This is a genomic window from Phytopseudomonas straminea, assembly GCF_900112645.1.
In the GTDB taxonomy this organism is placed as follows: domain Bacteria; phylum Pseudomonadota; class Gammaproteobacteria; order Pseudomonadales; family Pseudomonadaceae; genus Aquipseudomonas; species Aquipseudomonas straminea.
In genome coordinates this window covers 737037-851144 of sequence record NZ_FOMO01000001.1, presented here as the reverse complement: position 1 = coordinate 851144, position 114108 = coordinate 737037, and the positions used below count along the sequence as shown (strand labels likewise).

Below are 114108 nucleotides of genomic sequence, written 5' to 3'. Positions count from 1 at the left end.
GAGCTTTTCCACAGGGCTTATCTTCCCTGTGAATGCTTTTCAAGATGGATAAATTTGCTGAAAGATTCGCACGAACCCCTTCGTACTGCGCGGCCAAGGGGTGTGGATAAAGGCAGGGGATTACTGGGAGGCGCGGGCGCCTTGCTCGATCATCTTCTTCACGAGCGTGTCGGAGTTGACGTCATAGCGAAACAGCAGGGGCTTGCCGTTCGCATTTTCCAGGTAGAAGGACTCGGTGCCCTCACCCTTGGCAAAGCGGGTGTTGTACAGCAACAGGGTAAGCGCCTGCCCCGTATCGGCCTTCACGGAAGCCTGGCTTACCAGCCGGGTTTCCTGCACAGCTCCCAAGCCACGATTGACCACCGTTAGCAGGTCGACGAACTCCTGCTCACTACCATTTGCCTTGAGTCCTGATGATGCAGCCTGATAAATGGCGGCGTACTTGCCTTGCTTGACCTCGCTATGAAATTGATCGACGAACTGTGAACCCTTTTCCAGGAACTCTTTGTCATCATTCGAGCAGGCCAATATCAGACTGCAGCTTAAGGTGATTGCTAGTATTTTTATCCAGTTCACGCTCAATCTCTCAAGCAAATCTGTTTTTGCTCACACATCATTCCACCTGCCGCTCCCACACCTGGACCTACACCCCAGCCACCGCTGACTGAGTAACTTTCAGGATTTGCGAGGTCCTGTTGAACGCTGCCACTGAAATTGCCCAAAGGGCCACCGGAGGCAAAGAATCCCTTGGTTCTAGAGACACCACTGGTAGGAGCTGTATTGCTATAGCTTCCAGTGATACCTGGCCCCAAGGCTGCACCTAAACCCAGCGTTTCACATGTTGATTGGTAGTAACAGATGTTCCAAGACTCTCCCTTTTTCTTCCCTAAGGCAACGCCAGCCGCACTGGACGTACCTTCCGTTCCGATATGAGATGAATAGCCCAAATCGGCAGAAAAAGTGCCTTCAAAACCGCGAGTCGGATATAGCGCATCCGTGACCTCCTTTGCCGATGCACCATTCGACAACATGTGTGATGCCAGCGAAGACTGGGATACGACGGCCGGATCATTCACATAGGGAAAATTGTTGAATGAATCAAATAGCCCAAGCGGATCGATACCAAGCGTAGGCAACTCTGTGTAGCGATAGGTATTCATCCCGGCCAGTAGTCCCAGGGGATCCTGAGTTAGATAGCGGCCGGCTTGCGGGTCGTAGTAGCGGAAGCGGTTGTAATGTAATCCGCTCTCCGTATCCAGATACTGGCCTTGGAAGCGAATCGGCTGGTCGGTGCTGCCTTGCTCTCCATCAATGGCAGCCCAATCACTCGACTCCCCACTCCAGAGCAAATCGCCGTGGGTATCGGTCAGGCGCAGAGGCGTCCCCAAATGATCGCTATGGAAGAAAGCCAGGCGCAAATTCTCGGTCTGCGGCCGCATGGCGTCTGGTAAAGCCTGGCCCTCGCTGCCTAGTTGGCGGCGGATTTCCAGAACTTCAGCGCTCTCCTGCTGGCGTACCTGCTCCATGCGCAGCAGTGGGGTAAAGCCGATCGGCTCATGCACGGTGGTGCGTAATCGGTTGGCCTGCGCCTCGGCGCACTGGCGGTGGTTGTCCCAACCATAATAGGTACGGTGCCATTGGCCATCGCGCAAAACATCCTTGGCAATACGCCGTGACAAGCCGTCATAGTGGTAGCGAACATCCCATGCCTGGCCATCTGCGCCGGTTTGTTGCAGGTGCACAAGACGGTTCGCACCGTCATAGCCCATGGTCATCAGGGTGCCGTCGGGATCGATACGCTCGATCAGATTACCAACCCTGTCATAGCGAAACTGGTGACCGTTGAGACGAGCGATGCGATTGTCCAGGCAACTCTGGGAGGAGTTATCCACACGGTTGCCAGCCGGGTCGAAATCGTAGCGCCTCGCTAAATGGCCGTCATGCTGGCTCTCGATCAACCGACCGCCCAGGTCATACCGATACTTGATGGAAGCAGCGCCACTGCTGTGGATAGAAACAAGGTTATGCACCTCGTCATACCCATAGTGCCTATGCCAGCAAACGCCGCCTGACGTTTGCAGATTGCATTCGATCAGCCGGTCGGCCAAGTCGTATTGACGCGCTTCACTGAATAGCACGCTGCCATCTGCACGTCGGCGGGCATCGCGATGTATTTCGCGGTGACTGGCGTCTCGTTCGAAGGCCAGCTCAATTGCATCGACCACCACGCCGTGCAGATGACCCGCCCCATAAAGCAGCCAGTTGACGCGAGGAGCATCTCCATAGCGGCTACTTTCCCTGTTACCCAGTGGATCAAGCTGATGTTCTACGCTATATGCCCACTGTTCACCGAGTATTTGTAGCTCGTGGATGATTCGACCAGCGGCGTCATAAGTGAACCGCACCTCGCTGTCCTGGCACTTCACGCCCAGCAATCGGCCGCCCCGGCTCCATGCATAGGTTTCACTGAATGCTTCCGTATGCTCGGTAGCCGGCAGGTGGCGATGCAGCAGCCTGCCTTGGATATCGTATTCAAACCGAATCAGGCGACCCTCATCGTCACGCTCCTCCAATAGTTGGCTGCCTGCATCGTAGCGAAACTGCCTGACACGCCCGTCTAGATCCTGTTGTTGAATCAAGCGGTTTACTTCGTCATAGGCGAAGCGGATTTGTGCGCCGTTCTCGTTATGCAAGGCGATCAGGCGACCTGCCAGGTCATAGGCGTATTGCTGAATACCGCCGTTAGGGTTGGTGACGCTGGTAAGTCTGCTGAACCGATCCCACGTCAGGTTGACCTGCTGATTCGCGGCATTGACCTGACGTACGCGGCCAAGGTGATCGTGGAGGTAGTCGATTTGCGTGCCATCTGCCGATACACGGCGGGTTATCCGACCCACGTTATCGCGCAGGTAGCGGGTAGTCTGACCGAGCGGGCCGGTTCTCGCGATCAGCCAGCCATTGCTGTCGTATTCGCAAGTGGTGGTATGCCCGGAGCAATCGGTGTAGCTCTCCAGGGCACCGAAGCGATTCCAGGCCAGTTGTCGCGTTCCTCCTTTGGCATCGGTTATCCGCGTAGGGCGATCAGGTAGGCGCGAATCCTGATATGTCTGCTGCGTTTGCGCGCCCAGCGGGTCGATCAGGCTGATCGTATTGCCACGTTCATCACGTAACATCTGCCATTCATGGCCGTCAGGGTTCCGCATACCGGTGACGAAGCCGTTGTCGTCGTCGAGAAAGTAGCGGGTTCCGGTTTTGCCCGGCTCTTCCAGCTCGGCACGCATACCTTCGCCATTGAAGCGCGCCTGTAGCACGCGTTGCAGCGGATCCTTGATGGTGGCCAGGCGGCCGTAGGCGTCGTAGGTGAATTCGATCCGGCTGCCATCAGCGCGCTCGTGGGCAATCCACTGCCGCTCGGCACCTTCACCTTCGAACAGGTACCGCTCGCGGCGACCGAGGTTATCGACCACGTCGGTATGGCTTGATTCGTAGCGGTAGTCGCGGGTAAGCCCATCGAGTTCGGTCTGCCGGATGACCTTACCGGTGGGGTCATAGGTGCTCCACTCGTAGCGAACCTCGAGCCCCTCGGGCTGCGCGTGAGCCACCAGCATATGGTTCTGCCATTCGAAGCGGCGCGTCACCTGCCCCATACGGTTGCGCACTTCGACGAGATCGCCACTGTCGTTGAAGCCGTAGGTCACCAGCCAGTCGAGACCCGGTTGTGTCGGGTCGAGGCCTGCTGGTAGCGGGCCGTCCGGGTTGCCGAGAATGATCCCGTACAGGCGCAATCCCGAGTCGCCAGGCATCGGCTCGCCAACCTGTTGATAGATGAAGGCATAGCTGCGACCCGCACTGTCCCTTACGCAGGATAGGCTGCCCGAGGCGTTCCAGCTGAATTCGGTGCGATAGCCATTGCGATCGAAGCTGGCATGCAGCAGCCAGTGGCCTTCACCGTTGCGCAGAAAATGCAGGAACATCCGCTCGCGAAGGACCACGACCGAGCCCTCGTGCTGCTGCACGGACAGCGGCACGCCGATCCACTTGCTGCCCCAGGCCTCGAACGGCTGATCCGCGTCGTGGCCACCGCGTCGAATCCACAGCAGCTCGCTACCGGAATAGAAGGCAGCGCCTGGCGCCAATGCCGGGAAACCGATACGCCGGCCCTGGGAATCGATCAGGACAGTGTGCTCATCGCATACTTCCAGCCCCAGACCTTCAGCGGGCAATGCCCAGCCCTGGCCCAGGCTGCCGATGCGCTCATTACTGGAGACGTACATCCGCATAAAGGCGAAAGGGATGGGCGCCGGTAGCGAGAAATCCACCTCCCCCGGAAGGATCTTCACGCCGAGCATCGGGTTGACCGGCTGCCCGGTTACGGGTCCACACGCCGATGGACGGTTCGCCTTGCCGACGGCAGTGCTGCCCACGAAGACGTTGGGCGAGCCGGAAACAATCACGGAACCGGCCACCTTGTGACCGATATGAGAAACCGGAAGGCCACTCATGCTGTAGTCCTTTACTGAGGCTGTGGGAAAGTGAAAATTGCCAGCTACCGCACGTTCAGACTATCCCTATCAGCCAGCGTTCCCGGTGTTCCGAGGTTTCGCGGACTTATCCACAGCGTGCTTTACAGTCGTTACTTGCCAATGCAGAAACTGGAGAAGATCCGTCCCAGCAGATCATCGGAGCTGAAAGCACCAGTGATTTCGCCCAGGGCCTGTTGAGCCTGGCGCAGGTCCTCGGCGAGCAGCTCGCCGGCACCGGCCAGGGTCAGTTGCGCGTGGCCGTGGTCGAGATGGCGTTGCGCCTGGTGGAGGGCGTCGAGGTGACGGCGGCGGGCGCTGAAGCCGCTCTCCGCGGTTTGCTGGAAACCCATACAGGCCTTCAGGTGTTCGCGCAGCAGTTCCAGGCCCTCGCTGGATTTGGCAGACAGCGCCAGGGTGGCCTGGCCATCGCCGGCGTTGTGCAGCGCTACAGGTTCGCCGGACAGGTCCACCTTGTTGCGAATCAGCGTGACTCGAGCCATGTCCGGCCGCTGCTGCAGAAATTCAGGCCACAGGGCGAAGGGATCGGCGGCTTCGGGCGCCGTCGAGTCGACGACCAGCAGCACGCGGTCCGCCTCGCCGATCGCTTTCAGCGCACGCTCCACGCCAATCCGCTCGACCTGATCATCGGTATCACGCAACCCGGCGGTGTCGACTACGTGCAGCGGCATTCCGTCGATGTGGATATGTTCGCGCAGCACATCACGGGTGGTACCGGCGATATCGGTGACGATAGCGGCCTCACGCCCGGCCAGGGCATTGAGCAGGCTGGACTTGCCGGCATTCGGCCGTCCGGCGATGACCACCGTCATGCCGTCGCGTAATAGGGCGCCCTGGCCGGCTTCGCGCAGCACTGTGGATAACTGTTCGCGCACGCCTTCGAGCAGACTGAGCACGTGGCCATCGGCGAGGAAGTCGATTTCCTCCTCAGGGAAGTCGATGGCCGCCTCGACATAGATGCGCAGGGCGATCAGACGCTCGGTCAGCTCATGCACACGCCGGGAAAATTCACCCTGCAACGAGCGCACGGCATTACGCGCCGCCTCGGCCGAGCTGGCCTCGATCAGGTCGGCGATGGCTTCGGCCTGGGCCAGGTCGAGCTTGTCGTTGAGAAATGCCCGTTCGCTGAATTCTCCCGGGCGTGCCTGGCGAGCGCCGAGCTCCAGGCAGCGCTGCAGGAGCATATCGAGAACCACCGGACCGCCATGGCCCTGTAGTTCGAGCACGTCTTCGCCGGTGAACGAATGGGGCCCAGGGAAGAACAGCAGCAGGCCTTCATCGATCACCTCGCCGGCATCGTCATGCCAGGCGCCATGATGAGCATGCCGCGGTTTGGGCTCGATGCCGCTCAGGGTGATGGCGATCATCCGGGCCCGCGGGCCGGAGACTCTGACGATACCCACGCCGCCGCGACCCTGGGCGGTGGCGACGGCGGCGATGGTTTCACGGGGGGCGGACATAACATTCTCCAGACGCTGGATAGCAGAACGCCCCACTAGGGGGCGTCTGTCATGTAGCGGGTGAAGCGCGAGCGCTTAGGCCTCGGAAGGCTTGTTCGCGGCTTCGATCTTGCGGGTAATGTACCACTGCTGGGCGATGGACAGGACGTTGTTGACCACCCAGTACAGCACCAGACCAGCCGGGAACCACAGGAAGAAGAAGGTGAAAATGATCGGCATCATTTTCATCACGCGGGCCTGCATGGGGTCCGGGGGCGTCGGGTTCAGCTGCTGCTGGATGAACATGGTGGCGCCCATGATGATCGGCAGGATGAAGAACGGATCCTTGATCGACAGGTCGGTGATCCACAGGATCCACGGTGCCTGACGCATCTCGACGGATTCCAGCAGGGTCCAGTACAGGGCCAGGAACACCGGCATCTGTACCAGGATCGGCAGGCAGCCGCCCAGCGGGTTGATCTTCTCTTTCTTGTACAGCTCCATCATCGCCTGGGACATCTTCTGGCGATCATCACCGAACTGTTCCTTCAATGCCTGCAGGCGTGGCGATACGGCACGCATGCGCGCCATGGAGCGATAGCTGGCAGCCGACAACGGGAAGAACGCGAGCTTGATGATCAGCGTCAGCACGATGATCGAGAAGCCCCAGTTACCCAGCAGGTTGTGGATATGTTCCAGCAGCCAGAAGATCGGCTCGGCGAGGAACCACAGGATGCCGTAGTCGACGGTCTTGTCCAGGCCAGGCGACAGCGCGGCCAGATCCTTCTGGATCTTCGGACCGGCGTACAGCGTGGTGCTGGCCTGGCCTTCGGCACCAGCCGGCACGGTCAGCGCTGGGCCGGTGTAGCCGATGATGTAGTTGCCCTGGCTGTCCTTACGGGTTTGTACCAGGTTGGTGTCGTCCTTGGCCGGAATCCACGCAGTCACGAAGTAGTGCTGCAGCCAGGCAACCCAGCCACCCTGCACGGTTTCCTTGAGGTTCTGCTTGTCGATGTCCTTCATGGACACCTTGGTGTATGGCTTCTCAGGCGTCCACAGCGCGGCACCCAGGTAGGTGGCGGTGCCGGTGGCGGTGCTCGAGGATGGGTCACCGCTGTTATCACGCTTGAGCTGGGCGAACAGGTTACCGGTCCAGGCATTGGCGCTCTGGTTGTTAATCAGGTAGGTAACACCGATCTCGTAACCATTGCCGGTGATGCAACCGGTTTTCTTCTGCTCAACTTCCTTGGCCGAGCAGCTGGTGTCCAGGCCGCGGTGGAAGGTGAAACGCTTGGTGTAGTTGACGCCAGCATCGCTGAAGGTCAGGTCGACCACCAGTTGCTCCTGGCCGTCAGCCAGTTGGTAGACGCGCTGGTCGCTGTTGTACAGCGGGCGGCCACCGGCACGGGCGTCCGGGCCGTTGGCACCGGTCAGGCCGCTCTGTGCGAGGTACAGGTGCTCGTTGCCGTTGTCGAACAGCTGGAAGGGCACGTCCGGACGGTCCTGGCGGCGCGGGTAGTGCGGCAGGCTCAGGCGAACCACATCACCACCACGCGGATCGATGGCCAGATCCAGTACGTCGGTCTTGACCTGAATCAGCTCGTCGCTGACCGCAACGGTTTCCACCGGGCTTGGCTCGGTGTTGCCAGCATTGGCGGTCGGCACGTCGTCATTGCTGGCCGCCGTCGAAGCGGTTTCCGGCAGACTCGGTGCGGGTTTGCTGGTCGAAGCGGTCTGATTCGGCAGAGCGGCCTGGCCGTAGTCCTGGTTCCATTGAAGAACCATCATGTAGGACACGACTGCCAGGGCGACGATCAGGATCGAACGTTTGATATCCATGATTATTCGGCCATCGAAGAGGAACGGGAGTTTTTCGCGAGGGGCACCGGATCGTAGCCTCCGGGATGCCAGGGGTGGCAGCGTCCCAGACGACGAACGGTCAGCCAGCCACCACGCAGGACGCCATGGGTTTCGATGGCTTCAAGCGCGTAGCAGGAACAAGTGGGGTAGAAACGACAATGACTGGCCATCATCGGACTGATGGCGTACTGGTAAAACCGGATTGGAGCTTGAACCAGTTTACGCATGGGGATTGTCGTTCACCCCGGTCTGGGCATTGGCCTGTTGGGCAGGTTTGCTGCGAGCCAGGCGCTTCCACAATTTGCTGAACTGTTGAGCCAGCTCGGCGTTCTGCAGATCACCCAGGCCTTTACGCGCAACGACCACGATGTCCCAGCCCACCAGATTGTCCTGGTTGAGGCGGAACGATTCGCGGATCTGGCGTTTCAGGCGGTTGCGCTCAACGGAGAGCTTGACGCTCTTCTTGCCGATCACCAGCCCAAGGCGTGGATGATCGAGCTCATTGTTGCGCGCCAGCAGCAGGACACTCTTGCCCGGCGCTTTGCCGCTTGGAGAGTCGAAGACTGCCTTGAATTGCCGGGGAGTGAGCAGGCGCTTCTCCCGGCCGAAGCCTCGACTCACCACAAGACTGGAAAAATCAGACAGTCAGGCGAGCACGGCCCTTGGCGCGACGACGCGACAGGACGGCACGGCCGTTCTTGGTAGCCATGCGAGCACGGAAGCCGTGGGTACGAGCGCGTTTGATGGTGCTGGGTTGGAAAGTGCGTTTCATGATGCGGTTACCTGGTTATCGACAACGGACCGGAATGGTCCCCGTTTTAAGAGACCGGCGATTCTAGAGAAAGCCGCAGGCCAGGTCAATTTCCAACCAGTTGTTTTGCAGATAGAGAAATATAAAGGAAAGAATCTTTTTAGAAAGGCTTGTTTTAGTGTTTATAGCTTAGCTCGACCCCTTCTGTGGATAAGTTCATACAGGCCAGAACATTTAAGGGTTGCGGCGATTCAAAAGTCTGTCAGAAAACCGTGCTGCGCATGTTCGCGTTCTGGGTATCGCCTGGGGACGAAATGCGTTTTTACCCACAGGTCGAATATCCAGAGAGTTTTCCACCCGCTTTTAAACGGTGCTTATGCCGCTTTATCCACAGAGTACAATCAGGTCTTTTCCGACATGTGGCAAATTGCCTAACACCTTGATTTAGCGTGTACTGATTGGCTTTCCTATGTGGATAACTCCACCTCTTGAAGCTACAATAAGCGCTGTTTTTGCCTCAGCGCTTTCAATCAGGGGATGTCCGTGTCCGTGGAACTTTGGCAGCAGTGCGTGGAACTCCTGCGCGATGAACTGCCTGCCCAGCAATTCAACACCTGGATCCGTCCACTACAAGTAGAAGCCGAAGGCGATGAGTTGCGTGTCTACGCACCGAATCGTTTCGTTCTCGACTGGGTCAACGAAAAGTACATGGGCCGCATGCTCGAGTTGCTCGGTGAGCGAGCGACTGGTCTGGTGCCGGCTATTTCGCTATTGATCGGCAGCCGTCGCAGTTCGGCGCCGCGGGCGGTACTGACACCTTCGCCGTCTGCTTCCAGCTACAACAGTCCGGCGCCCTCCGCACCTGCACCCGCAGCCCCGGTACCTCAGGTCAGCGCACCGCCGCCCAAGCCGCCGGCGCAGACCGAGCCTTCGCGGGCCAGCTTCGACTCCATGGCCGGTGCAACGCCCAGCGTTGCACCGACGCGTACCGAGCGTAACGTGCAGGTAGAAGGTGGCCTCAAGCACACCAGCTACCTGAACCGCACCTTCACCTTCGATAATTTTGTCGAGGGCAAGTCGAACCAGTTGGCCCGCGCCGCTGCCTGGCAGGTGGCGGACAATCCCAAGCACGGTTACAACCCGCTGTTCCTTTATGGCGGCGTCGGCCTGGGTAAAACGCACTTGATGCACGCGGTGGGTAACCACCTGTTGGCCAAGAACCCGAACGCCAAGGTCGTGTACCTGCACTCCGAGCGATTCGTGGCTGACATGGTCAAGGCGTTGCAACTCAATGCCATCAACGAATTCAAGCGCTTCTACCGCTCGGTGGATGCGCTGCTGATCGATGACATTCAGTTCTTCGCCAAGAAGGAGCGCTCTCAGGAAGAGTTTTTCCACACCTTCAACGCACTGCTCGAGGGCGGCCAGCAGGTGATTCTCACCAGCGACCGCTACCCGAAGGAAATCGAAGGGCTGGAAGAGCGTCTGAAGTCGCGCTTCGGCTGGGGCCTGACCGTGGCGGTCGAACCGCCCGAGCTGGAAACCCGTGTGGCGATCCTGATGAAGAAGGCCGACCAAGCCAGGGTCGAGCTGCCCCACGATGCGGCGTTCTTCATTGCCCAGCGTATCCGCTCCAATGTGCGTGAGCTTGAAGGTGCGCTGAAACGCGTCATCGCCCACTCGCACTTCATGGGCCGCGACATCACCATCGAGCTGATCCGTGAATCGCTGAAGGACCTGTTGGCCCTGCAGGACAAGCTGGTGAGCATCGACAATATCCAGCGCACCACGGCCGAGTACTACAAGATCAAGATCACCGATCTGTTGTCCAAACGTCGTTCGCGTTCCATCGCCAGGCCGCGTCAGGTCGCCATGGCGTTGTCCAAGGAATTGACCAACCACAGCCTGCCGGAGATCGGCGTGGCGTTCGGCGGTCGTGATCACACCACTGTGTTGCACGCCTGTCGTAAGATTGCTGAACTTAGGGGATCCGACGCGGACATCCGCGAGGATTACAAGAACCTGCTGCGTACACTGACCACTTGATACGCAACTCCATGCACGAGGCAAGGGACTAGACCATGCACTTCACCATTCAACGCGAAGCCCTGTTGAAACCCCTGCAACTGGTCGCCGGCGTCGTGGAACGCCGCCAGACCTTGCCGGTTCTGTCCAACGTTCTGCTGGTCGTCGAAGGCCAGCAACTGTCGCTGACCGGTACCGACCTGGAGGTCGAGCTGGTTGGTCGCGTGGCCTTGGAAGATGCCGCCGAGCCCGGCGAGATCACCGTGCCAGCCCGCAAGCTGATGGACATCTGCAAGAGCCTGCCTGCCGATGCACTGATCGACATCCGCGTCGACGAGCAGAAGCTGCTGGTCAAGGCCGGTCGTAGCCGTTTCACCTTGTCCACGCTGCCGGCCAATGATTTCCCCACCGTCGAGGAAGGCCCGGGTTCGCTGACCTTCAACCTGGTACAGAGCAAACTGCGCCGTCTGATCGAGCGCACTAGCTTCGCCATGGCTCAGCAGGACGTGCGCTACTACCTCAACGGCATGCTGATTGAAGTGCAGACCGGCATCCTGCGCGCCGTTGCCACTGACGGTCACCGCCTGGCGATGTGCTCCATGGAAGCGACCATCCAGCAGGACGGCAAGCACCAGGTCATCGTGCCGCGCAAGGGTATTCTCGAGCTGGCTCGCCTGCTGACTGAGCAGGACGGCGAAGTGTCCATCGTCCTGGGCCAGCATCACATCCGTGCGACTACCGGTGAGTTCACCTTCACCTCCAAGCTGGTCGACGGCAAGTTCCCGGATTACGAGCGCGTTCTGCCCCGTGGTGGCGACAAGCTGGTGGTCGCCGATCGTCAGGGTCTGCGCGAAGCCTTCAGCCGTACCGCAATTCTGTCCAACGAAAAGTACCGCGGTATTCGTCTGCAACTGGCCGCTGGCCTGCTGAAAATCCAGGCCAACAACCCGGAGCAGGAAGAGGCGGAAGAAGAAATCGCCGTCGATTACAACGGCAGCTCGCTGGAAATCGGTTTCAACGTCAGCTACCTGCTGGACGTACTCGGCGTGATGACCACCGAGCAGGTGCGTCTGATTCTCTCCGATTCCAACAGCAGCGCACTGGTACAGGAAGCCGACAATGACGACTCCGCTTACGTCGTCATGCCGATGCGTTTGTAATTCCAGCTGCTGAAAGGCAGCTACCCAGCGTCAGATAATCAGCCTTGGTATGTTCGGATGCAGTTTAGATCCGTAACATCCAAGGCTGATTTCGTTTCAGGCGGCGTGATCGCTGCCCTTCTCTTTCGGCCTGTTCATGTCCCTGACCCGCATCAATTTCACCGCCGTTCGTAATCTCGAGCCGTCGACCCTGCTGCCCTCGCCGCGTATCAACATTCTTTACGGCTATAACGGCAGCGGCAAGACCAGTGTGCTCGAGGGTATTCACCTGCTCGGCCTGGCGCGTTCCTTTCGCAGTGCTCGCCTGTTGCCGGTGATTCAGTACGAGCAGCAGGTCTGTACCCTGTTTGGGCAGGTGCAGTTGAATGATGGCCGGCTTAGCAACCTCGGCGTATCACGAGATCGTCAGGGCGAATTCCAGATTCGCATTGACGGGCAGAACGCGCGCAGCGCTGCGCAGCTTGCCGAAACGTTACCTTTGCAACTGATCAATCCGGACAGTTTCCGGTTGCTGGAGGGCTCACCGAAGATCCGTCGGCAGTTCCTCGATTGGGGAGTGTTCCACGTGGAACAGCGATTTTTGCCTGCCTGGCAGCGCCTGCAGAAGGCCCTCAAGCAGCGTAATTCCTGGCTTCGCCGTGGTACACTTGACGCCGTTTCTCAAGCGGCCTGGGATCGCGAGTTGTGCCTGGCCAGCGATGAAATCGACAGTTATCGGCGATCCTACATACAGCAATTGAAGCCCGTCTTCGAGCGTACCCTCAGTGAACTGGTCGATCTGCAGGGGCTCACATTGAGCTATTACCGGGGATGGGATAAAGAGCGTCCTCTGAGTGAAGTGCTGACGTCGTCGTTATTGCGTGACCAGCAGATTGGGCACACCCAATCCGGACCGCAACGCGCCGATCTCAGGTTAAGGCTGGGTGCGCACAATGCGGCAGATATTCTCTCCCGTGGCCAGCAGAAGCTGGTGGTGTGCGCCTTGCGAATCGCTCAGGGGCATTTGGTTGATCAGGCCAAGCGCGGCCAATGTATCTATCTGGTGGATGACCTGCCGTCAGAACTGGATGAGCAGCATCGCCGCGCTTTGTGTCGTTTGTTGGAAGATTTGAACTGCCAGGTATTCATCACCTGTGTAGACCATGAATTGTTGAGCGATGGCTGGCAAACGGATACGCCGGTTTCCATGTTCCACGTGGAACATGGGCGTATCACCCAGACCCACGACCACCGGGAGTAAGGCATGAGCGAAAACCAAACGTACGACTCCAACAGTATCAAGGTACTGAAAGGCCTGGATGCCGTACGCAAGCGGCCAGGCATGTACATCGGTGACACCGACGATGGCAGCGGCCTGCACCACATGGTCTTCGAGGTGGTCGACAACTCCATCGACGAAGCCTTGGCTGGTCATTGCAGCGAGATCACCATCACCATCCATCCGGATGAGTCGATCAGTGTGCGCGACAACGGCCGTGGTATTCCGGTCGACATGCACAAGGAAGAAGGCGTTTCGGCAGCCGAGGTCATCATGACCGTGCTGCACGCCGGCGGTAAATTCGATGACAACAGCTACAAGGTATCCGGCGGCCTGCACGGCGTGGGCGTATCCGTGGTGAACGCCCTCTCCAAGGAGCTGGTGCTGACCATTCGCCGTAGCGGCAAGATCTGGGAGCAGACCTACGTCCACGGCGTGCCCCAGGCACCTCTGGCGGCGGTTGGTGATACCGATGGCACGGGTACACAGATCCACTTCAAACCGTCCGAAGACACCTTCGCCAACATCCACTTCAGCTGGGACATCCTCGCTAAGCGCCTGCGTGAACTGTCGTTCCTGAACTCCGGTGTCGGCATCCTGCTCAAGGACGAACGCACCGCCAAGGAAGAGCTGTTCAAGTACGAGGGCGGCCTGCGGGCGTTCGTCGAGTACCTGAACGTCAACAAGACCGCGGTGAACCAGGTGTTCCACTTCAACGTCCAGCGTGACGACGGCGTGGGTGTGGAAGTCGCTCTGCAGTGGAACGACAGCTTCAACGAGAACCTGCTGTGCTTCACCAACAACATTCCGCAGCGTGACGGCGGTACGCACCTGGCTGGCTTCCGCTCGGCGCTGACCCGTAACCTGAACAACTACATCGAGCAGGAAGGCCTGGCCAAGAAGCACAAGGTCTCGACCACCGGTGACGATGCCCGTGAAGGCCTGACCGCGATCATCTCGGTGAAGGTGCCGGATCCGAAGTTCAGCTCCCAGACCAAGGACAAGCTGGTCTCCTCCGAGGTGAAAACCGCGGTGGAACAGGAGATGGGTAAATACTTCGCCGACTTCCTGCTTGAGCACCCGAACGAAGCCAAGGCCGTTGTCGGCAAGATGATCGACGCTGCCCGGGCCCGTGAAGCGGCGCGCAAGGCCCGTGAAATGACCCGTCGCAAGGGCGCGCTGGATATCGCCGGCCTGCCAGGCAAATTGGCCGACTGCCAGGAGAAGGACCCTGCCCTCTCCGAACTGTACATAGTGGAGGGTGACTCCGCGGGCGGTTCTGCCAAGCAGGGCCGTAACCGCAAGACTCAGGCGATCCTGCCGCTCAAGGGCAAGATCCTCAACGTCGAAAAGGCGCGCTTCGACAAGATGATTTCCTCCCAGGAGGTCGGTACGCTGATCACCGCGCTGGGCTGTGGCATCGGCCGCGAGGAATACAACATCGACAAGCTGCGTTACCACAACATCATCATCATGACCGATGCTGACGTCGACGGTTCGCACATCCGTACCCTGCTGCTGACTTTCTTCTTCCGTCAGCTGCCGGAGCTGGTCGAGCGTGGTTACATCTACATCGCCCAGCCGCCGCTGTACAAGGTCAAGAAGGGCAAGCAGGAGCAATACATCAAGGACGACGAGGCCATGGAGGAATACATGACCCAGTCGGCTCTGGAAGACGCCAGCCTGCATGTCAACGAAGCGGCCCCTGGCCTTTCCGGCGAATCTTTGCAGCGCCTGGTCGGCGACTACCGCACGGTGATGAAGACCCTCAAGCGTCTGTCGCGTCTGTACCCGGAAGAGATCACCGAGCACTTCGTCTACCTCGAAGGTGTGACTCAGGACATGCTCGCCAACCGCGACGTCATGGAAGCCTGGCGCCTGAAGTTCGATGCCCACTTGAAGACCATGGATCGCTCCGGCCTGGCCTACAAGACCAGCCTGCGCGAAGACACCGAGCGCCACCTATGGCTGCCCGAGGTCGAGATGATCTCCCACGGCAACTCCAGCTACATCACCTTCAACCGTGACTTCTTCACCAGCAACGATTACAAGACCGTCACCAGCCTGGGCGACCAGCTGAACAGTCTGCTGGAAGAAGGTGCCTACGTGCAGCGTGGTGAGCGCAAGAAGCCGGTCACCACCTTCAAGGAAGCCCTGAACTGGCTGATGACCGAGAGCACCAAGCGCCACAGCATCCAGCGCTACAAAGGTCTTGGCGAGATGAACCCGGACCAGCTGTGGGAAACCACCATGGACCCGGAAGTGCGCCGCATGCTCAAGGTGCGCATCGAAGACGCCATTGCCGCGGACCAGATCTTCAACACCCTGATGGGCGACGAAGTGGAACCGCGCCGCGACTTCATCGAGACCAACGCCCTGGCGGTGTCTAACCTCGACGTCTAACCGCGCGTACCCATAAAAAACCCGGCCTTGCGCCGGGTTTTTTATTGCCTATCAATTGCTTATGGCGTCAGCCCCACCAGTAACGCACCATATGGAAGAACACCGGTGCGGCGAAGCATACCGAGTCGAGGCGGTCGAGCATGCCGCCGTGGCCTTCGATCATGTGGCCCCAGTCCTTCACGCCGCGGTCGCGTTTGATCGCCGACATCACCAGGCCGCCGGCGAAGCCGAGCAGGCACACCAGCAGGGCGAACAGGGCGGCCTGCCAGAAGGCGAACGGGGTAATCCAGTACAGCGAGGCGCCGACCAGGGTGGCCAGGGCCACACCGCCAAAGAAGCCTTCCACGGTCTTGGATGGGGAGAGGTTGGGGGCGATCTTGCGTTTGCCGGCCAGCTTGCCGCACACGTACTGCAGAACGTCGGAGATCTGCACCACGATCACCAGCCAGGCAATCAGCAGCAGGTTGCGGCCTTCATAGCCGGCGATCTCCAGGGTCAGCAGCGCCGGTACGGTGGAGATGCAGTACACCGCGATCATCAGGCCCCACTGCACCTTGGACGTACGTTCGAGAAAGCGTGTGGTGTCGCCGCCCAAGGACGAGAGGATCGGCAGCAGCAGAAACACGTAGACCGGAATGAAGATGGCGAACAGGCCATACCAGCCGATACCGATCAGCAGGTACTGCATCGGCAGCGCGAAGTAGAAGGCGGCAACCAGTGCCGGGTAGTCACTGCGCCGGGTGGGGGTGAGCGTCATGAATTCGCGCAGGGCGTAGAACGACACGCAGTAGAACAGCACCACCACGCCGATATTGCCGAACAGGAAAGCGAAGCCGATCACCGCCACCATCGCCCACCAGGCGTTGATGCGGGCGTTGAGGTTGTCGATGACCGAATGGGGCCCCGGGCCGGCACGTAGTTTCAGCAACCAGCCGATCAGGCTGGCGAGCAACAGCAGACCACCGATACCGGCGAACAACAGCAAGGTATTACGATCCATCTCAAGCCTCCTCGGGAGCCAAGGCCAACAGGCTGCTGCGGGCACGTTCGAGGTAGGCGTCTTTGCCCTCCTCCTCACCCATGCCCAGTGGCGCGCCGAAATTCAGGGTGCATAGCAACGGCAGCGGCAAGGCACGGCCCTTGGGCATCACCCGGTTGAGGTTGGCGATCCACACCGGAATCACCTCGACATCCGGGCGTGCCTTGGCCAGGTGATAGAGGCCGCTCTTGAACGGCAGCAGGCCGTCTTCCAGATTGCGGGTGCCTTCGGGGAAGACGATCAGCGAATCACCCTCGCCCAGCGCATCGAGCATCGCCTGCAGTGGGTTGGCACTGGGATCGCTGCGCTGGCGATCGACCAGTACGCCGTTGAACACCCGCTGGATCACGAAGCTGCGCAACGCGCCCTTCATCCAGTAGTCGGAGCCGGCCACCGGGCGGGTGCGCTTGCGCAGCTCGGCGGGCAGCGATGCCCATAGCAGCACGAAGTCGCCGTGGCTGCTGTGGTTGGCGTAGTAGATGCGTTGCACTGGCTGCGCGGTGCTGCCGAGCCATAGGGCGCGCGCACCGGTGAGCAGTCGCGCACCAGAGGTGATGAGAAAGGCGACCAGCGAGGCGAGCATGACAGAGTCCTTATCCGAATCGAATGTGTGAAAGCCACGGCATCAGCACGATGGCTGCCAGTGCGACCAACAGTTGCAGAGCCAGCCATAGCGCCTGCAAACGCAGCAGGCGCACGGCACCCTGGCTGCGTTGTTCCCAGCTGCGCGCGGGCTCGCCCTGGCGGCCCAGCGACGCCAGTGCCTGATCGAGCTCTGCGGTACGGCGATCCAGCTGCTCGGGCGCCGCGGCCAGGCCGGCGAACAGCTCTGCATCGAGGGCGACGCGCAGGGCGTAATACTTCTGGATCAGCCCGCACACTAGCAGTGCGATGCATACCGCCGCGCCTGTGCTCAGTGCCATGAAGCCGAGCAACGGGCCCAGACCGACGACCAGCGCCAACAGGCTCAGGGTACTGGAGGCGCGGTCGAGGGTCTTGCCGCGGCGCAGCATGGCGGCGATCAGGCTGAGGTGCATCTCACTGGCCATGCAGCACGCCTCCGTCTGTGGATAAGAATGGCGCTACAATGCCTTCCAGCGCCTGTAAATGAGCGCTTCCCAGTACGACCTGTGGGCGAGCCTGGCGCAGCGTCGAAACGGCCTCTGCGACGCTCCTGCAGCGACCGCTGTGCAGCAGCCAGGCGGCGATGGCGGTGGCGCTGCGTGAGTAGCCCAGGGCGCAACACACCAGTACCGGGCCGTGACGACGCAGATCCTCGATGGCCAGGGCCGCCTGCAGGCAGTGTTCGCTGCTGGGGGCGATCAGGTCGAGGCTGGCCAGTTCTCGGTAGGCCTTGCCGTCGACCCGGCATGGCAGTTCGGCGCAGAGATCGGCGATGGCCGCGAAGTGCTGCGCTTCGTTCCTGGCAGGAATACGTCCCAGCCATACGCCATCCGCTACTTCATCGGGCTGCGGATGCTTACGGGTCCAGGCGCGGGAATTGATCCAGGCAGCGGCCAGATAAGGTGCTAGTAGCCAGGTGCCGGCGGCGCTGAGACGGCCACCGGCACGCTTCTGGAAACCCGCGGCGCCGAACAGCGCGTAATTGAGCGCCACGATCAGCAGCGACAACGCCGGCCACATCAACCACAGAGCCGCGCCGCCGAAATGGATCGCCAGCGCGCTGCACGAAGCCCCGCCAAAGGCATAGCGCAGGGCCAGCCGCCAGCGCTTCGGATCACGGGCCAGGCGCCAGGCAAACAGCGGGCTGCGTCCTTCGCTGGGCCACAGCCACAGACACAGGAAGCCGGCGAGCAGGCCGGTCGGTACATCGATGAAATGGTGTTGCCAGGTGGTCAGCACCGACAGGCCGATCAAGAAAAACCAGATATGCACGACCACGCGCCACAGGCCACTGGCGTGCTGGGCGAAGCACGCCCAAAGCACCACCAGCAGGGTGATATGCAGCGACGGGGCCTGGTTGAACGGTTTGTCGAAGCCCATCAGCAGGTCGAACATCATCCCGAACAGCCCATCCAGCGCCGGTCGGTCGAAGGTAAAACGCAGTGGCCAAAGCAGGAAGCAGGTGATGCAGATCACCTGCGCGTTGAGCAGTCGCAGACCGAGGTGATCCACCGCAGCACGGGTAGGCGGTAACAGGAAGGCCAGGCAGTAGAGCAGGTCGATCGACCAGTAGGGAATGATCGTCCACGGCCACAAGGGAATCTGTCGCTCCCAGCCGAACACCAGGCTGCCGACGTCGTCACGTTGCGCGGTGTAACCGTTGGCGAAGCCGTAGGTGCCGAAGAACAGCGGCGCGAGCAGCAGCAGCCAGAGTACGCCGCGCTTCCATAGCCCGGTTTCCGGGGCGACCGCGGCGGGCGTCATCAGGACACCCGCTGCGCCAGGGACACGCTGAAGATGCCCCACTCGTCGATGCGCTGGGTGATCTTGCGAAAGCCTGCCGCTTCGACCAGTTGATCCATCTCTGCCTGGCTGCGCCGGCGCATCACCCAGGCTTCTCCGCCGCGGTGGCTGGTCAGGGCGCGGGCGATCAGTTCCAGCTGCGGGTGCCAGGGTTGGCCGGTGTAGATCAGGTAACCGCCCTCTTCCACGGCTGCCGCGAGGCCTGCCAGGGAGTCGCCGACCATGGCGTTGCTGGCGAACAATTCATACAGGCCGGAGACCACTGCCAGGGTCGGTTTGGGATCCAGCGCTGCCAGGTCGGCCTTGTCGAAAGCGTCGCCTTTGACGAACCGGGCGATGCTGCCCAAGCCTTTCTGCTCGATCAATGCCGAGCCGTCACGCACGTTGATGTCGCTGTAGTCGCGCAGCAGGATCGAATCCGGTTTATCGCTGCCCTGCTCCAACGACTCAAGGATGTAGCGGCCATGCCCGGCAGCGATGTCGACGATGCGCACTGAGCGGTCTTGCTCGCGCAACTTGCCCATGGCCAGGCGCAGCAGCTCTTCGGCATGCACCTTGCGCTGGCGAATGCCCCGCCAGCCGATGGAGTTCAGGTAGTTGCGGTCGATCAGCCGGCCAATAGGCGAGTTGCCGGTTGGCGTGTTGCGATACACGTAATCCAGGGTGCTGCCCGAATCGAAGCCGGTCTCGAAGCCCAGTTTCACGCCGGCGGAAAGGTTGCTGCCGAGGCGCATGCTGGCTCGGGTAGCGCGCCAGTAAAGATCGCGCGGGGAGTTTTTGGGTAGCGGCGCCGCCAGCTCTTCGGCCTCGGCGCAGCTCCAGCCGAGGCGGTCGGCGTGGAGCAGCGACGGGCGCTGCAGCGGCTGTTCGAACGCCTTCACCACGAAACGTCGAATTCGGCTGAGGGCATGGGCACGATCGCGCTCGCCCAGGGTGTCGTGAAAGAACCCGGGCAGGATGTGAATTTCCTTGTCCAGGCTGCCCAGGCGCGCGAAGAACTGCTCCTGGGGTTTGCGATGTACCACGAAGTCGCTGCCGGAGATCAGCAACTGGGTAGGAATCTGAATGGCCTGGGCATCGGCCACCACCCGTTCGGCAGCGTCGTAGAGACCCAGCAGCATGTTCACCGAAATAGGCCGGCTGATCAGCGGGTCGGCCTCGAACGAGGCGATGCGCTGCGGATCGTGGCTGAGAAACTTGGCTTTCACGTAGCTGTTGACGAAGAAGTTGCCGCGCCAGGCGCGCATCAGCTTCAGGCCCGGGCGAGCGAAAGGTACGTACAGCTTGACCTTGAAGGCTGGTGAAGCGAGCACCAGGGCGCGGATCTTCGGTGCGTAGTCGTGGACCCAGGTGGAGATCACCGCGGCGCCGACGCTCTGGGCCAGCACCACCATGTCCGTGGTGTCGATGCCGTAGGTGGCCGCGATATGGTCGATGAAAGTCTGCACGTCGCGCACGCTGGTAGCGAAGCTCGGGCTGTCGCCCCGCTCCCCCGGCGATTCGCCATGGCCTCGGGCGTCCCAGGCGAAGAAATCGAAGCCTTCTAGCCCAAGTTCTTCGACCAGGTGGGCCATGCGCCCGCCGTGCTCATGGCCGCGGTGAAACATCACGATGGCGCGGCGGGCTGCCTGCGGCTGCATAGCGTCGGCGGCCCAGTGCCGGTAGAACAGGCTTACGCCGTCGTGGGTCGTGAAGGTATTGCAGCGAACTTCAGTCATCGAGGCATTCCTATTGCGCAGAAGAAGACGCTTGCGCCAGGCCCTGGCGTACGCGGTTGAACAGCGTGTACAGCAGCAGCGCGGTGATTACCGCGAGAATCGGGTTGATCCAGCTCAGCGGCAAGAGCGCGGTGGCCACGCCAGCGCCCAGCACGCCAAAGCAGAAGGCGCGATCGCTCTTGCCCATCGGGCCGTCATAGCGGCGCGAGGCGCCGACCATCGGCCCCATCACCCCGGCGTATTCGCTGATCAGCGCGAACAGCACCAGGATCACCACCAGAGTCGGTGACACGCCAGGCAGCAAGGCGAAAGGCAGGAACAAGGCGGCATCGGCGATCACGTCGCACAGCTCGTTAAGGTAGGCCCCTAGAGTAGATTGCTGGCTGAACTCGCGGGCCAGCATGCCGTCCACGGCGTTGAGCGCCATACGCAGAATCATCCACAGCGGGATCAGTGCGAACAGCCAGAGGCGGTCGGGAAAGATCGCCAGCAGCAGGCCGATGAGCACCGACACCACGGCAGCGGCCAGCGTCACCTGGTTGGCAGTGACGTCGCGGTCGTACAGGCGTTGCACCAGGGGGCGCAGAAGATTCTGAAAGCGGGGTTTCAGCTGATAGATCGAAAGCATGCTACGAACTCCGTTTCGCCATGTTTCTAGGTTTTGCAGTTCGCCAGCTTAGCCGTTTAAGCCCCCGTCAGGCGAGATGCCAACGTGAATATCGTCATGTGTCGCGCAAAAACTTATGCCCACTTTATCGACAGAATGGGTACCAATAAAAATCCTTATTTATCAGTACCATGGGAGTGTAAATTCAATTAAATGGAAAATTGCTCAACAGGTTATCCACAGATCGCGTCAGGCGAGATCGTTGGACGTTTCCACTGCGGCGGCTTGCGGACTCAAGGCACCGATTTCACATTGCGCTTGGCTGACCCACTCGAAAGCGCGGTCGTTGAGGTTGGCAATCGCCCGTGGGCCCTCGCCTTCGGCATACATCGCCGGGCCGATCACCACCTGCACCACGCCTGGTTTCTTGCTCCAGCCGTCTTTCGGCCAGAACTGCCCGGCATTGTGGGCAATCGGCAGCACCGGCAGGTTGCTGTTCACCGCCAAGGCGGTGCCGCCGCGGGAGAACTTGCCGATCTGGCCGTCCGGGATGCGCGTGCCTTCCGGGAACACCAGTACCCAGGCGCCTTGTTCCAGGCGCGTGCGGCCCTGTTGGGCGAGTTGCTTGAGCGCGGCCTTGGGGTTGCTGCGATCGATGGCGATGGGCTTGAGCATGGACAGCGCCCAGCCGAAGAACGGCACGTACATCAGCTCGCGCTTGATGACCTGGCTCAGCGGCTCGAAGTAGGCGCACAGGAAGAAGGTCTCCCAGGTGCTCTGGTGCTTGGCGAGGATCACACAGGGGCGCTCGGGAATATTTTCTGCGCCCGTAACCTCGTACTTGATGCCGGCAATCACCTTGGCCAGCCAGACGGCACTGCGGCACCAGGCCTGCACCACGAAACGGTAGCGGGCACGGAACGGCAGGAAGGGCGCGACGAACACGCTGATGATGCACCAGACGAACGAGCTGGAAGACAGCAGCAGGTAGAAGAGTACGGTTCTGAGGGACTGCACTGGCGACATGGGAGCGATTACCGTGGCAGGGCGTGCCTGCGCTATCAAGTGAGAAGCCGGGCAGCCACGGCCGCCAGGTCGTCGAATATCAGGGTGCCGGTTGGCAGAGCGGCTTTGGCCAGGGTGCGTTCGCCCTTGCCGGTTTTCACCAGCACGGGCTGACAGTCGACGGCGAGCGCCGTTTCCAGGTCACTGGCGCTGTCACCCACGAACCACACGCCGGCGAGCGACACATCGTAGTGCGCGCCGATCTGGCGCAGCATGCCGGGCTTGGGCTTGCGGCAATCGCAGCCATCGTCCGGGCCATGGGGGCACTGCACGATCAGGCCGACTTCACCGCCCTGCTCCGCCACCCGCTCACGCAACCGCGCGTGCATGGCTTCCAGCACGCTCAGTGGATAATAGCCGCGAGCGATGCCGGACTGGTTGGTGGCCACGGCCACGGTCCAGCCCGCCTTGCTCAGCGCGGCGATGGCCTCGATGGAGCCGGGGATCGGAATCCACTCCTCGAGGCTTTTGATATAGGCGTCGGAATCCTGGTTGATGACCCCGTCGCGGTCGAGAATGATCAGCTTCATAAAACTGGCTCCAGGCCTCAGGCTTCAGGCTTCAGGTCCGGCTATTGAGCCTGCGGCCTGTAGCTTGAAGCCTTGCGCCTTGGGCGTTAGCCCAGTACCGAGATATCGGCGACGCCCAGGAACAGGCCACGCAGACGCGCCAGCAGCGCATAGCGGTTGGCGCGAACCTTGGGGTCTTCGGCGTTGACCAGCACCGCTTCGAAGAAGGCGTCCACCGGCGTACGCAGCGAGGCCAGTTGGGCCAGCGCTTCGCGGTACTGACGCGACTGCGCCAGCGGTTGCACGGCATTGTCGGCCTTCTGGATCGCGGCGTTGAGGGTGAACTCGGCCGGCGTATCGAAGTAGTGGGCTTCGATGCTGCTCGCCACTTGCCCGTCGGCCTTGCTCAGCAGGTTGGACACACGCTTGTTGGCGGCGGCCAGTGCTTCGGCTTCAGGCAGCTTGCGGAAGGCCTGCACGGCCTGCACACGCTGGTCGAAGTCCAGCGGCGACAGCGGGTTCACGGCACGCACGGCCTGGTAGACAGATACGTCCACGCCTTCGTCTTCATAGCGCGCACGCAGGCGGTCGAAGATGAATTCCAGCACCTGCGGGGCCAGGCCGGCGGCCTTGACCTTGTTGCCGTACTGGCGCACGGCGAACTCGACGGTGGCGCCCAGGTCCAGCTCCAGACCCTTCTCGATGAGGATGCGCAGCACGCCCAGGGCAGCACGGCGCAGTGCGTACGGGTCCTTGCTGCCGGTGGGCAGCATGCCGATACCGAAGATGCCGACCAGGGTGTCGAGCTTGTCGGCCAGGGCCACTGCCGCACCGGTCAGGGTGCTCGGCAGCTCGGCGCCCGCGCCACGTGGCATGTACTGCTCGTTCAGGGCCAGGGCGACGTCTTCCGGCTCACCATCGTTCAGCGCGTAGTAGTAGCCGGCGATGCCCTGCATTTCCGGGAATTCACCGACCATTTCACTGGCCAAGTCGCACTTGCTCAGCAGGCCGGCGCGAGCGCCACGCTTGGCGTCGCCGCCGATGCGTCCGGCGATGAATCCGGCCAGGGCCGAGACGCGCTGGGCCTTGTCGTAGACGGTGCCGAGCTGGGCCTGGAACACTACGTTGGCCAGGCGCTGATTGAACGCTTCCAGCGGCTGCTTCTTGTCCTGTTTGAAGAAGAACTCGGCGTCGGTGAGACGCGGGCGCACGACCTTCTCGTTACCGGAGATGATCTGCGTCGGATCCTTGCTCTCGACGTTGGCCACGGTGATGAAGCGCGGCAGCAGCTTGCCGTCGGCATCGAGCAGGCAGAAGTACTTCTGGTTGTCCTGCATGGTGGTGATCAACGCTTCCTGGGGCACTTCCAGGAAGCGCTCCTCGAAAGAGCAGACCAGCGGCACCGGCCATTCGACCAGGGCGCTGACTTCGTCGAGCAGCGCCGGTGGCACGATGGCGCTGCCCTGCTGCTCGGTGGCCAGCTGTTCGATGCGCTTGGCGATCTGCTCGCGGCGCTCGGCGACGTCCGCGATCACGTAGGCGGCGCGTAGCTCCTGGGCGTACATGGCGGGCGCAGAGATGCGCACTTCATGGTTGGCGTGGAAGCGGTGGCCACGGGAGAAGCGGTTGGCCTTCTGGGCGAGGATTTCGCAGTCGACGATCTGGTCGCCGAACAGCATCACCAGCCACTGGCTCGGGCGGACGAATTCGGTCTTGCGGGCACCCCAGCGCATGCGCTTGGGAATCGGCAGCTCGTTCAGCGAGTTTTCCACGATGCCGGGCAGCAGCGTGTAGGCGCGTTGGCCGGGGATGTGCTGGCTGAATTTCAGCTTCGGCCCGCTCTGGTCGATGGCCGACAGTTCCACGCCGCACTTCTTGGCGAAGCCCAGTGCAGCCTGCGTCGGATTGCCTTCGGCGTCGAAGGCGGCCTGCACGGGCGGGCCGTCGAGGTTGACGGTGCGGTCCGGCTGTTCGGTGGCCAGTTGCTCGACCAGCACGGCCAGGCGGCGCGGCGCGGCGTAGTAGCGCGCGCCACGGTAGCTCAGGCCGGCGGCCTTGAGGCCTTTCTCGATACCGGCGAGGAAGGATTCGCCCAGGGTTTTCAGGGCTTTGGGTGGCAGCTCTTCGGTGCCCAGTTCAACCAGAAAATCGAGCGCACTCATTCTGCTGCCTCCAGCTTGGCCAGTACTTCATCACGCAGATCGGGGGCGGCGAGCGGGAAGCCCAGGCGGCGACGGGCCTGCAGATAACTCTGCGCCACGGCGCGGGCCAGGGTGCGCACGCGCAGGATGTACTGCTGGCGCGCGGTCACCGAAATGGCGCGGCGGGCATCCAGCAGGTTGAAGGTGTGCGAAGCCTTGAGGACCATCTCGTAGGTCGGCAGCGGCAGCTCCAGTTCGATCAGGCGGTTGGCTTCGCTTTCGTAGAAGTCGAACAGCTCGAACAGTTTCTCGACGTTGGCGTGCTCGAAGTTGTAGGTCGACTGCTCCACTTCGTTCTGGTGGAACACGTCGCCGTAGGTCACCTTGCCGAACTGGCCGTCGGTCCACACCAAGTCGTAGACCGAATCGACGCCCTGCAGGTACATGGCCAGGCGCTCGAGACCGTAGGTGATCTCGCCGGTGACCGGGTAGCACTCGATGCCGCCGACCTGCTGGAAGTACGTGAACTGGGTGACTTCCATGCCGTTGAGCCAGATTTCCCAGCCCAGACCCCAGGCGCCCAGGGTCGGCGATTCCCAGTTGTCTTCGACGAAACGGATGTCGTGCACCAGCGGATCGATGCCGATGGCCTTCAGCGAGCCCAGGTAAAGCTCCTGGAAGTTTTCCGGGTTGGGCTTCAGGACCACCTGGAACTGGTAGTAGTGCTGCAGGCGGTTGGGGTTCTCGCCGTAGCGGCCGTCGGTGGGGCGACGCGATGGCTGCACGTAAGCGGCGTTCCAGGTTTCCGGGCCGATGGCGCGCAGGAACGTGGCGGTGTGGAAGGTACCGGCGCCCACTTCCATGTCATAGGGTTGCAGTACCACACAGCCTTGCTCGGCCCAGTATTGTTGCAGGGCGAGGATCAAGTCCTGGAAGGTGCGCACGGCAGGCGTTGTCTGGCTCACGAAAAATTCACCTGTTGGGGCTGCGACAGAAAGCCGGAGAGTATACCCGAAGCAAGGCGCAGCCCGCATGCTGCGCCGTCTTGCCTGATAAAACGGCCGCGGCGCAGGGCATGTCCTGTGGATAGTGTTGTGGCCTCGATGAGTTTGAAGCTGGCGAGAGGTGAGCCCTCTGGCGACGACTCGCCCCGGCGTTTGTTGGAGCGCGCCATGCGCGCGAAAATCGCCATCCGCCCTTCAGCGGATAACCTGGCAGTCGGACCAATATCGCTTCCCGGATTTCACCCAGGCTACAGGAGCCTTTAGTCCGCGGTTATAGTCTGCCCTCGCCCCTCACCGAGCCGACTGCCATGCCCCGCTGTTTCTGGTGTAACGACGATCCCCTGTATCAGGCCTATCACGACGAGGAATGGGGTGTGCCGTCGCGCGATCCCCAGCATCTGTTCGAGATGCTGCTGCTCGAAGGCGCCCAGGCCGGGTTGTCGTGGATCACCGTGCTGAAGAAACGCGAGCGTTATCGTGAAGTGCTGTTCGGCTTCGATGCCGAGCGCCTGGCCGCAATGAGCGACGATTACATCGAAACCCTGATGCAGGACTCGGGCATCATCCGCAATCGCCTCAAGCTGCAGGCTGCGCGCAAGAATGCCCAGGCCTGGCTGCGCCTGGACGATCCGGTGGCGCTGCTCTGGTCGTTCGTCGGCGGCCAGCCGAAGATCAACCATTTCGAGGGCCGTGGCGACGTACCGGCGGTCACGCCCGAAGCCGAGGCCATGAGCAAGGCGTTGAAGAAGGCCGGCTTCACCTTCGTCGGTCCGACCATCTGCTACGCCTTCATGCAGGCCACCGGCATGGTCATGGACCACACCCGCGACTGCGATCGCTACGCCCAACTGCAACAGGAGGCCCGCCCATGAGCGCCACCATCGACACCCTCGAGCAGCTGCAGGCGCTGTACGGCATGCCTCATGAGCGCTCGCTGCGCAAGGAAATGCCCTGCCTGAGCGCGCCCTATCAGGCGCTGGTGGCCGCATCGCCTTTCGTGGTGCTGGGCACTCACGGCCCGGACGGGCTGGACTGCTCGCCGCGGGGCGACGCACCGGGGTTCGTACGAGTTCTCGATGAGCGCACCCTGCTGCTGCCGGATCGCCCCGGCAACAACCGCATCGACTCCTTGCGCAACATCATCCACGACCCCCAGGTGGCGCTGCTGTTTCTGATCCCTGGGGTCGGCGAGAGCTTCCGGGTCAACGGCCGCGCGAGCATCTCGCTGGACCCTGAATTGCTGGCGCTGTGCGAAGCGCAAGGTAAGCTGCCGCGCAGCGTGCTGCGCATCAGCGTCGACACCTGCTACTTCCAGTGTTCCAAGGCGGCGGTGCGCTCGGGCCTGTGGAATGCCGAGCGCCAAGTTGAGCGGGCCAGCCTGCCGTCGGCGGGCGACCTGCTCAAAGCGGTGATGGACGAGAGTTTCGACGTCGAAGCCTACGAACAGCAGCTTCAGGAGCGCCTGAAAACCCAGCTTTACTGAAGGTTTGCGCGTTTCTGTTCGTGTATGTAACGGCCACATCGGCTCTTCGGGCGGTTACAATGGACGCCTTTTCTCAATCGGAGCTGTTCGTGGAAAAGCTCAAAGGCGCGCTGGTGGTCGGTTCCCTGCGCTTGTTTGCCCTCCTGCCCTGGCGCGCTGTGCAGTCGCTCGGTGCGATCATCGGCTGGCTGATGTGGAGGCTGCCCAACGGCTCTCGTGACGTGGTGCGCATCAACCTCGCCAAATGCTTCCCCGAATTGAATGCTGCCGAGCACGACAAGCTGGTAGGCCGCAGCCTCATGGACATTGGCCGCACCCTGACCGAAAGTGCTTGCGCCTGGGTCTGGCCCGCGCACAAGTCGCTGGCGCGCGTGCGTGAAGTCGAAGGCCTGGAAGTGCTGGAAGCGGCGCTGGCTTCTGGCAAGGGCGTGGTCGGCATTACCAGCCACCTGGGCAACTGGGAAGTGCTCAACCACTTCTACTGCTCGCAGTGCAAACCGATCATTTTCTACCGCCCGCCCAAGCTCAAGGCGGTCGATGACCTGCTGCGCGAGCAGCGCGTGCAGCTGGGCAACCGCGTGGCACCGTCGACCAAGGAAGGCATCCTCAGCGTCATCAAGGAAGTGCGCAAGGGCGGCGCGGTGGGCATTCCCGCCGACCCGGAGCCAAGCCTGTCGTCCGGGATGTTCGTGCCCTTCTGCGGCACCGTGGCGCTGACCAGCAAGTTCGTGCCGGGCATGCTTGCCGGCGGCAAGGCGGTGGGCGTGTTCCTGCATGCGCTGCGCCTTGAAGATGGCTCCGGCTACAAGGTCATCCTCGAAGCCGCGCCGGAAGCGATGTACAGCGAAGACACCTACACCGCTGTGGCGGCCATGAGCAGCGTGGTCGAGAAGTACGTGCGCGCCTACCCCAGCCAGTACATGTGGAGCATGAAGCGTTTCAAGAAACGCCCCGAGGGCGAAGCGCGCTGGTACTGAAATTTGTGGCGCCTCGCAATGAGGCGCCGTTTCGCTAGGCTTGTTCGGTGTTTTGAGCTATTAACGGGGCACACCTTCTCGAGGCTGCCAGGACATGTCTGCCAACCAGCGTCAGCATCCCCGTACACCGATGAAATGCCGCATCAAGATTTGCCACCCGAGCTTCGGCGAGCTGGTCGCTCAGACCCGCGACCTGTCCGACGGGGGCGTGTACGTCAAGCACGATGACCTGGCCGCTCTGGAACTCGGCACCCGGGTGACCGGCCAGGTGCAGGATTTGCCCATCGCGGCGCCCATCCTGGAAATGGAAGTCATGCGCGTTACCCCCGAGGGCGTGGGGCTGCGCTTTATTCGCGAGTGAATTCGACAGGCCGGCGCTCCGCCGGCCTCGTGCTTACAGCTTGGCCTTCACTGCCGCCAGTCCGTCACCGCCATCACGGGTTTTCACACCCTCCAGCCAGCCGTCTAGCACCTGCGGGTTGGCCTTGATCCAGTTTTTGATGGCGGTGCCGTTGGCCTCCTTGCGGTTGAGCACGTCGTCCATGATGGTGTTTTCCATCTCCTGGGTGAATTTCAGGTTGGTCAGCAGCTTGCCCACGTTCGGGCATTCGGCAACAAAGCCTTTGCGGGCCAGGGTGTTGACCGAACCGGTGCTGCCGAAGAATTTCTCGCCGCCCTTGAGGTACTGCATGTCGAACTGCACGTTCATCGGGTGCGGCGTCCAGCCCAGGAACACCACGAACTCGTCGCGTTTCACCGCGCGGCCGACCTGTACCAGCATGGCCTGCTCGCTTGACTCGACCAGCTGCCAGTCGCCCAGGCCAAACTCGTTACCGGCGATCATCTGGCGAATATAGTCATTGGCCGGCGAGCCCGAGCCGATGCCATAGATCTTCTTGCCGAACTTGTCGGCGAATTTGGCGAGGTCGTTGAAATCCTTCACGCCAGCTTCGTGGGCGTAGGTCGGCACGGCCAGGGTGTATTCGGTGCCGCCGAGGTTTTCCACCACCTTGTCGATCTGCCCGCTGGCTACGTAGCGGTCGTAGTCGTGCTGGCCGGCCGGCATCCAGTTGCCGAGGAACACGTCGACCTGCCCTTTCTGCAACCCGGCGAAGATGATCGGCACGGCCAGGGTGCGCGTCTGCGCTTTGTAGCCCAGGCCATCGAGCAGCAGGCTGGCGATTCCGTTGGTGACCGCGATATCGCTCCAGCCCGGGTCGGCAAGGCTGACGCTGGCGCACTTGGCGTCTTCGGCGTGGGCATGGAGGCTGACGCTGAGGGCCAGCAACCCGGCGGTGATCACGGTCTTCAGAGGCTTCATCGGCGGTGTCCTTATGCATGAGGAAGCCTTAACCCTAGCAGATGAAGGTGCTGATCTTATTGCCGTTGGAGATCGTTAACGGCATATACCGTTCGTCGCCAAAGGTGAACAGAATTGAACCGATTGTGGTCTTGGGCTGTCCGTCCATGGGATGTGCGGAGCACTCTTTTATTTCATTATTTAGGTTGCAAGTGGCTGATTCAGGAAGGGATTCGCGGCGCTTGGCTTGAGTCTTCTTTCTAGGTCATCACATTGAATAAACTGATTATCTCTCTGATTTTAGGTAGCACCCTCTTATGTGCTGCGGCTGGCAACGCATCCGCCAGCTTCCGGGTTCACATGCAGGACGGCAGCAGCCGTGTCGTCGCCCCCGCCAAACTCGATCCTAACTCCTCCCAAGCCGTTGTTCGTCGCGCATTGAGCGCGTTGGGCACGCCCTATCGCTGGGGTGGCACCAGCCCCGAGCACGGTTTCGACTGCAGCGGCTTAGTCAAATACGCCTTCAAGCAGGTCGATGACCTCGATCTGCCGCGTACTTCCCGCGACCTCTCCCGCGTCGACGGCCCCAAGGTGGCCAAGGGCGATCTGGAGCCGGGCGATCTGCTGTTCTTCCGCATCCGCGGGCGCAACGTCGACCACGTGGCCATTTACCTGGGCAACGACCGCTTCATTCACGCGCCGCGTCGCGGCACCAACGTGCGTATCGACAAGCTCAGCGACGGCTACTGGAAGAAGCACTTCCAGCTGGCGCGTCGGGTGATGCCGGACGGTGCGCAGCTGGCGAGTAACAACTGACAGGATCGGCGGAACGACATGTTGTGTGGCGGGAGTGGCCGTTCGCGTGAATTGTAGGAGGGGCCGGGCGGCGATCCGCTTTAGCCCCGAGTTCTTTGCGCCTGGTAAAGCTCGTGGCTGAAGCCCCTCCCACAAAGCAGCTGCGCAACGTCTGCTTCTTCCTTCGACGCATCACTATTGAAGAAGCCCGCCATCCGCCAGGCGGGCTGTCGCCAGCGCGGTCCAGGCAGTACACTGCGCGCCGCTCGCTGCCATGTCGGTGGCAGCAATGGGTTCCCTAACCCCATTTCACGAAAAAGGACATCCCATGACCCTGCTTCCCGCCTCGGTCAGCCGCTCCGTATTGGCAGCGCTGATCGCGTTTCACATCCTCATCATCATCGCCAGCAACTACCTGGTGCAGCTGCCGATCACCCTGTTCGGCTGGCACACCACCTGGGGTGCGTTCAGCTTTCCGTTCATCTTTCTGGCCACCGACCTTACCGTACGCCTGATCGGCAAGCACGCTGCCCGCGTGGTGATCGCCCGAGTGATGGTGCCGGCACTGATCGCTTCCTACATCGTCTCGGTGCTGTTCCATGACGGCGCCTTTGGCGGCCTGGCGGCCATCGGCGAATTCAACCTGTTCGTGTTCCGCATCGCGCTGGCCAGCTTCCTGGCATACGTGCTTGGCCAACTGCTCGACATTCAGGTGTTCGACCGCCTGCGCAAGTTGCCGCAGTGGTGGATTGCGCCGACTGCCTCGAGCGTGTTCGGCCAGGCCATGGATACCCTGGCGTTCTTCTCCATCGCCTTCTGGCAGAGCAGCGACCCTTTCATGGCTGCCAACTGGGTGGAAATCGCCATGGTGGATTACGTGATCAAGCTGGCCGTCAGCCTGGCGCTGTTCGTGCCGCTGTACGGCATGCTGCTTGGCGCCATCGTACGGCGCCTGCCGCAACGCAGCGTGCTGAACTGAGTCAGCCGCACACGAAAACGCCGGATCCCCTCACGGGCATCCGGCGTTTTTGTTTACGCGTGTGATCGGCTCAGCGCGACGCCACCGCTATGGGCAACGCCTGCAGGCGCGACAGGTGCAGGGCTACGGCCAGGGAGATCAACAGCAGCGAGCCGATGAACAGGCCCAGGCCGTCCCAGCCGCCGGCCTGCCAGAACACGCCGCCCAAGGTGCCGGCGACGCTGGAGCCCAGGTAGTAGCAGAACAGGTACAGCGACGATGCCTGGCCCTTTGCTTGCTTGGCGCGGCGGCCGATCCAGCTGCTCGATACCGAGTGGGCGCCGAAGAAACCGAAGGTGAACAGCAGCATGCCAACCAGGATCACCGGCAGCACGTTGAACAGGGTCAGCACCAGGCCGCCTAGCATCAGGCCGATCACCGCCCACAGCACCTTGCGCCGGCCCAGCTTGTCGGCCAGGGCGCCGACCTGCGCGGAGCTGTAGATGCCGGACAGATAGACGATCGACAGCAGGCCGATGCTGGTCTGGTCGAGCTTGAACGGCGCTTCGATCAGCCGGTAGCCAATGTAATTGAACAGGGTCACGAAGGCGCCCATCAGCAGGAAGCCCTGCAGGAACAACCACGGCAGGCCCGCATCACGAAATTGCAGGGTGTAGCCCTGCAGCAGGCTGCGCGGGCGCAGCGAGCGGGCGCGGAAGTTGCGCGACTCGGGCAGCAGGCGCCAGAACGCCAGACCGGCCAGCAAGCCCAGGCCACCCAGGGTGCCGAGTACCGCGTGCCAGGACATGAAGTCGACCAACACGCCGCTGAGCAGGCGCCCGCTCATGCCACCGATGGCGTTGCCGCCGATGTACACGCCCATGGCCAGGCCCAGGTGCAGCGGGTCGATTTCCTCGCTGAGGTAACTCATGGCTACGGCGGCCAGACCGCTGAGCGCAAGGCCGACCAGTGCGCGCATCACCAGCACGCCTTCCCAGGTTGGCATCAGCGCACTGCCGACGGTGAACACGGCGGCGGCGAGCAGCGACACGACCATTACCGGTTTACGGCCCAGTGCATCGGACAGCGGCCCGGTTATCAACAGGCCGAGGGCCAGGGTGATGGTAGAGACGGAAAGGATCAGGCTGCTCTGCGCGGCGCTCAAATCGAACTGGCGCGCCAGCATCGGCATCATCGGTTGCACGCAGTAGAGCAGCGCGAAGGTGGCGAAACCGCCGCTGCACATGGCGAGAATGGTGCGCAGAAAGGCATGGGTGCCCTTCTGGATGTAAATGGGCTCCAGAGGCGCGCTGCCGGGCGCAGGTTTCTCATTCTGGGGGCTGATGCACGCGTCGGGTGTAACGGGCTGACTCATTGCTTCCTCGTGAATTTACTTTCCCCAGGCAAAACGCCGCCGTATGCGCTGGCACCGGCCAGCACGGGTGGTTGTTGTTATTGGGAATGGCGTCAGGATAAGTAGGCTGGCAAGTTCTTTCCAATATAATATTCGACCCAATCGATACGTATGGCGACCTATTGGAGCGAACATGGAATTGCGCCATTTGCGTTACTTCGTGGCGGTGGCCGAAGAGCTGCACTTCGGCCGTGCCGCCGATCTGTTGGGTATCTCTCAGCCACCGCTGAGCCAGCAGATCCAGGCACTGGAGCAGGAACTCGGCGTGCGCCTGTTCGAGCGCAGTAACCGACATGTTGCGCTCACCGATGCCGGGCGGCTGTTTCTCGAGGAAACGCGGCAGACCCTCGCACAGGTCAGCAAGTCGGTGGACGTGGTGCGCCGCGCCGAGCAAGGCGAAATCGGCGAACTGCAGATCGGCTTTACCGCTTCGGCACCGTTCGTGTCGATCATTCCGCGGGCGGTATTCGCCTTTCGCCAGGCGTTCCCGGCGGTGCACCTCAATCTGCAGGAAATGACCAGCCGCCAGGTCAGCCAGGCGCTGCTGGAAAAGAAGCTGCAGATCGGCATGATTCGCCCGCTGGAGTTACCCGCCGAGCTGGACGCGGTTGAGCTGCTGCGCGAGCCGCTGGTGGCGCTGCTGCATGCCGGACATCCATTGGCCGGTGAGCACGATCGAGGGCTGGCGCTTGCCGAACTGGCAAACGAGCCGTTCGTGTTCTTTCCGCGTAGCTATGGCAGCGGCCTGTACGGACAGCTGTTCAACCTGGCGCGCCAAGCCGGGTTCAGCCCGCGCATTACCCAGGAGGCCCACGAGGCGTTGACCATCATCGGTCTGGTGGCCGCGGGGCTTGGGGTGTCGGTGTTGCCGGCGTCGTTTCGGCGCATTCGCATCGATGGCGTGGTGTTTCGCACCCTGACCGATACCGACGCCACCACCGCGGTGTGGCTGGTCAAACGCCGCCAGGAACGCTCGCCCCTGGCCCAGGCATTTATCGACCTGCTGACCCGCGAGGTGCAGGCGCTCAAGTAGCGAGTGCCGACTCGCTCATCAGGCGTGGGAGCCGGCCGTCGATCAACGTACCTTGAAGCGGTTCATCAGGCTGATCACCCGGCCGTTGGCTTCCAGCAGGCTGCGGGTGTTGTCTTCGCTGGCGTGGCCGCTCTGCACAAGATCGTCGACCATGTGGCGGATCTGCACCATGCTGTGGTTGATCTCCTCGGTCACTGCGCTCTGCTGCTTGGCGGCGGTGGCGATCTGGGTACTGAGCGTGTTGATCTGGTTGACCGAGCTGGCCATCTCGTCGAGCCCGGCATTGACCCGCGCTGTGGCGTCCGCCTCCGACTGGCAACTGGCCTGGGTATTTTCCATGGCGGTCACCGAGGAGCTCACCCCGCTGATCAGGCGGGCGAGCATCTCGTTGATCTGCGAGGTGCTGGCCTGGGTGCGCGCCGCCAGGGCTCGTACTTCGTCGGCGACCACCGCGAAGCCGCGACCCTGCTCACCTGCTCGCGCCGCTTCGATGGCGGCGTTGAGGGCCAGCAGGTTGGTTTGCCCGGCAATGGCACCGATTACGTCGAGGGTTTCGGTGATGCGCGCGGCGTCCTGGCGCATGTTCTCCACGGTGCTGGTGGCACTGGCTACCTCGCCGATCAGCGCAGTCACGCTGTTCGAGGCTTCGCCCACTACCACGCGAGAGCGGTCGGCATGCTCGTTGGCGCGCTGGGTGAAGGCGGCCGTCTCCGCGGCGTTCTGCGCCACGCTGTCGGCGGTGGCGCCCAGTTCGTCTTCGGCACGGATGGTGATGCGTCGGGTGAGGTCGGCATCGCCGGTGGACAGTGCATCGATGTTGGCTTTCAGGGTCTTCATGCGCTGCACCAGCTGGCGGATCGCATACACGGCCATTGCCACGAGCAGCAACACCATGGGGATCTGTAGCAGCGCCAGGGTGCCCCGCACGTCATCGCGCTGGGCGGTGATCTGCGAGGTGGGCAGCGCGGTGGCGAGGAACCACGGGGTGCCGTCGATCGCGCGCATATAGAGGGTGCTGGCGACGCCGTCGTTATCGAATTCGCTGCGTTGCACCGGCTGGTTGCGTTGGGAGAGCGCCTTGCTGACCTGCACTGCGAACGCCGAGGTGGCAGTCAGCTCGCTGATGTTCTTGAGCACCACCGGGCTACTCAAGTGGGTGCTGTTGCTGATGATCTTGCCGTCGCCTTCAACGATCAGCATCTGCCCGCCGATGTCCTTCTCCTTGTCGGCGACCAGGTCGTTGAAGAAGCCCAAGGTCACGTCGATGGTGGCCACGCCGTAATCCACGCCGTTGCGCTGGATGGCCATGGCGCAGTTGGTTCGCGGCTCCTGGCTGGCATCGTCCTTGTAAGCAGCGGCCCAGGCGCACTGGCCCCGGGGCGAGGCCAGGCCGCCCTTGTACCAGCTCTGGTCGTAGTAGTTGGGCGCCGGGTCGCTGTTCCAGAAGGTATTGACCACCAGCTTGCCGGAGCCGTCGCGGTGCCAGAAAGTGCTGTGCTTGTTACGCCCTGGGGTGCGCTGGTTGGGCAACGGCCAGATTCCGCCGCCGAAGACCTTCAGCTCGCCGTATTGGTCGACCAGGCCAGGCAGCACCTTGTCGATGGCGTCGCTTTCCAACAGGGGAATGGTCTGGGTGATGCTGCGTTGCTGGGCCTGAACCTTGTTCAGCTCGTCCTCGATGTCTTCCGCCACTTCGTCGATGCGGTTGAGTACCACCTGTTCTTCGGTATGGCGCAGGGTTGGGGCGACCAGCTGGCCGATGCCGACTACGGTCAGCACCATAAGGACCAGGACGAACAACACCAGAAACAGGGTATAGCGGCCTTGAATGGAGCGCAGTGCGGACATGGCGGTCGTCCCCGGAGAGCGGTTTTATTGTTGGTTTTATTGGAGCTTCCTAGGGCTATCGGCTTGCCGACGAACGGCTTAAGATCGGCGACGAGATAAATTTCGCCGCGGCCGTTCAGGATAATTTGCTGGTGCTGAACCGCCGCTCAGACGCTGGTGTTCTTGTCCAGCTTGCGCAGGAAGACGGTCATTTCCTTTTCCGCCTGCTTGTCGCCCTTGGCCTGGGCGGCTTCAATACCCTGCTGCCATGCACTGCGCGCGCTGTCGAGGTTGCCGGCAGACTGCTGAGCCTTGCCGAGCAGCTTCCACGCCGCCGAATACTGCGGGTCGTGTTCGACGCAGCGTTGCAGGTGTTCCGCAGCCTTGCTGGCATCGCCGGCATCCAGGTAACCCTTGCCCAGGCCGAAGCGCAGCAGTGAGTTATCCACACCCTTGGCGAGCATCTTTTCCAGTGCATCAGTGCTCATGAAAGGCTCCCTTAGAAGAATGTCAGGCCGACCTGGAACAGCCGCTCCACATCGCGGATGTGCTTCTTGTCCATCACGAACAGGATCACGTGGTCGCCGGACTCGATCACCGTCACGTCGTGGGCGATCAGCACTTCTTCGTCGCGGATGATCGCGCCGATGGTAGTGCCCGGCGGCAGCGAGATGTCCTTGATCGCCTTGTCGACCACCTTGCTCGAGCGCGCGTCGCCGTGGGCGATGGCCTCGATGGCTTCGGCGGCGCCGCGGCGCAGCGAGTGCACGCTCTCGATATCGCCGCGGCGCACGTGGGTCAGCAGGCTACCGATGGTGGCCAGCTGCGGGCTGATGGCGATGTCGATCTCGCCGCCCTGGATCAGGTCAACGTAGGCCGGGTTGTTGATCAGTGTCATCACCTTGCGCGCGCCCAGGCGCTTGGCCAGCAGCGACGACATGATGTTGGCTTCGTCGTCGTTGGTCAGGGCCAGGAAGATGTCGGCGTCCTTGATGTTCTCTTCCACCAGCAGGTCGCGGTCCGACGAGCTGCCCTGCAACACGATGGTGCTTTCCAGGTTCTCGGAGAGGTAGCGGCAGCGCGCCGGGTTCATCTCGATGATCTTCACCTGGTAGCGGCTCTCGATGGCTTCGGCCAGGCGTTCTCCGATATGCCCGCCGCCGGCGATCACCACCCGCTTGTATTCGTTCTCGACGCGGCGCATCTCGCTCATCACCGCGCGGATATCCGCCTTGGCGGCAATGAAGAACACCTCGTCGTCGGCTTCGATCACCGTATCGCCCTGGGGCATGATCGCCCGGTCACGGCGGAAGATCGCCGCCACCCGGGTGTCGACCTTGGGCATGTGCTGGCGGATCTGCTTGAGCTGCTGGCCGACCAGCGGGCCGCCGTAGTACGCCTTGACGCCGACCAGCTGGGCCTTGCCCTCGGCGAAGTCGATCACCTGCAGGGCGCCGGGGTATTCGATCAGGCGCTTGATGTAATTGGTCACCACCTGCTCGGGGCTGATCAGCACGTCGACCGGAATGGCTTCGTTGTCGAACAGTGCTTCGCGGGTCAGGTAGGCCGCTTCGCGCACCCGGGCGATGCGCGTCGGGGTATGGAACAGGGTGTAGGCGACCTGGCAGGCGATCATGTTGACTTCGTCGCTGTTGGTCACCGCCACCAGCATGTCGGCATCGTCGGCGCCGGCCTGGCGCAGCACGGTCGGGAACGAACCCTTGCCCTGCACGGTGCGGATATCCAGGCGATCACTCAGGGCGCGCAGGCGGTCGCCGTCGGTGTCCACCACGGTGATGTCGTTGGCCTCGCTGGCCAGGTGTTCGGCCAGCGTGCCGCCGACCTGGCCGGCGCCGAGAATGATGATCTTCATCGGGTTGCTCCAGCGGCTGCGATCTTGATCAGCTTGGCATAGTAGAAACCATCATGGCCGTCCTGCTTGGCGAGCAGCTGCCGGCCATGGGGCTGCTTGAGGCCGAACGGGCCGGCGATGTCCAGCTCGCGGGCGCCGGGCGTACGCGCCAGGAAGGCGTCGATGACCTCGGTGTTTTCCGTCGGCAGCGTCGAGCAGGTGGCGTACAGCAGGATGCCGCCGACCTCCAGGGTCGGCCACAGCGCGTCGAGCAGCTCGCCCTGTAGCGTGGCCAGCGCCGGAATGTCATCGGCCTTGCGGGTCAGCTTGATGTCCGGGTGGCGACGGATCACGCCGGTGGCCGAGCAGGGCGCATCGAGCAGGATTCGCTGGAACGGCTTGCCGTCCCACCAGGCGGCGGTGTTGCGGCCATCGGCGGCGATCAGGGTGGCCTCGAGCCCGAGGCGATCGAGGTTCTCGCGTACCCGCGCCAGGCGCTTGGCCTCCAGGTCCACGGCCACCACTTCGCTCAGCGCCGGCTCGGCTTCCAGCAAATGGCAGGTCTTGCCACCGGGTGCTGCGCAGGCATCCAGCACGCGCTGGCCGGGCGCCAGTTGCAGCAGCTCGGCGGCCAGTTGCGCGGCTTCGTCCTGCACGCTCACGTGGCCCTCGGCGAAGCCGGGCAGCAGGGTGACGTCGCAGGCTTGCAAGAGACGGATGCCGTCGCGGCTGAAGGTGCAGGGCTCGGCCTCGAAACCAGTCTGGCGCAGTCGCGCCAGGTAGTCATCGCGGCTGCCGTGGCGGAGGTTGACCCGCAAGATCAATGGCGGGTGGGCGTTGTTGGCGGCGCATATGGCCTGCCAATGCTCGGGCCAGAAGGCCTTGAGCTGCTTCTGCAGCCAGCGCGGGTGGGCGGTGTGCAGCACCGGGTCGCGATCCAGTTCGGCAAGCAGGCTCTCGCTGTCGCGCTGGGCATTGCGCAGCACGGCGTTGAGCAGGCCCTTGGCCGAGGTCTTCTTCAGCTTGTCGACGCAGCCGACCGTCTCGCCGATTGCCGCGTGGGCGGGGATGCGTGTGTAGAACAGCTGGTAGAGGCCGACCAGCAGCAGGGCCTCGAGGTCGCGATCACCTTCCTTGAAGGCCTTGCGCAGCAGCTTGCCGGCGATCAGTTCGAGGCGTGGCTGCCAGCGTGCGGCGCCAAAGGCCAGATCCTGGGCGAGGCCGCGGTCGCGGGCCTCGACCTTGTCGAGCAGCGGCGGCAGGCTGGTGCCCAGCGACGCCTTGCCGTCGAGCACCGCGGCCAGGGCGCGGGCCGCTGCCAGCCTGGGGTTCATGCCAGCACCGTGCCGACGGCGAACTGCTCGCGGCGGCTGTTGTACAGATCGCTGAAGTTCAGCGCCTTGCCGCCGGGCAATTGCAGGCGGGTGAGCAGCAGGGCGCCGCTGCCGCAGGCGACGGTCAGGCCGTCCTTGCTGGCAGCGAGAATTTCGCCCGGCTGGCCCTGGCCTTCACCGATTCGCCCGGATAATACCTTGAGCGGCGCGTCGTTCAGGGTGCTGTGGCAGATCGGCCAGGGGTTGAAGGCGCGGATCAGTCGCTCCAGCTCATCGGCTGGGCGGCTCCAGTCGATGCGCGCTTCATCCTTGTTCAGTTTGTGAGCGTAGTTGGCCTGGGCGTCGTCCTGCACTTCGCCCATCAGGGTGCCGTTGGCGAGACCCGCGATGGCCTCGATCACCGCCGGCGGGCCGAGCTCGGCCAGGCGGTCGTGCAGGCTGCCACCAGTGTCTTCGGCTGTGATCGGGGTGCGCACCTTGAGCAGCATCGGCCCGGTGTCGAGGCCGGCTTCCATCTGCATCACGGTCACGCCGCTTTCGGCATCGCCAGCCTGCACGGCGCGCTGGATCGGCGCCGCCCCGCGCCAGCGCGGCAGCAGCGAGGCATGGCTGTTGATGCAGCCGAGGCGCGGAATATCCAGCACCGCCTGGGGCAGGATCAGGCCGTAGGCGACCACCACCAGGAGGTCCGGCTGCAGCGCCGCCAGTTCGGCCTGGGCGGCGGAATCCTTGAGGCTTGGCGGCTGCAGTACAGGAATGGCGTTTTCCACAGCGAGCTGTTTGACCGGGCTGGGCATCAGCTTCTGGCCACGGCCGGCTGGGCGATCCGGCTGGGTGTACACGGCAACGATCTGGTGGTCGGTGCCGAGCAGCGCCTTGAGGTGAGCGGCGGCGAATTCCGGGGTGCCGGCGAATACGATACGCAGAGCTTCGGTCATGGGGTCTCGCTTTGACTGGGTGCTGAAAAAACAAAAGGCTTGCCGCGGCAAGCCTTTGTTGGAGGCCCGATCAGGCCTGCTGGCGGTGCTGCTTTTCCAGCTTCTTCTTGATGCGGTCGCGCTTGAGCGTGGACAGGTAGTCGACGAAAAGCTTGCCGTTGAGGTGGTCGCACTCGTGCTGGATGCACACGGCGAGCAGGCCCTCGGCGATCATCTCGAACGGCTTGCCGTCGCGATCCAGGGCGTTGATCTTCACTTTCTGCGGGCGGTCTACGTTCTCGTAGAAACCGGGTACCGACAGGCAGCCTTCCTGGTACTGGTCCATCTCGTCGGTCAGCGACTCGAACTCGGGGTTGATGAAGACCAGCGGCTCGCTCTTGTCTTCGGACAGATCCATCACCACCACGCGCTTGTGCACATTCACCTGGGTGGCGGCGAGGCCGATCCCGGGGGCGTCGTACATGGTTTCGAACATGTCGTCGATCAGCTGACGCAGGGCGTCATCGACCACGTCCACCGGCTTGGCGATGGTGCGCAGGCGCGGATCGGGAAATTCGAGAATGTTTAAAATCGCCATAATGCGTTTGTGATGCACTTGTGGAATAAATTCAAAATCCGCTGCTAAGATGACGCAAGCATTCAAAAAACGGCGTCAAGCCGCGGATTTACTGGGCTCTGTCGCAGCGCTAGGGCGCTTCACGCGAAGGCACATCATAAAGGGATTCACCGCATGAGGAAATCACTACTCGCCCTGCTGCTGGTTGGCGCGAGCAGCCTGGCGCAGACCGGGCTCGCCCTGGCCGATGTGCAGCTCAAGGAAGGTCATCCCGACCGCTACACGGTCGTGAAGGGCGACACCCTCTGGGATATCTCGGGCAAGTTCCTCAGCCAGCCCTGGAAGTGGCCGGAAATCTGGCACGCCAATCCCCAGGTGCAGAACCCTCATCTGATTTATCCCGGTGATGTGCTCAGCCTCGTCTATATCGACGGCAAGCCGCGCCTGGTGCTGGGTCGCGGTGATTCGCGCGGCACCATCAAGCTGTCGCCGAAGGTACGCAGCACGCCTATGGCTGAAGCCATTCCGACCATTCCGTTGGAGGCGATCAACAGCTTCCTGCTCAAGAATCGCATCGTCGACTCGCCGGAGCAGTTCCAGAGTGCGCCTTATATCGTTGCTGGCAACGCCGAGCGGGTGGTCAGTGGCGCGGGCGACCGCGTTTACGCCCGCGGTAGCTTCGACCCGACCGCGCCGGTGTACGGCATCTTCCGCCAGGGCAAGACCTACACCGACCCTGAGACCAAGGAATTTCTCGGCATCAACGCCGATGACATCGGCGGTGGCGAAATCGTTGCCGAAGAAGACAAGATCGGCACCCTCAACCTGACCCGCACCACCCAGGAAGTGCGCAACGGTGACCGCCTGTTCCCCACCGAGGAGCGCGCGATCAATTCGACCTTCATGCCCAGCGAGCCGAAGAGCGAGATCAAGGGCCTGATCCTCGACGTGCCGCGTGGTGTGAGCCAGATCGGCCAGTTCGACGTGGTCACCCTGAGCAAGGGCGCCCGCGACGGTCTCGAGGTCGGCAATGTGCTGGCCGTCTACAAGACCGGCGAAACCGTACGCGACCGGGTTACCGGCGAGTCGGTGAAGATTCCTGACGAGCGCGCTGGCCTGCTGATGGTCTTCCGCACCTATGAGAAACTCAGCTACGGCATGATCCTCAACGCCTCCCGGCAGTTGGCGGTGATGGACAAGGTACGCAATCCGTAACACCTGCAAGCTCCGCCCATGCGGGGCTTGTGCTATTCGATAAGGCTCACGATCAAGGATGATCCGCCATGTCGATATCCCATTCCCCCGCCGAACTCGAAGCCCGTCTGCGCCTGCATTGCTTGCCGGAGTTGGGGCCTAAACGCTTCCGTAAATTGCTCAGCGCTTTCGATAGCGCTTCGGCCGCCCTCAGCGCGCCGGCCAGCGCCTGGCGCTCGCTCGGCTTGCCGCTGGCCTGCAGCGACGCGCGGCGTAGCCCCGAAATCCGTGAGCGTGCACGCCTGGCGCTGGACTGGTTGCAGGTGCCCGGCCAGCACCTGGTGATGTGGGACGAGCCGCGTTATCCCGCCTTGCTGGCCGAGATTCCCGACGCGCCGCCGCTGCTGTTTGTGGCCGGTGACCCGATGCTTCTGGAGCAGCCGCAATTGGCCATGGTCGGCAGTCGCCGGGCCTCCAGACCGGGGTTGGACACCGCCCACAGCTTTGCCCGCAGCCTGGCGCGTGGTGGCTTCGTGATTACCAGCGGGTTGGCCCTCGGTATCGACGGGGCCGCCCATCAAGGCGCGCTGGATGCCGATGGGCACACCGTGGCGGTACTCGGTACTGGGTTGCAGTGCCTGTACCCGGCACGGCACAAGCGTCTGGCCCAGGACATCATCGAGCGCGGCGGGGCGCTGGTCTCCGAGCTGCCGCTGGATAGCCCGCCCCAGGCCGCAAACTTTCCCCGGCGTAATCGAATCATTTCGGGTTTGTCGTTAGGCGTGCTGGTGGTCGAAGCCAGCCCGTCCAGTGGTTCGCTGATCACCGCGCGCCTGGCTGCCGAGCAGGGCCGCGAGGTGTACGCGATTCCCGGCTCCATCCATCACCCGGGAGCCAAGGGCTGCCATCAGATGATCCGCGAAGGCGCCACCCTGGTGGAAAGCATCGAGCATATTCTCGAAGCGCTGCGCGGTTGGCAGCAGACATCGGCTGCCGAGCAGGCTGGCGCTACGCCGTCGGCTACTGTGCATCCTTTGTTGGACTTGTTGTACGCCGCGCCCCACAGCAGCGAAGCCCTGGCCCACGCCGCCGGCTGGGCACTACCCGAGGTGCTGGCGGCGCTGACCGAGCTGGAGCTGGACGGCCTAGTCGCCTGCGAGGCCGGGCTATGGGTAGGGCGCAAGCCGTAATACACTGCGCCGATGGTTCTTCGGCGGAGGCAGCGAATGGTCACCAGTTGGCAGGTTCAGCAGGCAGCGCGGGTGGTCCGCGCCGGTGGCGTGATCGCCTACCCGACCGAGGCGGTTTGGGGGCTGGGATGCGACCCATGGGACGAGATGGCCGTGGATCGTTTGCTGGCTCTCAAGGAGCGGCCCGTTCACAAGGGCCTGATCCTGGTCGCTGACACCATCCGTCAGTTCGACTTCCTGCTCGAAGACCTGCCCGAACGCTGGCAGGACCGTCTGGCCAGCACCTGGCCCGGGCCCAATACCTGGCTGGTGCCGCATCAGGATCTTCTACCGCCCTGGATTACCGGCGAGCACGACAGCGTGGCGCTGCGGGTCAGTGATCATCCGCGGGTGCGTGAGCTTTGTGCGTTGACGGGGCCGTTGGTGTCGACCTCGGCCAATCCCGCCGGCCGCCCGGCGGCGCGCTCACGGTTGCGGGTCGAGCAGTATTTTCCTCGGCAGCTGGATGCGGTGCTGGGTGGCGCACTGGGCGGGCGGCGTCATCCGAGCGTGATACGTGATCTGGTGACCGGCGACGTGCGCCGACCGGCTTGATACGCAGAAGCGGACATCCAGCGATCTCGTAGGAGGGGCCGGGCGGCGCTCCGCTTCAGCCCGGAGCTTTATCAAGGCAAATAAAGAGCTCGGGGCTGAAGCCCCTCCCACAAGTATTCCGTTTTTTATCGTTCCCACGCTCAGCGTAGCAACGCACTGGCAAGACGCTCTGCGTCCTTTGATTGCGCTGTGCAGCCGTCAATCGTGGCGCGGAGCGCCACAGGCTGAGTGCCCACGCAGAGCGTGGGCACTATCCTTACGGCACCAGAATCGTCGACCCCGTGGTCTTGCGGTCACTGAGCAGGGTCTGGGCGGTGGCAGCTTCGCTGAGTGGGTAGCGACCGGTGATTTCCACGTCGAGTTTGCCCTTGGCGATCATGCCGAACAGCTCGTCGGCCATTTTCTGCAGGTTTTCCGGGGTGTTGGCGTAGCCCGCCAGGGTCGGGCGGGTGACGTACAGCGAGCCCTTTTGGGACAGGACGCCGAGGTTGACGCCGGTGACCGCGCCCGAGGCGTTGCCGAAGCTGACCATAAGGCCGCGCGGTGCCACGCAGTCCAGCGAGGTTTCCCAGGTGTCCTTTCCGACGCCGTCGTAGACCACCGGGCATTTCTTGCCGTCGGTCAGTTCCAGCACGCGCTGGGCGACGTTCTCGTGGCTGTAGTCGATGGTCGCCCAGGCGCCTTTCTGCTTGGCGTACTCGGCCTTTTTTGCCGAGCTGACGGTGCCGATCAGCTTGACGCCCAGGGCCTTGGCCCACTGGCAGGCGAAGGAGCCGACACCACCGGCGGCGGCATGGAACAGGATAATGTCGCCGCTCTTCAGGTCGGCGGTCTGGCGCAGTAGGTACTGCACGGTCAGGCCCTTGAGCATCACCGCGGCGGCCTGCTCGAAACTGATGGCGTCGGGCAGCTTGACCAGTTTTTCCGCCGGCAGCACGTGCAGCTCGCTGTAGCCGCCCAGCGGGCCGGTGGCGTAGGCCACGCGGTCACCGACCTGCAGGCCCTTGACCTCGGAGCCAATGGCGTCGACGAAGCCGGCGCCTTCGGTGCCCAGGCTGGAGGGCAGCGAAGGCGGCGCGTACAGGCCGCTGCGGAAGTAGGTGTCGATGAAGTTGAGGCCGATGGCCTGGTTGTGCACACGCACCTCGTGCGGGCCGGGAGCGGCGGGTTGGTAGTCGACGTATTCGAGTACCTCGGGGCCACCGTGGCGGCTGAACTGGATGCGTTTGGCCATCGTCTTGCTCCTGCTTGAAGAGTGAGTGCAATAGACCCCGAGTTCCCCACGGGGTTGAAGCGATTTTGCTCAGCGGCTGAACGTCGCACCTCTGGTTGACCGGCGTCAACTGCGGAGCGCGGATGGCCGGTGCTATGCTAGCTGCCGATTTCAGCTGTCGCTCGCCACACAAGGTGCCCCCGTGAGTAATCAAGCCGAGGCCGTGAAGGCCTACCTGCTCGACCTGCAAGACCGTATCTGCGCCGCCCTGCAAAACGAGGATGGCCAGGCCAGCTTCGTCGAAGACGCCTGGCAACGGCCGGGTGGCGGTGGCGGACGTACGCGGGTGATCGGCGACGGCGCGGTGATCGAAAAGGGCGGCGTCAATTTCTCCCACGTGTTCGGCGACAACCTGCCGCCGTCGGCCAGCGCCCATCGCCCCGAGTTGGCCGGTCGCGGCTTCCAGGCCCTGGGGGTATCGCTGGTCATCCACCCGCACAGCCCGTACGTGCCCACGTCCCACGCCAACGTGCGCTTCTTCAGCGCCGAGAAGGAAGGCGAGGAGCCGGTGTGGTGGTTCGGTGGCGGCTTCGACCTGACCCCTTACTATGGCAACGAAGAGGACTGCGTGCACTGGCACCGTGTTGCCGAGCAGGCCTGTGCGCCGTTCGGTGCCGACGTCTACCCGCGCTACAAGGCCTGGTGCGACCGCTACTTTCACCTCAAGCACCGCGGCGAGCCGCGTGGTATCGGAGGCCTGTTCTTCGATGATCTGAACGAATGGGGTTTCGACACCTGCTTCGCCTTCATCCGCGCCATCGGCGACGCCTATATCGACGCTTACCTGCCCATCGTGCAACGCCGCAAGGCCACGCCCTACACGCCGGCGCAACGCGAATTCCAGGAGTATCGCCGTGGCCGCTACGTGGAATTCAACCTGGTGTTCGACCGCGGCACGCTGTTCGGCCTGCAGTCGGGCGGGCGCACCGAGTCGATCCTCATGTCGTTGCCGCCGCAGGTGCGTTGGGGCTATGACTGGAAGCCGGAACCGGGCAGCGAGGAAGCGCGCCTGACCGAGTACTTCCTGACCGACCGCGACTGGCTCGGCCTGCAGCAGGCTTGAAGCGCGCCGCTAAAAGCTGCAGGCTTGCCGCTTTTGGCTTTTACCGGCGGAAACTTCAATGGATCGCTACGGTGTATTCGGCAACCCCATCGGCCACAGCAAGTCGCCGCTGATCCACCGGCTGTTCGCCGAGCAGACCGGCCAGCCGCTCAGCTACGAGGCGCTGCTGGCGCCGCTGGAGAATTTCGAGGGCTATGCCCGCGCGTTCTTCGTTCAGGGCCTGGGCGGCAACGTCACGGTGCCGTTCAAGGAGCAGGCATTTGCCTTGGCCGACAGCCTGACCGAGCGCGCCCGCCGCGCCGGTGCGGTCAATACCCTGAAGAAGCTCGACGACGGCAGCCTGCTCGGTGACAACACCGACGGCGCCGGCCTGGTGCGCGACCTGACCGTGAACGCCGGTATCGAGCTGCGCGGCAAGCGCATCCTGCTGCTCGGCGCCGGTGGCGCGGTGCGCGGCATTCTCGAACCCTTCCTGGCGCAGCAGCCGCGAACCCTGGTGATCGCCAACCGCACGGTGGAAAAGGCCGAGCAACTGGCCCGCCAGTTCGCCGATCTCGGCCCGGTGGTGGCCAGCGGCTTCGACTGGATCGACGCGCCGGTGGACCTGATCGTCAACGGCACCTCGGCCAGCCTGGCCGGCGAGCTGCCGCCGATCTCCGCCAGCCTGATCCAGCCCGGCCATACCTGTTGCTACGACATGATGTACGGCGCCGGCCCCACGGCGTTCAATCGCTGGGCCGCGGAGCAGGGCGCCGCGCGTACCCTGGATGGCCTCGGCATGCTGGTCGAGCAGGCCGTGGAAGCCTTCCACCTGTGGCGCGGCGTGCGCCCGGACAGCGCCCCGGTGCTCGCCGAGTTGCGCCGGCAACTGGCGGCCGGCTGATCCCGGTCGCGCGCCTGTGCCGAAATCGGCAACGCCGTGGGGCAAAGCGATCAAGCCAGTGGGCGGCCGCGGCGCCAGTGTATAAGGTCGGCATATGCCGCTGACCGCCTACCTGCCCAAGGAGCCCACGATGATTCGACTGACCCTGGACGAAGCCCGCACGCTATCGCTGTCCATCCTGCGCCATGCCGGTTTCAGCGAGGCCCAGGCCCAGGCGGTGACCGCCACCGTGGTGGCCGGTGAGCGCGATGGCTGTGCGTCCCATGGCTTGTACCGGGTGCTGGGCTGCGTCAGTTCGCTGAAGGCCGGCAAGGTTGTCGCCGATGCCGAGCCGGAGGTGATCGACCAGGCGCCGTCGATCGTGCGCGTCGATGCCCGCGGTGGCTTCTCGCAACTGGCCTTCCAGGCCGGGCTGCCAGTGCTGGCCGACAAGGCCAGGACCAATGGCATCGCCGCCTTGGCGATCAACCGCTGCGTGCATTTCTCCGCGCTGTGGGTGGAGATCGAACAGCTCACCGAGCTCGGTCTCGTCGCCCTGGCCTGCAACCCCAGTCACGCCTGGGTCGCGCCGGCGGGCGGCAGCAAGCCGATCTTCGGCACCAACCCCATCGCGTTCGGCTGGCCGCGTGCCGGCAAGCACCCGTTCATCTTCGACTTCGCCACCAGCGCCATCGCCCGTGGTGACATCGAGCTGCACCGCCGCGCCGGCAAGCCGATTCCCGAAGGCTGGGGCATCGATGCCAGCGGCCAGCCCAGCACCAGTGCCGAAGCGGTGATGAACGGCGCCATGCTGACCTTCGGCGGCCACAAGGGCTCGGCGCTGGCGGCTATGGTGGAGCTGATCGCCGGGCCGCTGATCGGCGACCTGACCAGTGCCGAGTCGCTGGCCTACGACGCTGGCAGCAAGTCGTCGCCTTACCATGGCGAGCTGATCATCGCCCTCGATCCGCAGCGCTTTCTCGGCGCTGCGGCCGACGCGCACCTGGCCCGGGCCGAGGCACTGTTCGATGGTATCGAAGGGCAGGGCGCGCGACTGCCATCGCAGCGCCGCTACGATGCTCGCGCCGGCAGCCTCGCCGATGGCGTGCAGATTCCCCAGGCGCTCTACGACGATCTCAACGCACTGCTCAATTGATGCTGTAGCCGCGCCCGCTCAGGCAGGCGCCCAGGGCGCGCCGGTAAGTGTCGCTGGCGTTGACCGGCGGCGCGCTGTACGCAGTGGCCGGGTCGAAGCCGCTCTGGCTGACCGCCCAGCTGTGGCACTCGTAGCGGTCGCGCGCCTGCAGGTCGGCGTTCTGGCCACGGGCCGGGTAGGCGATCACGTCGTAGTTGGCGGTAGGCGCCGCGCGGATCACCGGCGGCGCCTCGACCACGATGTACTGGCGGCGGTCGGCGTTCCACATGTAGTAGGTGCCGGCCGCGACGAAGTACAGCGCACTGCCTATCCACAGCTCGCGAGCATGGTCCGGCAGGCCGTGACCATGCCGGGGGCCGGGGCCGCCCCAACCTGGTCCCGGGCCGCCGCGCCAGCCAGGGCCGCCACCCGGTCCGCCTGGACCTCCGGGGCCGGCCAATGCATTGACGGAAAGCGAGAGCAGCAGGGCAGCAACCGCGAGGCGAGGGAGTCGGGCGTTCATCATGGGCTCCGGAGAAGACGATGACCCCGCAGGGAGCGGGGCAGCGTCGATTATCCAGAGGTCTGTGCAAGGCGCTGTCAGGGCGATGTAAAGGTGATGTAAAGGCCTGAGGCTACGGCTGTGGGTAACTGCGTGGCGTGTACACCCACTCGCCGCCGTCGCCACGGGGCAAGCGCCGGGTCTGGCTGGAGCCGACGATCACCAGGGTACGCATGTCGACCATCTCCGGCGACAGCTCGCCAAGGCTGATCACCCGCAGTGCTTCGGCAGGGCGGCCGATATCGCGGCCCAGTACCACCACGGTGTCTGGCTTGCGATGGGTGCGGACGATTTCCAGGGCGCGACCGAGCTGCCAGGGGCGCGCCTTGGAGATCGGGTTGTAGAAGGCCATGGCCAGGTCGGCGGCGCCGGCGTGGTCGAGACGGCTCTCGATCACCGTCCAGGGTTTGAGGTTATCCGACAGGGAGATCAGGCAGAAATCGTGGCCCAGCGGCGCCCCGGCCTTGGCAGCGGTGGCCAGAGCGGCGGAGACGCCGGGCAGCACCTCCAGCTCAACGGCGTGCCAGTCAGCGGGCGCTTCAGCCTCTTCGAGGGCTTCCAGTACCGCCGCCGCCATGGCGAACACGCCGGGGTCGCCTGAGGAAATCACCACCACGCGGCGGCCACTGGCAGCCAGCTCGAAGGCGTGTCGGGCGCGTTGCAGCTCTTCGCGATTGTCACTGCAATGGCGCACCTGATCGTCGCGTAGCGGCTCGGCCATGCGCACGTAGGTTTCGTAACCGAGCAGGTCCTGGGCTTCATCCAGGGCGCGGCGTACGGCGGGTGTCATGTGCTCCGCCGCGCCCGGGCCGAGGCCGATCACGCTCAGGCGGCCACGCGGCCGGCCGATGGTTTGCGCGGCGTCGGGCGATTCGGCCTTCAGCAGCTGCAGGCCGTCTTGCTGCGCGATAGCCGCGGGCAGTGCGCTATGCGGCGTGACAAAGCGCAGCGGCATGCCCAGTTCACTGGCGGCCTGAGCTAGCGCCTTATCGGCCATCAGGGCTGCTGGTGCGAGCAGGGCGGCCAGGGCTTTCTGCGCAAGGCCTGATTGTTCGAACGCCTGGCCGATTCGCGCGGCAAGGTTGTCCGCACTGTCGACCAGAGCGAGCAGCGTGCGTGGATGAATCAGCAGCTCATCCGCCTGAGCCGTGCGCTGCTCTGTGGTGATATGCAGGGTACGCCCTGCATCCTCGGCCATCGGCAGTTTGCTCTGATCCAGCCAGGGTGCATCACCGTCGATGCGCAGCTTTTCCCCGCCGAGCAGGTCGGAAACGAAGCGCTTGCCCTGTTCCAGATCCGCCAGGACGTAACCGCTCGGCGTGTCGAGCAGGCAGGTGCCGAAGCGCAGTTCGCCGCTGGTAGTGATCGCCGCGCTGACCTGCAGGCTTGCCGCGATCTCCCGCGCCATGCGGTTGACGCCACCCAGGCCGCCCAGCAGCGGCACCACGGCGCTGCCGTCTTCGGCCACGGCCAGCACCGGCGGCTCGGCGCCCTTGCTGGCGAGCAGCGGCGCCAGGCTGCGAATGACGATACCGGCGGCGCACAGGGCGATGATCGGCGTGCCACTGCGATACAGGCCGCGCAGGGTGTCGCCGACGTCGTCATAGGGCGCATCGGCTTCGACTCGCCCATTCAGGCCGTGGATAACCGCCTGTGGATAAAGCGCCTGGATGCGCCGCGCGGTGGCCAGCGCGGAGGAACCGAGGATGACGATGGCGGGGGAAGCGGTCATGGGGATTCCAGATTCAATATGCAGGGGAGGGCGCGGCTTAACCGCGCCACTTCTCGCCCGGCACCACGATCATCGAAAAATACGGCGAGGCCATCGGCTCGACTTCATCGAGCGGCACGATGCGCTGGTTGGCCATGGTCGCGCGCTCCACGTAATGGGCGCGGTCATGCAGGCCGAGGTCCTGCAGCACGCGGCGCACCTTCTCGAAGTTGCGTCCCAGCTTCATCACCACGGCGGCTTCGGCGCTACGCAGGCGATCGCGCAGCTCGTCCTCGGGCAGCACGCCGGAGAGCACCGACAGGCTCTGGTTGCGGTACACCAGCGGTACACCGAGCACCGCGGCGCTGCCGAGCATCGAGCACACACCCGGAATCACCTCGGCCTCGTAACGCTCGGCCAGGCGGTCGTGCAGGTACATGTAGGAGCCGTAGAAGAACGGATCGCCCTCGCAGATCACCGCCACGTCACGACCGGCGTCCAGATGCTCGGCGATTTGCAGCGCGCAGGTGTCGTAGAAGTCGCTGATCACGCCTTCGTAGGTCAGTGGCGGCTCGAGTTTTTCGGTGGTCACCGGGTAGACCAGCGGCAGGCGCTGCTGGCTGTCGTCCAGGTGCGCCTCGATGATGCCGAAGGCGTTGCCGCCCTGGCCGATGCTGGCCTTGGCCTTGGCCACGAAATAGCCGACCACCGGCGCAGACTTGAGCAGGCGCAGGGCCTTGAGGGTGATCAGTTCCGGGTCGCCCGGGCCCACGCCCAGGCCGAGCAGGCGGCCTTTGCCGGGGCGGTCCATACCGTTCATCACTCGACCTCCGTGGCCAGGGCGTTGATCGCCGCGGCGGCCATGGCGCTGCCGCCGCGGCGGCCCTGGACTATCACGTAGGGCACGCCGTGCTCGGCGTAGGTGGCGGCGAGCAGGTCCTTGGATTCGGCGGCGCCGACGAAGCCGACCGGGAAGCCGAGGATCAGCGCCGGCTTGGGCGCGCCGGCGGCGAGCATGTCGAGCAGGTAGAACAGCGCGGTCGGCGCATTGCCGATCACCACCACGGAGCCTTCCAGGTGCTCGCGCCAGTGCTCGAGGGCCACCGCCGAGCGGGTATTGCCGAGCTGTTTGGCCAGCTCCGGTACGCCGGTATCGTTGAGGGTGCAGATCACCGGGTTGGCGGCCTGCAGCCGTGCACGGGTGACGCCCTCGGCGACCATGCGCGCATCGCAGAGAATCGCCGCGCCTCCGGCCAGTGCCTCACGCCCGGCTTTGCCGGCACCCGGCGAGAAGCGCAGATCCTGCACCACGTCGACCATGCCGCAGGCGTGGATGACCCGCACCGCTAGCTTCTCCAGATCCGCCGGAATGGCGCTCAGGTCGGCCTCGGCACGGATGATGGCGAAGGAGTTGCGATAGATCTCCTGACCATCGCGGATGTAATCGGTCATCGGGTGAAACTCCGGGTAGCGGTGAGCGAGGCGAGCAAGGCGGCGGCTTCGTCAGGTGTCAGGTGATGGCCCAGCAACTGGCCGAAGCCGCTGCCGAGGGGCTGGCGGGCGAACAGGTCGTAGCGACCTTCGGCCACGGCCAGCAACGTAAAGGGCGCGCGATGGGCGGCAGCGCAGGAGCGGCTGCAGCCCGAGAGGTGAATGCCTGGCTGCTCGCTGCCTGCGGGCAGCCGTTCGGCCAGACGCAGGGCATCGGCCTTGGTGTCGGCCAACCCCTTGGCGCAGCCGCTGGCGCCGGTGCAGGCGATGATGCGAGTCAGCGGCGCGCTGGCATCGGTCAGCAGGCCCAGCGCATGCAGGCTGTGGATAACTGCATCGGCAGCGGCTTCGGGAATATTGGGCAACAGCACGCTCTGCCAGGGCGTCAGGCGCAGGCTGCCGTCGCCGTAGCGGCGGGCGAGTGCTGTCAGGCTGAGCAGCTGTTCGGCCGCCAGTCGGCCAAGGGCAGGGCTGGCGCCGATATGTACGAGACCCGGCTGGTGCTGTTCATGGATGCCGAGATGGGCATTGGCGTGCGCCGGTATCCGGCGCCAATCGTTCATCGGCAGCAGCGCATTGCCCAACCGAGCTTGAAGACGCTGTAGCAGCTCGGCAGGCGCATGGGTTTCCAGCAGATGGCGCATGCGCGTCTGCTCGGGGGCGGCCAGCTCGAGAAACAGGTCGAGCAGGATGATGATCAGCGTATGAGCTTCGGCTTGCGGCACGATAGCCAATGCGGGCGCATCATCTGCCGAAACGGGCGGGCAGCCAGCCAGGCCGAAGGCATAGCCGATCCCGTCATCGAGGGGCAGGGCGCTGAGCCAGATATCGTGGGGGTGTTCGAGCATCGCCAGGCGTTCGCCGCCGTCCAGCAGCAGGGCGAACTTCGGGGACAGGGCATGGAGGCGCGGCGTGTTCTCCAGCGTCGCCAGCAGCTCCGTGGCCAGTGGTGAGATATCCACAAGAGCCTGCGGATCGAGTCCAGCGGCTGGGCTGACCATCAGATTGCGCACGTCATCGGCGCCGGGCGTGCTGGGGCCCAGGCCGGCGTCCAGCAGCTCGCCGATCAGCGCGTCCTCACGTCCTGCGTGGATGCCACGAATCTGCAGATTGCCGCGGTTGGTTGCCTCGATCACCCCGCCGGCATGCTGCTGCGAGGCATGGGCAATGCGTTCGGCCTGCTCGGCTGCGAGGCGGCCGCAGGGCAGCTTGATGCGACAGATGCCACCATCCTTCGCCTGCACGATACGCAGCAACCCCGGGCAGGCCGAGGGGCGAACAGGTGGGGATGATGTGCGAGCAGGCTGTTTCAACGGATCACCAATGTCGGGTCACATGGGCATCCGTTCGAGGATAGGCCAGAGAAGGTTTCGTTTCTCTCACCGGGACACCCCGCCCGGTGTGGGCTCATGCGACTGAATCGGTCGGCAGGTCTCCTGGCTCGCAGGTCATGGCACCTGGCCGGCCTTCCCGGTTTCCCAGTGGCGATTGGCAAGGCGCTCGCTGCAACAGTTGCGGGGGCAGCCACGCTGCAGAACGATCTGCTCGTGTTCCCTCTTAGGCCGCATTGGCTCACATGTAGCCGCTGGGCACCGACAGAGGCGCTATTATGCCCGCTTTGCTCGCCGGGATGAAAAGCCGCGTCGTCGGATCGCGAAGTGGCGTGGCTGAGATGTGATGATGGCAGTCGCTGTAGAGAAGGCCATTGCTACAGATCGTGCGAATGGCCACTTCACCAATCCACTGCTGGCTGCCAATGATGAGGACTGAGAAATGACACCCTGGCTGACCGTCGTGGGCATTGGTGAAGATGGCTACGCCGGCCTCGGCAAGACGGCGCGGCATGCATTGCTGGCGGCCGAGCTGGTGGTCGGCAGCGAGCGCCAGCTGGCGCTTCTGCCCCATTGCATCCGCGCTGTACGGTTGCCCTGGCCGAAGCCGTTTTCCCTGACGCCAGTGCTCGAGCGCCGCGGCACGCCGGTCTGCGTGCTGGCCAGCGGTGACCCGATGTTCTTCGGCGTCGGCGCCAGCCTGGCCCGCGAGCTGGCGCCGGACGAGCTGCGTATCCTGCCAGCGCCATCGTCGATGTCCCTGGCCGCGGCCCGTCTGGGCTGGCCGCTGCAGAGCACCGCCGTCGTATCGCTGGTCGCCCGCCCGTTGGCGGCGTTGCAGGCGCAGATCCACCCCGGCGTGCGCCTGCTGGTGCTGAGCAACGATGGCGACAGCCCGGCCGCTATCGCCGAGTTGCTGCGTGAGCGGGGTTTCGGCGCTAGCCGGCTAAGCGTGTTCGAGCACGTGGGCGGCGAGCACGAACGGCGTATCGACGGGGTGGCCGAAGGCTGGTCCCTCGAGCGCGCCGCGGATCTCAATCTGGTGGCCATCGATTGCCTGCTCGGTGAGGGCGCCCGCTGCCTGCCGCTGACCCCCGGTCTGCCTGATGACGCCTATCGTCACGACGGCCAACTGACCAAGCGTGATGTACGGGCCATTACCCTGTCGCGGCTGGCGCCGTCACCGGGTGAGCTGCTCTGGGATGTCGGTGCCGGCTGCGGTTCCATCGGCATCGAATGGCTGCGCGCCCACCCCAGCTGCCGCGCCATCGCCATCGAGGCGGATGAAGGGCGCCAGGCACATATCGCCCACAACCGTGACGCCCTTGGCGTGCCCAGCCTGCAACTGGTGGCCGGGCGGGCGCCCGAGGCGCTGGGCGGGTTGGCCGCGCCGGATGCGGTCTTCATCGGCGGCGGCGTGACCGTGCCCGGTGTGCTGCAGCACTGCTGGCAGGCACTCAAACCCGGCGGCAGGCTGGTGGCCAATGCCGTGACCTTGCAGAGCGAGGCAGCGCTGATCGCCTTTCGCGGCGAACACGGCGGCGAGCTGACCCGCATCGAGGTGGCGCAGGCCAAGCCGTTGGGCGGCTTCGACACCTGGCGCGGCGCTTTGCCGATCACCCTGCTCGACGTCAGCAAGCCGAGATGAGCCGCATCCTCTTGCTTGGCGGGATCGGTGAAGCGCTGAATCTCGCCCGCCGTCTCGGGCCTGAGCATGTCTACAGCCTCGCCGGGTTGGGCAAGGTGCCCGAGGATCTGGCCTGCCAGGTGCGCGTCGGCGGCTTCGGCGGTGCCGAGGGGCTGGCCGAGTTTATCCACAGGGAAAGCATCACGCTGCTGGTCGACGCCACGCATCCCTATGCCGCGCAGATCAGCCATAACGCGGCACGCGCTGCCCTGCAGGCCGGCGTGCCCTGCTGGGCGCTGCGGCGTGCGGGCTGGACGGCATCGCCGGGTGATGACTGGCGCGAGGTGTTCGACTGGCCCTCGCTGATCGCCGCCCTGGCGCCATTCAGGCGGCCACTGTTCACCCTGGGGCGCGAGCCGCTGGAGCATCTGCACGAGATTCCCGCCCATCAGCACTGGACGATACGTTGCCTGCAAGGCCAGCCGGCGGGCGAGCGGGCCGAGGTGATCGGTGCCCGCGGGCCGTTCAGCCTGGAAGACGAGCGCGCGCTGTTCGCGCGGCTGAACTGCGATGTGCTGGTCAGCAAGAACAGCGGCAGCGCGGCCACCGAGCACAAGCTGCAGGTCGCCCGCGAACGTGGCGTGCCGGTGCTGGTGTTGCAGCGACCGGCGTTGCCGGCGGTGGACCGTGAGTTCGCCGAGCCTGAGGCCCTGTGGCAAGAACTGCAGGTAACCAACCTGTAGCCCGCGGTAGAGCGCAGCGAAACCCGGGGAGCGTTCTCGACGCGTGCACCAATCCAAAGGCCAACCCGGGTATCGCTTCGCTCGACCCAGGCTACGAAACCTGCCCGCGCCAGCGCTGTTAAACTGCCGCACTTTTTGCGGAGCCCGACCATGACTGTCACGCCTTATGCCCAGGTATTGTTCGCCGGCCCCGATCTGCTCGCCGGTTCCTTCGCCGAGCTGTTTCGTGCTCGGCTGGTCGAGCTGCGGGGCGAGACGGCGCTGGCCGATATCGTCGACACCGGCGCGGGCTACGACGGCCTCTGGCATCGCGTGGGCGAGGGCAGCGGCACCTGCCTGGTGATCGACCTGGAGCCACAGAGCAGCAGCCAGCATGTCGACTGGCTGCGCACTGAGCTGGCGGCCAAGACCGATGCACAGCGCATCTTCGTCACCAGCCTGTTCGGCCAGCTCGATGCCGACGCGGCTGGCGTTGCCTGCGCGCTGATCGAACGGACGGAATTGCACCTCGGCTGCGTCGACGTACCGGAACTGCCGGGCAGCCACGCTTGGTCGAAAATTCCCGCCCACCAGTACCGCGTGCTGCTCTGCAACGGCCCGCGCTGCACCCGGCGCGGCGCGTTGCCGCTGTGGAAAAAGCTGCGCGAGCAGGTCAAGGCCGCCGGCAAGCTGGAGTGCGAAGGCGGTGTGCACATCACCCGCACCCAGTGCCAGTTCCCCTGTGATCAGGGCCCGACCCTGACGGTTTATCCACAGGGCCATTGGTATCAGGTGCGCAGCGAGGCGGACGTGGTGCGCCTGGTTGACGAGCAACTGGTCGCTGGCCGCGCGGTGCCCGAGTTGATGATGGCGCGACCCTAGCCCAGGCTCGCGCCGGCGGCATCTTCCCGGCGCGTGCATGTTTCGGGCTAACATGCCGGCACCATAAGAATTCGAGTCATGCATGACCGCCCTGTTTCTGCGTTATCGCACCGTCGCCATCGTGCTGTTGGTCATCTTCGGGCTGGCCGTCAGCCTGTGGCTGGCCAGCCGCTACGCCGAGCAGCGCGCCTGGGAAGATCGCAGCAACGAAGCCCACGGCCAGCTGCAGCTCTACGCGCAATCGATCCAGACCCTGGTCGACCGCTTCCGTTCGGTGCCGCAGCTGCTGTCGATGGACAGCGACATTCAGGCGCTGCTGCAAGCGCCTAACGACCCCACGTTGCGTGACAAGCTCAATCGCCGTTTCGAAATGCTCAACACCGCCGCTGGCGCCAGCGTGCTCTACCTGATCGACCGCAATGGCCATACCCTGGCGGCCAGCAATTGGAACGAGTGGAGCAGTTTCGTCGGCAGCAACTACGGCTTTCGCCCCTATTTCCAGGACGCCCTGCATCGCACCGCCGGCCGCTATTTCGCGGTCGGGGTGACCACCGGTGTGCCCGGCTACTTCCTCTCCCATGCGGTGTACGACGACAACGGCGCGGTGATCGGCGTGCTGGTGGTCAAGCTCGAGCTCGAAGAACTGCAGCGCGAATGGGTCGGCCAGCCCGGTGTGCTGCTGGTCGCCGACAGCTACGGCGTGGTGATTCTCAGCAGCCGGCCGGCCTGGCGTTTCCTGGCGCTGGAGGAACTCGACGAGCTGGATCACGCCGAGCTGGTAGAGGTGCGCAAGTACGCCGAGCGCCCGCTGGAAGTGCTATCCAGCGAGCCCGGCCCATACTTTGAAGGCAATGCCGACTGGATGAACATCGACGGCCCCGATGGTCGGCAGACCTACCTGTGGCAGCGCCAGGAGCTGGCTAGCGAGGCCTGGACGCTGCACCTGCTGATTGAGGAAAGCAGCCTCGGTGACACCGCGCGCAGCTATCGCCTGGCCGCTGCTGGCGTGTGGCTGACCCTGGTGTTCCTGGTGCTGTTTCTGGTTCAACGCCACAAGAACCAGCGCTTGCAGGCGAGCATCCGCGAGAACCTCGAGCGCGAGGTGACCCTGCGCACCGCCGAGCTGCGCGAAGCCCAGGAGGGTCTGGTACATGCGGCGAAAATGGCGGCGCTGGGGCAGATGTCGGCGGCCATGGCCCACGAGATCAACCAGCCGCTGACCGCCATCCAGATCCATCTGGGCAGCCTCGGTCTGCTGCTCGACAACGGCCGCGAAGCCGACGTGCGCGCCGGTCTGACGCGTATCGACGGCCTGCTGCAGCGTATGGCCATTCTCACCGGGCACCTGAAAACTTTTGCCCGCAAGAGCCCGGCCGGGCTCAACGAACGCCTTTTGCTCAGCGATGTACTGGAGCAGGCGCTGTTGCTGCTGGCGCCTCGGCTGCGCAGCGAGCAGGTCGAGCTGCGCCGCGACGTGCTTAGCGAGGCGCGGGTCTCCGGCGATGCGATCCGCCTCGAACAGGTGGTGCTCAATCTGCTCAATAACGCGCTGGACGCCATGGTCGACAGCCCGCAGCGAACCCTCGGCGTTTTGATCGAGCTACAGGGTGACGGCTGCGTGCTGCAGGTCAGCGACACCGGTGGCGGCATTGCCGAGGAACATCTGAGTAGCGTTTTCGAGCCGTTCTTCACCACCAAACCGGTGGGCGAAGGGCTGGGGTTGGGGTTGGCGATTTCCTACGGCATCGTGCGCGATCTGGGCGGGAGCCTGGAAGCGCGCAATGGTCCGGATGGCGCGATCTTCATCCTGCGCCTGCCGTGCGCCGGGTGAGCCTGGCATTTCGTGTAACACCCGTTGGGCGTTGCGCTTGCGCTGCAGGGATACACTGCGCCCTCGAATAAGAAAAAGGAGGTTTCATGGCAGGTCAGGTAATCGTCGTCGACGACGAAGCAGCGATTCGCGAGGCGGCGCAGCAGTGGCTGGAGCTGTCCGGCTTCAGCGTGCAGACCTGCGCCACGGCAACCCAGGCGCTGGCGCTGCTCGACGCCGACTTTCCCGGCGTGCTGATCAGTGATGTGCGCATGCCCGGCACCGATGGCCTGCAACTGCTGGAGCGGGTAGTCGAACTCGACCGCGATCTGCCGGTGATCATGATCACCGGCCACGGCGATGTGCCGATGGCTGTGCAGGCGCTCAAGCAGGGTGCCTATGACTTCATCGAGAAACCCTTCACCCCGGACCGCCTGCTCGACACCGTGCGCCGCGCCCTGGAAAAACGCAGGCTGATCTGCGAGAACCGTGCACTGCGTCAGCAGTTCGCCCTCAAGGATGGCATCGCCGCGCAACTGCTCGGCGTGTCGCGACCCATGGAGCGGCTGCGTCGGCAGATTCTCGATCTGGCCGGCACTTCGGTGAACGTGCTGATCCGCGGTGAGACCGGTTCGGGCAAGGAGCGCGTGGCGCGTTGCCTGCACGATTTCAGCGAGCGCGCCGACAAGCCGTTCGTGGCGCTCAACTGCGCGGCGATTCCCGAGCACCTGTTCGAGAGTGAGCTGTTCGGCCATGAGAGCGGCGCTTTCACCGGCGCCCAGAACAAGCGCGTCGGTCGTATCGAACACGCCCATGGCGGCACGCTGTTTCTCGATGAGGTGGAAAGTCTGCCGCTGGCGCAACAGGTCAAACTGCTGCGCGTGCTGCAGGAAAAGACCCTGGAACGGCTGGGCTCCAACCGCAGCATTCAGGTCGACCTGCGGGTGATCAGCGCGGTGAAGCCGGACCTGCTCGATGAGGTCAAGGCCGGGCGTTTCCGTGAGGATCTGTTCTACCGGCTGAATGTCGCCACGCTGCAGATACCGGCACTGCGCGAGCGGCGCGAGGATATTTCGCTGCTGTTCGAACACTTTGCCGAAGAAGCCGCCCATCGCCACAGCCGCACCCTTGAGCCGCTGACACCTGCCGAACTGGCGGCACTGCTCGGCCACGAATGGCCGGGCAATGTGCGCGAGCTGATCAACGCCGCCGAACGCCATGCCCTGGGGCTTGGCGATAACGATGTGCAGGAAGGCAACCAGTCCCTGGCCGGGCAGATGGAAGCCTTCGAGGCGCAATGCCTGCACAACGCGCTGCTGCGCTGCCGCGGTAGCATTCTGCAGGCGATGGAGCTGCTGCAGTTGCCACGCCGCACCCTCAACGAAAAGATGCAGCGTCATGGCTTGCAGCGCAGTGCCTACCGGCCGGCGGGGAGCAGTGACGAGGATTGAGCCGCGGCTCTGAGGGCGGTCGGAATCGCTGGTGGGCTGAAGCCCACCCTAGGGTTTGCTTCGTCAGCGGAAGAGGCGTCGTAAGAGGTGCTATCCCCAATCTGATGTGGGAGCGGGTGGGGACGCCTAGTCCATGCCCGCGATTTTTCGCGCGCATGGCGCTCCCACAGTTATTCTCTGGTAGTGCGCCTGCAAATCACCTCTGGGCGGCTCACATAAGCGGAATCCTGCCGATTGCCACCTGGCCTATAGGCGACCTTTCGCTGCTTTCTCTCTAGTGATCTTCCAGAAACCGCTCTGGTTCGCGGTTTTTCATCGCTGGCACGGCGCCTGCTATGGCTGTTGTTAACCGGACATTTTCAAACCGGCTCTCTGACAAGAATAATCACGGAGACACACCATGCGATTGACCAAGCGCGTCACTCTGTTCGCGGCTGCCGCGGCCTTCACTGCCAGCACCGCGGTACTTGCTGCCCCAACTTTCATCAACGTGCTTACCGGCGGCACCAGTGGGGTGTATTACCCGATTGGCGTGGCCATGTCGCAGCTGTATGGCAGCGGCATTGAGGGCGCTAAAACCTCGGTACAGGCCACCAAGGCCTCGGTGGAAAACCTCAACCTGCTGCAGTCCGGCCGTGGCGAGATTGCCTTCGCCCTGGGCGACTCGGTGGAAGATGCCTGGAAGGGTGTCGAAGATGCCGGCTTCAAGGCGCCGCTGACTCGCATCCGCGCGATTGCCGCCACCTACCCGAACTACATCCAGATCGTCGCCAGCAAGGAATCTGGCATCAAGACCCTGGAAGACCTCAAGGGCAAGCGCATCTCCGTGGGTGCGCCGAAGTCGGGCACCGAGCTCAATGCCCGGGCCATCTTCAAGGCCGCCGGCCTGAGCTACAAGGACATGGGCCGCGTCGAGTTCATGCCGTACGCCGAGTCGGTCGAGCTGATCAAGAACCGCCAGCTGGACGCCACCCTGCAGTCCTCCGGCCTGGGCATGGCGGCCATTCGCGACCTGGCGTCGATGGTGCCGATCACCTTCGTCGCCATTCCTGAGGACGTGGTGGCGAAGATCGACAGCCAGGCTTACCAGGCCAAGGTCATCCCGGCCGGCACCTACGACGGTCAGGATCAGGATGTACCAACCGCGGCCATCGTCAACCTGCTGGTCAGCCACGAGAAGGTCTCCGATGAGGTGGCTTATCAGATGACCAAGCTGCTGTTCGACAACCTGCCCCGTCTGCGTACCGCCCACTCCGCGGCCAACGACATCAAGCTGGAGCACGCCACCGAGGGCCTGCCAATCCCGCTGCACCCGGGCGCCGAGCGCTTCTACAAAGAAGCCGGCGTACTCAAGTAACACGCAGGGCAGCGCGGGCAGCCGTACACGCTGCCCGCTCGCTTTTCGGGTCGGCGCTTGGCCCTGCCAGTAGGCAGCGGCCTGCCGTTATTGCAGCTGCATCGAGAATCTATCCATGAGCGATCATCCAGGTCTGACCGGCAACCCCAGTCAGTGGCCCAAGGCCGTGTTCTACGTCGCGATCCTGTTTTCGGTCTACCAGATCATCGGGGCCGCCTTCCATCCGTTCTCCAGCCAGGTGCTGCGCGCCGGTCACGTCGGCTTCGTGTTGCTGATGGTGTACCTGTGCTTCCCGATGCGTGGCCGGGGTCGGCCATGGACGCCGCTGGCCTGGGTGCTGGGCCTGGCGGGATTGGGCACGGCGCTTTACCAGTGGTACTTCGAGGCAGACCTGGTCCAGCGTTCGGGTGATCTCACCCCCTCTGACATGGTGGTCGGGGTGACCTTGCTGGTGCTGGTGTTCGAGGCGGCGCGGCGGGTCATGGGCCTGGCCCTGCCGCTCATCTGCGGTTGCTTCCTGGCCTACGGCCTGTTCGGCGAACACCTGCCGGGCGATCTGGCGCACCGTGGTTATGATTTCGACCAGATCATCAACCAGTTGTCGTTCGGCACCGAAGGGTTCTACGGCACGCCGACCTATGTGTCGGGTACCTACATTTTCCTGTTCATCCTGTTTGGTGCGTTTCTCGAGCAGGCAGGGATGATCCGCCTGTTCACCGATTTCGCCATGGGCATGTTCGGCCACAAGACCGGCGGCCCGGCCAAGGTCTCGGTGGTGACCTCGGCGCTGATGGGCACCATCACCGGTTCGGGTGTCGCCAACGTGGTCACCACCGGCCAGTTCACCATCCCACTGATGAAACGCTTCGGTTACAAGGGCACCTTCGCCGCAGCGGTCGAAGCTTCGGCCAGCATGGGTAGCCAGATCATGCCGCCGATCATGGGCGCCGTGGCGTTCATCATGGCCGAGACCATCAATGTGCCCTACGTGGAGATCGCCAAGGCGGCGTTGATCCCTGCTCTGCTGTGGTTCGGCTCGATCTTCTGGACCGTGCACCTGGAGGCCCAGCGCCTGAAGCTGACCGGCCTGCCGAAAGAGGAGTGCCCGGATCCGTTCGCCGCCATCAAGCAGCGCTGGTACCTGCTGATTCCGCTGGGTGTATTGGTCTATCTGCTGTTCGCCGGTTTCACCCCGATGTTCTCCGGCACCGTGGGCCTGGCCCTGACCGCCATCGTGATCCTCGGCACGGCGATCGTCATGCGCGCCAGCAACCTGTGGCTGAAGATCGCCTTCTGGATCGCCCTGGGGCTGGTCAGCTCCGGCTTCCTCAAGTTCGGCATCGGCGTGGTGTTCGGCGTGATCGCCGCGCTGGTCGCCGGCTGCTTCTACGTCAAGGGCGGGCGGGAAACCCTGCGTGCCTGCGTGTGGGCGCTGGCCGAAGGGGCGCGTCATGCGATTCCGGTTGCGGTGGCGTGCATCCTGGTCGGCGTGATCATCGGTGTGGTGTCGCTGACCGGCATCGCCACCACCTTCGCCGGCTACATCATGGCCATCGGCAAGGACAATCTGTTCCTGTCGCTGGTGCTGACCATGCTCACCTGCCTGGTTCTCGGCATGGGTATTCCGACCATTCCCAACTACATCATCACCAGCGCCATCGCCGCGCCGGCGCTGCTGGAGCTGGGCGTGCCGCTGATCGTGTCGCACATGTTCGTCTTCTACTTCGGCCTGATGGCTGATCTGACGCCGCCGGTGGCGCTGGCCTGTTTCGCCGCTGGTTCGATCGCCAAGGAGAACGGCCTGCGGATCAGCCTGTGGTCGGTGCGCATCGCCGCGTGCGGCTTCGTGGTGCCGTTCATGGCGGTGTATGACCCGGCGCTGCTGATGCAGGGCGACGACTGGGGGGCGATCCTCTACATGTTGATCAAATCGGTGTTTGCCGTCGGTTTGTGGGGCATGGCAGTGGTCGGCTATTTCTCGGCGCCGATGCGTGCGTGGGAGCGGCTGTTGGTGTTCGCCGCCGGAGCTTCGCTGGTAATTCCGGCGTCGGTATTCAGCTACGACCTGCTCGGGCTGTACAGCGTGACCACCGATGAAATCGGCTTCCTGGTTGCTGCAGTGGTGATCGCCCTGCATGTGCTGCGCGCTCGCCGCCAGCCGGCCATGGCGGCCGCTTGATCGGGCTTTGCCTGGGCCTGGCGGGAGCGGTGTGGGCGACGCTGCCTGCGCCGTCCTTCACCCTGGCCTGGGATCACACGATCGAGAAGATCCGCTGGGAAGAGGACTACCGCGTCACGCCGGGCGGGCTGCTGCTCGGCGAGGCGCGGGTACGTGGTAGCGGCGCCGGTATGGAGATCCCGGATGGTGCCGTGTTGCGCGAGGGGGCCTGGCATTACCAACGCCAGGTGCCGCCCCTGCAACCGCTGCGCCTTGGCCGTACGCCCGAGGCGGGCGACTACCAGCTGTGCGATGCCGAGGGCTGCAAGCCGTTCAGCGAGTGGCTCGGGCCGCCGAAGGCGAGTCAGCCGGTGGTGGAGCTTTGGAGTTGTGAGATGAAGGGAGACTGAATTTGCAGAAGCGTCCACTGGCTTGCTTTTGTGGGAGCGCGCCATGCGCGCGAAAAATCGCGGGCATGGCCCGCTCCCACAGACTGCCTACTTGATTTGCCTCCGCATCTCCCCCAACTCTGCCCGCAACGCCTTCAATTCCTCAAGAATCATCTCCTCGCGCCGTATTCGCGCCGCGACTTCAGGATCAGGCTCTTGGGCATCCTGCATAGCGTTGACGATCACTGCGATAAACAGGTTAAGCATCATGAACGTGGCGATCAGCACGTAGGGGATGAAGAACAGCCAAGCGTGCGGGTACACCTCCATGATCGGTCGCACCGTGCCGCTCGACCAGCTGTCCAGGGTCATCATCTGGAACAGCGAATACAGGCTGGCGGTCAGCGAGCCGAACCATTCGGGAAAGCGCTCACCGAACAGCTGCGTGGCCATTACCGCCGAGACATAGAAGATCAGCCCCATCAGCATGATGATGCTGCCCATACCGGGCAGTGAGGCGAGCAGCGCCTGCACCACCTTGCGCATGCTCGGGTTGATCGACACCAGACGCAGCACCCGCAACACGCGCAATGCGCGCAGCACGCTGAACGGCCCGCTGGCCGGCACCAAGGCGATGCCCACCACGATGCAGTCGAACACCGCCCACGGATCGCGCAACAGGCCAATGCCCCGGGCGGCGAAGCGCAGCGCCAGCTCGATCACGAACACCGCCAGGATGAACATATCCATAGGCAACAGCAGCCAGCCCCATTCGGCGACGATCTCTTTGGAGGTGAGCATGCCGAGGATGGCGGCGTTGATCAGGATCAGCACGGTGATCAGGCGTTGCACGGGCTTGCCGTCCATGACCTGAGCCAGTTGCTGGCGCCAGGTTTCTGGAACGTTCGGTGTGATGAGATCGGTCATCGTGGTGTCGGCGGGCTGCAATCGGGCTGCCGAGGGTAAATAAGCGGCGGGATGGAAGAAAGCGCGGCTACCAGCTGGATTTTCGCTAAATGTGTAGCCGTCATGGGGTGACGAGCGCTATGTGTAAATTCCTCCTCGCCCAATCAGAGAACGCGGGGATTGCCGAATCTACCTGCGCTCATTAGCCTGCCCCATTCGCCACGAGGCCCAGACCTCTCAACACGACGGATCACGGTATGAGCGAGCACGGCGGCAACATCACCTATTACCTGGAAATGCACAGCGCCGAGCAGGTACGCGGCAAGCCCATGCCCGATGACCTGCAGGTGGTCGAGTGCCGCATCAAGCAGTTCCAGTTCAACCGTTTTCTCTATCAACTGGTCGGCGAGCCCTGGGAGTGGACCGACAAGCTGGCCTGGTCGGACGCGCAGTGGCGCGAGGCGATCGAAAGCGACAACCACCGCACCTGGGTCGCTTATCACCAGGGCGCGATCGCTGGTTACTACGAGCTGCAGCGCGACGCTGAGGGAGCGGTGGAAATTCTCTATTTCGGCCTGGCAGAAGCCTTTTTCGGCCAGGGCTTCGGCGGCCCGCTGCTGACCCACGCATTGCAGTCCGCCTGGGCCTGGCCGGGCACCCGGCGGGTGTGGGTGCACACCTGCAGCCTCGACCATCCCAGTGCACTGGCCAACTACCAGGCGCGGGGCCTCAGGTTGTATCGTCAGGAGCGTGAGGATTAAAGGTTTCCTAAAAGCGCATTGCGTCGAGACTTACCCGCCGCTGCGCTGTCGGATATCTGGCGAGCCGCGTCGCGGTCACAGAACGGAGTTCCGTATGCCAAAGCTTAGTGTGAAGTTACTGCCTCTCTGCCTGCTGGCGCTGCCCTTCATGGCATCCGCCCAGCAACCGATCCAGCCCGGTCTCTGGGAAATCACTTCCAACAACATGCAGCTGGGTGGCAAGACCCTGCCGAGCAGCGACGTGATGCTGCAGCAGTTCAAGAACCTGCCCCAGGCGCAGCGCGAAATGATGGAGCGGGCCATGGCCCAGCAAGGCATCCAGCTCGGCGACAAGGGCGTGCAGTACTGCATCAGCCAGGCCCAGGTCGATGCGCAGAACATTCCCCTGCAGGACCCCAACTGCAGCCAGCAGATCACTTCCCGCGACAACGACCGCTGGGTGTTCAACTTCACCTGCCCGCAGGGCCGTGGTCAGGGCGAGGCGCATTTCCTCGACGACAAGAACTTCACCACCAAGGTCAACGGCGAGTTTGACAGCGGCGCCGGCCGCCAGCAGGGCAGCATGGAATCCGAGGCGCGCTGGGTGTCGGCTGACTGCGGCTCGTTGCGTCCGCGTCAGTAACCTGAAGCGACCAGCAGCGGCCGAGGGTCTGTACGAAAAGTCTCCGAGCGAAGGTCAGGCGAGGCAAAAATCGGTGAGGAAGTGGACTGGGCTCGCATTCGAGTTTACGAGCTGTAAATGAGCATTCCGACTGAGCTGGCAATCCAGCCGATTTTTAACGAAGCATCACCGAGCGCAGGTACTTTTCGTACAGAGCCTAGAGCCGCTGCTGGATCACCCGCGGATCACCGTCAAAATCGGCCAGCTGTTCGGCGCTGCCGGTGGTGATCAGCGTCCAGCGGGTATTCAGGGGCGTCCAGTATTGCTGCTGGTCGCGGCCCAGCTTGCTGGCATCGGCCAGCACGAACACCTCCGCCGCCTGGCGAATCATCAGATCCTTCAGATAGGCCTGGCTGGCGCTCGCCTCGCACAGGCCGCGCCCGGCGACCACGCCATCGGCGCTCACGAACACCTTGTCGGCACTCAGCCGTTCGAGCATCGCCATGGCCGCGGGGCCGAAGGTGGCCATGCTGCCGGGGCGCAGGTCGCCGCCCAGCACCGTCACCCGCCCTTGCGGCAATTCATGTAGCGATTCCAGGGCCAGCAGGTTGTTGGTGATCACGTGCAGGCCGGTGCGCTCGCGCAACAGCCGGGCCAGGCTCGCGGTCGAGGTGCCGCCGTCGAGCAGCACGGTATCGTTGTCCTGCACATGGGCCAGTGCGGCGCGGGCGATGCGCTCCTTCTCCAGGCTGGAATGGCTGCTGCGCTCTTCCAGCGAAGCTTCCGGGGCATGCTTGCCGATGTGCGCGGCGCCGCCGTAGGTGCGCATGATCATGCCCTGCTCGGCGAGCGAGGACAGGTCGCGGCGCACCGTGGCTTCGGACACGCCGAGCGAGCTGCACAGCGTCTCGACGTTGACGTTGCCGTTGTTGGAGAGCACCAGTTCGAGAATGGCCTGGCGGCGTTTGGCGACTTTCATGGCGATCCTTCAGGGAGAGGCGGCTGCACTGTATCACTTACCGCCTGGCCAGCTCACAACGAGGCACCGCCGCAGATCACCAGCTGCTGACCGGTGATGGCGCCGGCGTCGGGGCCGAGTAGAAACCCGGTCATCGCCGCTACTTCACGAGGTTGGATGAAACGACCGATGGGCGGCTTGCGCGGCGGAGTGCCCTGGCGGGCCGGGTCGATCAGCATCGGCGTTTCGGTGGCGCCCGGCGCGACCAGGTTGACGGTGACGCCCTTGGGCGCCAGCTCGATGGCCCAGGAGCGCACCAGCCCGATCAACGCGGCCTTGGTGGCGGCGTACTGGCTGCGACCGGCTGCGCCGTTCATGGTGCGGCTGCCAACCAGCACGATGCGCCCCGGCGCGCGCAGGCGGCCGATCAGACCGTTGACCAACTGCGTGGCGGCACTGACGTGCACCTGCCACATGGCCGCGCCGTCCTCGTCGCGCAGCTCGCCCAGGGGCGCGGTGCGCATGAAACCGGCGGCGTGAACGATGGCGTCCAGTGCGGGGATGTCCCCCAGGGCACCGGCCAGCGAGGCGTTGTCGGCCAGGTCGGCAGCGACGAAACTGAGGTTCGGGTGTTGCAGGCTCGGTGCGCGTCGGCTCATGCCGATCACCTGCCAGCCGTCTTCGAGCAGGCGCAGGGCAATGGCTTCGCCGATGCCCGAACTGACCCCAGTGACCAGGGCGCAGCGGCTATCTTCACTCATCTGGATTCTCCACACTAAAGGGGCGCCGCAAAGGCGCCCGTGGGCTCTAGCGGATGGCCGCCAGGGGAATATGCACGTGTTTGATCTTCTGCCGGAAGTAGGTGAAGGCCACGTGCAGGCTGCCGTCGCGGGCCTGGATGACGCTGGGGTAGGAGAACTCGCGGTTGAGCTTCTCCTGGGAGTTGTTGGTCATGCAGAAACCGTCTCCCAGCTCGATATCCAGGCGCAGCGGCCAGCTGCGCCCTTCGTCACGGGAAATCGCCAGGCTCATGGGCGCGCGGGGGATGCCCCACACGGCGCCGCGACCGTCGGCGTTGACGGTCGGCGTGACGCGCTCGTCGCCCTCGTCCTCGATCTCGTCGTACAGCGAGGCACGGCGCTGCTCGATGCCCTCGGCGTTGATCGGGTTGTAGACCAGCGCCAGCTCGCCGCTGGCCAGGCGGATGTACTGGATCGACGAGTTGTTGTTCGGCAGTTCCGTGGGCGTCGGTACGCTCCAGGTGCGGCCCAGGTCGGTCGAGCGGCTGGCGTAGATGTGGTCGGCCCAGCGGCTGCGGAACAGGCCCAGCAGCGTGCCGTCGGCCAGCTGATGGACGTTCATGTGCACGGCGCCAGTGCTCTGCGGCACGTCGTGGCGGCTCCAGGTGCGGCCCTGGTCGCAGCTGATCATCACCGCGCTGACGTCATGGTTGCCGATCCATTTCTCGCCCGGCTGGGTGATGCAGTACCACACCGGGAACACCCAGTCGCCGTTGCTCAGCACCGCCGGCGGGTGACGCACGAAGGTGCCCACCTCGTCGAACAGCGTCTCGATCGGACCCCAGGTCAGGCCGCCGTCCTCGGAGAGGCGACGGCGTACGATGGCGGTTTCCTGGTTGCCGGAAATCTGCGCGGTCCAGATCAACCACAGCGGGCCATTCGGCGCCTGGAACAGGATGGGATTCTGCTCCGAGCGGCTGGCGTCCTCGGACATCTTCTGCGGCTCGCTCCACACGCCGGTGGCCGGGTCGCGGCGCGACAGCAGCACGAAGATGTCGGCCATGCCTTCCTGGGTGCCGGCGAACCAGGTGCACAGCAGGGTGCCGTCGGCCAGTTCATGCAGGTTGGCGGCATGGTTCTGGGCGTAGTGCGTGGGTAGGTAGGCGTCGTGGCGCTGTTCAAGAGTTGGCATTGGTAACCTCCGAAGCGTTGGCGGCCTTGTTGCTGCGCGGCAGCAGGCGCTCGATGCAGATCACCACGGCGGGGGTGATCAGGGCGATGTACATGTTGTCGATGCCGTACGGGTTGCCCATCAGGTACCACACGCTGGTGGTGACCGTGGCGGCCCCCAGGCCCCAGGTGGCGCCGCGGCCGGTGGCGAACAGCGGCAGGTAGATGGCCACCAGGGCGATGACGGTGATCGACAGGCGCAGGGCGCGGGTGAAGAACGACAGGTTGAGAATTTCCGGCGCGGCGAACACGAATACCAGCGGTGCGAAGCCGACGACCAGGCTGATTACCTTGGTCATGCGGAATTCGCGCTCGGCGTTGGGCTTGCGCAGCGGCACGTAGAAGTCGCGTACCACCAGCGAGGTGATGGCTAGGGCCACGGCGCTGACGCCGACGAACACCGAGGCGACCAGGGAAATGGTGACCACGCCGGCCATCCATGGGCTCATCGACTGCAGGAATACCGGCAGGGCGTAGAGGCTGTCCATGTCCGGGTGCAGGTACTTGGACACCACGCCGATCACGCCCAGGGCGATGGAGATCGGCAGGCACATCAGGCCGGCCCAAAGGGCAGCGTTGCGTGCGGCGGTCGGGCTCTTGGTGGTGCTGATCGCCTGCATGATGTACTGGGTGGAGAAGATCGCGCCCACGGTGCCGATGATCCAGGCCATCACCTTGGAGCCACCGATGGCGCCGTCCCAGGTGAAGTAATGCGCGGGCAGACCTTGATGCACCTGATCGAACCCGCCGGCGAGCTTGAGGGCGACCCACAGTACGATCATCACCCCGGCGTACTTGACCACGGTGTGCAGCACGCTGATGTAGGCCACGCTCTTCATGCCGCCGAAGGCGTAGTAGAGGGTGCTGACGATGGCGGTGATGAAGGCGGCGGTGGGCAGGTTGATGTGCATTACCGTGGCGATGGCCGCGGCGCCGCTGACGTAGTTACCGACGTTCACCAGCAGCAGGGCGTAGATCATGATCACCGAGACCATCATCTTGGCGCCGTAGCCGTAGCGGCGCTCGATGAACCCGGAGATGGTGTATTCACCCGAGCTGTAGAGCTTCCTGGCCATCAGGATGGCGAACAGCGGGAAGCCGATGGCGGCGGCGACCACCGCCCAGGCCGCGGCCATGCCGCTTTCGAACGCCGCCTGGGCGGTGCCGATGGTGGATTTGGCGCCGATGTATTCGGACATCATCAGCATGCCGACGATGAAGGCCGGCATGCTGCGCGAGGCGACCATGTACTGTTCGGTGTTCTTGCTGCGAATGAGCATCGTCAGCCAGGAAGTGAACAGGATGTAGACGACCACCATGCCGATGATGATCAACGTGCCTTGGGTGTTGAAGGTTTCCATCATTCGCTCCGATTGTTCTTGTCTAGGGCTTGCGTGAGGAAGTTGGGGTGACTCAGGCGTGGGCCGGGGTCGGGTTCTTGCGTTTACGGGTGGCCAGTTCCACGGCCTGGCGCAGCGCCTCGATCAGGCTGCGTTCGTCGGCGATACCCTTGCCGGCGATATCGAAGGCGGTGCCGTGGTCGACCGAGGTGCGGATCACCGGCAGGCCGATGGTGACGTTGACGCCGGCCTCCAGGCCCATGACCTTCACCGGGCCGTGGCCCTGGTCGTGGTACATGGCGACCACCGCGTCGAAGTCGCCACGGCCAGCGCGGAAGAACAGGGTGTCGGCCGGCAGCGGGCCTTCCACGCGCCAGCCGCGGGCGCGCAGTTCGTCGATGGCCGGCTGGATCTTGGTGGCCTCCTCGCCATAGCCGAACAGGCCGTTCTCGCCGGCGTGGGGATTGATGCCGCACACCGCGATCAGCGGGTTGTCGATGCCGGCGCGTACCAGGGTCTCGTGGGCGCGCTCGATGGTGCGGCGCACCAGACCCGGCTCGATGCGGGCGATGGCGTCGATGATGCCGATGTGGGTGGTGACGTGGATGACGCGCAGGGTCGGCGTCATCAACATCATCGACACTTCCTCGATGCCGGTCAGGTGGGCGAGCATTTCGGTGTGGCCGGGAAAGATATGCCCACCGGCGTGCAGGGCTTCCTTGTTCAGCGGCGCGGTGCAGATGGCGTCGAGCTCACCGGCTTCGGTGAGCTGCACGGTGCGCTCGATGTAACGGAAGGCCGCGTCGCCGGCGATCGCCGAGAGCTGGCCGTAGGGCAGGTCGTCTGGGATCAGGTCGAGGTCGATGCAGTCCACCACGCCGGGCTGGAACCGTGCCTGGTGCGGGTGCTCGATGGCGTTGACCTCGAGGCTGCCGCCGACGATGCGGTTGGCATCGGCCAGGCGCCGGGCATCGCCGATGACCAGCGGCCGGCACATGGCGTAGACGCTGTCATGGGCCAGGGACTTCATGATGATTTCCGGGCCGACGCCGGCAGCATCGCCCAGGGTGATGCCGATTACGGGGCGTTCAGACATGGTGGGCTTCCTTCTCGGAGAGGGGCTGGGAATGGCTGGCGCCGTGCAGGCGAGCCCAGGCCTGGTAAAGGGTGTCCGGCTGGCCGAAGCCACCGGCCTTGGTGACGATGGCCAGCTCGCGGCCCTGCCGGCGGGCGCTGGACAGCACCACGCCGGGGGCCAGCTCGCCGTGCAGTTGCAGGCTGTCGATGGCGGCAGCGGCAAGGAGGGCGCGGGCGGTTTCGCCGCCGGTGGCGATAAGTGCGCCGGCCTTGGCGATGGCCGGCAGTAGCAACTGCGCCAGGGGCGCGCCCAGCAACGTCGCTTGAGCTGGGTCGCGGTCGCGCTGTTCGAGGCTGATCAGCAGATCCTTGCCGCTCGCCATCTGCGCGGCCAAGCGAGCGCTCAACGCATCGCGCTGATCGGCTGCATCAGTTGCCAGCAACAGCTGTGGTTCTATGCGCTGCCACTGCTGGCCGCTGCGCTCGGCGAGCAGCGCGGCCTGAGCCTGGGAATGCCGCGACATGCTGCCGACCACGGTGAGCACAGGCTTTGCGGCCTCGGGCAGCGCCGGCGCGATGTGCGGTGCGAGCCCCAGGGCGGCGGGCAGGTGCTGGGCGAGGCCGGCCGAGCCGACCCAGAACAGTTGATCGGCGTGCTTGACCGAGGCCTGGGCCAGCGCCTGCAGGTCGGCATCCAGCTGGGCATCGCAGACCAGCACCTGGGTACCGGCCCGCAGATGGCGGGCCAGCGATCCAGCCAGCTCGGCGCCGCGTACTTGTTCGAGGTGGAGCGCGGCGCAGCGCAGGCCCTCGTTGCCGAACAGTTTGAGCAGATCGCTCGTGCCGCTCAGGCCTTCGTTGCGCCAGACATCGCTCTGATCGACGGCCACGCCATCGACGTACTGCACCCCGCCCAAGGTAGTACGGCCCATGGCCGGAAAGGCGGGGGCGACCAGCGCCATGCCCTTGCCCAGCAGTGCGGAGACTTCGCTGAGAAGATTGCCACGCAGGGTCGAGTCGACCTTCTTGTACAGCCCGTGGCCGGTGAAGGTGCGGGTTTCCAGCAGGGCGCGATGGCGCTGCGCGGCCTGGTCCGGCGGCAGGCGACGGGTGTCCAGATCGATGGCGGTCACCGGCTGGGCGCGGTGCTCGGCCCGCGGGTCCAGCAGCACCTCGGTAGCCACGTGGCGCGCGAAGCCGGCCGCACAATCGGCGGCGCCGGACAGGTCGTCGGCGATCACCAGCAGCGGCCGTTTCATGGCAGCAGGCACCGGTACAGCTGCTGGATGTCGTCCAGGCTTAGTGCTTTGGGATTGTTGACCATCAGGCGGGTGACCTTGGAGGCCGCCACGGCCATGTCCGCCAGGTGCTCTTCGGCCACGCCGAAGTCGCGCAGGTTCTGGGGGATCTCCAGGGTGGCGGTCCAGGCGCTGATCTGGTCGATCAGTTTACGCGCGGCCACTTCGTCACTGTCCGTTTCTCGCGCCAGGCCGCAGACGCAGGCAGCGCGCTTGAGGCGTGGCGCGCAGGCATCCATGTTGAAGGCCATCACGTGGGGCAGCAGCATGGCGTTGGCCACCCCGTGGGTGACGTGGAACTTGCCGCCCAGCGGGTAGGCCAGGGCGTGCACGGCAGCGGTGCCGGCGGCAGTCAGCGCCAGGCCGCCGTACATCGAGCCGAGCAGCATGTCACTGCGCGCCTGTACCGAGCCGGGCTGCTGATAGGCCTCGACGATGCTGCCGGCGATCAGTCGCATCGACTCCAGAGCGAAGGTGTCGCTGATCGGGTTGGCCTTGGTGGAAATGAACGACTCCAGCGAGTGGGTGAAGGCGTCCATACCGGTGGCGGCAGTGATCGGCTTGGGCAGGCCAAGGGTCAGGGTGGCGTCGAGGATCACCAGAGTCGGCAGCAGGTGGCGGCTGACCACACCGATCTTCAGTTCCTCGTCCGGCAGGGTGACGATGGCGTTGGGGGTGACCTCCGAGCCGGTGCCCGAGGTGGTCGGCACCAGAACCATGGGCGCGCCGGCATTGGGTACCTTGTCGATGCCGAGCATGTCGCGCAGCGGCATGTCGTTGGTGAGCAACACGGCGAACAGCTTGGCGGCGTCCAGCACGCTGCCGCCGCCGATGGCGATCAGCGCGTCTGGCGCGGCAGGGGCCACGGCGCGGCGGAACACGCCTTCGATATTTTCCAGGGTCGGCTCGATCTCGACATCATCGACCACGGTGACGGCGATGGACTTGGCCTCTAGCTGGGCGACCACGCGCTCGGTGACGCCCAACTGGTGCATGGCGTTCTGGGTGACCAGCACCACGCGCTGCAGCGGTGTGTCGAGCAGTGCCAGTTTGTCGCTCAGGCTATTGAGGCTGTCGGGGCCGTGGATGACGTGTTTGACGGTCTGGAAGTGATACATGGTGATCCTCCGGCTCAGCGTTGGTAGGCGGCCAGCAAGCCTTCGAGCTTGTGCACGGTCTGTTCATCGAGGGCGGCAACGGGGGCGCGGCAGGGGCCGACCGGCACGTTGAGCAGGTCCGTAGCCTTCTTCAGCACGGACGGCATGGTGCCCAGTGCAAAGGCGTCGCGCAGCGGGCGCAGGGACTCCTGGGCGGCGCGGGCGGCTTCGTGGTTGCCGGCCTGGAACTGGTTCCAGATCTCCATCACCACATGGGGCACCGCGTTGGCGGTGGCCGCCACCGCGCCATCACCGCCGGCCAGGAGGTTCCAGTAGATGAGCGAGTCGGTGCCGGCGAACACCGCGAAATCGTCGCTGCGGTAGCGCATCATCTGCACCAGGGCGTCGAAGTTGCCGGCGCTGTCCTTGATGCCCTTGATCTGCGGGTGCTGGGAAAGCGCGGCAACCGCGCCGATACCGATCGACATACCGGTCTTGGCGGGAATGTTGTAGAGCATGATCGGTAGATCGGAGGCGTCGCCGATGGCCTGATAGTGATTGATCAGCTCGCTCTGGCTGACGGCATTGAAGAACGGCGTGATGACCGACAGGGCCTGAACGCCCACATCGCTCATCTTCTTGTTCAGCTCGATCACATCGCGGGTGGCGAAGGCGCCGGTGCCGGCAATCACCGGCACGCGGCCGGCGGCGAGCTCGACGGTCAGTTTGGCGATGCGCACTTTCTCGGCGTCGGAGAGCGCGAAGAACTCGCCATTGGTGCCCAGCACGAACAAGCCGTGCACGTCGGAAGAGACGAGGCTCTCGATAAGCGCGGCAAGCGCCGGTTCATCGACCTCCTGGGCCGCATTGAACGGCGTGACGAGGGCAGGGACGATACCGTGGAATTTCATGGCTTATCCTGTCTTTATGATTGTTTTGGTCAGTATTAATAGCATTATTGATTGAATCGATCAAATATTTTCTAGTTGGTTCAGGGCTTGCGGCGGATATTTGATCGAGTCGCTCGTTTTAGATGGGCGTTTTGATCGATTTGATTGACTTGAAGGCAGCACCCAAACAGCGCTGAGCGCAAGGCGGATCGCGTGATTTGTCAGGCGTGTTCTCGGCGGCAACGTCTACCCGAAGGCTGGGCGATTCAAGGTTCACGGCGAGCATTGCGGCACGACCGGGCTTGATGTACGGGCGGCTGGGGCGCTGACCATGCGCAAACAAACATCGAGATCCGCCTGGCTCGGCAGCAGTTGCTGTCAAGTCACGGCTTGGTGCCTGGTGAAGGAGGTCTTTCGTCTGAGAGGTGGCCAACGTCCCTGTAAGCCGCAACATGGCGCAGCAGGCACGATCAGCCCGCCAGCAATTGCGCCATCCCCGAAAATATTTGCGCCATCGCCTGCGGCTCCCGGCCGGGGCCGCCTGCACAATGCCCCCAGTCCGACTGCAATATGCGCAGCTCGGCTTGGCGGATCAGCGCGGCTTCGTGCCGAGCATCCTCGACCGTGAAGTAAAGGTCGCTGCTGCCCGGCATGATCAGGGTGCGGGCCTCTATACGGCCCAGCTCGGCAACCAGTGAGTCGGCGAACCAGGTACGCTGCCAGGCCTGCAGCACGCACAAAAGGTCATTGGCGTCCTGCTGCAGGTGGTCCTCTTCCCAGTAGGCCAACAAGTCCTCGATCGTCTCGAACCCCAGCGCGCGATACAGACCCTTGCGGTAGAACGCCTGCGAATAGGCCCAGCCTGCATAAACACGCGCAAAAGCGCGCAACCCGGCTTCAGGCGGCTGTCCATAGTGTCCGCCCTGCCAGGCGGCATCGGCGCACAGCGCCACCTTGACCCCCTCGAGAAATACCCGATTGTGCGGCCAGCACTGAGCGGTCGCGCAGATGGGCAGGATGCGTGCAACCCGCTGTGGATACGCCATAGCCCAGGCAAAGGCCTGCATGCCGCCCATCGACCAACCCGCCACCAGTGCCAGGTGCCACTCACCGAACAGCCTGTCGAGCAGAAGGCGCTGCGCCTCGACATTATCGCCGAGCGCGATCTGTGGAAAATCGGCGCCACGCTGCCCCTCTGCCGCATTGCTTGGCGAGGTGGACCAGCCGGCCCCGAGCATGGACACCGACACCACACAGTACTCACCGCCGGCCAACGGACTTCCTGCACCAAGCAAGGGCAAGTTGCCCCAATGTGTGCCGCCGTAGTAACTCGGCAGCAGCACGATATTGTCCCGCGCCGCATTCGCCTGGCCGAGCACCTGATAGCAGAGCTGCGCGTCACGCAGTACCTGACCGCTTTGCAGCCGCAGATCACCCAGCGGCATGAAGCGCTTTTCCTTAACCAATTCAATCATTTGAAAATTCCTCGCAAAGTCCTGTGATCCTGACGTGCACAGCAACGGCCGTGACGTTCATTAATTTATATACACGCTGGCATGTATGTTGAATGAACGATTCGTGCCAGCGCGCCATGCGCTACGAACTATTTACTGGAGAGCTCACGTCATGAGTCACAGCCCTGCTGCCGAGAACCTGAAAAACAGTCTGCAAGCCAAAGGCGTCAAGTACGCCATGGCCAGCTATGTCGATATCCATGGCGTGATCAAGGGCAAATTCGTGCCTCTGTCGCACCTGGGGCAAATGCTCGAAGGCTCCGAGCTATACACCGGCGCCGCGCTGGACGGCGTGCCACAGGACATCAGCGACAACGAGGTGGCCGCCATGCCCGATCCGGCCAGCGCCATCCAGTGCGCCTGGAACAAGGACCTGGCCTGGTTCGCCAGCGACCTTTACCTGGATGGCAAACCCTTCGCCGCCTGCTCGCGCGGTGCACTGAAGCGCCAGATCGATGCCGCCGCCGCCATGGGTTACACCTTCAACCTGGGCATCGAAACCGAATTCTTCATCTACAAGGACAGCGCCGATGGCGGCTTCGAGCCGATCAGTGCCCGTGATGATCTGGCCAAGCCCTGCTACGACCCGCGTGGGCTGATGGACAACCTGCACATCATCGGCGAGCTGGTCGAGGCGCTGAACGACATTGGCATGGACGTTTATTCCTTCGACCACGAAGACGCCAACGGCCAGTTCGAGACCGACTTCAAATACGCCGACGCGCTGACCATGGCCGACCGCTTCGTGTTCTTCCGCATGCTGGCCAACGAAATTGCCCGCAAGCATGGCGCCTTCGCCAGCTTCATGCCCAAGCCATCGGCCAAGCGCACCGGCAGTGGCGCGCACTACAACATGTCGCTGGCCGACCGCGAGACCGGGCGCAACCTGTTCGAGCCTGAAGGCGACGACCTGCACGACTGCGGCGTAAGCAAGCTGGGCTACCACTTCATCGCTGGCGTGCTCAAGCATGCCCAGGCCATCTGCGCGGTGATCGCGCCGACCGTCAACAGTTACAAACGCCTGGTGCGCAAGGGCAGCATGTCCGGCTCTACCTGGGCGCCGGTATTCGTCTGCTACGGCAACAACAACCGCACCAACATGCTGCGCATTCCTTCCCAGGGCGGTCGGGTGGAATGTCGCGCCGCCGACATCGCCAGCAACCCCTACCTGGGCGCCGCGATGATTCTCGCTGCCGGCCTGGAAGGCGTGCGCGAGCAGTTGGAGCCAGGCCTGCCGCACCGCGAGAACATGTACAACTACAGCGAAAAACAGGTCGCGGAGATGGACATCGAATGCCTGCCGCGCACCTTGAGCGAAGCCATCGATGCCTTCGAGAAAGACCCGCTAAGCCGCGAAGTCTTCGGCGACAGCCTGTTCCAGGCCTTCGTCGACTTCAAACGTGACGAATGGAATGCCTACCACACCCACGTTTCCGACTGGGAAATCCAGCGTTACCTGAAATTCTTCTGATGCATTTTCCGATTGCACAAGGAGCCACCCCATGCCGTTCAAGACGCTGAAAACCCTGATCTGCGCCACCAGTCTGGCCTGCGCAAGCTTGCTGCCGATGGCTGCCCATGCCGAGACGAAGCAGCAGTTCAACCTGGCCTGGACCATCTACGCCGGCTGGATGCCGTGGAAGTACGCCGACGAGTCGGGAATCATGAAGAAGTGGGCCGACAAGTACGGGATCGAGGTGAAAATCACCCAGATCAACGACTACGTCGAATCGATCAACCAGTTCACGGCCGGGCAGTTCGACGCCGTGGTGCTGACCAGCATGGACGCGCTGTCGATTCCTGCCGCCGGTGGCGTCGACAGTACGGCGCTGATTGTCGGCGACTACTCCAATGGCAACGATGGCATGGTGATGAAGGACAGCGCCGACCTGAAAACCCTCAAGGGGCAGAAGGTCAACCTGGTCGAGCTCTCCGTCTCCCATTACCTGCTGGCTCATGCGCTGGACAGTGTCGGCCTCAGCGAGCGTGATGTAGAGGTGGTCAATACCTCGGATGCCGACATCGTTGGCGCGTTCGCCAGCAAGGATGTGCGCAACGTGGTGACCTGGAACCCGCTGCTCGATGAAGTGGCGGCCACCCCAGGCAGCCACAGAGTCTTCGACTCCAGTCAGATCCCCGGCCACATCAAGGACCTGACCCTGACCAATACCAGGACGCTGGCCGACAACCCGGCCTTTGGCAAGGCGGTGGTCGGCGCCTGGTACGAGGTCATGGGCATCATCGCCAGTGATACCGAGGAGGGGGCCAAGGCCCGGGCCTTTCTCGGCAAGGCGTCGGGCACCGATCAGGCCGGCTACGAGTCACAGCTCAAGGGCATGAAGATGTTCTGGACGCCCAAGGACTCCCTGGTCTTCATCGAGAGCCCGGAGGCACTCAGCGCCATGGATAGCGTTCGCCAGTTCTCCTTTGCCCATGGTTTGCTGGGAGAAAACGCTGCAAACGCAGACTTCATCGGCATTGCCATGCCCAAGGGCAAGTTGCTGGGCGATGCCGATAACGTCAAACTGCGTTTCGACACTACCTATATGCAGATGGCCAACGACGGCAAGCTTTGACGTCAGGCCGGCGACGCAGACGCGTCGCCGGCCACCATCGCCGACTGAAGACCCGCATGCGTAGAACCAAAGAAGACGCCGAAAAAACCCGCGTGAAAGTCATCGAAGCAGCGCTGGAGCTTTTTAGTAAACACGGCTACTCACACACGACACTGGCGATGATCGCCAGCGCAGCAGGCTTCAGCCGAGGCCCCATCTACTGGCATTTCAAGAATAAGGACGAGCTCTACAGCGCCGTCCTGCACTATTCACAGGAGCCGCTGGAACAACTGGTGGAACAGAGCATGGCGCGGCAGGAGATGCCGCTGAGCGCCATCGAATATCTTTGTCGGCACTGGTTCAGCCTCCTGCTGGAAAATCCCTGGCACCGCCAGTCCTTCGAAATTCTGCTGAACAAAACCGAGCTGACCGCCGAAATGGCCGGCACGGTACGCCGGGAGCGCAAACTCACGCGGCTGATCGTACGCAGCCTGACCCAACTGATCGACGAGGGTAAGCGCCTAGGCGAGCTGCCCGAGCAGGACAGCGAACAGAGCGCGACCTTGCTTTACACATCGCTGATGGGGGTCACCCACACCTGGCTGTTGGACCCCAAGCTGTTCAGCCTGAAAAAGAACGCCGAACTCTTCAGTGCTCGGCTTCTAAAATTGTTGCGCTAGGACAGCGTTGAAAGCTGCCATACCAGAGCGCTCAAAACGGTCTTTCGCAGCAACCCAGCCCTTGGGGGCGAAGTTTTCAAGTAAATGCAGCCCTGATTTGCGGCACGGCAGAGTTCCTGCCGCTTCGTTTGAACAGGCGCTCAGAGAATAGGCGAAATCAGCCGCGCCACGCGCATGCCCAGTTGCTGCAGGCGATGTACTTCGCGGCGGTCGGCGCCGATCAGTTCGCGGGACTGGCTGAAGTCTTCCAGCAGCATCGCCTCGACCTGGCGGGCGAATTCGCTGTCGACGGTGACCAGGGTGATTTCGAAGTTGAGACGGAACGAGCGGTTGTCCAGGTTGGCGCTGCCGACCACGCCGATGTCGCTATCGATCAGCGCGACCTTCTGGTGCAGGAAGCCCGGCAAGTAACGGAAGATCCGTACGCCGGCGCGCAGGGCTTCCAAGGCGAACAGGTTGGAGGCGGCGTAGACGATGCGATGGTCGGGGCGCGAGGGCAGCAGGATGCGCACGTCCACGCCGCGCAGCACGGCCAGGCGCAGGGCGGCGAACAGCGCCTCGTCGGGGATGAAGTAGGGGCTGGTCAGCCAGATGCGCTCGCGGGCGGCGTTGAGCATTTCCACGAACAGCAGCGAGCAGGTTTCCTGGGCATCGGCCGGGCCGCTGCTGATCACCTGGCAGAGCATGCCTTCGTCCGGGTAGCGCTCGGGCAGCAGCAGCGGTGGCAGCTTGCGGGTCGCCCAGAACCAGTCTTCGGCGAAGGATTCCTGCAGGCAGGCCACTGCCGGGCCGTGCACCTCGACGTGGGTATCGCGCCACGGCGACAGGCGCGGCTTTTCGCCCAGGTATTCGTCGCCGACGTTGTGCCCGCCGAGGAAACCGCGCTCGCCGTCGACCACCACGATCTTGCGGTGGTTGCGGAAATTCAGCTGGAAGCGATTTAGCACGCCGCCGCCGGTGGGGAAGGCGTGCATGTGCACACCGCCTTCGCGCAGGTGCTTGATATAGCGGCGCGGCAGGGCGTGGCTGCCGACCGCGTCGTAGAGGAAGTACACCTGCACACCAGCGGCGGCGCGCTCGAGCAGGGCCTCCTGCAAACGGCGGCCAAGTTTGTCGTCGTGAACGATGAAGAACTGGATCAGGATCACCTGATGTGCGTCGGCAATCGCCTGGAGGATCGCCTCGAAGGTCGCCTTGCCGTCGACCAAGAGACTGACCTGGTTGCCGGCCAGGCAGGGCATGCGCCCGAGGCGCGGTAATGCGCGCAACTGGCCGTAAGCTTCCGACTCGCCGGCGGCGATGGCCTCCTGCACCCAAGGGCGCCAGTCCAGCGAGGCCATTGCCTTGTGCATCTGTTTGTCGACCACTCGGCGCGCATCGATGTACGCATAGAAGCGGCTGCGCCCGAAGATCACGTAGGGCAGCAGCGTCAGGTAGGGCATGAAGAACAGCGACAGCGCCCAGGCGATGGCGCCTTGAGCGGTGCGTACGGTGAGAATCGCATGCACCGCGGCAAGCGTCCCGAGCACGTGGATCGCTGCAATCAGATAGCCGAAGAAATGCTGGATGCCGAATTCCATGGTCGTTCGCTTGATAGCTGCCGTGCCAGCATAGACCACGCTATCGATAGGTCGTCACCGATAGAAATCAGCGTTCCACGTGAAACTTCCTGCTGTTGCCGCTCTAATCCATTTTGCGATTGAGCGAAAGCCCCGCATGGCAGGCGCGGAGCTTTTTCGCCGATGACCGTTAGGCCTGCGACAACGCCGAGATCTGCTGGCGCCGGTACAGCGTGTCGCGGCTCGACAGCAGCAGGTACAGCGGCAGGGTGACAACGATTGCCACCAGCCAGGACAGGTCGGCGCCGTCGAGTTTGCTGGCGATGGGGCCGGTGTAGATCGGCGTGACCGCGAACGGCAGTTGCACCACGATGCCGATGGCGTAGGCGCTGACCGCGTTGGGGTTGAAGCGCCCGTAGATGCCGCCGGTGGCGTCGAACAGCGAGGGAATGTGATAGCGCTGCTTCTGCACCAGGTAGAAGTCGGCCAGGTTGATCACCGCCCAGGGCACCAGCACGATCATCATCGCCAGGATCAGCTGCATGAAGCGCGCGATGAAGTCCGCGGGTGCCGTTACCGCGACCACGCAGCAGGCCACCAGCAGGATCGCCGACAGCGCCACGCGGGCCTGGCGGCTCGGTGCCCAGTCGGCGGCGAAGGTCTGCACCGAGGTGATCAGCGCCAGCACCGCACCGTACAGGTTCAGGGCGTTGTGGCTGATGATGCTGAGGATGAACAGCACCATCAGCACGGGCCCGAACACGCCGGTGCTCTGCTTCACCGCTTCCATGGTGTCCGTCTCGGCACTCACCGCCAGCGCCACCAGGGTGCCGAAGATGAAGCACAGCGAAGTGCCCAGCACGGCGCCGCAGTAGGTGGCGATGAAGGGCTTCCAGATGCCCACGTTGCGCGGCAGGTAGCGCGAGTAATCCGAGGTGTAGGGCGCGAAGGAGATCTGCCAGATGGCGCCCAGCGAGGCCATGGCCAGCCAGCCGGCCAGGTTGAAACCGCCGCGGCTGGCGAAGTCCGCCGGCAGGCCGTTGGCGAACAGGGCGATGAAGCCCGCCAGCAGGCCGATGCCCATCACCCAGGTGCCGATGCGGTTGAGGGTGTGGATGAAGTTGTAGCCCAGGATGCCGATCAGCGTCGCGGCGCAGGCGCCGATCAGCACGGCGGCCGGCAGCGGCAGATCCGGCGCCACGGTGTGGATGGATTTGCCGGCCAGCACGCAGTTGGAGATGAAGAAGCCGATGTACAGCACGGCGGCGATCACCACCACCAGCAGCGCCCCGTAGCGACCGAACTGGCCGCGGCTCTGCAGCATCTGCGGCAGGCCCATCTGCGGGCCCTGGGCTGACGCCAGGCCAAGCACGATACCGCCGAGCAGGTGGCCGACCAAGATGGCGCAGATCGCCCAGCCGATGCTCAGGTGGAACACCTGCACGGCCATGGCGCCGGTGACGATCGGCAGCGGTGCGATGTTGGTGCTGAACCAGAGGGTGAACAGGTCACGGACGCGGCCGTGACGATCAGCATCGGCCACCTGGCCGACGCTGTTGCTTTCGACGAGTTCTTGGGGAGCGTTGTTATGGGACATGTCGGGTTCTCCTGCGCAAGGCGGTAGCGGCACGCTGCGCGCAAGGCGGGCAGTGCCGGGTGGATGCGTGGGGTGTCGTGGCTGAGGTCAGCCGCGCTCGCTGCGGGCCGGGCCGCGGGCGAGGGAGAACGGGCAGGGGTGACGCGATGGGAAGGCACGCAACAACATGGGAAAAACCTACTTCTTGTCTTTATTCGGATAGCAGCGTTTTCGATCGTTGCAGCAGCCCGGCGCGGGCCGGGCTGTGCGGGGTGATGCTCAGCGGAAGGCCGGCACCACGTGCTGGATGAACAGCTCCAGGGACTTTTTCTTCTCAGCGTAGGGCAGGCTGTTGTCGGCCCAGAAGCTGAATTCGTCGACGCCCAGTTCCTGGTAGTGACGAATGCGCGCGATGATTTCCTCGGGCGTGCCGATCATGGTGTTCTTGCGGATGTTCTCCAGCTGGAACGCCGGCACTTCAGCGAACTTGGACTCCGGGCTCGGCTCCAGGAAACCGTTGACCGGCGTGGTCTTGTTGCCGAACCAGGCATCGAAGGTGCGGTAGAAGCGCGAGATGGCGGCTGCGCCGAGCTTCCAGCCCTCGGGGTCATCGGCCAGGTGCACGTGGGTGTGACGCAGCACCATCAGTTGCGGGCGCGGCACGCCCGGGTTGTTGGCCAGGGCGGCGTTGAACTTGTTGTTCAGGTCGACCACTTCCTCGTCGCCCTTCATCAGCGGCGTGACCATCACGTTGCAGCCGTTGGCCACGGCGAAGTTGTGCGAGTCCGGGTCGCGGGCGGCGATCCACATCGGCGGCTGGGCGTTGTACGGCTTCGGCACGCTGGTGGAGGTGGGGAATTTGTACACCTCACCGTCATGGGCGTAATCGCCTTCCCACAGCTTGCGCACCACCGGGACCATCTCGCGCAGCGCCTTGCCGCCGTCGGTGGCCGGCATGCCACCGGCCATGCGGTCGAATTCGAACTGGTAGGCGCCGCGGGCCAGGCCCACTTCCATACGACCGTTGCTGATCACGTCGAGCAGGGCGCATTCACCGGCCACGCGAATCGGGTTCCAGAACGGCGCGATGATGGTACCGGCGCCCAGGCGGATGGTGCTGGTACGCGCGGCCAAGTACGACAGAATCGGCATCGGGCTCGGCGAGATGGTGTATTCCATGGCGTGGTGTTCGCCAACCCACACGGTGCTGAAACCGCCGGCCTCGGCCAGCAGGGTGAGCTCGGTCAGCTGCTCAAAGAGCTCACGGTGGCTGACGTCCTGGTCGTAGCGTTCCATGTGGACGAACAAAGAGAATTTCATGTCGCTTTCCTCGATTTTTGTAAGGCCCAGACGCCAGGCGCGAGCCGCCGTCGGGACTGGCCACCTGCAGGATCAGGTAGCTCATGGTCTATGGTATACCATAATATAAAATACTTTGGCGAGTACCCGAGACCCCTCTTGTCGAAAAGCGTCAGTTCTTGGCGGCCTGCCAGGCGTACCAGCGCTCGGCGATGCGCTCGCCGTTCAGGCTCCAATATTTGAAATCCAGGGTGATCTGCCCGGCCTTGTGAGCGCTCGGCTGGCTCTCCGCCAGCTTGGGATCGACCAGTGCCGAAGCACTCAGGTTGACGGGCGCGTAGCCGGTCAGCGAGGAGAAATCCGCCTGCGCCTTGGGGCTGGTGGCGTGGGCGATGAAGGCGCGCGCCGCGTCGGCGTTCGGTGCACCGCGGGGAATCACCAGGAAATCACCGGTCACCAGGTTCTGCTGCCAGTTGATGCCCACCGGCGCCCCCTGATCGCGCAGGGCGTTGACCCGGCCATTCCAGAACATGCCCAGTCCGGCCGTGCCGCTCGACAGCAACTGCTGGGACTCGTCGCCGCTGCCCCACCAGGCGATGTCGCCCTTGATGCTGTCGAGCTTGCGGAAGGCGCGGTCCAGGTCCAGCGGGTACAGCTTGTCGGCGGCCACGCCGTCGGCGAGCAGGGCGATCTCCAGTACGCCGGGGCTCGGCCACTTGTACAAGGCGCGCTTGCCCGGATAGGCGCGGGTGTCGAACAGCGCCGCCCAATCCTGCGGCGCGCTGGTGAGCACCTTGGTGTTGTAGCCGAGGATGAAGGAGAAGTAGAACGAACCGGCGCCGTAGATAGTGACGAAGCGCGGGTCGATGGTGCGTTTGGCGATCTGCTTGAAGTCCAGCGGCTCGAGCAGGCCTTCACGGCCGGCACGCAGGGCGAAGTCCGCCTCCACGTCGACCACGTCCCAGGTGACCTTGCCGCTTTCCACCATGGCCTTGAAGGCCGCGTAATCGGTGGGGCCGGCCTGCTCGACGCGAATGCCGGTCTGCTGGGTGAAGGGCTCGCTCCAGGCCCGGGTCTGCGCGGCCTGGGTGCTGCCGCCCCAACTGACGAAGGTGAGGCTCTGCTCGGCGTGAGCGGTGGAAAACAGCTGCAGCCCCAGCAGCATGGCCAGCACTATGCGCATGGAAATCCCTCCCGAACGATTGAAGATGCCCTTGGCTGTCGACCTGGCGAAGCTGCCGCGATCGCGCACTGTACTGGCACATTGCAAGATGCGCTCCAGATTGCCCAAAGCGCTGCGGCGGGCGGCGGCGGTGCCAGCCGCCGGGCGCGCGGGTTTTATGTGGGAAAAGCAGTACCACTTCTTAAGGGAGGGAGTAACGGTTGAGGGGCTTTCAGTGATCCAGTGTGGGAGCGAGCGGGGACACCTAGTCCATGTCCGCGATTTTTCGCGCGCATGGCGGGCTCCCACAGGTACAGCGCCGATTTATGCCGACTGCTTTACAAAGATAGACCGCACAAGCACTCAGTGCGCCCCGGCGCCCTTGCTCAGGTCGCTCTCGTTCCAGCTGTCGTACAGGCAGGCCTCGCTGGCTGCCCAGCGTACCTTCGCATGGGCACCGGGTTGCAGGGGTTGCAGGCCGCTGCCCATGGCTTTCAGGGTCAGGTGGCAGCCGCCCGGCGTGACAACGTGGCAGGTCAGGCTTTCACCGAGGAACACCACTTCGGCGACCTGCACGGCGATCTCGTTCCAGCCGGCCGGCAGCGGGCTTTGCGCAGCGACCTCCAGGGGCAGCACCTGGGCCTTTTCCGGGCGCAGCATCAGCAACACGTCCTGGTCGTTCTTCAGGTTGGCGGTCGGAGTGATCGCCAGGCTCTGCTGCTCGAACTGCACGGCAGCCTGGCCGCTGACCTTGGCCCGCAGGAAGTTGGAGTTGCCCAGGAACGAGGCGACGAAGGCGTTCGGCGGGTTCTGGTACAGGTCATAGCCGGTACCCAGGCCGACGATCTTGCCGTGGCTGAAGATGGCGATGCGTTGGGACAGGCGCATGGCTTCTTCCTGGTCGTGGGTCACGTAGACGATGGTGATGCCCAGGCGACGGTGCAGGTGACGCAGCTCGTCCTGCAGGTCCTCGCGCAGTTTCTTGTCCAGGGCACCGAGGGGTTCGTCCATCAGCAGGATGCGCGGCTCGTAGACCAGCGCCCGGGCGATGGCCACGCGCTGCTGCTGGCCGCCGGACATCTGCGACGGGCGACGGTGGGCGAAGGCTTCGAGCTGCACAAGCTTGAGCATGGCGTCGACCTTGCGCTTCTGCTCATCGGCGCTGAGTTTGCGAATGCCCAGGGGGAAGGCGATGTTGTCGCGCACGTTGAGGTGCGGGAACAGCGAATAGCGCTGGAACACCATGCCGATATCGCGCTTGTGCGGCGGCACGTTGACCAGTGATTTGCCCTCCACGAGGATTTCCCCGGAGCTGGGCGTTTCGAAGCCGGCGAGCATCGACAGCGTGGTGCTCTTGCCCGAGCCACTGGAGCCGAGGAAGGTGAGGAACTCGCCGTCCTGGATATCCAGGGAAATGTTGTCCACAGCGGTGAAATCGCCGTAGTGCTTGTTCAGGTTGCGCAGGCTGACCAAGGTCTGGGGCGCCTGTTGTTGTTTGATGACGGCACTCATGGGGTTCTCCTCGGCGCTCAGCCTTTGGCTTCGGCGCGCCGGCGTGCAATGGCGGCGATGAACATGACCAGCAGGGAAAGGGCGATCAGCAGCGTCGAGGCGACGGCGATCACCGGGGTGAGATCCTGGCGCAGCGTCGTCCACATCTTCACCGGCAGCGTCTGCAGGCCGGGGCTGGCCATCATCACGCTGAGCACCACCTCGTCCCACGACACCAGGAAGGCGAACAGCCCACCCGATACCAGGCCTGGGCGAATCGCCGGGAAGGTCACCTTGACGATGGCCTGCAGGCGGGTGGCGCCGCAGATCACCGCGGCATCCTCGATGGACTGATCGAACAGCTTCAGCGAGTTGATGATCGAGATGATGGTGAACGGCAGCGCGACGATCACGTGGCTGACCACGAAGGCGAATAGCGTGCCGGTGTAGCCGAGCTTGAGAAACAGTGCGTACACCGCCACGGCGATGATCACCAGCGGCACGATCATCGGCAGGGTGAACAGTGCGTACAGCAGTTCACGACCCGGGAACTTGCCGCGCACCAGGGCGAAGGCGCTGGGCAGGCCGATGGCCAGGGCGCACACGGTGGTCAGCAGCGCCACCTTGAGGCTGACCAGCGCCGAATCCATCCACTGGGCGTTGGAGAAGAACTGCCCGTACCACTTCAGCGTCCAGCCCGGTGGCGGAAACACCAGCCACTGCGAGGAGCCGAACGACAGCAGCACGATGAACAGGATCGGCAGCAGCAGGAACACGGCGATCAGCGCGGTGGTCGCGTTCAGGCCGTAGCGCAGGCCACGACCCATGGCATTGGGTGACAGCAGCATGGCGGCTTACCTCGCAGTGCTGGAAGCGACCGGCGATTCCGGTTGCAGCTTCAGGTAGACGTAGAACAGCACCAGGGTGATGAGGATCAGCAAGGCTGCTGCCGCACTGGCGATGCCCCAGTTGAGGAACGATTGCACCTGCTGGATGATGAATTCGGGGAGCATCATGTTCTGCGCGCCGCCGAGCAGCGCCGGGGTCACGTAGTAACCCAGGGACATCACGAAGACCATCAGGCCGCCGCTGAAGATGCCCGGTCGGCACAGCGGAATGAATACCTTGAAGAAGTTGCGCCATGGGCTGGCACCGCAGATCGAGCCGGCCTGCAACACCATCGGGTCGATGGCGCTCATGGTCGCCTGCAGCGGCAGCACGATGAACGGGATCATGATGTAGCTCATGCCGATCACCACGCCGGTCAGGTTGTGCACCATCTCCAGCGGCTGATCGATGATGCCCAGGCCCATCAGGAATTTGTTGACCACCCCCGAGGACTGCAGCAGCACCAGCCACGAGTAGGTGCGCGCCAGCAGGCTGGTCCACATCGACAGCAGCACGATGCTCAACAGCCAGCGGCCCCAGCCACTTGGCATCAGGGTGATCGCCCAGGCCAGGGGGAAACCCAGCAATAGGCTGATCAGGGTTACCAGCCCGGCCACCGCGAAGGTGTTGAACAGCACCTTGGAGTACGCCGAGTTGGCGAATAGTTGGGCGTAGTTGCCCAGGCCTGGTTCCGGTTCCAGCACGCCACGCAGCAGCAGGCTGACCAGCGGTACCAGAAAGAACAAGCCAAGAAACAGCAGGGCAGGCAGCAGGTACGGGGCACCGCGCCAGCGCGCTGCCCGTTCCGGGTTACCGTCAGCGCCATTGCGCTGACGGCTTGCTGCACCGACCTCAGGGGTACGGAGCGCGGTCATTTCACTTCACCAGCCATTCGTTCCAGCGGGTGGCGATCTCCGCGCCGTTCTTGGCCCAGTAGGCGTAGTCCAGGGTGATCTGGTCGGCCTCGTGGGCGGTCGGCAGGTTCTCTGCCAGCACCGAATCCAGGCGTGCCACGCTGTCCAGGTTGACCGGCGCGTAGGCGGTCAGGTTGGAGAAGTCGGCCTGGCCCTTGGCGCTGCTGGAGTTAGCCAGGAACTTCATGGCCGCTTCCTTGTTCTTGGCGCCCTTGGGCACGACCAGCATGTCGGCCATGACCAGGTTCTGCTTCCAGCTCGCCGCGACCGGCGCGCCATCTTCCTGCAGGGCGTGGATACGGCCGTTCCAGAACTGGCCCATGCTCGCCTCGCCGGAGGCCAGCAGCTGCTGCGACTGCGCGCCGCCGCCCCACCAGACGATGTCCTTCTTGATGGTGTCGAGTTTCTTGAAGGCGCGGTCCAGATCCAGCGGGTACAGCTTGTCCTTTGCTACGCCGTCGGCCAGCAGGGCCAGTTCCAGCACACCGGGGCTCGGCCATTTGTACAGGGCGCGCTTGCCGGGGTAGGTAGCGGTGTCGAACAGCGCGCTCCAGTCCTCGGGCTTCTTGCCGCCGACCGCGCCTTCGTTGTAGCCGAGCACGAAGGAGAAGAAGAACGAACCGACGCCGTGGTCGTTGACGAAGCGTGGGTCGATGCGATCGCGCTTGATGACGTTGAAGTCCAGCGGTTCGAGCAGGCCTTCGGCCGCGGCGCGCAGGGCGAAGTCGGCTTCCACGTCGACCACGTCCCACTGCACGTTGCCGCTCTCGACCATGGCCTTGAGCTTGCCGTAGTCGGTGGGGCCGTCCTGCACGACGGTGATCTTGGTGTCGCGGGTGAAGGGGTCGGCCCAGGCGGCTTTCTGCGCATCCTGGGTGGTACCGCCCCAGCTGACGAAGTTGACCGTTTCCGCCGAGGCGGTGGTCGTGATTGCAGCACTCAGGATGCTCGCGGCGAGCACCGAGGTAACACCTTTGATAAACACCATCTTGCTTGCCCTCTTTGTTGTGTTTGTGCGCAAGCGGGCGTTTGCCCGCTTAACCGGAGCAGTGGATCTTCAATGGCGGCCATCATCGGTGTTTCAGTCGGGGTGACCCGTGCGGACACGCGATAAATTGGCTGGCATTAGGGATATCATATTATGGTATTCCAAACTTTGCGCAAGCGATTTGCCATACATCTTTTGGCGCTCGTACGACCGGCTGTCCGTCACTCGAACGGCACGGTCTCCACCACTTCCAGCTCGTAACCGGCCAGACCCGCGTATTTGAGCGGCGGGCCGAGGTGACGCAGCTTGCCGACGCCGAGATCCTGCAAGATCTGCGCACCGGTACCGACCTCGGAATACACCCGCGGCTGGCCCCGGTTGAAGGGCCGTTGCGGCTGGGTCAGCTGCGGTACGCGTTCGAGCAGGGCTTGCGACGACTCATGGTTGGCGAGCACCACGACGACACCCTTGCCGTCGGCAGCGATGCGTTCCAGGGCGGCCCACAGCGTCCAGCTGCGCGGCCCGGAATACTCGGCGCCGACCAGATCGCGCAGTGGATCGATGGCATGTACGCGCGCCAGGGTCGGTTCGTCATGGCGGATGTCGCCCATCACCATGGCCATGTGTACGCCGCCGGCGATGCGGTCTTCATAAGTGATCAGACGGAACTCGCCGTGCACCGTGGGCAGTGCGCGCTCGCCGATGCGGGTGATGGTGTGCTCGGTGCTCAAGCGGTACTGGATGAGGTCGGCGATGGTGCCGATCTTGATGCCGTGCAGCGCGGCGAAGGCTTCCAGGTCGGGGCGGCGGGCCATGCTGCCGTCCTCGTTCATCACCTCGACGATCACCGCGGCAGGCGTCACGCCGGCCAGTCGGGCCAGGTCGCAGCCGGCTTCGGTGTGCCCGGCGCGGGTCAGCACGCCGCCTTCCTTGGCGCGCAGCGGAAAGATATGGCCCGGCTGCACAAGGTCGCTGGGCTTGGCATCGTCGGCCACGGCGGTCAGCACCGTGTGGGCCCGGTCGGCAGCGGAAATGCCGGTGGTGATGCCGCTGGCGGCTTCGATGGAAACGGTGAAAGCGGTGGAAAATACGCTACCGTTGCTGGGCACCATCTGCTCCAGGCCGAGACGCTGGCAGTGCTCGTCGGTCAGGGTCAGGCAGATCAGGCCGCGGGCTTCGCGGGCCATGAAGTTGATTGCCTGGGGTGTGCAGAATTCGGCGGCGAGCAGCAGGTCGCCCTCGTTCTCGCGGTCTTCGTCGTCCACCAGCAGGACCATCTTGCCCTGGCGAAAGTCATCGATGAGTTCACGGATGGGATGGAAGGGCATGGCGGTTCTCGCAGGTCGGATTATTTTGAATTATGGTATACCGTAATACGCAGTCAAATTAAAGGAGTCAGCTATGAAGGGTTACTGGATCGCGCACGTGGACGTCACCGACCCCGAGCGCTACAGCGAGTACACCAAACGCGCGCCGGCCGTGTTCGCCGAATTCGGCGGCAAGTTCCTGGCCCGCGGCGGCCGCTCCGAGGCGCAGGAGGGTCGTGATACGCCTCAGCGTAGCGTGGTAATCGAGTTCGAGTCGTACGAACAGGCGGTGGCCTGCTACCGCTCCGCGGCCTACCAGGAGGCGAGCAGCTACCGGGCCGGCGCAGCGCGTTCGGAAGTGATCATCGTCGAGGGCATGGCGCCCTGACCCGGCAGGGCTGAGCCAGCGAGGCCCGCCCTTGATCAGGTGAATGCCGATCGAGGCGGGCTGGGGTCAGCGGATGGCCTGTTCGGTCAGAAAGGCGTCGAGCTCGCTGGCCTGCGGGCAGGTTGCCGGGCCGTGACGGGTGACCGCGATGGCTGCCGCGGCATTGGCGCGCGCGGCGGCGGTTGGCTCGGGTAATCCGGCGGCCAGGCTGGCCAGGAATACGCCGATATGGGCATCGCCGGCGCCGTTGGTGTCCACCGCTTCTACGGCAAAGCCCGGTACCTGCAGGCGCCAGTCGCCGCGCGCCAGCCAGCAGCCCTGCGGGCCGTCGCGCAGAATCACCAGGGCACCTTCCGGCAGCCGCGCCGTGAGGCGCTGCAGGGCCTGCTCCAGGCTGTCGGTAGCGGTGAACTGCAGGGCTTCCTCTCGATTACTGCTCCAGATCGCCAGGCGCTCCAGCAACTGCTCGGCGCCCGGGATATCCGGGTTGCAGGCCAGCGGGCCGGGATCGAACACCAGTGCACCGGCCGCGCCGCCCTGCTGCAGCCAGGCCAGCAGCGGGGCCGCCTTGCAGGCATGCAGCAGGCTGTAGCCGCTGACCATCACCCAGTCCGTGGCCGTGGCGGTTTCGTGCTGCAGGTCCTCGGTGTGCAGCACGCCTTCGGCGCCCACATGGGTGACGAACGAGCGCTCGGCGCTGGCGTCGGTCAGGGCGACGCACAGCCCGGTATCGCCTTCGGTACTCGGCGGCAGGCGGCACTCGATGCCTTGCGCCTGCAAGGCCTGGCGCGCCATGTCGCCGAAGCGGCCAACTCCATGGCGGCCCAGGTAACAGGTTCTCAGGCCGTTGCGCGCGGCAGCGGCCATGACGTTGAAGCCGCCGCCCACTGCGAAGGCCGCACTGCTGGCCAGCACGTCCTGGCCGGCGGCGGGCAGGGCGCTGACGTTCATCACCAAGTCGACGACCACCTGGCCGGTGTACAGCAGCCTAGCGGCCATGGGCGGCCTCGTGGGTCATGGCGGCGCGGCGGTCACGGCAGCCACCGAGCAGCGCATACAGGCCACCGGCGACCACGAAGGTGACGATCCAGCCCAGGCCGTTCTGGCCGAACCAGGAGTCGGCCAGCCAGCCGTGGAACAGCACGTTGCCCGCGCCGATCTTCACCGTGGTGAAGCTGAAGCCCAGCACGATTGCCACCGCCCAGGCGCCCAGGGCACGCCACTCCACGCCGCCGGCGTACCAGTAGGCACTGCTAGGGCTGACGTTCATCAGGTCGGCCGCCTCGTAACGCTGACGGTGGCGCAGGTCGACCAGGAAGATGCCCACCCAGGCGGTGATCGGCACGGCCAGCATGGAGATGAAGGTGATGAACGGGCCGTAGAAGCTCTCGGCGATCAGCATGAAGTAGATCGAGCCGATGAAGATCGCCACGATGTCGACCACCACGGCGTAGACCCGCTTGACCCTGAGGCCGAGGGTGAGGGTGGTCAGGCCCGCGGAATACACCGACAGGTTGTTGGACAGCAGCAGGCCGCCGAACGCGGTGATCAGGTAGGGCACGGCCATCCAGGTCGGCAGCAGTTCGCGAATCGCCACGATGGGGTCGGTCGCCGAGGCCAGGTGATCGTTGCCCACCGAAATCAGGCCGCCCAGGGTGATCAGCAGCACCAGCGGAATGCCCGCACCGAAGGCGGCGGAAGCCACCAGCCCGGCCGCCCGCACGCTCTTGTGCTGGTAGCGCGACATGTCGGCGCCGGCATTGGCCCAGCCGATACCGGTACCGGCCGCCATGGTGCCGATGCCGATCAGCACGGCGGACATTGGCGCTGGCGTGGCCGCCCACACCAGGGCCCAGTCGATGTGCAGGGCGAGAAAGCCGCCGACCACCAGGTTCAGCGCGCCGAACACCCAGGTGGCCCATTTCTGGATTACCAGCAGGGTGGCATGGCCGAGGCCGGAGACGCACAGGGTCAGCAGCACGAACAGGCCGATGAACAGCAGGGTCAGCAAGGGCGCCGACTTGGCCTCCACCGGTGTGCCCTGGACGATCGACACCAGCGACAGCAACACGAAGGCCGCCGTGGTGGTGTTGACCGTCTCCCAGCCCAGTCGCGAGCCGAGCGACACCAGGGTCGGGCCGATATTGCCGCGCATGCCGAAGATCGCCCGCGACAGCGTCAGGCTCGGCGCGCGGCCACGGCGCCCGGCAATCGACAGCAGGCCGACGATGGCGAAGGAGCCGCCGGCGCCGAGGATGGCGACAATCAGGGCCTGCCCGATCGATAGGCCTTGAAAGGCGATCAGCGTGGCACCCAGCGGCAAGCCGAGGATGCTGATGTTGGCCGCGAACCAGACCCAGAACAGCTGCAGCGGGTGGCCGTTGCATTCATTCTCGGGGACTGGCTCGATGCCGCGGGTTTCCAACTTGCCCACCTGTTCGGATGCACGCATGACACAACTCCTGCAGTCGTTGTTGTTGGCAGGGCTGGGTGACCGCACGGGCTGCCACCCCATAGGATTCAGGTCGTTCGCAGGGCCAGCAGCTGGTCGGTCAGCGGCGCCAGGTCGATCTGGCTGACCGCGCAGACCTGCGCCACTGCTTCGTTTGGCCAGGCGCCCAGGCCATGGGTTGCACCGAGCATGGCGCCGAGCACGGCGGCGATGGTGTCGGTGTCGCCACCCAGGCTGGCGGCCATGCACAGGGCCTCATAAGGTGTCAGTTGGCCGTTGGCGACGGCGCGCGCCAGGGCGAACGCGGCGACCACGGACTCCTGGGACGCCACCGAGGTGCCGATCACCTCGTAGATCAGGTCGGGCAATACCTCGGCGCTGGCGGTGCTGCACAGCTGGGTGGTCCACTCGATGCGTGCCGCTATGTCGCCGCCGGCCACCCAATGGCCAAGTCGCTGGCCTTGCCGGGCCGCCGCGACTCCACTGTCCAGGGCGCTGGCCAGGCCGTCGCCATTGATGCCCGCCGACACGACCGCCGCCACTGCAGCGGCGCTGGCGATACCCAGGCCGGTGTTGTGGGTCACCTGGCAGGCCTGCAGCACCTGCGCCATGAAACGCTCGGGGTCACGCACGTCGGCGGCGATGCCTACCGGGGTGATGCGCATCGACGCGCCGTTGGTGGTGCCGAAGCGCCCGGCCTGTTCCGGGCTGGCGCCGGCGAGAATCATCTCGATGGCGCGTTTGGTCGACGGGCCGAGCAAGTCCTGCGAGCCCTTGGCGCGCATGGCTGCTTCCCAGTCGATCAGGCGCTGCGCCAGGTCGGTCGGTGCGATACGGCCTTGGCCTGCGACCAGCAACTCGCCAACCAGGATCGCCTGCTCGGTATCGTCGGTGATCGCGCCAGCGGGCATGTTCGGGGCGATGGGCTGGTCGGCGTCGGCGTCGATCAGGCCGTCGATGCGGCCATAGCGTGCGCGGATCTGTTCGCGGGACAGCGACTGGGTCGGCATGCCGAGGGCATCGCCCAGGGCCAGCCCGAGGAAGGCCCCGAGCGCGCGGTCTCGCGCGGTGGAAAGCTGGTTCACTGGGCGTCTCCGAATTCGAGATGAAGTTGAAAGTGCAGCGGGTCCAGGTAGCTTTCGACGCGCTCCATGAAGCGTCCGCGGTTGTCAAAGGTTTCCCTGATCACCCGCAGGAATACGCTGCCCGGTGTGCGTTGCAGTTGGCTGGCGGCCTCGTCGTCGAGCGGCGCTGCGCCGATCCACTGCTTGCCCTGTCCGGCGCGATAGCCGTGGGTGGCCAGCGTGGCGGTCAGCGAGTCCTCGAGCAGGCCTTCTTCGGCAAGATTTTCCAGGCCATCGCAGGCTGGAATCAGTGCCCGCTCGAGCGACACCAGGCTGCCATCGGCGGCCCGCCGGCGCCGCTCGACGAGCATGAAGCGGGCGCGGCCGAAGCGTTCGGCGAATTCCTCGCGTTCCACGCAACTGATGCCCAGCAGCTCGGTCTGGATCTGCACGCCGCCGGCGGCAAGGGCCTGCGCCCAGCCCCCGCTCTGGTGCAAAGGCACACCGTCATAGGTAACCACGGAGCCGACACCCGGCTGGGTGCCGATGTAATTGCGCCGCTTGAGCTCGGAAAGCGCCTCGCGCAGCGTGCCGCGGCTGACGTCGAAGGCTGCCGCCAGCTCGTGTTCACCGGGTAGTCGCTCGCCTGCGCCGAGCACGCCTTGCTCGATGCGTTCGGCCAGGGCGCGAACCACGCGGGTTTTCTTGTCGAATCGAACCTGTCTAATCATGTACAAATTAGTACCGCCAGAAGGCAGCGTTCGCAAGCGCTTTCGGTAGATAACGCGCTTCGGGTTATCTGGTAGGCGGCCGGAGGCCTACAGCTCGGGCCTTTCCGGGTGGGCGACCCCGGAAAGATGGCTAACCAGTTGCCGGGCATGGGGCGGCAGGCTTTCCCAGTCGCGGATGCACAGTCGCAATTCGCGGTTGGCCCAGCTGTCGGCGATGTTGACCAGCGTCAGCGGCAGCTCTTGGGCCATCCGTGAGGCGGCCGCCTCCGGCAGCATGGCAAGGCCCGCGCCCTGGGCGACCAGTTGGGCGATGGCGTCGAAGCTCGGTGCCCGCACTCGCACGCGCAGGGCGATGCCGGCAGCGATGGCCTTGTCTTCGATGAAACGTTGCATCGCCCGTTCCGCCGGCAGGCCGATATAGGGAAAGCTCAGCGCCTCCACCAGCTTGGCCTGCCGTCGACCGGCCAGGGCATGGCCTTGAGGCACCAGCAGCACCAGGCGGTCGTGGCGAAACGGCAGGGACAGCAACCCGCCGGTTGGCTGGTTGCCGTCGTAGACGCCCAAATCACTCTTGCCGGCCTGCACGTCACGCAGAATCGAACGACTGCTGCCTTCGGTCAGCTGCAGATCCACCTCCGGGTAATCGGCCAGAAAGGGGCCGAGTGCCGCCGGCAGGAAGGTGCTGTTGGCCACAGTAGAAGCGCACAGCCTGAGCACCACGCGGCGCTGGCCGGACAGCTCCTGCAGGTTGTCCCTCAGGCGCTGCGCTTCGTTGAGGATCCGCTGGCAGGCTTCGAGCACCAGACGCCCGGCCGGGGTCGGCGTCATGCCGTTGGCATTGCGGACGAACAGGCTGACCTGGCAGCGTTCCTCGAATTGCCGCAGCCGGGTGCTGGCCGCCGACACCGCCACCGGAAAGGTCGCCGCCGCCTTGCTGAGGCTGCCGGTCGAGGCGATGGCGACCAGCAGGCGCACGTCCACAAGATCGAAATGCACAGGGTTTCTCCAAAACAGAAGGCAGCCTTAGGAAAATAGCGATTCTGGGTCGACGCCATTCGGATCAGAATAACCGTTCCTTGCCTCGGATACCGATCGTCATGAGCCCTTCCGCGTTTTTTCAGCGCTGCGCCAGTAACGGCAGCCTGTTCGCCATCCTTTCCGCTGCCGGATTCAGCATGAAGGCGATCTTCGTCAAGCTGGCCTATGCGGCCGCCCCGGTGGAAGCGATCACCCTGCTGGCGATGCGCATGACCCTCGCCCTGCCGTTGTTCCTGTGGCTGGTCTGGTTGAGCCGCGGCGGCGCTGGCGGGCGCTTCTCGCCCGGTGACGGCGCCCGTGTCGTGGTGCTGGCGCTGTTCGGCTATTACCTGTCGAGCCTGTTCGATTTCTACGGGCTGCAATACATCACCGCGGGGTTGGAGCGCTTGATCCTGTTCACCTACCCAACCCTGGTGCTGGTGTTCCAGATGATCGCCTTTCGCGAACGCCCCAGCCGTCGCATGCTGCTGGCCATGGCTGTCTGTTACCTGGGCCTCGGCGTGGCGCTGATGCACGACATCGGCGCCACCGACATGGGAAGCCAGGTGATCATCGGCTCGCTCTGGGTATTCGCCAGTGCCGTGACCTACGCGCTGTACTACCTGGGCACCGGGGTGATGGTGAAGCGCCTGGGTTCGATGCGCCTGGCCGGCCTGGCGGGCAGCGCGTCGTCGTTGATGGTGCTGGCACACTTCTTCATCAGCGAACCGGCCGGCAGCATGCTCGCGCAACCGGCCCACGTGTGGCTGTGCGCCGCGCTGATGGCGATGATTTCCACCGTGCTGCCGGTGTACTGGATGGCCCTGGCGATCCAGCGCATCGGCGCCACCAACACCGCAGCCGTCGGCAACCTCGGCCCGGTGCTGACCATCTTCGCTGCCTGGGCGCTGCTCGGCGAAGCCATCACGCCCTACCAGATGGCCGGGCTGGCGCTGGTGATGTTCGGTATCTGGAAGCTCAAGGCGGGCGCTGCGAAGAAGGTCGTGGTTGCAGATGTGGCCGGGGGCAAGCCGAGTTCGGTCTAGGCAGAGCTGAAGATGGATGCGCGCTTTTTGTGGGAGAGGCTTTAGCCTCGATTGTCTGTAGCTGACTTAAAGGCTGGGGGCTAAAGCCCCTCCCACAGAGGCTGCTTTAGCGGATGAAATGCACCTTGCCGGTATCGTCGCTGCCCATGTAGATGCCGTAGCTGCCCGTCTCGCGCTCGGCGATATAGCGTTCCAGGATCTGCCGGATGGCCGGGTAATAGATCTGCTCCCAGGGAATGTCTTCGGGGGCGAAGAAGCGGCGGGCCAAGGTTTCGCTGCCGAAGTAGCCGATGTCATGTAGCAGCTTGGCACGGAAGATCAGGTACACCTCGCTGATCGCCGGCACGCTGAACACCGAATAGGGGCAGGTGATTTCCGCCACCACGCCGGCTTCCTCGCGCACTTCGCGCAGTGCCGCTTCCTCGGTGGTTTCGCCGTTTTCCATGAAGCCGGCCGGCAGCGTCCAGGTGCCGATGCGCGGCTTGATGGCGCGCTGGCACAGCAGGTAGCGGCCGTCCTGCTCGATGATGCAGCCGGTGATGATCTTCGGGTTTTCGTAGTGGATGTGCCCGCAGCCGGCGCACACCAGGCGGTGGTGGTCGTCGCCTGCCGGGCGACGCCGTTCCAGCGTCGCGCTGCCGCATTGATTACAGAAGCGCGGGCTGGGCATGGCGGTCAGCTTCCGATACGCGGGTCTTGCAGGCCGATGGGTGCGACGATGTCGCGAGCCTTGGCACCTTCCTGCTTGGCCTCCAGGTATTCCAGGGCGACCTTGGCCGCCGCGCGTACATGGTCCACCGAGGCCTGGTGGGCGGCGATCGGGTCGCCGCTCTTGATCGCCTCGACCATGCGCTCCATTTCCTGGTTACTGGTGCTGCGGCGGTTGCTCTGCGACACCGAAGTGGCGCGCAGGTAGCTGATGCGTGCCTGCAGCTGGCGCAGCTGGGTGGCCGCTGCTTCGTTGCCGCAGCCTTCGAGCAGCACGTCGTAGAACTCCTGCACCGACTCCAGCACGTCCGGCAGCTCGCCTTTCTCAAGGGTCTGGCGGTTGTTCTCCAGGGCGCGTTCCAGGGCGCGGATGTCCTTGGCGCGGGCACGCAGGGTGAACAGCTGGACGATCATGCCTTCCAGCGCGCAGCGTAGCTCGTAGAGGTCGCAGGCATCTTCCAGGGTGATGATCGCCACGCGCGGGCCCTTGGCGTCGGCGAATTCGACCAGGCCTTCGGATTCCAGGTGGCGCAGTGCCTCGCGTACCGAGGTGCGGCTGACGCCCAGGCGATCGCAGAGGTCGCGCTCCACCAGGCGATCACCGGGCAGCAACTGGAAGTTCATGATGGCGCTGCGCAGCTTGTCCAGAACGATTTCCCGCAGGGTCACGGGATTGCGGTTGACCTTGAAGCTGTCGTCGATCGGCTGGCGTTTCATGGTTAGTGCTCGCGTTATAGGTATGGGCGCACTCATCGCATTGCCTTGGCCGGTTATGCCTCGGGTTGCTGCTGCTCGGCATCCGCTTCGGCGAAGGCTTCGCGAGCGATGCGGAAGCTGTCGACCGCGGCAGGCACACCACAGTAGATACCGACCTGCAGCAGGATCTCGCGGATCTGCTCACGGCTGAGACCGTTACGCAGGGCGCCGCGAATGTGCAGCTTCAGTTCGTGCGGGCGATTGAGCGCGGAAATCATGGCCAAGTTTATCATGCTGCGTTCCTGCATCGATAAGCCTTCCCGGCCCCACACGTGCCCCCAGCAGTATTCGGTGACCAGCTCCTGCAGCGGGCGGTTGAAGTCGTCGGCGTTCTCCACCGAGCGCTTCACGTAGGCCTCGCCCAGCACCTGGGTGCGAATCTTCAGGCCCTTTTCGTACTTGTCGTTGCTCATGTCGGTTCTACCGTTTTGATCGATTGCGGTGGAGACGTAGGATGGGTGAAACCCATCGCTTATTGATGGGTTTCACCCATCCTACGCGGCCCGATCCATCCTATGGGGCTCAGCGATCCGTAGTGGGAACGGGCCATGCCCGTGATTTCGCGCGCATGGCGCGCTCCCACAGTGTTATGCCGAACGGTCACCTACGAGGTAACCAGCTCCAGCCTCACAACCCACCCATCAGGGTGTATTTGATTTCCAGGTAATCGTCGATGCCGTAGTGCGAGCCCTCGCGGCCCAGGCCGGAGGACTTGATGCCGCCGAAGGGCGCCACTTCCGTGGAGATCAGCCCTTCGTTGATGCCGACCATGCCATATTCCAGCGCCTCGCTCATCCGCCAGGCGCGGCCCAGGTCGCGGGTGTAGCAGTAGGCGGCCAGGCCGAATTCGGTGTCGTTGGCCATGCGGATCGCCTGGGCCTCGTCGCTGAAGCGGAACACCGCGGCCAGCGGGCCGAAGGTTTCGTCGCGGGCGACCTTCATCTCGGTGGTCACCTCGCTCAGCACGGTGGGCTGGTAGAAACCGTGGCCGAGGGCGTGGCGCTCGCCGCCGCAGACCAGCCGGGCACCTTTGCCCAGGGCATCGGCGACGTGATCGGCGACCTTGTCCACGGCCCGGTCGTTGATCAGCGGGCCTTGCTGGGCGCCATCGGTAAAGCCATCGGCGACTTTCAGTTCGGCCACGCGCTCGGCCAGGCGAGCCACGAAGGCATCGTGGATGCCGTCCTGCACCAGGAAGCGGTTCACGCACACGCAGGTCTGCCCGGCATTGCGGTATTTGGCGACCATGGCACCGTCGACGGCGCGCTCTAGGTCGGCGTCATCGAAGACGATGAACGGCGCGTTGCCACCCAGTTCCAGGGAAACCTTCTTCAGGGTGCTGGCGCACTGCTGCATGAGCAGCTTGCCGATCGGCGTGGAGCCGGTGAACGACAGCTTGCGCACCTCGGCGCTGGCGCACAGCTCGTTGCCGATGGCCACCGCATCACCGGTGATCACGTTGAGCAGGCCGGCGGGCAGCCCGGCTTCTTCGGCGAGCGCGGCTAGGGCCAGGGCCGAGAACGGCGTTTCCGGTGCCGGCTTGACGATGCACGGGCAGCCGGCTGCCAGCGCCGGGCCGACCTTGCGGGTGATCATCGCCGCCGGGAAATTCCACGGCGTGATCGCGGCGACCACGCCAATCGGCTCCTTGGTCACCACGATGCGCGCATCGGGCTTGTGGCTGGGAATGGTGTCGCCGTAGATGCGTTTGGCTTCCTCGGCGAACCACTCGATGAAGCTGGCGGCGTAGAGAATCTCGCCACGGGCCTCGGCCAACGGCTTGCCCTGCTCGAGGGTGAGAATCTCGGCCAGCGCGTCGGCGTTTTCCAGCATCAGGGCGTGCCAGCGCTTGAGGATGGCGCTGCGTTCCTTGGCGGTGCGTGCCCGCCAGGCTGGCCAGGCGGCGTTGGCGGCGGCGATGGCGCGGCGGGTTTCGGCGCTGCCCATGTCGGGCACCCGGCCGATCTCTTCGCCATTGGCGGGGTTGAAGATGGCTTGGGTGCTGCCTTCATCGGCGGTCAGCCACTGGCCGTCGAGGTAGGCGTGCTGGCGGAACAGGCGCGAAGCTTCGGGCGTCATGGCAGCTCCAGAATAAAACAGGCCATGCTCGAGGGTGAGTGAGCATGGCCAAAGAAAGGATGTGCAGCGTGTCGGCCATCAGCCCGGGGCAGGCCGATGGTCAGCACGCTCAGGCAAATGCCGGCAGGGCGCCGAGCTTGCCGCGGTGGTAGATCATCGGCACCGGGGCGTTCTCGGGCAGGATCAGGTTCTTCACCGCGCCGACCATGATCGCGTGGTCGCCACCGTCATACTCGCGCCACAGTTCGCACTCGATGATCGCCGCGGCGTTGTTCAGCAGCGGGTTGCCCAGCTCGCTGAGCGTCCACTCGATACCGGCGGCCTTGTCCTTGCCCTTGCCGGCGAAAGCGTAGGCTTCCTTCTGCTGCTCGGCGGACAGTAGGTGGATGGCGAAGCGCTTGCTGTCGCGCAGCACCGGATAGGAGTCCGAGGCGTAGTTGGGGCAGAACAGCACCAGCGCCGGGTCGATGGACAGCGCACTGAAGGCGCTGGCAGTGATGCCGACGATGCCGCCATCGGGCCCCTGGGTAGTGACGATGGTCACGCCGGAGGGGAAGGCGGCCATGACGGATTTGTACAGTCCGGGTTCGATCATTTTGCTTTTCCTCGATGCGCTCAGCGCATCACGAACGGGTCGGGCATCGGCGCTTGCGACAGGTTGATCCACACCGTTTTCAGCTCGGTGTAGGCCAGCACCGAATCGATGCCGCTTTCACGGCCGTAGCCGCTGTTCTTGAAACCGCCGATCGGTGCCATGGCCGACACGGCGCGGTAGGTGTTGACCCAGATGATGCCCGAGCGCACGCCTTTGGCCATGCGGTGGGCGCGACCCAGGTCGCGGGTCCAGATGCCGGCGGCGAGGCCGAACTGCGAGTCGTTGGCCATGGCCAGGGCGTCGGCTTCGTCCTTGAAACGAATCACCGAGGCGACCGGGCCGAAGACCTCTTCCTGCATGATGGTCATCGAGTGGCTGTCGCATTCGAACAGGGTCGGCTCGTAGTACCAGCCTTCGCCGTCGACCTGCGGACGTTTGCCACCCAGGCGCAGTTTCGCACCTTCGGCCACGGCTGTGGCGACCAGGCCTTCGACTACCGCCAGTTGCTGGGCGGTGGCCATGGGGCCCATTTCGCTGGCGTCGTCCTGCGGGTTGCCGATGCGGATGCGCTTGGCACGCTCGACCAGGCGCTCGACGAATTCGTCGTAGATGCTGTCCTGCACCAGCAGGCGCGAGCCGGCCACGCAGCTCTGCCCGGAGGCGGCGTAGATGCCGGCGACCACGCCGTTGATGGCGCTGTCCAGGTCGGCATCGGCGAAGATGATGTTCGGCGATTTGCCACCCAGCTCCAGCGACAGCTTGGCGAAGTTCTCGGCACTGGCGCGCACCACATGGCGGGCAGTGGCAGCGCCGCCGGTGAAGGCGATCTTGCGCACCAGCGGGTGGCTGGTCAGCGCCGCGCCGGTGGTTGGCCCGTAGCCGGTGACCACGTTGACCACCCCGGCTGGGAAGCCGGCTTCGAGGGCCAGGCGGGCCAGTTCGAGAATGGTCGCCGAGGCGTGTTCCGAGGGCTTGAGCACGATGGTGTTGCCGGCGGCCAGGGCCGGGGCGAGCTTGATCGCGGTCAGGTACAGCGGGCTATTCCAGGGGATGATCCCAGCCACCACGCCAATCGGTTCGTGGGTGGTGTAGGCGAACATGTCCGGCTTGTCGAGGGGCAGGGTGCCGCCTTCGAGCTTGTCGGCCAGGCCCGCGGTGTAGTGGAAGAACTCCGGCAGGTAGCCGACCTGGCCGCGGGTTTCGCGAATCAGCTTGCCGTTGTCGCGGCTTTCCAACTGGGCCAGGGCTTCCTTGTTTTCGGCGATCAGGTCACCGAGGCGGCGCAGCAGCTTGCCCCGGGCGGTGGCACTGAGGCCACGCCAGGCCGGGTTCTCGAAGGCTGCCTGGGCGGCCTGCACGGCGCGCTCGACGTCTTCGCCGGCGGCGTCGGGCAGCACGGCCCAGGCCTGGGCGCGGGCCGGGTCGAAGCTCTCGAAGGTCTTGCCCGATTGCGCGTCGACCCACTGGCCGTCAATGCACATCTGATAGCGTGCGAGTGTCATGCGACGATCCCCTTGGCGGTGTCTTGCAGCTGGCAGGCCTCTTCCAGGAATTCCAGCAGCATCTGGTTGACCAGGCGCGGCGATTCCACCGGCATCATATGCCGTTGCTCGGCCAGCACCACGGCGCGCGCGCCGGGAATGCACTGCGCCAGCTGTTCGGCCATCTGCGGCGTGGAGCCCGGGTCGAGCTCGCCGGTGGCGATCAGCGTCGGCACCTGGATTTCGGCCAGGTCGTCGGCGCGGTACATGTCCTGGGTGGCGAACAGCGTATAGGTGGTCAGGTAACCCTGGGCGTCGTTGCCGGCCAGGGTCTGGCGAATGGCGGCGATCTGCGCCGGGTTGGCGGCCTGGTACTCACGGCTGAACCAGCGCGACAGCGCCGCTTCGGCGTTGGCGTCCGGGCCATGTTCGGCAGCCTGGGCGGTGCGCGCGATGACGCCGGCGCGCTGCTCTGGGCTGCGGTTGAACACGCTGTTGAGCACCACCAGGGCGCCGATGCGCTGCGGGTAGTGCAGCGCGAAGGCGCGGGCTACCAAGCCGCCCATGGAGAAGCCGATCACCATGGCCTGCGGCAGGCCGAGGTGGTCGAGCAATTCACGCAACTGGTCGGCGTAACCGGCCAGGTCGGTGTCTACCGCGGGGCGCGGGCTGTCGCCGTGGCCGAGCATGTCGTAGACGATGACCTGGAAATGCTGGGCCAGGCCGACGACCTGGCCGCCCCACATGTCTTTGTTCAGGCCCACACCGTGGATCAATACCACGGGTTGGCCCTGGCCGATCACCCGGTAACTGGTGCCGGCGGGGGTACGTTCAGCGAGTTGCCGAATCATGGCCTGCTCCCGATTACTGCGCCTTCTCGGCCGCCAGTTCTTCCAGATCGATATAACGGTTGCCGATGCGCGGGTGCAGGCGACCACCGTCGGCGGCACCCAGCACCACGACGATCTCGTCGGCGCGCGGGGCGTCTTCGATCTGCATTTCCAGGGTGATGTAGTGCGAGCGCAGGCCTTCGTCGTCCTTGTGCATCATCGGAATCTGGATCGAGGTACCCGGGCCGCCACGCTTGTTGGTGAACGACAGGTAGCTCTTGGCCTTCACCGCCTCGCGGTAGTGGTTGCCGAAACGCAGGGTGTGGATGACGGCGGAGGCGTGTTCGATTTCACCGTCGGCGCCGACCACGGCGGCCTTGCCGTAGGCTTCGATCTTGTCAGCGCCGCCGATGGCAGCGGTCAGGCGCGCGACCATCAGTTCACCGAGGGCGGAGCAGTTGGCCTTGATCTGCGGCTTGAGGTCTTCGACGAAGCCATTGCCAACCCACGGGTTCTTGATCACGACGGCCAGGCCGACCATGGTGACCGGCTTGTCGGTCGCCTTGCCACCTTCGATCAGGGTTTCCTCTGTGTAGCTGACGATCTTGCGAATCTCGAAACTCATGGCAGCTCCTCGGCTGGTTGGTGTTGGGTATTATGGTATACCAGAATACACAATATGCAAGCATTGCCGAATCCCAGGCGTGACGGTGCCTTGGCCGTAGTCGTAGAGCGCGCCAATGGGGCTGAAAAGGTGGTTTGGAGTCGCCGCAATAGAGGCGGTGGCGCTGCCGGAATTCAGCGCGCTATCGAGGTGCGATCGCCGAAAAGGCGCGGTGAAAGGCTCAGCCTTCCCTGGCGCCGAGGATGCCCGCGACCAAGGCCGGCTTGCAATTGATGAACGCCGAGCCCTTCAGCCAGCGCTTGTCGGGATAGTACGAAAACATGAATTGGCCACCCTTGAGGCTGTCCACCACCATGCGTGCAACTTCCGGGCGTACCGCCGGGCAGCCTTGGCTGCGGCCGATGCGGCCTTGGGTCTTGATCCAGGCCGGGTTCACGTAGTCGGCGGGGTGGATGACGATGGCGCGCTGGCGTGCCAGGTCGTTGAAACCGGGCTCCAGGCCATCCATGCGCAGCGAATAGCCGTGTTTGCCGGTGTAGCTTTCACTGGTACGAAACAGGCCGATGCTCGATTGATGGCTGCCTTCGCGGTTGGAGAAGCGCGTGGCGAAGTTGTCGCCGGATTGCTGGCCATGGGCGACCAGGTCGTGCAGCAGCAGGCGCTTCTTGGTCAGGTCGAAGATCCACAGGCGGCGATCACTGGAGGGTTTGGAGAAGTCGATCACGGCCAGGCGCTGGGCAGGTACGGCACCATTGTTGATGGCGCAGCGCATCGCGTCGAGGGCGTGATTGAGCACCTGGCGATCGAGCGCTGGCGCCTGTGCAGACAAGCCTTCGAGCAGCGGATCCGGCGCCAGAGTGGCGGCTATTACGGACGGAACCGGCAACGCCAGGCAAATAAAAGCTAAGCAAATGCGCTGAATCGTGGTCATCATTTCAAGTCTCTGAGCTTTGGCCTTCGATGGGGCGCGCCTTCGCCAGGCGATACGGGCACAACAAAGCTCGGAATTCTAGCAGCCGAGTTCCCTTGTCCCGCGGGCGATTCCGACGGGCTGTCATTCACTCTGTCGTAAATTGGAGCGGCGCCTTGTTTTCTCCTTCTGTATCAGCTGCCTGGGCCTTGGCCCTGGTGGCACCCTTGGCGCTGGCCGATACCCCGCCATCCAGCCCGCTGCAGGAGCAGTTCGCCGAGCCCGCGCTGAGCTGCGTAACGCCCGTGCTAGAGCTGTCTGCCAAGGATCGTGAGTGGCTGGAGCCGTTCTATCTGCTGCGCGGCGCACAAGCGGCGTGGAACAAGGAAAACCTGCCGGTGTTGTTCGCTCAGCTGGAGTCATTGGCTGACGATGGTCTGGAGCCGCGCGCCTATCACCTGGAACCACTGCGCCAACTGGCGGCAGTCGATGACCCTTCGCCGCGCCTTTCGGCCTGTGTCGACGTGCTCGCCACCACCGCTTATCTGCAGGCCCTGCGGGATCTGTCCTACGGGCGCCTCGAGCAGGCCAAGGTCGAGCCGCTGTGGGAGCCCGAGAGCATGGCGGTGCAGCAGAGCCAGGCGCCGCTGCTGGCCATCGCCCAGGCGGGGCTGGCCGACCCGGCGCAGGCCTTCGCTCAGGCACGGCCTGATTTCGGTCCTTATCAGCAGCTGCGCCAGCGCTACGCCGAACTGCGCCGCCAGGAATTGCCACAGTGGCTGGCGATTCCTGGCGGCTCGCTGCTCAAGCCCGGCGCCGTTGATGGCCGGGTGCCTTTGCTGGAGCAACGGCTGCAGCTGCACGGTGATCTGTCCCAAGGCGCGCCGGCGCTGGTCGCCGAGGAAACCTCGGTGTATTCCACGGCGCTGGTCGAGGCGGTCAAGGCCTTCCAGCGCAACCACCTGCTCAAGCCCGACGGCGTGGTCGGCCCCGGCACACTGGCCGAGTTGAACCGTTCCGCCAGCGAGCGCATGGATCAGATCCGCATCAATCTGGAGCGCCTGCGCTGGCTGTCCCACGAAATCGAGCCGACCAGCGTGCTGATCGACGTGGCGGGCGCCGAGGTGATGTTCCTGCGTGACCACGCCGTCACCTGGCAGGCGCGCACCCAGGTCGGTCGCCCGGCCCGGCCGACACCGCTGCTGCGCTCGCGCATCACCCACCTGACGCTCAACCCGACCTGGACCATTCCGCCGACCATCCTGAAGGAAGACAAGCTGCCCGAGCTACGCCGTGACGCTGCCGGCTACCTGGCCGCCAACCACATGCAGGTGATCGACTACGAAGGCAATCCGGTAGACCCGCGCGGCGTAGACTGGGAGCGCCCCGGGCGGGTGATGGTGCGCCAGTCGGCGGGTGCGCACAGCCCGCTGGGCAAGGTGGCGATCCGCTTCCCCAATCCGTTCTCGGTGTACCTGCACGATACGCCGAGCCAGCGCCTGTTCGACAACCTGCCACGGCTGTTCAGCTCGGGCTGCGTGCGCATCGAGCGTGTCACCGAACTGGTCGACCAACTGCTTGCTGGCGCCAGCCCAGGCGAGCGCGCACGTATCGTCAAGCAATGGGAAAGCGGGAGCACCTTACGCGCCGACTTGCCGCAGCCGGTACCGATCTTGATGGCGTACTGGACGGCGCAGGTTGGCGCGGACGGCCAGGTACAGTTCCGCCCCGATATCTACGGTCATGACGCTCGTTTGCTGAAAGCGCTGGAGGCGTCGAACCGCATCTAGGGTGGATGAGTCCGCTTTGGTGTTTCCCCTGTGAGATAAGGCCATACCTGTGGTTGTCGCGCGCATGGCCGTTCCTACCAGGATCGCGCAGCGGTAGCTTTTTTCTTGGATTCAGCGATGCCCAGGCAACTGCTCGAACAGGCTGCGGCAGACCCCCGTGATGTGCTCTTCGAGTAACGTGGCGGCGCGCTCGATGTCACGGGCGCGGCAGGCTGCGAGGATTTCGCGGTGCTCGTGATCGGCGAGATCCTTGCCCTCGGACAGGCTCATCTGCATGCGCAGGTAGCGTTCCAGTTTGTCGTGGATGGAGCGGATCAAGCTGACCAGAAATGGCCGCTGTGCCGGCTCGTACAGGCAGGCATGCAGCTCCCAGTTGAGCTCGGCCCAGCGGCCGACATCGTCTTCGCCGATGAACTCCTCGCAGATGCGCTCGGCACGGGCAAAGGTGGCTTCGTTCATATTGGGAATCGCCAGGCGCAGCACCTTGTCTTCGAGCAGGATGCGCACCTCGAACATCTGCGCCAGGTCCGGCTCGGAGATGCGCGTGACCACCGCGCCCTTGTTGCGCTGGAACACCACCAGCCCCTCAGCCTCCAGGCGTTTGAGCGCTTCGCGCACGGGGATCTTGCTGACGTTGAACAGCTTGGCGATATCATCCTGGCGCACCGGCTCGTCTTCGGCAAAATGCCCGGCGACGATGGCGTCGCGCAGGTGCTTGGTAATCACCTCGGAGGCAGACGGGGTAATGCCCAGGTTCGGGGCATTCAAGGGAGGTAATGGCACGTGGTGCACCTGCTGGAAGAGGCTTTTGGATATGATATACGAAACCATTACAGTGAATTGCTTGCGCCACTGAACTGCTCGGCCAGCGCACCGATCTGCTTGCGCCGGTCACGCACGAAGTTGAAGAACGCCTGGGCCACCGGCGACAGGTGCTTGCCGCGCGGATGCAGCACGCACCAACTACGCAGCAGTGGCAGCTCGGCCACTGGCAGCTCGCGCAGCAGGCCCAGCTGCAGCTCGCGACGTACCGCGTGGCGTGGAATCAGCGCCAGGCCCAGGCCGGCCAGTACGCCTTCACGCTGACCCTCCATGGAGCCGACCTCCTGGATCTGCGCGAAGTGGGCGCGCTTCTGGTGGCAGTACTCCTCGCAGGCGCGGCGCGTACCTGATCCCGGCTCGCGTACCAGCAGCGGCCAGTCGCACAGGTCTTGCAACTGCAAAGTTTCGGCCTGATTCAGTGGATGGTCCGCCGGCGCCACGGCGATGATCGGGTTGTTGAGAAAGGGCAGAAACTCCAAGGCCATGTCCGATGGCACCTGGGACATGATCAACAGGTCGTCGCGATTGGCGCTTAGTCGCCGCACCGCCTGGGTGTGGTTGACCACCGTGAGCTGCAGGCTGACTTCCGGATGTTCGCGACGAAAAGCGGCGAACAGATGGGGAACGAAGTACTTGGCGCTGGATTCGATGGCCAGGCTCAGTTGCCCCTGCAGCGAGCCTTTGAGGTCGGCGAGCTGCATGTCGAGGCTCTCCAGACGGCCGAAGATATCCTCGCTGGCCCGCTGCAGCGCGTCGGCGGCCTCGGTCAGGTAGAGCTTCTTGCCCACGTAGTCGAACAGAGGCTGGTCGAGCAGCTCCTCGAGCTGACGAATCTGCAGGCTCACGGCCGGCTGAGTGAGAGCCATTTCTTCGGCGGCGCGGCTGTAGGAGCGGTGATCGCACACCGAGCGAAATACCTGAAGCTGCCGAAAGGTCATGCGTAACAATGACTTGCGAATTTTATTCACCGCTCGGGTGGTTTCTTGTTCGCAGAGCATAAGTTTTTACTTATGCAGAACCCAACAAATATTGATTTTGGTTAATTGTTACAGCGGCGTAGGGTTTGACCAAAGACCGGTCTGCAATCATTCGGTCATATATCGACCCTCCAAGGGTTGCCTGTTCACGTGATCGAGGATGTTGGCTCGTGATCAAGAAAATCCTGATCGCTAACCGTGGCGAGATTGCGGTGCGCATCGTGCGGGCCTGCGCCGAAATGAACATTCGTTCGGTGGCCATCTATTCGGATGCCGACCGTCAGGCGCTGCACGTCAAACGTGCCGACGAGGCCTACGGCATCGGCGACGACCCACTGGCCGGCTACCTCAACCCGCGCAAGCTGGTGAACCTGGCCGTGGAAACCGGCTGTGATGCCTTGCACCCCGGCTATGGCTTTCTTTCCGAAAATGCCGAGCTGGCGGAAATCTGCGCCGAGCGCGGCATCAAGTTCATTGGCCCGAGCGCCGAAGTCATCCGCCGCATGGGCGACAAGACTGAAGCGCGACGCAGCATGATCAAGGCCGGCGTGCCGGTGACGCCGGGCACCGAGGGCAACGTCGCGGATATCGCCGAGGCGCTGCGCGAAGGTGACCGCATCGGCTACCCGGTCATGCTCAAGGCCACCTCCGGCGGTGGCGGCCGCGGCATTCGCCGCTGCAACTCGCGCTCCGAGCTAGAACAGGCATTCCCGCGGGTAATCTCCGAGGCCACCAAGGCCTTCGGCAGTGCGGAAGTGTTCCTGGAAAAATGCATCGTCAACCCCAAGCACATCGAGGCGCAGATCCTCGCCGACAGCTTCGGTAACACCGTGCACCTGTACGAGCGTGACTGCTCGATCCAGCGCCGCAACCAGAAACTCATCGAGATCGCCCCGAGCCCGCAGCTTACCCCGGAGCAGCGCGCCTATATCGGCGACCTGGCCGTGCGCGCCGCCCAGGCCGTGGGCTACGAGAACGCCGGCACCGTGGAGTTCCTGCTCGCCGAGGGCGAGGTGTACTTCATGGAGATGAATACCCGGGTGCAGGTGGAGCACACCATCACCGAGGAAATCACCGGCATCGACATCGTCCGCGAGCAGATCCGCATCGCCTCGGGCCTGGCGCTGTCGATCAAGCAGGAAGACATCCAGTACCGCGGCTTCGCCCTGCAGTTCCGCATCAACGCCGAGGATCCGCGCAACAATTTCCTGCCCTCGTTCGGCAAGATCACCCGTTACTACGCCCCGGGCGGCCCCGGTGTGCGCACTGACACGGCGATCTACACCGGCTACACCATTCCGCCGTACTACGACTCCATGTGCCTGAAGCTGATCGTCTGGGCGCTGACCTGGGAAGAAGCCCTGGCTCGCGGCTCCCGGGCGCTGGACGACATGCGCGTGCAGGGCGTGAAGACCACCGCCACCTATTACCAGCAGATTCTCGCCAATGATGAATTTCGTAGTGGGCGCTTCAATACCAGCTTCGTCGACAACCACCCCGAGCTCTTGAACTACTCGATCAAACGCAAGCCGGGCGAACTGGCCCTGGCCATCGCCGCCGCCATTGCCGCCCATGCCGGCCTGTGAGGAACGCACCATGACAAGAAAGATCACGGTTACCGACACCATCCTGCGCGACGCCCACCAGTCCCTGCTGGCCACCCGCATGCGCACTGAAGACATGCTGCCGATCTGCGACAAGCTCGACAAGGTTGGCTACTGGTCGCTGGAAGTCTGGGGCGGTGCGACGTTCGACGCCTGCGTGCGCTTCCTCAAGGAAGACCCGTGGGAGCGTCTGCGCGAGTTGCGCGCGGCATTGCCCAATACCCGCCTGCAGATGCTCCTGCGCGGGCAGAACCTGCTCGGTTATCGCCATTACAGCGATGACGTGGTCAGCGCCTTCGTTGCCAAGGCGGCGGAGAACGGCATCGACGTGTTCCGCATCTTCGATGCGATGAACGACGTGCGTAACCTGCGCGTTGCCATCGAAGCGGTGAAGACCGCCGGCAAGCACGCCCAGGGCACCATCGCCTACACCACCAGCCCGGTGCACACCGTCGATGCCTTCGTCGCCCAGGGCAAGGCCATGCATGCTATGGGCATCGACTCCATCGCCATCAAGGACATGGCCGGCCTGCTCACGCCGTACGCCACGGCCGATCTGGTCAAGGCGCTGAAGGCCGAGATCGATCTACCGGTATTTATCCACAGCCACGACACCGCGGGTCTGGGTTCGATGTGTCAGCTCAAGGCCATCGAGGCGGGCGCCGACCATATCGACACGGCGATCTCCAGCTTCGCCTGGGGCACCAGCCATCCTGGTACCGAGTCGATGGTTGCCGCGCTCAAGGGCAGCGAATACGACACCGGCCTGGATCTCTCGCTGATCCAGGAAATCGGCATGTACTTCCATGCGGTGCGCAAGAAGTACCACCAGTTCGAAAGCGAATTCACCGCCGTCGATACCCGCGTGCAGGTCAATCAGGTGCCGGGCGGGATGATTTCCAACCTGGCCAACCAGCTCAAGGAGCAGGGCGCGCTGAACCGCATGAACGAAGTGCTGGCGGAGATCCCGCGGGTGCGCGAGGACCTCGGCTTCCCGCCGCTGGTGACGCCGACCTCGCAGATCGTCGGTACCCAGGCGTTCTTCAACGTGCTGGCCGGCGAGCGCTACAAGACGATCACCAACGAGGTGAAACTGTATCTGCAGGGCGGCTACGGCCAGGCGCCGGGCAAGGTCAACGAGCAGCTGCGCAAGCAGGCTATCGGCAGTGAAGAGGTGATCGACGTGCGCCCCGCCGATCTGCTCAAGCCGGAAATGGACAAGCTGCGCGGGCAGATCGGCGAGCTGGCCAAGAGCGAGGAAGACGTGCTGACCTTCGCCATGTTCCCGGACATCGGCCGCAAATTCCTCGAAGAGCGCGAGGCCGGCACCCTGCAACCCGAAGCCCTGCTGCCGATTCCCGATGGCAGCGGCGTGGCGGCAGCCGGCGGTGCAGGCGTGCCGACCGAGTTCATCATCGACGTGCACGGCGAAAGTTACCGCGTGGACATCACCGGTGTCGGCGTGAAGGGCGAGGGCAAACGCCACTTCTACCTGTCCATCGACGGCATGCCCGAGGAAGTGGTGTTCGAGGCGCTCAACGACTACGTCGCCGGTGGCACCGGCAGCAAACGCCGCAGCGCCAGCGCACCGGGCGACGTGAGCACCAGCATGCCGGGCAACATCGTCGACGTGCTGGTCAAGGAAGGCGACACCGTCAAGGCTGGCCAGGCCGTGCTGATCACCGAAGCCATGAAGATGGAAACCGAAGTGCAGGCGCCTATCGCCGGCACCGTCAAAGCCGTGCACGTGGCCAAGGGCGACCGCGTCAACCCAGGCGAAGTGCTGATCGAAGTCGAAGCCTGATCGTCACCGATTAACCTCTGGGGGCCGTGAGGCCCCTTTTTTGTCTGTCGGCCCTGATCTTTTGGGAGCGGTTAGGGGCAAAGCCTCGGGCGTGGGCCATGCCCACGAATCTTTTCGGGCGCATGGCGCCCTCCCACAGACGTCCACAAAGCCCCAGGCACTCCGCTCAGCCGCCTACGCTTGCAATGGTTCCAAGGCTTTTGCACCATGCCCAGCCTCGCGGGTGTTGCCCGCGGGAACCGTTACGGATAGCGGTTGGCTATCTGCTTGCCGGCATTTTCAACGTGCCGGCCAACCTCGCTTATAGGGACATTCCATGCTGCGTCGCTGTGTTCTTCTTTGCCTCCTGTTCAGCCTGGCCGCCTGCTCCAATGGCCGCAAAATCGACTATTCCCAGGCCTACCCCGTGGTGCCGCAAACCTTCGCCAAGGCCGTCGAGGTGCAGGTGATCGACGAGCGCCCTTATGTGGTGTCGGGCAACAAGAAGGGCCATTTCGTCGGTCTGATCCGTGGCAGCTATTACATCCCCTATGACGTCAACACCCGCTTCGGCGAGCCTCTGGCTCAGGACCTGCAGAAGTCGCTGCTCGGTGGCTTCCAGCGCAAGGGCGTCGCCGCCCGGGCCGTCGATGGCAATGCGCGCCAGGCCTCTTCTGTCGATGCCATGCTGCTGTCGATTCGCGTGCGCGAGTGGAAGAGCGAGAGCTTCATGGGCGTGGTGCTGACTCACGCGTTGACCGCCGATGTGCTCGACAGCCAGGGCCAGCGTCTGGCTTCTGTACCCGTGCAGGGCTCGTCGAGCGTTTACGACTTCACCGACTCTGGCAAGGCGATCCTCTCCAGCGTGCTGACCCAGCAGCAGGTTCGCCAGGCGCTGAACGGCGAGCAGGTCGAAGTGGTCGAGGCGGCAGAGATCGAGGAAGGTTCGGTACGGCGTGATCCGGCCGGGCTGTTCACGCCGCCGATCGCCCGTGACGGCGTGTTCTGACCACTGCCGCTTGTGGGCATAACCTTTTCAGGATTCGTTCTAAGCATCCGCTCACTGGCGCCGGCGGGACGGGCTAGAATAGCCGACCGTTTCAATTGGTTATTCGAAGGTCTATATGAATCTATCCATCCCTGCTGCGGCGCCGGTCAATCGTCCGGGTACGCCGCTGGTGGCCGTGGCGCTGCTGCTGGCCGGCGCGCTGGCGCTCACCTTCGCGGTCAGCGGGCGTCAGGCGTTGTTGTTCATCGTCGGCGGTGCGCTGGGCCTGGTGCTCTATCACGCGGCGTTCGGCTTCACGTCGGCCTGGCGCGTGCTGCTCAACGAGCGCCGTGGCGCCGGCCTGCGTGCGCAGATGGTGATGCTGGCCATCGCCGTGCTGCTGTTCTTCCCGGCGCTGTCGGCAGGCACTCTGTTCGGTGCGCCGGTCAAGGGGCTGGTGGCGCCAGCGGGCACCTCGGTGATCGTCGGCGCCTTCATCTTCGGCATCGGCATGCAGCTGGGCGGCGGTTGCGCATCCGGCACGCTGTTCACCGTGGGCGGCGGCAACGCGCGGATGCTGGTGACCCTGCTGTTCTTCATCATCGGCGGCGTGGTCGCTACCCATCACCTGGAGTGGTGGTCAGCGCTGCCGAGCCTGCCGCCGACCTCCATCGTCACCAGCCTGGGCCTGGTGCCGGCCTTGGTCGTCAGCCTGGCGCTGTTCGCCGCCATCGCGGCATTGAGCGCGCGCCTGGAGTTGCGTCGTCACGGCAGCCTGGAGCGAGCGGCGCCGAGCGAGCACCAGGGCTGGCAGCGTTTCCTGCGTGGCCCCTGGCCGCTGATCTGGGGTGCGGTGCTGTTGGCGCTGCTCAATTTCGCCACCCTGGCGCTGGCCGGTCGCCCCTGGGGCATCACCTCGGCGTTCGCGCTGTGGGGCGCCAAGGTGCTGCAGGGTACCGGTGTCGACGTTTCCAGCTGGGCGTTCTGGCAGCAGCCGGCCAATGCTCAGGCGCTGGCTGCGCCGCTGTGGGAAGACATCACCACGGTGATGGACATCGGCATCGTCATCGGCGCCCTTCTGGCCGCCGGTCTGGCCGGGCGCTTCGCACCGAACCTGAACATCCCGCTGCGCTCGCTGGTGGCGGCGGTGATCGGCGGCCTGCTGCTCGGCTACGGCTCGCGCCTGGCTTACGGTTGCAACATCGGCGCCTACTTCAGTGGCATCGCGTCCGGCAGCCTGCACGGCTGGTTGTGGCTGGTGGCGGCGTTCGTCGGTAACGGCGTGGGCGTGCGCCTGCGGCCGTTCTTCTTCCCGGGCGAACGCCGCGAGGCGAAGCTGACCGGATGCTGACAGCTCGCCCTGCAAAGCCGGCTGCGCTGCTTTTTGGCGCGCTGCTGGTCTTTGCCTTGGGCGG

General features: G+C 64.1%; 104 protein-coding genes and 1 riboswitch (1 of these 105 cut by a window edge). Of the genes, 38 read left to right on the top strand and 66 right to left on the bottom strand.

Annotated elements, in window-relative coordinates; genetic code table 11:
* Positions 1-120 precede the first annotated feature (120 nt).
* From BM279_RS03870 to rpmH, 7 genes are all read right to left on the bottom strand, one after another.
* The gene (locus BM279_RS03870) at positions 121-576 is read right to left on the bottom strand and encodes a DUF4019 domain-containing protein (RefSeq protein WP_167363087.1); all 456 of its coding nucleotides are present in this window, start codon (positions 574-576) and stop codon (positions 121-123) included.
* 2 nt (positions 577-578) lie between these two features.
* Positions 579-4502 (bottom strand): RHS repeat-associated core domain-containing protein, encoded by a 3924-nt coding sequence (locus BM279_RS03865; RefSeq protein WP_093501089.1) that lies wholly within the window; start codon positions 4500-4502, stop codon positions 579-581.
* A 131-nt stretch (positions 4503-4633) separates the two neighbouring features.
* A complete protein-coding gene (mnmE, locus tag BM279_RS03860) occupies positions 4634-6001 on the bottom strand; it encodes a tRNA uridine-5-carboxymethylaminomethyl(34) synthesis GTPase MnmE (RefSeq protein WP_093501087.1) in 1368 nt (455 codons plus the stop codon).
* 75 nt (positions 6002-6076) lie between these two features.
* Positions 6077-7819 carry a membrane protein insertase YidC gene (gene yidC, locus BM279_RS03855; protein ID WP_093501085.1) on the bottom strand — a complete coding sequence of 581 codons (1743 nt, stop codon included), beginning with the start codon at positions 7817-7819 and terminating at the stop codon, positions 6077-6079.
* A 2-nt stretch (positions 7820-7821) separates the two neighbouring features.
* Positions 7822-8067 carry a membrane protein insertion efficiency factor YidD gene (gene yidD, locus BM279_RS03850; RefSeq protein ID WP_093501083.1) on the bottom strand — a complete coding sequence of 82 codons (246 nt, stop codon included), beginning with the start codon at positions 8065-8067 and terminating at the stop codon, positions 7822-7824.
* A complete protein-coding gene (gene rnpA, locus BM279_RS03845) occupies positions 8060-8461 on the bottom strand; it encodes a ribonuclease P protein component (protein ID WP_178109860.1) in 402 nt (133 codons plus the stop codon). The genes yidD and rnpA overlap by 8 nt, the downstream gene beginning before the upstream one ends.
* 16 nt (positions 8462-8477) lie before the next feature.
* On the bottom strand, positions 8478-8612 hold the full coding sequence (gene rpmH, locus BM279_RS03840; protein ID WP_013793569.1) for a 50S ribosomal protein L34: 135 nt from the start codon (positions 8610-8612) through the stop codon (positions 8478-8480).
* Between the two features lie 522 nt (positions 8613-9134).
* Between rpmH and dnaA the strand changes: the two genes are divergently transcribed.
* From dnaA to gyrB, 4 genes are all read left to right on the top strand, one after another.
* Positions 9135-10637 (top strand): chromosomal replication initiator protein DnaA, encoded by a 1503-nt coding sequence (gene dnaA, locus BM279_RS03835; RefSeq protein WP_093501250.1) that lies wholly within the window; start codon positions 9135-9137, stop codon positions 10635-10637.
* A 35-nt stretch (positions 10638-10672) separates the two neighbouring features.
* The gene (gene dnaN, locus BM279_RS03830) at positions 10673-11776 is read left to right on the top strand and encodes a DNA polymerase III subunit beta (protein ID WP_093501079.1); all 1104 of its coding nucleotides are present in this window, start codon (positions 10673-10675) and stop codon (positions 11774-11776) included.
* A gap of 136 nt (positions 11777-11912) precedes the next feature.
* Complete coding sequence (gene recF, locus BM279_RS03825; RefSeq protein ID WP_093501077.1) at positions 11913-13016, top strand: DNA replication/repair protein RecF; 1104 nt, start codon at positions 11913-11915, stop codon at positions 13014-13016.
* Positions 13017-13019: 3 nt separating this feature from the next.
* Positions 13020-15437: a DNA topoisomerase (ATP-hydrolyzing) subunit B gene (gyrB, locus tag BM279_RS03820; RefSeq protein WP_093501075.1), complete on the top strand. Its 2418-nt coding sequence runs from the start codon at positions 13020-13022 to the stop codon at positions 15435-15437.
* Between the two features lie 67 nt (positions 15438-15504).
* On the opposite strand, the gene BM279_RS03815 is transcribed toward gyrB, so the two are convergent.
* From BM279_RS03815 to glyQ, 10 genes are all read right to left on the bottom strand, one after another.
* Entirely contained in the window at positions 15505-16437 is a 933-nt protein-coding gene (locus tag BM279_RS03815; protein WP_075929005.1) for a phosphatidate cytidylyltransferase, read from the bottom strand.
* A 1-nt stretch (position 16438) separates the two neighbouring features.
* Entirely contained in the window at positions 16439-17059 is a 621-nt protein-coding gene (locus BM279_RS03810; RefSeq protein WP_093501073.1) for a lysophospholipid acyltransferase family protein, read from the bottom strand.
* A gap of 10 nt (positions 17060-17069) precedes the next feature.
* Entirely contained in the window at positions 17070-17525 is a 456-nt protein-coding gene (locus BM279_RS03805) for a hypothetical protein (RefSeq protein WP_167363086.1), read from the bottom strand.
* Positions 17515-18864: a phosphatase PAP2/dual specificity phosphatase family protein gene (locus BM279_RS03800; protein WP_093501071.1), complete on the bottom strand. Its 1350-nt coding sequence runs from the start codon at positions 18862-18864 to the stop codon at positions 17515-17517. Before BM279_RS03800 ends, BM279_RS03805 begins: the two co-directional genes overlap by 11 nt.
* Entirely contained in the window at positions 18864-20621 is a 1758-nt protein-coding gene (locus BM279_RS03795) for a bifunctional alpha/beta hydrolase/class I SAM-dependent methyltransferase (RefSeq protein WP_093501069.1), read from the bottom strand. The genes BM279_RS03800 and BM279_RS03795 overlap by 1 nt, the downstream gene beginning before the upstream one ends.
* 10 nt (positions 20622-20631) lie before the next feature.
* Complete coding sequence (locus tag BM279_RS03790) at positions 20632-21249, bottom strand: CDP-alcohol phosphatidyltransferase family protein (protein WP_093501067.1); 618 nt, start codon at positions 21247-21249, stop codon at positions 20632-20634.
* Positions 21250-21477: 228 nt separating this feature from the next.
* Positions 21478-22254, bottom strand: a complete 777-nt coding sequence (locus BM279_RS03785) for a lysophospholipid acyltransferase family protein (protein ID WP_093501064.1) — start codon at positions 22252-22254, stop codon at positions 21478-21480.
* Between the two features lie 35 nt (positions 22255-22289).
* The gene (gmhB, locus tag BM279_RS03780; RefSeq protein WP_093501061.1) at positions 22290-22823 is read right to left on the bottom strand and encodes a D-glycero-beta-D-manno-heptose 1,7-bisphosphate 7-phosphatase; all 534 of its coding nucleotides are present in this window, start codon (positions 22821-22823) and stop codon (positions 22290-22292) included.
* A gap of 86 nt (positions 22824-22909) precedes the next feature.
* Complete coding sequence (gene glyS, locus BM279_RS03775; RefSeq protein WP_093501059.1) at positions 22910-24964, bottom strand: glycine--tRNA ligase subunit beta; 2055 nt, start codon at positions 24962-24964, stop codon at positions 22910-22912.
* Entirely contained in the window at positions 24961-25908 is a 948-nt protein-coding gene (glyQ, locus tag BM279_RS03770; protein ID WP_013789144.1) for a glycine--tRNA ligase subunit alpha, read from the bottom strand. Before glyQ ends, glyS begins: the two co-directional genes overlap by 4 nt.
* 347 nt (positions 25909-26255) lie before the next feature.
* Here glyQ and BM279_RS03765 point away from each other — a divergent pair, with 347 nt between their 5' ends.
* The 4 genes from BM279_RS03765 (at position 26256) to BM279_RS03750 (ending at position 28768) form a co-directional block, all read left to right on the top strand.
* Positions 26256-26819 carry a DNA-3-methyladenine glycosylase I gene (locus tag BM279_RS03765; protein WP_093501056.1) on the top strand — a complete coding sequence of 188 codons (564 nt, stop codon included), beginning with the start codon at positions 26256-26258 and terminating at the stop codon, positions 26817-26819.
* Positions 26816-27430 (top strand): pyridoxamine 5'-phosphate oxidase family protein, encoded by a 615-nt coding sequence (locus BM279_RS03760; protein ID WP_093501055.1) that lies wholly within the window; start codon positions 26816-26818, stop codon positions 27428-27430. Before BM279_RS03765 ends, BM279_RS03760 begins: the two co-directional genes overlap by 4 nt.
* A gap of 89 nt (positions 27431-27519) precedes the next feature.
* Positions 27520-28407: a lysophospholipid acyltransferase gene (locus BM279_RS03755; protein ID WP_093501246.1), complete on the top strand. Its 888-nt coding sequence runs from the start codon at positions 27520-27522 to the stop codon at positions 28405-28407.
* 94 nt (positions 28408-28501) lie between these two features.
* Positions 28502-28768 carry a PilZ domain-containing protein gene (locus tag BM279_RS03750; RefSeq protein ID WP_093501053.1) on the top strand — a complete coding sequence of 89 codons (267 nt, stop codon included), beginning with the start codon at positions 28502-28504 and terminating at the stop codon, positions 28766-28768.
* A 33-nt stretch (positions 28769-28801) separates the two neighbouring features.
* Here BM279_RS03750 and choX read toward each other — a convergent pair whose 3' ends face one another.
* A complete protein-coding gene (gene choX, locus BM279_RS03745) occupies positions 28802-29728 on the bottom strand; it encodes a choline ABC transporter substrate-binding protein (protein ID WP_093501051.1) in 927 nt (308 codons plus the stop codon).
* A gap of 252 nt (positions 29729-29980) precedes the next feature.
* Here choX and BM279_RS03740 point away from each other — a divergent pair, with 252 nt between their 5' ends.
* Both BM279_RS03740 and BM279_RS03735 read left to right on the top strand, forming a co-directional pair.
* The gene (locus BM279_RS03740; RefSeq protein ID WP_093501048.1) at positions 29981-30523 is read left to right on the top strand and encodes a C40 family peptidase; all 543 of its coding nucleotides are present in this window, start codon (positions 29981-29983) and stop codon (positions 30521-30523) included.
* Between the two features lie 307 nt (positions 30524-30830).
* A complete protein-coding gene (locus tag BM279_RS03735) occupies positions 30831-31481 on the top strand; it encodes a 7-cyano-7-deazaguanine/7-aminomethyl-7-deazaguanine transporter (RefSeq protein WP_093501045.1) in 651 nt (216 codons plus the stop codon).
* Between the two features lie 70 nt (positions 31482-31551).
* On the opposite strand, the gene BM279_RS03730 is transcribed toward BM279_RS03735, so the two are convergent.
* Positions 31552-32835, bottom strand: a complete 1284-nt coding sequence (locus BM279_RS03730) for an MFS transporter (protein WP_093501043.1) — start codon at positions 32833-32835, stop codon at positions 31552-31554.
* Between the two features lie 172 nt (positions 32836-33007).
* On the opposite strand from BM279_RS03730, the gene BM279_RS03725 reads away from it, so the two are divergent.
* Positions 33008-33907, top strand: a complete 900-nt coding sequence (locus BM279_RS03725; RefSeq protein ID WP_093501041.1) for a LysR family transcriptional regulator — start codon at positions 33008-33010, stop codon at positions 33905-33907.
* Positions 33908-33949: 42 nt separating this feature from the next.
* Here the strand turns inward: BM279_RS03725 and BM279_RS03720 are convergent, their stop codons facing one another.
* The 6 genes from BM279_RS03720 to def all read right to left on the bottom strand — a co-directional run bounded on the left by BM279_RS03720 (position 33950) and on the right by def (position 40435).
* On the bottom strand, positions 33950-35755 hold the full coding sequence (locus tag BM279_RS03720) for a methyl-accepting chemotaxis protein (RefSeq protein WP_093501039.1): 1806 nt from the start codon (positions 35753-35755) through the stop codon (positions 33950-33952).
* Between the two features lie 146 nt (positions 35756-35901).
* Positions 35902-36222 (bottom strand): tetratricopeptide repeat protein, encoded by a 321-nt coding sequence (locus BM279_RS03715; RefSeq protein ID WP_093501037.1) that lies wholly within the window; start codon positions 36220-36222, stop codon positions 35902-35904.
* Positions 36223-36233: 11 nt separating this feature from the next.
* Entirely contained in the window at positions 36234-37607 is a 1374-nt protein-coding gene (trkA, locus tag BM279_RS03710; RefSeq protein WP_093501035.1) for a Trk system potassium transporter TrkA, read from the bottom strand.
* Positions 37604-38920, bottom strand: a complete 1317-nt coding sequence (rsmB, locus tag BM279_RS03705) for a 16S rRNA (cytosine(967)-C(5))-methyltransferase RsmB (protein WP_093501033.1) — start codon at positions 38918-38920, stop codon at positions 37604-37606. Before rsmB ends, trkA begins: the two co-directional genes overlap by 4 nt.
* Positions 38917-39858, bottom strand: a complete 942-nt coding sequence (gene fmt / locus BM279_RS03700; RefSeq protein ID WP_093501030.1) for a methionyl-tRNA formyltransferase — start codon at positions 39856-39858, stop codon at positions 38917-38919. Before fmt ends, rsmB begins: the two co-directional genes overlap by 4 nt.
* Positions 39859-39928: 70 nt before the next feature.
* Positions 39929-40435, bottom strand: a complete 507-nt coding sequence (gene def / locus BM279_RS03695) for a peptide deformylase (RefSeq protein ID WP_013789174.1) — start codon at positions 40433-40435, stop codon at positions 39929-39931.
* A 153-nt stretch (positions 40436-40588) separates the two neighbouring features.
* Here def and BM279_RS03690 point away from each other — a divergent pair, with 153 nt between their 5' ends.
* The 3 genes from BM279_RS03690 to tsaC all read left to right on the top strand — a co-directional run bounded on the left by BM279_RS03690 (position 40589) and on the right by tsaC (position 43392).
* Positions 40589-41629 (top strand): LysM peptidoglycan-binding domain-containing protein, encoded by a 1041-nt coding sequence (locus BM279_RS03690; RefSeq protein ID WP_093501028.1) that lies wholly within the window; start codon positions 40589-40591, stop codon positions 41627-41629.
* A gap of 68 nt (positions 41630-41697) precedes the next feature.
* Positions 41698-42798: a DNA-processing protein DprA gene (gene dprA / locus BM279_RS03685; RefSeq protein ID WP_093501026.1), complete on the top strand. Its 1101-nt coding sequence runs from the start codon at positions 41698-41700 to the stop codon at positions 42796-42798.
* A gap of 36 nt (positions 42799-42834) precedes the next feature.
* Positions 42835-43392 (top strand): L-threonylcarbamoyladenylate synthase type 1 TsaC, encoded by a 558-nt coding sequence (gene tsaC, locus BM279_RS03680; protein ID WP_093501024.1) that lies wholly within the window; start codon positions 42835-42837, stop codon positions 43390-43392.
* A 256-nt stretch (positions 43393-43648) separates the two neighbouring features.
* Here the strand turns inward: tsaC and BM279_RS03675 are convergent, their stop codons facing one another.
* The gene (locus BM279_RS03675) at positions 43649-44626 is read right to left on the bottom strand and encodes an NADPH:quinone reductase (protein WP_093501022.1); all 978 of its coding nucleotides are present in this window, start codon (positions 44624-44626) and stop codon (positions 43649-43651) included.
* 181 nt (positions 44627-44807) lie between these two features.
* Here BM279_RS03675 and hemF point away from each other — a divergent pair, with 181 nt between their 5' ends.
* The 3 genes from hemF (at position 44808) to BM279_RS03660 (ending at position 47746) form a co-directional block, all read left to right on the top strand.
* A complete protein-coding gene (gene hemF, locus BM279_RS03670; protein ID WP_093501020.1) occupies positions 44808-45728 on the top strand; it encodes an oxygen-dependent coproporphyrinogen oxidase in 921 nt (306 codons plus the stop codon).
* A gap of 58 nt (positions 45729-45786) precedes the next feature.
* A complete protein-coding gene (aroE, locus tag BM279_RS03665) occupies positions 45787-46611 on the top strand; it encodes a shikimate dehydrogenase (RefSeq protein ID WP_093501018.1) in 825 nt (274 codons plus the stop codon).
* 130 nt (positions 46612-46741) lie between these two features.
* Positions 46742-47746 carry an Ldh family oxidoreductase gene (locus tag BM279_RS03660; protein WP_093501016.1) on the top strand — a complete coding sequence of 335 codons (1005 nt, stop codon included), beginning with the start codon at positions 46742-46744 and terminating at the stop codon, positions 47744-47746.
* On the opposite strand, the gene BM279_RS03655 is transcribed toward BM279_RS03660, so the two are convergent.
* From BM279_RS03655 to cobG, 5 genes are all read right to left on the bottom strand, one after another.
* Positions 47739-48248, bottom strand: coding sequence for a hypothetical protein (locus BM279_RS03655; RefSeq protein WP_093501014.1), 510 nt, complete (start codon positions 48246-48248; stop codon positions 47739-47741). The two genes, BM279_RS03660 and BM279_RS03655, sit on opposite strands and share 8 nt — an antisense overlap.
* A 112-nt stretch (positions 48249-48360) precedes the next feature.
* Entirely contained in the window at positions 48361-50019 is a 1659-nt protein-coding gene (gene cobJ, locus BM279_RS03650) for a precorrin-3B C(17)-methyltransferase (RefSeq protein WP_093501012.1), read from the bottom strand.
* Between the two features lie 37 nt (positions 50020-50056).
* Complete coding sequence (locus BM279_RS03645; RefSeq protein ID WP_093501244.1) at positions 50057-50809, bottom strand: precorrin-2 C(20)-methyltransferase; 753 nt, start codon at positions 50807-50809, stop codon at positions 50057-50059.
* Positions 50810-50817: 8 nt separating this feature from the next.
* Positions 50818-51450 carry a precorrin-8X methylmutase gene (locus BM279_RS03640; RefSeq protein WP_093501010.1) on the bottom strand — a complete coding sequence of 211 codons (633 nt, stop codon included), beginning with the start codon at positions 51448-51450 and terminating at the stop codon, positions 50818-50820.
* Positions 51447-52802 carry a precorrin-3B synthase gene (gene cobG / locus BM279_RS03635; RefSeq protein WP_093501008.1) on the bottom strand — a complete coding sequence of 452 codons (1356 nt, stop codon included), beginning with the start codon at positions 52800-52802 and terminating at the stop codon, positions 51447-51449. Before cobG ends, BM279_RS03640 begins: the two co-directional genes overlap by 4 nt.
* 96 nt (positions 52803-52898) lie before the next feature.
* Positions 52899-53101, bottom strand: a riboswitch (cobalamin riboswitch).
* Between the two features lie 161 nt (positions 53102-53262).
* Between cobG and cbiE the strand changes: the two genes are divergently transcribed.
* From cbiE to BM279_RS03595, 8 genes are all read left to right on the top strand, one after another.
* Positions 53263-54468, top strand: coding sequence for a precorrin-6y C5,15-methyltransferase (decarboxylating) subunit CbiE (gene cbiE / locus BM279_RS03630; protein ID WP_093501005.1), 1206 nt, complete (start codon positions 53263-53265; stop codon positions 54466-54468).
* The gene (locus BM279_RS03625; RefSeq protein WP_093501003.1) at positions 54465-55190 is read left to right on the top strand and encodes a cobalt-precorrin-6A reductase; all 726 of its coding nucleotides are present in this window, start codon (positions 54465-54467) and stop codon (positions 55188-55190) included. The genes cbiE and BM279_RS03625 overlap by 4 nt, the downstream gene beginning before the upstream one ends.
* Positions 55191-55340: 150 nt before the next feature.
* Positions 55341-56051, top strand: coding sequence for a (2Fe-2S) ferredoxin domain-containing protein (locus BM279_RS03620; RefSeq protein WP_093501001.1), 711 nt, complete (start codon positions 55341-55343; stop codon positions 56049-56051).
* 82 nt (positions 56052-56133) lie between these two features.
* On the top strand, positions 56134-57882 hold the full coding sequence (locus tag BM279_RS03615) for a sensor histidine kinase (protein WP_093500999.1): 1749 nt from the start codon (positions 56134-56136) through the stop codon (positions 57880-57882).
* Positions 57883-57968: 86 nt separating this feature from the next.
* Positions 57969-59312 carry a sigma-54-dependent transcriptional regulator gene (locus BM279_RS03610; protein ID WP_093500997.1) on the top strand — a complete coding sequence of 448 codons (1344 nt, stop codon included), beginning with the start codon at positions 57969-57971 and terminating at the stop codon, positions 59310-59312.
* Positions 59313-59712: 400 nt separating this feature from the next.
* Entirely contained in the window at positions 59713-60669 is a 957-nt protein-coding gene (locus BM279_RS03605; RefSeq protein WP_093500995.1) for a TAXI family TRAP transporter solute-binding subunit, read from the top strand.
* 115 nt (positions 60670-60784) lie between these two features.
* Positions 60785-62848: a TRAP transporter permease gene (locus BM279_RS03600; protein ID WP_093500993.1), complete on the top strand. Its 2064-nt coding sequence runs from the start codon at positions 60785-60787 to the stop codon at positions 62846-62848.
* Positions 62845-63237: a DUF1850 domain-containing protein gene (locus tag BM279_RS03595; RefSeq protein ID WP_093500991.1), complete on the top strand. Its 393-nt coding sequence runs from the start codon at positions 62845-62847 to the stop codon at positions 63235-63237. The genes BM279_RS03600 and BM279_RS03595 overlap by 4 nt, the downstream gene beginning before the upstream one ends.
* Positions 63238-63324: 87 nt before the next feature.
* Here BM279_RS03595 and BM279_RS03590 read toward each other — a convergent pair whose 3' ends face one another.
* Positions 63325-64143, bottom strand: a complete 819-nt coding sequence (locus BM279_RS03590; RefSeq protein ID WP_093501242.1) for an ion transporter — start codon at positions 64141-64143, stop codon at positions 63325-63327.
* A gap of 236 nt (positions 64144-64379) precedes the next feature.
* Here BM279_RS03590 and BM279_RS03585 point away from each other — a divergent pair, with 236 nt between their 5' ends.
* Together BM279_RS03585 and BM279_RS03580 are read left to right on the top strand one after the other, a co-directional pair.
* Entirely contained in the window at positions 64380-64883 is a 504-nt protein-coding gene (locus BM279_RS03585; protein ID WP_093500989.1) for a GNAT family N-acetyltransferase, read from the top strand.
* Positions 64884-64977: 94 nt separating this feature from the next.
* The gene (locus tag BM279_RS03580) at positions 64978-65505 is read left to right on the top strand and encodes a DUF3617 domain-containing protein (RefSeq protein WP_093500987.1); all 528 of its coding nucleotides are present in this window, start codon (positions 64978-64980) and stop codon (positions 65503-65505) included.
* Between the two features lie 196 nt (positions 65506-65701).
* On the opposite strand, the gene BM279_RS03575 is transcribed toward BM279_RS03580, so the two are convergent.
* From BM279_RS03575 to BM279_RS03535, 9 genes are all read right to left on the bottom strand, one after another.
* Positions 65702-66463 (bottom strand): DeoR/GlpR family DNA-binding transcription regulator, encoded by a 762-nt coding sequence (locus BM279_RS03575; RefSeq protein ID WP_093500985.1) that lies wholly within the window; start codon positions 66461-66463, stop codon positions 65702-65704.
* Positions 66464-66516: 53 nt separating this feature from the next.
* Complete coding sequence (locus BM279_RS03570) at positions 66517-67203, bottom strand: SDR family NAD(P)-dependent oxidoreductase (protein WP_093500983.1); 687 nt, start codon at positions 67201-67203, stop codon at positions 66517-66519.
* Positions 67204-67249: 46 nt separating this feature from the next.
* The gene (locus tag BM279_RS03565; protein WP_093500980.1) at positions 67250-68374 is read right to left on the bottom strand and encodes a sialidase family protein; all 1125 of its coding nucleotides are present in this window, start codon (positions 68372-68374) and stop codon (positions 67250-67252) included.
* Complete coding sequence (locus BM279_RS03560; protein ID WP_093501240.1) at positions 68361-69773, bottom strand: sodium:solute symporter family protein; 1413 nt, start codon at positions 69771-69773, stop codon at positions 68361-68363. The genes BM279_RS03565 and BM279_RS03560 overlap by 14 nt, the downstream gene beginning before the upstream one ends.
* A gap of 52 nt (positions 69774-69825) precedes the next feature.
* The gene (gene pdxA / locus BM279_RS03555; protein WP_093500978.1) at positions 69826-70848 is read right to left on the bottom strand and encodes a 4-hydroxythreonine-4-phosphate dehydrogenase PdxA; all 1023 of its coding nucleotides are present in this window, start codon (positions 70846-70848) and stop codon (positions 69826-69828) included.
* Positions 70841-72088, bottom strand: a complete 1248-nt coding sequence (locus BM279_RS03550) for a four-carbon acid sugar kinase family protein (RefSeq protein ID WP_093500976.1) — start codon at positions 72086-72088, stop codon at positions 70841-70843. Before BM279_RS03550 ends, pdxA begins: the two co-directional genes overlap by 8 nt.
* Positions 72085-73245, bottom strand: a complete 1161-nt coding sequence (locus BM279_RS03545) for an iron-containing alcohol dehydrogenase (RefSeq protein WP_093500974.1) — start codon at positions 73243-73245, stop codon at positions 72085-72087. Before BM279_RS03545 ends, BM279_RS03550 begins: the two co-directional genes overlap by 4 nt.
* A 14-nt stretch (positions 73246-73259) precedes the next feature.
* Positions 73260-74135 (bottom strand): 4-hydroxy-tetrahydrodipicolinate synthase, encoded by an 876-nt coding sequence (gene dapA / locus BM279_RS03540; protein WP_093500972.1) that lies wholly within the window; start codon positions 74133-74135, stop codon positions 73260-73262.
* Positions 74136-74584: 449 nt separating this feature from the next.
* A complete protein-coding gene (locus BM279_RS03535; RefSeq protein ID WP_093500970.1) occupies positions 74585-75589 on the bottom strand; it encodes an alpha/beta fold hydrolase in 1005 nt (334 codons plus the stop codon).
* Positions 75590-75740: 151 nt separating this feature from the next.
* Here BM279_RS03535 and glnT point away from each other — a divergent pair, with 151 nt between their 5' ends.
* From glnT to BM279_RS03520, 3 genes are read left to right on the top strand one after another with little or no spacing between them, the layout of a single operon-like run.
* The gene (gene glnT / locus BM279_RS03530) at positions 75741-77099 is read left to right on the top strand and encodes a type III glutamate--ammonia ligase (RefSeq protein ID WP_093500968.1); all 1359 of its coding nucleotides are present in this window, start codon (positions 75741-75743) and stop codon (positions 77097-77099) included.
* A gap of 31 nt (positions 77100-77130) precedes the next feature.
* Positions 77131-78204: a putative urea ABC transporter substrate-binding protein gene (locus tag BM279_RS03525; protein ID WP_093500966.1), complete on the top strand. Its 1074-nt coding sequence runs from the start codon at positions 77131-77133 to the stop codon at positions 78202-78204.
* Positions 78205-78260: 56 nt separating this feature from the next.
* A complete protein-coding gene (locus BM279_RS03520; RefSeq protein ID WP_093500964.1) occupies positions 78261-78863 on the top strand; it encodes a TetR family transcriptional regulator in 603 nt (200 codons plus the stop codon).
* 140 nt (positions 78864-79003) lie between these two features.
* Here BM279_RS03520 and cls read toward each other — a convergent pair whose 3' ends face one another.
* The 9 genes from cls to ribBA all read right to left on the bottom strand — a co-directional run bounded on the left by cls (position 79004) and on the right by ribBA (position 90068).
* Complete coding sequence (gene cls, locus BM279_RS03515) at positions 79004-80443, bottom strand: cardiolipin synthase (protein ID WP_093500962.1); 1440 nt, start codon at positions 80441-80443, stop codon at positions 79004-79006.
* A 169-nt stretch (positions 80444-80612) separates the two neighbouring features.
* Positions 80613-82019 (bottom strand): purine-cytosine permease family protein, encoded by a 1407-nt coding sequence (locus tag BM279_RS03510; RefSeq protein ID WP_093500960.1) that lies wholly within the window; start codon positions 82017-82019, stop codon positions 80613-80615.
* 258 nt (positions 82020-82277) lie between these two features.
* On the bottom strand, positions 82278-83318 hold the full coding sequence (locus BM279_RS03505; protein WP_013789208.1) for an LLM class flavin-dependent oxidoreductase: 1041 nt from the start codon (positions 83316-83318) through the stop codon (positions 82278-82280).
* 151 nt (positions 83319-83469) lie between these two features.
* Positions 83470-84480, bottom strand: a complete 1011-nt coding sequence (locus BM279_RS03500; RefSeq protein ID WP_093500958.1) for an ABC transporter substrate-binding protein — start codon at positions 84478-84480, stop codon at positions 83470-83472.
* Positions 84481-84822: 342 nt separating this feature from the next.
* Positions 84823-85971, bottom strand: a complete 1149-nt coding sequence (locus BM279_RS03495; protein WP_093500956.1) for an ABC transporter ATP-binding protein — start codon at positions 85969-85971, stop codon at positions 84823-84825.
* Between the two features lie 17 nt (positions 85972-85988).
* Positions 85989-86798, bottom strand: coding sequence for an ABC transporter permease (locus BM279_RS03490; RefSeq protein ID WP_093500954.1), 810 nt, complete (start codon positions 86796-86798; stop codon positions 85989-85991).
* Between the two features lie 6 nt (positions 86799-86804).
* Positions 86805-87713, bottom strand: a complete 909-nt coding sequence (locus BM279_RS03485) for an ABC transporter permease (RefSeq protein ID WP_093500952.1) — start codon at positions 87711-87713, stop codon at positions 86805-86807.
* Between the two features lies 1 nt (position 87714).
* Complete coding sequence (locus BM279_RS03480; protein ID WP_093500950.1) at positions 87715-88740, bottom strand: ABC transporter substrate-binding protein; 1026 nt, start codon at positions 88738-88740, stop codon at positions 87715-87717.
* A gap of 221 nt (positions 88741-88961) precedes the next feature.
* The gene (gene ribBA, locus BM279_RS03475) at positions 88962-90068 is read right to left on the bottom strand and encodes a bifunctional 3,4-dihydroxy-2-butanone-4-phosphate synthase/GTP cyclohydrolase II (protein ID WP_093500949.1); all 1107 of its coding nucleotides are present in this window, start codon (positions 90066-90068) and stop codon (positions 88962-88964) included.
* Between the two features lie 73 nt (positions 90069-90141).
* Between ribBA and BM279_RS03470 the strand changes: the two genes are divergently transcribed.
* Complete coding sequence (locus BM279_RS03470) at positions 90142-90435, top strand: DUF1330 domain-containing protein (protein ID WP_027908448.1); 294 nt, start codon at positions 90142-90144, stop codon at positions 90433-90435.
* A 66-nt stretch (positions 90436-90501) separates the two neighbouring features.
* Here BM279_RS03470 and BM279_RS03465 read toward each other — a convergent pair whose 3' ends face one another.
* The 5 genes from BM279_RS03465 to BM279_RS03445 all read right to left on the bottom strand — a co-directional run bounded on the left by BM279_RS03465 (position 90502) and on the right by BM279_RS03445 (position 95678).
* A complete protein-coding gene (locus BM279_RS03465) occupies positions 90502-91434 on the bottom strand; it encodes a PfkB family carbohydrate kinase (RefSeq protein ID WP_093500947.1) in 933 nt (310 codons plus the stop codon).
* Positions 91424-92887: a purine-cytosine permease family protein gene (locus BM279_RS03460; protein WP_093500945.1), complete on the bottom strand. Its 1464-nt coding sequence runs from the start codon at positions 92885-92887 to the stop codon at positions 91424-91426. The genes BM279_RS03465 and BM279_RS03460 overlap by 11 nt, the downstream gene beginning before the upstream one ends.
* A gap of 68 nt (positions 92888-92955) precedes the next feature.
* Positions 92956-93972 (bottom strand): ADP-ribosylglycohydrolase family protein, encoded by a 1017-nt coding sequence (locus BM279_RS03455; RefSeq protein WP_093500943.1) that lies wholly within the window; start codon positions 93970-93972, stop codon positions 92956-92958.
* Positions 93969-94682 carry a GntR family transcriptional regulator gene (locus BM279_RS03450; protein ID WP_036987673.1) on the bottom strand — a complete coding sequence of 238 codons (714 nt, stop codon included), beginning with the start codon at positions 94680-94682 and terminating at the stop codon, positions 93969-93971. Before BM279_RS03450 ends, BM279_RS03455 begins: the two co-directional genes overlap by 4 nt.
* Before the next feature lie 87 nt (positions 94683-94769).
* Positions 94770-95678, bottom strand: coding sequence for a LysR family transcriptional regulator (locus BM279_RS03445; protein WP_093500941.1), 909 nt, complete (start codon positions 95676-95678; stop codon positions 94770-94772).
* 101 nt (positions 95679-95779) lie between these two features.
* Between BM279_RS03445 and BM279_RS03440 the strand changes: the two genes are divergently transcribed.
* Positions 95780-96745 (top strand): DMT family transporter, encoded by a 966-nt coding sequence (locus BM279_RS03440; RefSeq protein WP_093500939.1) that lies wholly within the window; start codon positions 95780-95782, stop codon positions 96743-96745.
* A 106-nt stretch (positions 96746-96851) separates the two neighbouring features.
* Here BM279_RS03440 and BM279_RS03435 read toward each other — a convergent pair whose 3' ends face one another.
* The 9 genes from BM279_RS03435 to BM279_RS03395 all read right to left on the bottom strand — a co-directional run bounded on the left by BM279_RS03435 (position 96852) and on the right by BM279_RS03395 (position 104753).
* Entirely contained in the window at positions 96852-97415 is a 564-nt protein-coding gene (locus BM279_RS03435) for an NUDIX hydrolase (RefSeq protein ID WP_093500936.1), read from the bottom strand.
* A gap of 5 nt (positions 97416-97420) precedes the next feature.
* Positions 97421-98170 (bottom strand): GntR family transcriptional regulator, encoded by a 750-nt coding sequence (locus BM279_RS03430; protein WP_093500932.1) that lies wholly within the window; start codon positions 98168-98170, stop codon positions 97421-97423.
* Between the two features lie 53 nt (positions 98171-98223).
* Positions 98224-98622 (bottom strand): carboxymuconolactone decarboxylase family protein, encoded by a 399-nt coding sequence (locus tag BM279_RS03425; protein WP_013789224.1) that lies wholly within the window; start codon positions 98620-98622, stop codon positions 98224-98226.
* A gap of 214 nt (positions 98623-98836) precedes the next feature.
* Positions 98837-100288 carry an NAD-dependent succinate-semialdehyde dehydrogenase gene (locus tag BM279_RS03420; RefSeq protein WP_093500930.1) on the bottom strand — a complete coding sequence of 484 codons (1452 nt, stop codon included), beginning with the start codon at positions 100286-100288 and terminating at the stop codon, positions 98837-98839.
* A 109-nt stretch (positions 100289-100397) separates the two neighbouring features.
* Positions 100398-100883: a flavin reductase family protein gene (locus tag BM279_RS03415; protein ID WP_093500928.1), complete on the bottom strand. Its 486-nt coding sequence runs from the start codon at positions 100881-100883 to the stop codon at positions 100398-100400.
* A 20-nt stretch (positions 100884-100903) separates the two neighbouring features.
* Entirely contained in the window at positions 100904-102385 is a 1482-nt protein-coding gene (locus BM279_RS03410) for an aldehyde dehydrogenase (protein ID WP_093500926.1), read from the bottom strand.
* On the bottom strand, positions 102382-103215 hold the full coding sequence (locus tag BM279_RS03405) for an alpha/beta fold hydrolase (RefSeq protein WP_093500924.1): 834 nt from the start codon (positions 103213-103215) through the stop codon (positions 102382-102384). Before BM279_RS03405 ends, BM279_RS03410 begins: the two co-directional genes overlap by 4 nt.
* Positions 103216-103228: 13 nt before the next feature.
* Positions 103229-103819, bottom strand: a complete 591-nt coding sequence (locus BM279_RS03400; RefSeq protein ID WP_013789229.1) for an amino acid synthesis family protein — start codon at positions 103817-103819, stop codon at positions 103229-103231.
* Between the two features lie 220 nt (positions 103820-104039).
* Positions 104040-104753: a murein L,D-transpeptidase catalytic domain family protein gene (locus BM279_RS03395; RefSeq protein WP_093500922.1), complete on the bottom strand. Its 714-nt coding sequence runs from the start codon at positions 104751-104753 to the stop codon at positions 104040-104042.
* A gap of 152 nt (positions 104754-104905) precedes the next feature.
* Here BM279_RS03395 and BM279_RS03390 point away from each other — a divergent pair, with 152 nt between their 5' ends.
* A complete protein-coding gene (locus BM279_RS03390) occupies positions 104906-106519 on the top strand; it encodes a L,D-transpeptidase family protein (protein WP_093500920.1) in 1614 nt (537 codons plus the stop codon).
* Positions 106520-106630: 111 nt separating this feature from the next.
* On the opposite strand, the gene BM279_RS03385 is transcribed toward BM279_RS03390, so the two are convergent.
* Both BM279_RS03385 and BM279_RS03380 read right to left on the bottom strand, forming a co-directional pair.
* Complete coding sequence (locus BM279_RS03385; protein WP_093500918.1) at positions 106631-107350, bottom strand: GntR family transcriptional regulator; 720 nt, start codon at positions 107348-107350, stop codon at positions 106631-106633.
* Entirely contained in the window at positions 107350-108300 is a 951-nt protein-coding gene (locus BM279_RS03380; protein ID WP_093501236.1) for a LysR family transcriptional regulator, read from the bottom strand. The genes BM279_RS03385 and BM279_RS03380 overlap by 1 nt, the downstream gene beginning before the upstream one ends.
* Before the next feature lie 188 nt (positions 108301-108488).
* Between BM279_RS03380 and BM279_RS03375 the strand changes: the two genes are divergently transcribed.
* The 5 genes from BM279_RS03375 to BM279_RS03355 all read left to right on the top strand — a co-directional run.
* The gene (locus BM279_RS03375) at positions 108489-109904 is read left to right on the top strand and encodes an acetyl-CoA carboxylase biotin carboxylase subunit (protein ID WP_075959423.1); all 1416 of its coding nucleotides are present in this window, start codon (positions 108489-108491) and stop codon (positions 109902-109904) included.
* Between the two features lie 10 nt (positions 109905-109914).
* The gene (oadA, locus tag BM279_RS03370) at positions 109915-111726 is read left to right on the top strand and encodes a sodium-extruding oxaloacetate decarboxylase subunit alpha (RefSeq protein WP_093500916.1); all 1812 of its coding nucleotides are present in this window, start codon (positions 109915-109917) and stop codon (positions 111724-111726) included.
* A gap of 316 nt (positions 111727-112042) precedes the next feature.
* Positions 112043-112714, top strand: a complete 672-nt coding sequence (locus BM279_RS03365) for a hypothetical protein (protein ID WP_093500914.1) — start codon at positions 112043-112045, stop codon at positions 112712-112714.
* A gap of 115 nt (positions 112715-112829) precedes the next feature.
* Positions 112830-114044, top strand: a complete 1215-nt coding sequence (locus tag BM279_RS03360; RefSeq protein WP_093500912.1) for a YeeE/YedE family protein — start codon at positions 112830-112832, stop codon at positions 114042-114044.
* On the top strand, positions 114038-114108 hold the 5' end (the start) of the coding sequence (locus BM279_RS03355; RefSeq protein ID WP_093500909.1) for an alpha/beta hydrolase. The gene runs 763 nt beyond the window's last position; only the first 71 of its 834 coding nucleotides appear in the window; its start codon is at positions 114038-114040; the stop codon falls past the right edge of the window. Before BM279_RS03360 ends, BM279_RS03355 begins: the two co-directional genes overlap by 7 nt.

Excerpts from the sequence above, each read along its gene's own strand:
- BM279_RS03865 (WP_093501089.1), bottom strand. The coding sequence starts at position 4,502 with ATGAGTGGCCTTCCGGTTTCTCATATCGGTCACAAGGTGGCCGGTTCC.
- mnmE (WP_093501087.1), bottom strand. The coding sequence starts at position 6,001 with ATGTCCGCCCCCCGTGAAACCATCGCCGCCGTCGCCACCGCCCAGGGT.
- yidC (WP_093501085.1), bottom strand. The coding sequence starts at position 7,819 with ATGGATATCAAACGTTCGATCCTGATCGTCGCCCTGGCAGTCGTGTCC.
- yidD (WP_093501083.1), bottom strand. The coding sequence starts at position 8,067 with ATGCGTAAACTGGTTCAAGCTCCAATCCGGTTTTACCAGTACGCCATC.
- rpmH (WP_013793569.1), bottom strand. The coding sequence starts at position 8,612 with ATGAAACGCACTTTCCAACCCAGCACCATCAAACGCGCTCGTACCCAC.
- dnaN (WP_093501079.1), top strand. The coding sequence starts at position 10,673 with ATGCACTTCACCATTCAACGCGAAGCCCTGTTGAAACCCCTGCAACTG.
- recF (WP_093501077.1), top strand. The coding sequence starts at position 11,913 with ATGTCCCTGACCCGCATCAATTTCACCGCCGTTCGTAATCTCGAGCCG.
- gyrB (WP_093501075.1), top strand. The coding sequence starts at position 13,020 with ATGAGCGAAAACCAAACGTACGACTCCAACAGTATCAAGGTACTGAAA.
- BM279_RS03815 (WP_075929005.1), bottom strand. The coding sequence starts at position 16,437 with ATGGATCGTAATACCTTGCTGTTGTTCGCCGGTATCGGTGGTCTGCTG.
- BM279_RS03810 (WP_093501073.1), bottom strand. The coding sequence starts at position 17,059 with ATGCTCGCCTCGCTGGTCGCCTTTCTCATCACCTCTGGTGCGCGACTG.
- BM279_RS03805 (WP_167363086.1), bottom strand. The coding sequence starts at position 17,525 with ATGGCCAGTGAGATGCACCTCAGCCTGATCGCCGCCATGCTGCGCCGC.
- BM279_RS03800 (WP_093501071.1), bottom strand. The coding sequence starts at position 18,864 with ATGACGCCCGCCGCGGTCGCCCCGGAAACCGGGCTATGGAAGCGCGGC.
- BM279_RS03795 (WP_093501069.1), bottom strand. The coding sequence starts at position 20,621 with ATGACTGAAGTTCGCTGCAATACCTTCACGACCCACGACGGCGTAAGC.
- BM279_RS03790 (WP_093501067.1), bottom strand. The coding sequence starts at position 21,249 with ATGCTTTCGATCTATCAGCTGAAACCCCGCTTTCAGAATCTTCTGCGC.
- BM279_RS03785 (WP_093501064.1), bottom strand. The coding sequence starts at position 22,254 with ATGTCGCCAGTGCAGTCCCTCAGAACCGTACTCTTCTACCTGCTGCTG.
- gmhB (WP_093501061.1), bottom strand. The coding sequence starts at position 22,823 with ATGAAGCTGATCATTCTCGACCGCGACGGGGTCATCAACCAGGATTCC.
- glyS (WP_093501059.1), bottom strand. The coding sequence starts at position 24,964 with ATGAGTGCGCTCGATTTTCTGGTTGAACTGGGCACCGAAGAGCTGCCA.
- BM279_RS03765 (WP_093501056.1), top strand. The coding sequence starts at position 26,256 with ATGCCCCGCTGTTTCTGGTGTAACGACGATCCCCTGTATCAGGCCTAT.
- BM279_RS03760 (WP_093501055.1), top strand. The coding sequence starts at position 26,816 with ATGAGCGCCACCATCGACACCCTCGAGCAGCTGCAGGCGCTGTACGGC.
- BM279_RS03750 (WP_093501053.1), top strand. The coding sequence starts at position 28,502 with ATGTCTGCCAACCAGCGTCAGCATCCCCGTACACCGATGAAATGCCGC.
- choX (WP_093501051.1), bottom strand. The coding sequence starts at position 29,728 with ATGAAGCCTCTGAAGACCGTGATCACCGCCGGGTTGCTGGCCCTCAGC.
- BM279_RS03735 (WP_093501045.1), top strand. The coding sequence starts at position 30,831 with ATGACCCTGCTTCCCGCCTCGGTCAGCCGCTCCGTATTGGCAGCGCTG.
- BM279_RS03730 (WP_093501043.1), bottom strand. The coding sequence starts at position 32,835 with ATGAGTCAGCCCGTTACACCCGACGCGTGCATCAGCCCCCAGAATGAG.
- BM279_RS03725 (WP_093501041.1), top strand. The coding sequence starts at position 33,008 with ATGGAATTGCGCCATTTGCGTTACTTCGTGGCGGTGGCCGAAGAGCTG.
- BM279_RS03720 (WP_093501039.1), bottom strand. The coding sequence starts at position 35,755 with ATGTCCGCACTGCGCTCCATTCAAGGCCGCTATACCCTGTTTCTGGTG.
- BM279_RS03715 (WP_093501037.1), bottom strand. The coding sequence starts at position 36,222 with ATGAGCACTGATGCACTGGAAAAGATGCTCGCCAAGGGTGTGGATAAC.
- trkA (WP_093501035.1), bottom strand. The coding sequence starts at position 37,607 with ATGAAGATCATCATTCTCGGCGCCGGCCAGGTCGGCGGCACGCTGGCC.
- rsmB (WP_093501033.1), bottom strand. The coding sequence starts at position 38,920 with ATGAACCCCAGGCTGGCAGCGGCCCGCGCCCTGGCCGCGGTGCTCGAC.
- fmt (WP_093501030.1), bottom strand. The coding sequence starts at position 39,858 with ATGACCGAAGCTCTGCGTATCGTATTCGCCGGCACCCCGGAATTCGCC.
- def (WP_013789174.1), bottom strand. The coding sequence starts at position 40,435 with ATGGCGATTTTAAACATTCTCGAATTTCCCGATCCGCGCCTGCGCACC.
- BM279_RS03690 (WP_093501028.1), top strand. The coding sequence starts at position 40,589 with ATGAGGAAATCACTACTCGCCCTGCTGCTGGTTGGCGCGAGCAGCCTG.
- dprA (WP_093501026.1), top strand. The coding sequence starts at position 41,698 with ATGTCGATATCCCATTCCCCCGCCGAACTCGAAGCCCGTCTGCGCCTG.
- tsaC (WP_093501024.1), top strand. The coding sequence starts at position 42,835 with ATGGTCACCAGTTGGCAGGTTCAGCAGGCAGCGCGGGTGGTCCGCGCC.
- BM279_RS03675 (WP_093501022.1), bottom strand. The coding sequence starts at position 44,626 with ATGGCCAAACGCATCCAGTTCAGCCGCCACGGTGGCCCCGAGGTACTC.
- aroE (WP_093501018.1), top strand. The coding sequence starts at position 45,787 with ATGGATCGCTACGGTGTATTCGGCAACCCCATCGGCCACAGCAAGTCG.
- BM279_RS03660 (WP_093501016.1), top strand. The coding sequence starts at position 46,742 with ATGATTCGACTGACCCTGGACGAAGCCCGCACGCTATCGCTGTCCATC.
- BM279_RS03655 (WP_093501014.1), bottom strand. The coding sequence starts at position 48,248 with ATGAACGCCCGACTCCCTCGCCTCGCGGTTGCTGCCCTGCTGCTCTCG.
- cobJ (WP_093501012.1), bottom strand. The coding sequence starts at position 50,019 with ATGACCGCTTCCCCCGCCATCGTCATCCTCGGTTCCTCCGCGCTGGCC.
- BM279_RS03645 (WP_093501244.1), bottom strand. The coding sequence starts at position 50,809 with ATGGACCGCCCCGGCAAAGGCCGCCTGCTCGGCCTGGGCGTGGGCCCG.
- BM279_RS03640 (WP_093501010.1), bottom strand. The coding sequence starts at position 51,450 with ATGACCGATTACATCCGCGATGGTCAGGAGATCTATCGCAACTCCTTC.
- cbiE (WP_093501005.1), top strand. The coding sequence starts at position 53,263 with ATGACACCCTGGCTGACCGTCGTGGGCATTGGTGAAGATGGCTACGCC.
- BM279_RS03625 (WP_093501003.1), top strand. The coding sequence starts at position 54,465 with ATGAGCCGCATCCTCTTGCTTGGCGGGATCGGTGAAGCGCTGAATCTC.
- BM279_RS03620 (WP_093501001.1), top strand. The coding sequence starts at position 55,341 with ATGACTGTCACGCCTTATGCCCAGGTATTGTTCGCCGGCCCCGATCTG.
- BM279_RS03615 (WP_093500999.1), top strand. The coding sequence starts at position 56,134 with ATGACCGCCCTGTTTCTGCGTTATCGCACCGTCGCCATCGTGCTGTTG.
- BM279_RS03610 (WP_093500997.1), top strand. The coding sequence starts at position 57,969 with ATGGCAGGTCAGGTAATCGTCGTCGACGACGAAGCAGCGATTCGCGAG.
- BM279_RS03605 (WP_093500995.1), top strand. The coding sequence starts at position 59,713 with ATGCGATTGACCAAGCGCGTCACTCTGTTCGCGGCTGCCGCGGCCTTC.
- BM279_RS03600 (WP_093500993.1), top strand. The coding sequence starts at position 60,785 with ATGAGCGATCATCCAGGTCTGACCGGCAACCCCAGTCAGTGGCCCAAG.
- BM279_RS03590 (WP_093501242.1), bottom strand. The coding sequence starts at position 64,143 with ATGACCGATCTCATCACACCGAACGTTCCAGAAACCTGGCGCCAGCAA.
- BM279_RS03585 (WP_093500989.1), top strand. The coding sequence starts at position 64,380 with ATGAGCGAGCACGGCGGCAACATCACCTATTACCTGGAAATGCACAGC.
- BM279_RS03580 (WP_093500987.1), top strand. The coding sequence starts at position 64,978 with ATGCCAAAGCTTAGTGTGAAGTTACTGCCTCTCTGCCTGCTGGCGCTG.
- BM279_RS03575 (WP_093500985.1), bottom strand. The coding sequence starts at position 66,463 with ATGAAAGTCGCCAAACGCCGCCAGGCCATTCTCGAACTGGTGCTCTCC.
- BM279_RS03570 (WP_093500983.1), bottom strand. The coding sequence starts at position 67,203 with ATGAGTGAAGATAGCCGCTGCGCCCTGGTCACTGGGGTCAGTTCGGGC.
- BM279_RS03565 (WP_093500980.1), bottom strand. The coding sequence starts at position 68,374 with ATGCCAACTCTTGAACAGCGCCACGACGCCTACCTACCCACGCACTAC.
- BM279_RS03560 (WP_093501240.1), bottom strand. The coding sequence starts at position 69,773 with ATGGAAACCTTCAACACCCAAGGCACGTTGATCATCATCGGCATGGTG.
- pdxA (WP_093500978.1), bottom strand. The coding sequence starts at position 70,848 with ATGTCTGAACGCCCCGTAATCGGCATCACCCTGGGCGATGCTGCCGGC.
- BM279_RS03550 (WP_093500976.1), bottom strand. The coding sequence starts at position 72,088 with ATGAAACGGCCGCTGCTGGTGATCGCCGACGACCTGTCCGGCGCCGCC.
- BM279_RS03545 (WP_093500974.1), bottom strand. The coding sequence starts at position 73,245 with ATGTATCACTTCCAGACCGTCAAACACGTCATCCACGGCCCCGACAGC.
- dapA (WP_093500972.1), bottom strand. The coding sequence starts at position 74,135 with ATGAAATTCCACGGTATCGTCCCTGCCCTCGTCACGCCGTTCAATGCG.
- BM279_RS03535 (WP_093500970.1), bottom strand. The coding sequence starts at position 75,589 with ATGATTGAATTGGTTAAGGAAAAGCGCTTCATGCCGCTGGGTGATCTG.
- glnT (WP_093500968.1), top strand. The coding sequence starts at position 75,741 with ATGAGTCACAGCCCTGCTGCCGAGAACCTGAAAAACAGTCTGCAAGCC.
- BM279_RS03525 (WP_093500966.1), top strand. The coding sequence starts at position 77,131 with ATGCCGTTCAAGACGCTGAAAACCCTGATCTGCGCCACCAGTCTGGCC.
- BM279_RS03520 (WP_093500964.1), top strand. The coding sequence starts at position 78,261 with ATGCGTAGAACCAAAGAAGACGCCGAAAAAACCCGCGTGAAAGTCATC.
- cls (WP_093500962.1), bottom strand. The coding sequence starts at position 80,443 with ATGGAATTCGGCATCCAGCATTTCTTCGGCTATCTGATTGCAGCGATC.
- BM279_RS03510 (WP_093500960.1), bottom strand. The coding sequence starts at position 82,019 with ATGTCCCATAACAACGCTCCCCAAGAACTCGTCGAAAGCAACAGCGTC.
- BM279_RS03505 (WP_013789208.1), bottom strand. The coding sequence starts at position 83,318 with ATGAAATTCTCTTTGTTCGTCCACATGGAACGCTACGACCAGGACGTC.
- BM279_RS03500 (WP_093500958.1), bottom strand. The coding sequence starts at position 84,480 with ATGCGCATAGTGCTGGCCATGCTGCTGGGGCTGCAGCTGTTTTCCACC.
- BM279_RS03495 (WP_093500956.1), bottom strand. The coding sequence starts at position 85,971 with ATGAGTGCCGTCATCAAACAACAACAGGCGCCCCAGACCTTGGTCAGC.
- BM279_RS03490 (WP_093500954.1), bottom strand. The coding sequence starts at position 86,798 with ATGCTGCTGTCACCCAATGCCATGGGTCGTGGCCTGCGCTACGGCCTG.
- BM279_RS03485 (WP_093500952.1), bottom strand. The coding sequence starts at position 87,713 with ATGACCGCGCTCCGTACCCCTGAGGTCGGTGCAGCAAGCCGTCAGCGC.
- BM279_RS03480 (WP_093500950.1), bottom strand. The coding sequence starts at position 88,740 with ATGGTGTTTATCAAAGGTGTTACCTCGGTGCTCGCCGCGAGCATCCTG.
- ribBA (WP_093500949.1), bottom strand. The coding sequence starts at position 90,068 with ATGCCCTTCCATCCCATCCGTGAACTCATCGATGACTTTCGCCAGGGC.
- BM279_RS03470 (WP_027908448.1), top strand. The coding sequence starts at position 90,142 with ATGAAGGGTTACTGGATCGCGCACGTGGACGTCACCGACCCCGAGCGC.
- BM279_RS03465 (WP_093500947.1), bottom strand. The coding sequence starts at position 91,434 with ATGGCCGCTAGGCTGCTGTACACCGGCCAGGTGGTCGTCGACTTGGTG.
- BM279_RS03460 (WP_093500945.1), bottom strand. The coding sequence starts at position 92,887 with ATGCGTGCATCCGAACAGGTGGGCAAGTTGGAAACCCGCGGCATCGAG.
- BM279_RS03450 (WP_036987673.1), bottom strand. The coding sequence starts at position 94,682 with ATGATTAGACAGGTTCGATTCGACAAGAAAACCCGCGTGGTTCGCGCC.
- BM279_RS03440 (WP_093500939.1), top strand. The coding sequence starts at position 95,780 with ATGAGCCCTTCCGCGTTTTTTCAGCGCTGCGCCAGTAACGGCAGCCTG.
- BM279_RS03435 (WP_093500936.1), bottom strand. The coding sequence starts at position 97,415 with ATGCCCAGCCCGCGCTTCTGTAATCAATGCGGCAGCGCGACGCTGGAA.
- BM279_RS03430 (WP_093500932.1), bottom strand. The coding sequence starts at position 98,170 with ATGAAACGCCAGCCGATCGACGACAGCTTCAAGGTCAACCGCAATCCC.
- BM279_RS03425 (WP_013789224.1), bottom strand. The coding sequence starts at position 98,622 with ATGAGCAACGACAAGTACGAAAAGGGCCTGAAGATTCGCACCCAGGTG.
- BM279_RS03420 (WP_093500930.1), bottom strand. The coding sequence starts at position 100,288 with ATGACGCCCGAAGCTTCGCGCCTGTTCCGCCAGCACGCCTACCTCGAC.
- BM279_RS03415 (WP_093500928.1), bottom strand. The coding sequence starts at position 100,883 with ATGATCGAACCCGGACTGTACAAATCCGTCATGGCCGCCTTCCCCTCC.
- BM279_RS03410 (WP_093500926.1), bottom strand. The coding sequence starts at position 102,385 with ATGACACTCGCACGCTATCAGATGTGCATTGACGGCCAGTGGGTCGAC.
- BM279_RS03405 (WP_093500924.1), bottom strand. The coding sequence starts at position 103,215 with ATGATTCGGCAACTCGCTGAACGTACCCCCGCCGGCACCAGTTACCGG.
- BM279_RS03400 (WP_013789229.1), bottom strand. The coding sequence starts at position 103,819 with ATGAGTTTCGAGATTCGCAAGATCGTCAGCTACACAGAGGAAACCCTG.
- BM279_RS03395 (WP_093500922.1), bottom strand. The coding sequence starts at position 104,753 with ATGATGACCACGATTCAGCGCATTTGCTTAGCTTTTATTTGCCTGGCG.
- BM279_RS03385 (WP_093500918.1), bottom strand. The coding sequence starts at position 107,350 with ATGGTTTCGTATATCATATCCAAAAGCCTCTTCCAGCAGGTGCACCAC.
- oadA (WP_093500916.1), top strand. The coding sequence starts at position 109,915 with ATGACAAGAAAGATCACGGTTACCGACACCATCCTGCGCGACGCCCAC.
- BM279_RS03365 (WP_093500914.1), top strand. The coding sequence starts at position 112,043 with ATGCTGCGTCGCTGTGTTCTTCTTTGCCTCCTGTTCAGCCTGGCCGCC.
- BM279_RS03360 (WP_093500912.1), top strand. The coding sequence starts at position 112,830 with ATGAATCTATCCATCCCTGCTGCGGCGCCGGTCAATCGTCCGGGTACG.